108 protein-coding genes, 4 tRNA genes and 1 riboswitch (2 of these 113 running past the window's edge) are annotated in these 115,343 nt (G+C 70.6%); of the genes, 95 read left to right on the forward strand and 17 right to left on the reverse strand.

The genetic code is table 11. The features are described 5' to 3' along the window. Both AC54T1_RS06515 and AC54T1_RS06520 read right to left on the reverse strand, forming a co-directional pair. Positions 1-1,381, reverse strand: partial view of a DEAD/DEAH box helicase gene (locus AC54T1_RS06515; protein WP_496911435.1) — the 5' portion only. The gene continues 755 nt to the left of window position 1, outside the view; only the first 1,381 of its 2,136 coding nucleotides appear in the window; it begins with the start codon at positions 1,379-1,381; its stop codon lies off the left edge, out of view. A 548-nt stretch (positions 1,382-1,929) separates the two neighbouring features. Next, positions 1,930-2,910: a DUF5692 family protein gene (locus AC54T1_RS06520; protein WP_496911436.1), complete on the reverse strand. Its 981-nt coding sequence runs from the start codon at positions 2,908-2,910 to the stop codon at positions 1,930-1,932. A gap of 185 nt (positions 2,911-3,095) precedes the next feature. On the opposite strand from AC54T1_RS06520, the gene AC54T1_RS06525 reads away from it, so the two are divergent. The 3 genes from AC54T1_RS06525 (at position 3,096) to AC54T1_RS06535 (ending at position 6,834) form a co-directional block, all read left to right on the forward strand. Beyond that, entirely contained in the window at positions 3,096-3,689 is a 594-nt protein-coding gene (locus AC54T1_RS06525) for a TetR/AcrR family transcriptional regulator (RefSeq protein ID WP_496911437.1), read from the forward strand. Positions 3,690-3,714: 25 nt separating this feature from the next. After that, entirely contained in the window at positions 3,715-4,668 is a 954-nt protein-coding gene (locus tag AC54T1_RS06530; RefSeq protein ID WP_496911438.1) for a putative PEP-binding protein, read from the forward strand. A 126-nt stretch (positions 4,669-4,794) separates the two neighbouring features. Beyond that, complete coding sequence (locus AC54T1_RS06535; protein WP_496911439.1) at positions 4,795-6,834, forward strand: glycoside hydrolase family 31 protein; 2,040 nt, start codon at positions 4,795-4,797, stop codon at positions 6,832-6,834. A gap of 55 nt (positions 6,835-6,889) precedes the next feature. Here the strand turns inward: AC54T1_RS06535 and AC54T1_RS06540 are convergent, their stop codons facing one another. The 4 genes from AC54T1_RS06540 to AC54T1_RS06555 form a co-directional block, all read right to left on the reverse strand. After that, complete coding sequence (locus AC54T1_RS06540; protein ID WP_484344598.1) at positions 6,890-7,399, reverse strand: GNAT family N-acetyltransferase; 510 nt, start codon at positions 7,397-7,399, stop codon at positions 6,890-6,892. A gap of 106 nt (positions 7,400-7,505) precedes the next feature. Beyond that, a tRNA-Val gene (locus tag AC54T1_RS06545) sits at positions 7,506-7,580 on the reverse strand. 82 nt (positions 7,581-7,662) lie between these two features. Then, positions 7,663-7,733, reverse strand: a tRNA-Cys gene (locus AC54T1_RS06550). Positions 7,734-7,773: 40 nt separating this feature from the next. Next, positions 7,774-7,845, reverse strand: a tRNA-Gly gene (locus tag AC54T1_RS06555). A gap of 183 nt (positions 7,846-8,028) precedes the next feature. Here AC54T1_RS06555 and AC54T1_RS06560 point away from each other — a divergent pair. From AC54T1_RS06560 to AC54T1_RS06610, 11 genes are all read left to right on the forward strand, one after another. After that, positions 8,029-9,117, forward strand: coding sequence for a chorismate-binding protein (locus AC54T1_RS06560; RefSeq protein ID WP_484344597.1), 1,089 nt, complete (start codon positions 8,029-8,031; stop codon positions 9,115-9,117). Between the two features lie 4 nt (positions 9,118-9,121). Then, the gene (locus AC54T1_RS06565; protein ID WP_496911440.1) at positions 9,122-9,976 is read left to right on the forward strand and encodes an aminotransferase class IV; all 855 of its coding nucleotides are present in this window, start codon (positions 9,122-9,124) and stop codon (positions 9,974-9,976) included. A gap of 86 nt (positions 9,977-10,062) precedes the next feature. Beyond that, a tRNA-Val gene (locus tag AC54T1_RS06570) sits at positions 10,063-10,137 on the forward strand. A gap of 226 nt (positions 10,138-10,363) precedes the next feature. After that, positions 10,364-12,325: a threonine--tRNA ligase gene (gene thrS, locus AC54T1_RS06575; protein ID WP_496911564.1), complete on the forward strand. Its 1,962-nt coding sequence runs from the start codon at positions 10,364-10,366 to the stop codon at positions 12,323-12,325. Continuing rightward, complete coding sequence (locus AC54T1_RS06580) at positions 12,322-12,978, forward strand: HIT family protein (RefSeq protein WP_484344595.1); 657 nt, start codon at positions 12,322-12,324, stop codon at positions 12,976-12,978. Before thrS ends, AC54T1_RS06580 begins: the two co-directional genes overlap by 4 nt. Next, positions 12,972-13,649, forward strand: a complete 678-nt coding sequence (pgsA, locus tag AC54T1_RS06585) for a phosphatidylinositol phosphate synthase (RefSeq protein WP_484344594.1) — start codon at positions 12,972-12,974, stop codon at positions 13,647-13,649. The genes AC54T1_RS06580 and pgsA overlap by 7 nt, the downstream gene beginning before the upstream one ends. A 3-nt stretch (positions 13,650-13,652) precedes the next feature. Further along, positions 13,653-14,606 (forward strand): phosphatidylinositol mannoside acyltransferase, encoded by a 954-nt coding sequence (locus AC54T1_RS06590; protein ID WP_496911441.1) that lies wholly within the window; start codon positions 13,653-13,655, stop codon positions 14,604-14,606. An 11-nt stretch (positions 14,607-14,617) separates the two neighbouring features. After that, entirely contained in the window at positions 14,618-15,808 is a 1,191-nt protein-coding gene (locus AC54T1_RS06595; RefSeq protein ID WP_484344910.1) for a glycosyltransferase family 4 protein, read from the forward strand. Continuing rightward, a complete protein-coding gene (locus AC54T1_RS06600) occupies positions 15,805-16,521 on the forward strand; it encodes a hypothetical protein (protein WP_496911442.1) in 717 nt (238 codons plus the stop codon). The genes AC54T1_RS06595 and AC54T1_RS06600 overlap by 4 nt, the downstream gene beginning before the upstream one ends. A gap of 122 nt (positions 16,522-16,643) precedes the next feature. Then, complete coding sequence (gene pdxS, locus AC54T1_RS06605; protein WP_484344909.1) at positions 16,644-17,522, forward strand: pyridoxal 5'-phosphate synthase lyase subunit PdxS; 879 nt, start codon at positions 16,644-16,646, stop codon at positions 17,520-17,522. After that, a complete protein-coding gene (locus AC54T1_RS06610; protein WP_496911443.1) occupies positions 17,519-18,052 on the forward strand; it encodes an NUDIX hydrolase in 534 nt (177 codons plus the stop codon). The genes pdxS and AC54T1_RS06610 overlap by 4 nt, the downstream gene beginning before the upstream one ends. Before the next feature lie 40 nt (positions 18,053-18,092). Here the strand turns inward: AC54T1_RS06610 and AC54T1_RS06615 are convergent, their stop codons facing one another. Further along, entirely contained in the window at positions 18,093-18,806 is a 714-nt protein-coding gene (locus tag AC54T1_RS06615; protein ID WP_496911444.1) for a hypothetical protein, read from the reverse strand. Between the two features lie 123 nt (positions 18,807-18,929). Here AC54T1_RS06615 and pdxT point away from each other — a divergent pair, with 123 nt between their 5' ends. The 10 genes from pdxT (at position 18,930) to AC54T1_RS06665 (ending at position 29,477) form a co-directional block, all read left to right on the forward strand. Next, entirely contained in the window at positions 18,930-19,532 is a 603-nt protein-coding gene (pdxT, locus tag AC54T1_RS06620) for a pyridoxal 5'-phosphate synthase glutaminase subunit PdxT (RefSeq protein WP_484344589.1), read from the forward strand. A gap of 3 nt (positions 19,533-19,535) precedes the next feature. Then, positions 19,536-20,291: a YebC/PmpR family DNA-binding transcriptional regulator gene (locus AC54T1_RS06625; RefSeq protein WP_484344588.1), complete on the forward strand. Its 756-nt coding sequence runs from the start codon at positions 19,536-19,538 to the stop codon at positions 20,289-20,291. 38 nt (positions 20,292-20,329) lie between these two features. Beyond that, a complete protein-coding gene (ruvC, locus tag AC54T1_RS06630) occupies positions 20,330-20,899 on the forward strand; it encodes a crossover junction endodeoxyribonuclease RuvC (protein WP_484344587.1) in 570 nt (189 codons plus the stop codon). Between the two features lie 110 nt (positions 20,900-21,009). Next, positions 21,010-21,636, forward strand: a complete 627-nt coding sequence (ruvA, locus tag AC54T1_RS06635) for a Holliday junction branch migration protein RuvA (RefSeq protein WP_484344586.1) — start codon at positions 21,010-21,012, stop codon at positions 21,634-21,636. Next, positions 21,629-22,699: a Holliday junction branch migration DNA helicase RuvB gene (gene ruvB, locus AC54T1_RS06640; protein WP_496911445.1), complete on the forward strand. Its 1,071-nt coding sequence runs from the start codon at positions 21,629-21,631 to the stop codon at positions 22,697-22,699. Before ruvA ends, ruvB begins: the two co-directional genes overlap by 8 nt. A gap of 126 nt (positions 22,700-22,825) precedes the next feature. Next, positions 22,826-23,224, forward strand: a complete 399-nt coding sequence (yajC, locus tag AC54T1_RS06645; protein WP_484344584.1) for a preprotein translocase subunit YajC — start codon at positions 22,826-22,828, stop codon at positions 23,222-23,224. A 64-nt stretch (positions 23,225-23,288) separates the two neighbouring features. Further along, complete coding sequence (secD, locus tag AC54T1_RS06650) at positions 23,289-25,292, forward strand: protein translocase subunit SecD (protein WP_496911446.1); 2,004 nt, start codon at positions 23,289-23,291, stop codon at positions 25,290-25,292. Further along, positions 25,292-26,437, forward strand: a complete 1,146-nt coding sequence (secF, locus tag AC54T1_RS06655; protein WP_496911447.1) for a protein translocase subunit SecF — start codon at positions 25,292-25,294, stop codon at positions 26,435-26,437. Before secD ends, secF begins: the two co-directional genes overlap by 1 nt. After that, complete coding sequence (locus tag AC54T1_RS06660) at positions 26,434-26,982, forward strand: adenine phosphoribosyltransferase (protein ID WP_484344581.1); 549 nt, start codon at positions 26,434-26,436, stop codon at positions 26,980-26,982. The genes secF and AC54T1_RS06660 overlap by 4 nt, the downstream gene beginning before the upstream one ends. 50 nt (positions 26,983-27,032) lie before the next feature. Then, positions 27,033-29,477: a RelA/SpoT family protein gene (locus AC54T1_RS06665; protein WP_496911448.1), complete on the forward strand. Its 2,445-nt coding sequence runs from the start codon at positions 27,033-27,035 to the stop codon at positions 29,475-29,477. Here the strand turns inward: AC54T1_RS06665 and AC54T1_RS06670 are convergent. Next, positions 29,467-30,084 carry a hypothetical protein gene (locus AC54T1_RS06670; RefSeq protein ID WP_496911449.1) on the reverse strand — a complete coding sequence of 206 codons (618 nt, stop codon included), beginning with the start codon at positions 30,082-30,084 and terminating at the stop codon, positions 29,467-29,469. The genes AC54T1_RS06665 and AC54T1_RS06670 overlap by 11 nt on opposite strands. 76 nt (positions 30,085-30,160) lie before the next feature. Beyond that, entirely contained in the window at positions 30,161-31,657 is a 1,497-nt protein-coding gene (locus tag AC54T1_RS06675) for a DUF349 domain-containing protein (protein WP_496911450.1), read from the reverse strand. A gap of 222 nt (positions 31,658-31,879) precedes the next feature. Between AC54T1_RS06675 and hisS the strand changes: the two genes are divergently transcribed. The 12 genes from hisS to aspS all read left to right on the forward strand — a co-directional run bounded on the left by hisS (position 31,880) and on the right by aspS (position 44,832). Further along, a complete protein-coding gene (gene hisS / locus AC54T1_RS06680) occupies positions 31,880-33,274 on the forward strand; it encodes a histidine--tRNA ligase (protein ID WP_496911451.1) in 1,395 nt (464 codons plus the stop codon). 205 nt (positions 33,275-33,479) lie between these two features. Then, complete coding sequence (locus tag AC54T1_RS06685) at positions 33,480-34,202, forward strand: SAF domain-containing protein (RefSeq protein ID WP_496911452.1); 723 nt, start codon at positions 33,480-33,482, stop codon at positions 34,200-34,202. Then, complete coding sequence (locus tag AC54T1_RS06690) at positions 34,202-34,978, forward strand: CpaE/TadZ family protein (RefSeq protein WP_496911453.1); 777 nt, start codon at positions 34,202-34,204, stop codon at positions 34,976-34,978. The genes AC54T1_RS06685 and AC54T1_RS06690 overlap by 1 nt, the downstream gene beginning before the upstream one ends. 41 nt (positions 34,979-35,019) lie before the next feature. After that, complete coding sequence (locus tag AC54T1_RS06695) at positions 35,020-36,327, forward strand: TadA family conjugal transfer-associated ATPase (protein WP_484344574.1); 1,308 nt, start codon at positions 35,020-35,022, stop codon at positions 36,325-36,327. After that, positions 36,317-37,210, forward strand: coding sequence for a type II secretion system F family protein (locus AC54T1_RS06700; protein ID WP_496911454.1), 894 nt, complete (start codon positions 36,317-36,319; stop codon positions 37,208-37,210). The genes AC54T1_RS06695 and AC54T1_RS06700 overlap by 11 nt, the downstream gene beginning before the upstream one ends. Continuing rightward, positions 37,207-38,121 carry a type II secretion system F family protein gene (locus AC54T1_RS06705; protein WP_484344572.1) on the forward strand — a complete coding sequence of 305 codons (915 nt, stop codon included), beginning with the start codon at positions 37,207-37,209 and terminating at the stop codon, positions 38,119-38,121. The genes AC54T1_RS06700 and AC54T1_RS06705 overlap by 4 nt, the downstream gene beginning before the upstream one ends. Before the next feature lie 93 nt (positions 38,122-38,214). Beyond that, the gene (locus AC54T1_RS06710) at positions 38,215-38,475 is read left to right on the forward strand and encodes a hypothetical protein (protein WP_496911455.1); all 261 of its coding nucleotides are present in this window, start codon (positions 38,215-38,217) and stop codon (positions 38,473-38,475) included. 140 nt (positions 38,476-38,615) lie between these two features. Further along, positions 38,616-39,071 carry a TadE family protein gene (locus tag AC54T1_RS06715; protein ID WP_484344570.1) on the forward strand — a complete coding sequence of 152 codons (456 nt, stop codon included), beginning with the start codon at positions 38,616-38,618 and terminating at the stop codon, positions 39,069-39,071. Between the two features lie 26 nt (positions 39,072-39,097). Continuing rightward, on the forward strand, positions 39,098-39,514 hold the full coding sequence (locus AC54T1_RS06720; RefSeq protein WP_496911456.1) for a TadE/TadG family type IV pilus assembly protein: 417 nt from the start codon (positions 39,098-39,100) through the stop codon (positions 39,512-39,514). After that, the gene (locus tag AC54T1_RS06725) at positions 39,511-39,978 is read left to right on the forward strand and encodes a TadE/TadG family type IV pilus assembly protein (RefSeq protein WP_496911457.1); all 468 of its coding nucleotides are present in this window, start codon (positions 39,511-39,513) and stop codon (positions 39,976-39,978) included. Before AC54T1_RS06720 ends, AC54T1_RS06725 begins: the two co-directional genes overlap by 4 nt. After that, on the forward strand, positions 39,969-42,902 hold the full coding sequence (locus AC54T1_RS06730; RefSeq protein WP_496911458.1) for an AfsR/SARP family transcriptional regulator: 2,934 nt from the start codon (positions 39,969-39,971) through the stop codon (positions 42,900-42,902). Before AC54T1_RS06725 ends, AC54T1_RS06730 begins: the two co-directional genes overlap by 10 nt. Positions 42,903-43,056: 154 nt before the next feature. Continuing rightward, entirely contained in the window at positions 43,057-44,832 is a 1,776-nt protein-coding gene (aspS, locus tag AC54T1_RS06735) for an aspartate--tRNA ligase (RefSeq protein ID WP_484344566.1), read from the forward strand. A 147-nt stretch (positions 44,833-44,979) separates the two neighbouring features. Here aspS and AC54T1_RS06740 read toward each other — a convergent pair whose 3' ends face one another. Together AC54T1_RS06740 and AC54T1_RS06745 are read right to left on the reverse strand one after the other, a co-directional pair. Beyond that, the gene (locus AC54T1_RS06740) at positions 44,980-45,477 is read right to left on the reverse strand and encodes a hypothetical protein (RefSeq protein WP_496911459.1); all 498 of its coding nucleotides are present in this window, start codon (positions 45,475-45,477) and stop codon (positions 44,980-44,982) included. Positions 45,478-45,517: 40 nt separating this feature from the next. Further along, positions 45,518-47,767, reverse strand: a complete 2,250-nt coding sequence (locus AC54T1_RS06745; RefSeq protein WP_496911460.1) for an MMPL family transporter — start codon at positions 47,765-47,767, stop codon at positions 45,518-45,520. 69 nt (positions 47,768-47,836) lie between these two features. On the opposite strand from AC54T1_RS06745, the gene AC54T1_RS06750 reads away from it, so the two are divergent. From AC54T1_RS06750 to nusB, 33 genes are all read left to right on the forward strand, one after another. After that, positions 47,837-49,222: a replication-associated recombination protein A gene (locus AC54T1_RS06750; RefSeq protein WP_496911461.1), complete on the forward strand. Its 1,386-nt coding sequence runs from the start codon at positions 47,837-47,839 to the stop codon at positions 49,220-49,222. 177 nt (positions 49,223-49,399) lie between these two features. Next, positions 49,400-50,026 (forward strand): 30S ribosomal protein S4, encoded by a 627-nt coding sequence (rpsD, locus tag AC54T1_RS06755; RefSeq protein ID WP_484344562.1) that lies wholly within the window; start codon positions 49,400-49,402, stop codon positions 50,024-50,026. Positions 50,027-50,239: 213 nt separating this feature from the next. After that, positions 50,240-50,629, forward strand: a complete 390-nt coding sequence (locus AC54T1_RS06760) for a DUF948 domain-containing protein (protein ID WP_496911462.1) — start codon at positions 50,240-50,242, stop codon at positions 50,627-50,629. After that, on the forward strand, positions 50,629-50,988 hold the full coding sequence (locus AC54T1_RS06765) for a hypothetical protein (RefSeq protein WP_496911463.1): 360 nt from the start codon (positions 50,629-50,631) through the stop codon (positions 50,986-50,988). Before AC54T1_RS06760 ends, AC54T1_RS06765 begins: the two co-directional genes overlap by 1 nt. 84 nt (positions 50,989-51,072) lie before the next feature. Next, positions 51,073-53,766, forward strand: coding sequence for an alanine--tRNA ligase (gene alaS / locus AC54T1_RS06770; RefSeq protein ID WP_496911464.1), 2,694 nt, complete (start codon positions 51,073-51,075; stop codon positions 53,764-53,766). Further along, a complete protein-coding gene (ruvX, locus tag AC54T1_RS06775) occupies positions 53,763-54,269 on the forward strand; it encodes a Holliday junction resolvase RuvX (RefSeq protein ID WP_496911465.1) in 507 nt (168 codons plus the stop codon). The genes alaS and ruvX overlap by 4 nt, the downstream gene beginning before the upstream one ends. A 99-nt stretch (positions 54,270-54,368) precedes the next feature. After that, positions 54,369-55,550: an endolytic transglycosylase MltG gene (gene mltG / locus AC54T1_RS06780; protein WP_484344557.1), complete on the forward strand. Its 1,182-nt coding sequence runs from the start codon at positions 54,369-54,371 to the stop codon at positions 55,548-55,550. Further along, complete coding sequence (locus AC54T1_RS06785; protein ID WP_496911466.1) at positions 55,547-56,428, forward strand: shikimate dehydrogenase; 882 nt, start codon at positions 55,547-55,549, stop codon at positions 56,426-56,428. The genes mltG and AC54T1_RS06785 overlap by 4 nt, the downstream gene beginning before the upstream one ends. 122 nt (positions 56,429-56,550) lie before the next feature. Next, positions 56,551-58,224, forward strand: coding sequence for a GspE/PulE family protein (locus AC54T1_RS06790; RefSeq protein ID WP_496911467.1), 1,674 nt, complete (start codon positions 56,551-56,553; stop codon positions 58,222-58,224). 71 nt (positions 58,225-58,295) lie between these two features. Continuing rightward, positions 58,296-59,744: a type IV pilus twitching motility protein PilT gene (locus AC54T1_RS06795; protein WP_496911468.1), complete on the forward strand. Its 1,449-nt coding sequence runs from the start codon at positions 58,296-58,298 to the stop codon at positions 59,742-59,744. Next, positions 59,744-60,973, forward strand: coding sequence for a type II secretion system F family protein (locus tag AC54T1_RS06800; protein WP_496911469.1), 1,230 nt, complete (start codon positions 59,744-59,746; stop codon positions 60,971-60,973). Before AC54T1_RS06795 ends, AC54T1_RS06800 begins: the two co-directional genes overlap by 1 nt. Then, positions 60,970-61,389 (forward strand): type II secretion system protein, encoded by a 420-nt coding sequence (locus tag AC54T1_RS06805; RefSeq protein ID WP_496911470.1) that lies wholly within the window; start codon positions 60,970-60,972, stop codon positions 61,387-61,389. Before AC54T1_RS06800 ends, AC54T1_RS06805 begins: the two co-directional genes overlap by 4 nt. 112 nt (positions 61,390-61,501) lie before the next feature. Beyond that, positions 61,502-61,951, forward strand: coding sequence for a prepilin-type N-terminal cleavage/methylation domain-containing protein (locus tag AC54T1_RS06810; RefSeq protein ID WP_496911471.1), 450 nt, complete (start codon positions 61,502-61,504; stop codon positions 61,949-61,951). A gap of 226 nt (positions 61,952-62,177) precedes the next feature. Continuing rightward, entirely contained in the window at positions 62,178-62,570 is a 393-nt protein-coding gene (locus tag AC54T1_RS06815; RefSeq protein ID WP_496911472.1) for a prepilin-type N-terminal cleavage/methylation domain-containing protein, read from the forward strand. A gap of 392 nt (positions 62,571-62,962) precedes the next feature. Next, complete coding sequence (locus AC54T1_RS06820; protein WP_496911473.1) at positions 62,963-63,403, forward strand: prepilin-type N-terminal cleavage/methylation domain-containing protein; 441 nt, start codon at positions 62,963-62,965, stop codon at positions 63,401-63,403. Positions 63,404-63,670: 267 nt separating this feature from the next. After that, positions 63,671-64,111, forward strand: a complete 441-nt coding sequence (locus AC54T1_RS06825; RefSeq protein ID WP_496911474.1) for a prepilin-type N-terminal cleavage/methylation domain-containing protein — start codon at positions 63,671-63,673, stop codon at positions 64,109-64,111. Positions 64,112-64,428: 317 nt separating this feature from the next. Further along, positions 64,429-64,887, forward strand: coding sequence for a hypothetical protein (locus tag AC54T1_RS06830; protein WP_496911475.1), 459 nt, complete (start codon positions 64,429-64,431; stop codon positions 64,885-64,887). A 103-nt stretch (positions 64,888-64,990) separates the two neighbouring features. After that, positions 64,991-66,934: a type IV pilus modification PilV family protein gene (locus AC54T1_RS06835; protein WP_496911476.1), complete on the forward strand. Its 1,944-nt coding sequence runs from the start codon at positions 64,991-64,993 to the stop codon at positions 66,932-66,934. Positions 66,935-66,942: 8 nt separating this feature from the next. After that, positions 66,943-67,632: a PulJ/GspJ family protein gene (locus AC54T1_RS06840; protein WP_496911565.1), complete on the forward strand. Its 690-nt coding sequence runs from the start codon at positions 66,943-66,945 to the stop codon at positions 67,630-67,632. 53 nt (positions 67,633-67,685) lie between these two features. Beyond that, complete coding sequence (locus AC54T1_RS06845) at positions 67,686-69,281, forward strand: hypothetical protein (protein WP_496911477.1); 1,596 nt, start codon at positions 67,686-67,688, stop codon at positions 69,279-69,281. A gap of 65 nt (positions 69,282-69,346) precedes the next feature. After that, entirely contained in the window at positions 69,347-70,084 is a 738-nt protein-coding gene (locus AC54T1_RS06850) for a prepilin peptidase (protein WP_496911478.1), read from the forward strand. A 111-nt stretch (positions 70,085-70,195) separates the two neighbouring features. Continuing rightward, positions 70,196-71,236, forward strand: coding sequence for a type IV pilus assembly protein PilM (gene pilM / locus AC54T1_RS06855; protein WP_496911479.1), 1,041 nt, complete (start codon positions 70,196-70,198; stop codon positions 71,234-71,236). Further along, positions 71,233-71,931 (forward strand): PilN domain-containing protein, encoded by a 699-nt coding sequence (locus tag AC54T1_RS06860; RefSeq protein ID WP_496911480.1) that lies wholly within the window; start codon positions 71,233-71,235, stop codon positions 71,929-71,931. The genes pilM and AC54T1_RS06860 overlap by 4 nt, the downstream gene beginning before the upstream one ends. 2 nt (positions 71,932-71,933) lie before the next feature. Continuing rightward, positions 71,934-72,701 (forward strand): hypothetical protein, encoded by a 768-nt coding sequence (locus tag AC54T1_RS06865; RefSeq protein WP_496911481.1) that lies wholly within the window; start codon positions 71,934-71,936, stop codon positions 72,699-72,701. 95 nt (positions 72,702-72,796) lie between these two features. Further along, positions 72,797-73,984 (forward strand): chorismate synthase, encoded by a 1,188-nt coding sequence (gene aroC, locus AC54T1_RS06870; protein WP_496911482.1) that lies wholly within the window; start codon positions 72,797-72,799, stop codon positions 73,982-73,984. Position 73,985: 1 nt separating this feature from the next. Next, complete coding sequence (locus AC54T1_RS06875) at positions 73,986-74,552, forward strand: shikimate kinase (protein ID WP_496911483.1); 567 nt, start codon at positions 73,986-73,988, stop codon at positions 74,550-74,552. Then, entirely contained in the window at positions 74,549-75,697 is a 1,149-nt protein-coding gene (gene aroB / locus AC54T1_RS06880; protein WP_496911484.1) for a 3-dehydroquinate synthase, read from the forward strand. Before AC54T1_RS06875 ends, aroB begins: the two co-directional genes overlap by 4 nt. Positions 75,698-75,707: 10 nt before the next feature. Further along, on the forward strand, positions 75,708-76,070 hold the full coding sequence (locus AC54T1_RS06885; protein WP_484344536.1) for a hypothetical protein: 363 nt from the start codon (positions 75,708-75,710) through the stop codon (positions 76,068-76,070). A 49-nt stretch (positions 76,071-76,119) separates the two neighbouring features. Continuing rightward, on the forward strand, positions 76,120-76,569 hold the full coding sequence (locus tag AC54T1_RS06890; RefSeq protein WP_496911485.1) for a type II 3-dehydroquinate dehydratase: 450 nt from the start codon (positions 76,120-76,122) through the stop codon (positions 76,567-76,569). Positions 76,570-76,634: 65 nt separating this feature from the next. Next, positions 76,635-77,297 carry a sigma factor-like helix-turn-helix DNA-binding protein gene (locus tag AC54T1_RS06895; RefSeq protein ID WP_496911486.1) on the forward strand — a complete coding sequence of 221 codons (663 nt, stop codon included), beginning with the start codon at positions 76,635-76,637 and terminating at the stop codon, positions 77,295-77,297. Next, complete coding sequence (locus tag AC54T1_RS06900; protein ID WP_496911487.1) at positions 77,294-77,710, forward strand: hypothetical protein; 417 nt, start codon at positions 77,294-77,296, stop codon at positions 77,708-77,710. Before AC54T1_RS06895 ends, AC54T1_RS06900 begins: the two co-directional genes overlap by 4 nt. A gap of 123 nt (positions 77,711-77,833) precedes the next feature. Beyond that, positions 77,834-78,397 carry an elongation factor P gene (gene efp, locus AC54T1_RS06905; RefSeq protein ID WP_484344532.1) on the forward strand — a complete coding sequence of 188 codons (564 nt, stop codon included), beginning with the start codon at positions 77,834-77,836 and terminating at the stop codon, positions 78,395-78,397. A 1-nt stretch (position 78,398) separates the two neighbouring features. Continuing rightward, on the forward strand, positions 78,399-78,815 hold the full coding sequence (nusB, locus tag AC54T1_RS06910; RefSeq protein WP_484344531.1) for a transcription antitermination factor NusB: 417 nt from the start codon (positions 78,399-78,401) through the stop codon (positions 78,813-78,815). A 109-nt stretch (positions 78,816-78,924) separates the two neighbouring features. On the opposite strand, the gene AC54T1_RS06915 is transcribed toward nusB, so the two are convergent. Next, positions 78,925-81,141 (reverse strand): putative bifunctional diguanylate cyclase/phosphodiesterase, encoded by a 2,217-nt coding sequence (locus AC54T1_RS06915; protein WP_496911488.1) that lies wholly within the window; start codon positions 81,139-81,141, stop codon positions 78,925-78,927. 99 nt (positions 81,142-81,240) lie between these two features. Between AC54T1_RS06915 and AC54T1_RS06920 the strand changes: the two genes are divergently transcribed. From AC54T1_RS06920 to AC54T1_RS07035, 24 genes are all read left to right on the forward strand, one after another. Beyond that, positions 81,241-82,968, forward strand: a complete 1,728-nt coding sequence (locus AC54T1_RS06920; RefSeq protein ID WP_484344908.1) for an AMP-binding protein — start codon at positions 81,241-81,243, stop codon at positions 82,966-82,968. 120 nt (positions 82,969-83,088) lie between these two features. After that, entirely contained in the window at positions 83,089-83,715 is a 627-nt protein-coding gene (gene pyrR, locus AC54T1_RS06925; protein WP_484344529.1) for a bifunctional pyr operon transcriptional regulator/uracil phosphoribosyltransferase PyrR, read from the forward strand. Further along, positions 83,712-84,719, forward strand: coding sequence for an aspartate carbamoyltransferase catalytic subunit (locus AC54T1_RS06930; protein ID WP_496911489.1), 1,008 nt, complete (start codon positions 83,712-83,714; stop codon positions 84,717-84,719). Before pyrR ends, AC54T1_RS06930 begins: the two co-directional genes overlap by 4 nt. After that, positions 84,719-86,077 carry a dihydroorotase gene (locus AC54T1_RS06935; RefSeq protein ID WP_496911566.1) on the forward strand — a complete coding sequence of 453 codons (1,359 nt, stop codon included), beginning with the start codon at positions 84,719-84,721 and terminating at the stop codon, positions 86,075-86,077. The genes AC54T1_RS06930 and AC54T1_RS06935 overlap by 1 nt, the downstream gene beginning before the upstream one ends. Continuing rightward, positions 86,074-86,658 (forward strand): PH-like domain-containing protein, encoded by a 585-nt coding sequence (locus tag AC54T1_RS06940; RefSeq protein WP_496911490.1) that lies wholly within the window; start codon positions 86,074-86,076, stop codon positions 86,656-86,658. Before AC54T1_RS06935 ends, AC54T1_RS06940 begins: the two co-directional genes overlap by 4 nt. Next, positions 86,655-87,926, forward strand: coding sequence for a glutamine-hydrolyzing carbamoyl-phosphate synthase small subunit (carA, locus tag AC54T1_RS06945; protein ID WP_484344526.1), 1,272 nt, complete (start codon positions 86,655-86,657; stop codon positions 87,924-87,926). The genes AC54T1_RS06940 and carA overlap by 4 nt, the downstream gene beginning before the upstream one ends. A gap of 2 nt (positions 87,927-87,928) precedes the next feature. Further along, positions 87,929-91,252: a carbamoyl-phosphate synthase large subunit gene (gene carB, locus AC54T1_RS06950; protein ID WP_496911491.1), complete on the forward strand. Its 3,324-nt coding sequence runs from the start codon at positions 87,929-87,931 to the stop codon at positions 91,250-91,252. Continuing rightward, entirely contained in the window at positions 91,249-92,136 is an 888-nt protein-coding gene (pyrF, locus tag AC54T1_RS06955) for an orotidine-5'-phosphate decarboxylase (RefSeq protein WP_496911492.1), read from the forward strand. The genes carB and pyrF overlap by 4 nt, the downstream gene beginning before the upstream one ends. Positions 92,137-92,181: 45 nt before the next feature. Further along, positions 92,182-92,493 (forward strand): integration host factor, actinobacterial type, encoded by a 312-nt coding sequence (gene mihF / locus AC54T1_RS06960; protein WP_484344523.1) that lies wholly within the window; start codon positions 92,182-92,184, stop codon positions 92,491-92,493. Between the two features lie 2 nt (positions 92,494-92,495). Further along, positions 92,496-93,098, forward strand: a complete 603-nt coding sequence (gene gmk / locus AC54T1_RS06965; RefSeq protein WP_484344906.1) for a guanylate kinase — start codon at positions 92,496-92,498, stop codon at positions 93,096-93,098. A gap of 75 nt (positions 93,099-93,173) precedes the next feature. After that, positions 93,174-93,464 (forward strand): DNA-directed RNA polymerase subunit omega, encoded by a 291-nt coding sequence (rpoZ, locus tag AC54T1_RS06970; protein ID WP_484344522.1) that lies wholly within the window; start codon positions 93,174-93,176, stop codon positions 93,462-93,464. Positions 93,465-93,478: 14 nt separating this feature from the next. Then, positions 93,479-94,720, forward strand: a complete 1,242-nt coding sequence (gene coaBC / locus AC54T1_RS06975) for a bifunctional phosphopantothenoylcysteine decarboxylase/phosphopantothenate--cysteine ligase CoaBC (protein WP_496911493.1) — start codon at positions 93,479-93,481, stop codon at positions 94,718-94,720. Between the two features lie 52 nt (positions 94,721-94,772). Continuing rightward, positions 94,773-95,966, forward strand: coding sequence for a methionine adenosyltransferase (gene metK, locus AC54T1_RS06980; protein WP_484344520.1), 1,194 nt, complete (start codon positions 94,773-94,775; stop codon positions 95,964-95,966). Positions 95,967-95,986: 20 nt separating this feature from the next. After that, positions 95,987-98,227, forward strand: coding sequence for a primosomal protein N' (locus AC54T1_RS06985; protein WP_496911494.1), 2,241 nt, complete (start codon positions 95,987-95,989; stop codon positions 98,225-98,227). 36 nt (positions 98,228-98,263) lie between these two features. Further along, positions 98,264-99,241, forward strand: a complete 978-nt coding sequence (gene fmt / locus AC54T1_RS06990) for a methionyl-tRNA formyltransferase (RefSeq protein ID WP_484344518.1) — start codon at positions 98,264-98,266, stop codon at positions 99,239-99,241. Then, positions 99,238-100,737: an RsmB/NOP family class I SAM-dependent RNA methyltransferase gene (locus AC54T1_RS06995; protein WP_496911495.1), complete on the forward strand. Its 1,500-nt coding sequence runs from the start codon at positions 99,238-99,240 to the stop codon at positions 100,735-100,737. Before fmt ends, AC54T1_RS06995 begins: the two co-directional genes overlap by 4 nt. A gap of 70 nt (positions 100,738-100,807) precedes the next feature. After that, positions 100,808-101,470 (forward strand): ribulose-phosphate 3-epimerase, encoded by a 663-nt coding sequence (gene rpe, locus AC54T1_RS07000; RefSeq protein ID WP_496911496.1) that lies wholly within the window; start codon positions 100,808-100,810, stop codon positions 101,468-101,470. Positions 101,471-101,540: 70 nt separating this feature from the next. Further along, positions 101,541-101,664, forward strand: a riboswitch (FMN riboswitch). 105 nt (positions 101,665-101,769) lie between these two features. Beyond that, positions 101,770-102,927, forward strand: a complete 1,158-nt coding sequence (ribD, locus tag AC54T1_RS07005) for a bifunctional diaminohydroxyphosphoribosylaminopyrimidine deaminase/5-amino-6-(5-phosphoribosylamino)uracil reductase RibD (protein WP_496911497.1) — start codon at positions 101,770-101,772, stop codon at positions 102,925-102,927. 8 nt (positions 102,928-102,935) lie between these two features. Beyond that, entirely contained in the window at positions 102,936-103,541 is a 606-nt protein-coding gene (locus AC54T1_RS07010; protein ID WP_496911498.1) for a riboflavin synthase, read from the forward strand. Further along, positions 103,538-104,917, forward strand: coding sequence for a GTP cyclohydrolase II (gene ribA, locus AC54T1_RS07015; RefSeq protein ID WP_484344513.1), 1,380 nt, complete (start codon positions 103,538-103,540; stop codon positions 104,915-104,917). The genes AC54T1_RS07010 and ribA overlap by 4 nt, the downstream gene beginning before the upstream one ends. After that, entirely contained in the window at positions 104,914-105,390 is a 477-nt protein-coding gene (gene ribH, locus AC54T1_RS07020; protein WP_484344512.1) for a 6,7-dimethyl-8-ribityllumazine synthase, read from the forward strand. The genes ribA and ribH overlap by 4 nt, the downstream gene beginning before the upstream one ends. A 79-nt stretch (positions 105,391-105,469) precedes the next feature. Beyond that, on the forward strand, positions 105,470-105,733 hold the full coding sequence (locus tag AC54T1_RS07025; protein ID WP_484344511.1) for a phosphoribosyl-ATP diphosphatase: 264 nt from the start codon (positions 105,470-105,472) through the stop codon (positions 105,731-105,733). 47 nt (positions 105,734-105,780) lie between these two features. After that, a complete protein-coding gene (gene hisG / locus AC54T1_RS07030; RefSeq protein WP_496911499.1) occupies positions 105,781-106,629 on the forward strand; it encodes an ATP phosphoribosyltransferase in 849 nt (282 codons plus the stop codon). Positions 106,630-106,692: 63 nt separating this feature from the next. Further along, positions 106,693-107,148, forward strand: coding sequence for a PH domain-containing protein (locus AC54T1_RS07035; protein WP_484344509.1), 456 nt, complete (start codon positions 106,693-106,695; stop codon positions 107,146-107,148). Between the two features lie 46 nt (positions 107,149-107,194). Here AC54T1_RS07035 and AC54T1_RS07040 read toward each other — a convergent pair whose 3' ends face one another. From AC54T1_RS07040 to AC54T1_RS07055, 4 genes are read right to left on the reverse strand one after another with little or no spacing between them, the layout of a single operon-like run. Then, positions 107,195-107,686 carry a ribose-5-phosphate isomerase gene (locus tag AC54T1_RS07040; RefSeq protein ID WP_496911500.1) on the reverse strand — a complete coding sequence of 164 codons (492 nt, stop codon included), beginning with the start codon at positions 107,684-107,686 and terminating at the stop codon, positions 107,195-107,197. After that, a complete protein-coding gene (locus AC54T1_RS07045) occupies positions 107,683-109,473 on the reverse strand; it encodes a dihydroxyacetone kinase family protein (protein ID WP_496911501.1) in 1,791 nt (596 codons plus the stop codon). The genes AC54T1_RS07040 and AC54T1_RS07045 overlap by 4 nt, the downstream gene beginning before the upstream one ends. Next, positions 109,470-110,390: an NAD(P)-dependent oxidoreductase gene (locus AC54T1_RS07050; RefSeq protein ID WP_484344506.1), complete on the reverse strand. Its 921-nt coding sequence runs from the start codon at positions 110,388-110,390 to the stop codon at positions 109,470-109,472. The genes AC54T1_RS07045 and AC54T1_RS07050 overlap by 4 nt, the downstream gene beginning before the upstream one ends. Next, a complete protein-coding gene (locus tag AC54T1_RS07055; RefSeq protein ID WP_496911502.1) occupies positions 110,387-111,373 on the reverse strand; it encodes a sugar phosphate isomerase/epimerase family protein in 987 nt (328 codons plus the stop codon). Before AC54T1_RS07055 ends, AC54T1_RS07050 begins: the two co-directional genes overlap by 4 nt. 361 nt (positions 111,374-111,734) lie before the next feature. Here AC54T1_RS07055 and AC54T1_RS07060 point away from each other — a divergent pair, with 361 nt between their 5' ends. Beyond that, complete coding sequence (locus tag AC54T1_RS07060; RefSeq protein WP_484344504.1) at positions 111,735-112,805, forward strand: LacI family DNA-binding transcriptional regulator; 1,071 nt, start codon at positions 111,735-111,737, stop codon at positions 112,803-112,805. Between the two features lie 64 nt (positions 112,806-112,869). Here AC54T1_RS07060 and AC54T1_RS07065 read toward each other — a convergent pair whose 3' ends face one another. Continuing rightward, positions 112,870-114,768: a DEAD/DEAH box helicase gene (locus tag AC54T1_RS07065; RefSeq protein WP_496911503.1), complete on the reverse strand. Its 1,899-nt coding sequence runs from the start codon at positions 114,766-114,768 to the stop codon at positions 112,870-112,872. A gap of 327 nt (positions 114,769-115,095) precedes the next feature. On the opposite strand from AC54T1_RS07065, the gene clsA reads away from it, so the two are divergent. After that, positions 115,096-115,343, forward strand: the start of a protein-coding gene (gene clsA, locus AC54T1_RS07070; RefSeq protein WP_484344502.1) for a cardiolipin synthase ClsA. It continues 319 nt past the right edge of the window; the window shows 248 of its 567 coding nt (coding positions 1-248); its start codon is at positions 115,096-115,098; its stop codon lies beyond the right edge, outside the window.

Raw genomic sequence — 115,343 nt, forward strand, 5'->3', positions numbered from 1 at the left:
CGTCGAGCTCGACCACGAGGTCCGCGACCCGGCGCGCCGGGATGTCGGCGACCACGTCGGCCTTGCGGCGGCGCACGATCCCCATGTCGATGACGCTCGCGCGCGCAGCCGAGGAGAACCCCGGGTCCGCCGGGGTGAGCCCCGTGTCCTCGAGGGCCGCCTGGAGCGGGCCCAGCGGGCCCGTGTCGTCGATCCAGCCGAGGAACTGCCAGATCGCGCGGAAGTCCTCGATGTCGTTGATGAGCGGGGTGCCGGTGAGAGCCATGAGCAACGGCCGGGAGACGCGGGTGCGGATCCGCTCCGAGAGGGCGAGGACGTGCTGGGACCGTTGTGAGGTCCTGTTCTTGATGAAGTGGGCCTCGTCGACGATCATGCCGCGGAAGCCCAGGTCGCCGAGCCACCCGACGTGCCGGTCCAGCAGCTCGTAGTTGACGATGACGACGTCGGCGAACCCGTCCATCTGGTCGCCGTCCCCGTGGACCACGGTGGACCGCCGGGACGGGGTCCACAGTGCCACCTCGTGCGCCCAGTTCACCTTCACGACGTTGGGCACGACCACGAGCAAGGGGTACGCGTCGGCCGCCTGCGCGGCGAGCAACGCCTGGGCGGTCTTGCCGAGCCCGGGCTCGTCGGCGAGGAGGAAGGTGCGGTGGCCCCGGGCCGTCGCGGTGACGACCTGCGCCTGGTGCGGCATGACCTCCCGGCCGCGGGGAGACGGTACCGGCCGGGGATCCGGCAGCGTCATGCAGGCGGGCGCCCCCGTGGCGGCCCGCTCGAAGGACCGGAAGAGCGGTTCGAGCAGCTCCCAGCCGGCCAGACGGCGGGCACGGGGCGCCGCACGCTCGGCGGCAGCCGCGTAGTCCGGCGCGAGGAAGGGGTTCGCCATCTGACGGGCCCGCACCGACTGGGGGACCACCCCGGTCGGTGCGGGCGCCGGCGTGGTCGGCGCCACGGGCGGCGGCTCCTCCGTCGGCTCCAGCCCACCAGCGCGCATCACGGTCGCCTTGAAGGCACGTGCGGAGTCGGAGACCCGGGCGTCGTCAGCGAGCAGCGCGAGCAGCGACGTGTCCCGGGCAGCGGTCCGGGCCAGCATGGTCGCGATGCCGTCGAGGCGCTTGAGCTCCTCGCCGCGTCGAGACGTCGTCAGACCGTCGTCGGCCATCAACCGGGCTCGTTCCTCGCGCACGAGCAGCGCGACGACCTGGAACTTCGTGCGCACCGTCGAGCTCGCGGGCGGGCGCTTGACGGCGACGTCCACCTCACGGGCGACGTCGGCCAGCACCGGGATGAGCCCCTGGGCTGTGCGGCGCGGCGCCCGGCGTCGCTGGGCACTGACGGCACCCTGGGTGCCTCCCGACCGTCCTTGGCCTCGTCGCGCCACATGTCCTCCTTCTGAAGCATCCGCGCCCCGACCGGGGCGCAGCACGAACATCTCACAGCGTCCCGTCGCCGGTCGGCGGTCGGGACGTCCCTCGGTCGAGCAGCGCCACCCTCACCGAGGTCCGGGCCGCCTCCGACATCAGGCACAGCAGACACCCTGCCGCGAGGTGCAGCTCGCGGCGTGAACCTGACGCACGTCCGCACACGGCGCACACTTCCCGACATGCACGAGGGGCGCCCGGATCGTTCCGGACCTGCCTCCTGGTGTGCTGCTGTGAGCGACACGGGATCGATGACCTCTTCCGTGTCCGGGAAGAGATCAGTCGACACCCAGCCGTCCCGCTCAGGCGTCAGGGAACTGGTGACTCCCAGCCTAGAGGACTCCGGGGCGCACGACGTCGCCCGGCTCGTGGCCGTGCGTTGACACGAAGGGGTGTCAGCGGGCAGCGCACCGAGCTGCTGACCGCAGACGTGCGCGACGAGGCCCCGAGGACATCCTCGGGGCCTCGTTCGGTGCCCTGGGACTGCGTCATCCCTGAGAGGCAGGAGTCAGACGCTGACCGGCGTCCGCGCCGCTTCCGGCGTGTGCGCGGGGACGCGCCCTGTCTCCAGCGGCGCGTTGGCCTCGAGCACCTCCCGGTACGGGCGCAGGTGCGTGAACAGCTCGTCGCGCAGCGGGTTGCGGTGCCGGGTGACGATGACGAACACCTGGTAGACCACCACCGCGATGTTGGCTGCGAGGGACAGGGCCGACACAGCGAACAGTGCGCGCGGGTCGTGCGAGGAGCTCACCGCGAAGGGCGACGACGACACGAAGGTCGGGACGGCCATCGTGAACATCATCCACAGCGCGAGGGTGTGCGCCCGGTGCTGCAGCCACGCACCCTTCTTGATGAAGAACGCGGGGATCGTGCACGAGATCAGGAGGGCTGCACCGGCGTAGAACGCGTGGTCACCGACGCAGTTGTAGACGTACGCGAAGTTCCACAGGTCGTACGCGAGGATCCAGAACCACATCATGTCCGGCCAGATCATGTCCTTCGAACGATCCCGCGACACGATGATTCCGGCCCAGCCGCAGATGGTGAGCAGGTTGAGGACCCCGGCGGCGGCGTTCATGTAGTTCCACGGGCCGCCGACCATGAGCACGCCGTCGTGGACGCCCTCGAGGTTTGCCACCTGGAGGTCACGAACGACCGCCTCGGCGATGTTGATCGCGAGGATCACCGGGGGGAACAGGAGCATCCACCGGTTGCGGGACAGGCGCGGGACGTACCGCAGCACCATGAACCCGATGCAGCCGGCGAGCGCCGAGTACACCTTCACCCAGTGGAACCACGTCCCGGTCGACGACCCGGCACCGGCGGTGGTCGGCCAGACGAACAGGGTCAGGACGATGGGCAGGGCGACGAAGAACCCGATCCCGGCCCACTGCCAGCGACGGGTCACCTCGTTGAGGGCGACAAGGGCCACGAGGACGACGCCCCACATCACCCACGAGTACCAAGGGATCGATTCGAACAGAAACACAGGACCTCCTCCTACAGCCGCTTTGTGCGTGCCTCCGTGGTGTCCACGTTAGGAACCCGCGGCGTGTCCGTCACTGGACACTCTGGGCAGAATGTCCAGTTCTCTCGGCGGGCGAGCCGGACCGTTCGAGGGTGCGTCGCGTCCTGCTCATGGGCGCCCGTGCAGGTACCGGCCTACCGTGAGACATGAGCCAGAACAGCGCGCGGGCAGGTCGGTCGGCGTCTGCCCGGGACCTCCTGGCAGCCGCGCTCAAGCGCAGGCTCCGTACCCAGCCGTTCGACAAGGTGACCGTCAGCGAGCTGGCCCGCGACTGCGGGCTGACGCGGCAGGCCTTCTACTACCACTTCCGCGACGTCCGCCATCTGGGGCAGTGGGTGTTCGAGACGGAGGTGCGGGAGCAGGTGCACGTCTCGGCGACGGCCGACGCATGGGCTGACGGCTTGCACCGCTTGCTGCGCTACCTGCTGGACAACCGCTCCTCGACCGTCGCGGTGCTCGACGGGCTCGGGCGGGCCGGCCTCGAGAACTTCCTGTTCGGGCAGATGCGACCCGTCACCGAGGCCGTCGTCGCGGAGGTGGGAGACGGCGGGCCGGCACTCGACTCCGACCGCGCGCTCGTCGTCGACTTCTACACCTCGGCCGTGCTGTCGATCGTGCTGCGGTGGGTCGACAGCGGCATGGTGGAGGATCCGTACCGTCTTGTCGGGGACCTCGAGCTCATGCTTCACGGCGCCGTCGCCGAGTCCGTGCGGCGCCTCGACGAGCGCGCCAGCAGGTGACGTCCGCCAACGAGAGAGTGACTCCATGAACACGGCTGGTCTTCCCATGTCGCTCGCGCTCAGCGGCGAGTCCCCGTCACGCGCTCTGCTGAGCCGTTTCGCAGGTGTCGGACTCGTCCGGGGCGAGTACGTCTTCCGCGGCGTCCTGCGGTACCCGACCGACCCCCTCGCCGGTCGTGAGCTCGAGCGCTACCTGTCCGTCATCTGCGAGCGCTGCCCGGGGACGGTGACCTACCGCACGATGGAGGTCACGCAGGCCGAGGCGAACGTCCTGCGCGGTGTCGAGCACGCGGACGACGAGGACGGCGACGACCTGCTGGGCCTGCGTGGCGTCCGACGGCACATGGCGTTCCCCGAGAGCCTCGACGCCGAGCTCCACGCCGTCGGGAAGGTCCGGCGCCAGTACTCCAACCTCGAGGTGATCGCGCCGTTCGTCACGTCCGTCGACGAGTTCTGCTGGTTCCGGGAGCGTGTGTACGCGGTCCTCGGTGACGAGGTGGTCGTCGGGACGATGATCGAGACGCCGGCTGCTGCCGTCGACATCGAGGACTTCACCGCGGCCGGGTGCCGGCGCTTCGTCGTCGGGTCCAACGACCTCACGAGCCTCCTCACGGCGAGACGTCGAGGGTCCTCCCTCCGGACCGGACCCGTGCCCGGCTTCGCGCGCCTGCTCGCGGGCGTCGTCCGGTCGGTGCACGCCGTCGGCGGTGCGGTCGACCTCGCCGGCTACCTCACCCCTTCTCTTGTCGAGACCGCGATCGCCGCTGGAGTCGACCGGGGCATCGTGCACTACTCCGACCTGCCGAAGCTCCAGCTGGCCAGGGCGGACGAGCTTCCCGACCTGCAGCACCTCACGACCGTCAAGTCACGCACACGCGAGGCGATCGTCGCTCGCCGGCTGCACAGCTGCGAGACCCCTCGAGACGACGACACTCCGGCGGGAGGCGGGGGAGTGCGACCGCGGCACGGGATACGGTGACGATCGTGCTGCCGACCAGCAGTGCTGCGCAGCGTGGCGCACCGCCGACGCGGCGCATGAGGATGCGGTTCGCCCGGGCCGCCGAGCATCAGCGCCGGTCAGCCGGTGCGGACAGGACGCAGCCCCGTGACACACCCGTTCGACGTCCACGGCAGCACGCTCGTCTGGCGGGGTGACGGTGAGACCCTCGTCGTCGAGCCGTGGGGCCGCGACAGCGTCCGCGTCCGCTCGGCCCTCGGCGACGTCGTCGACGCCGACTGGGCCCTGCTGCCACCGGACCCTGCCGCGCACGCCGGGGCGGCGATCGTCGTGGACGGGACGACGGCGACGCTGACGAACGGTCGGATCCGCGTGGTGGCGACCGCGAGCAGCGGCAAGGACTGGCAGAGCGGGGCGATCAGGCACAGCTGCCGCCTGGCGTTCGAGGACCACGAGGGCACGCTCCTGCTCGCTGAAGAGCCTTCCGGTGGCGCGCTCAAGGTCCGCGCACGCACCTACCAGCCGTTGCCGGGCGGCGGCGTACGTGCGGGGTTGGCGCTGCGGGCGCCGGACGGCGAGCACCTGACCGGCATGGGCCAGTACCAGCAGGATCTCGTCGACCTCAAGGGCTGCACGCTCGAGCTCGCGCACCGCAACTCCCAGGCCAGCGTGCCGTTCGTGCGGTCGAGCGCCGGGTACGGGTTCCTGTGGCACAACCCCGCGATCGGCCGTGCGACGTTCGCGTCCAACCGCACCGAGTGGACGGCCGAGAGCTGCCGTCAGATCGACTACTGGGTGACGGCGGGCGCGTCGCCGGCGGCCATCAGTGCCCGCTACGCCGAGGCGACCGGGCACGCGCCCATGATGCCCGAGCACGGCCTCGGGTTCTGGCAGTGCAAGCTGCGGTACGCCAGCCAGGAAGAGCTCCTGTCCGTCGCGCGCGAGCACGTGCGCCGCGGTCTGCCGCTCGATGTGATCGTCGCTGACTTCTTCCACTGGCCGCACCTGGGCGACTACCGCTTCGAGGACGAGTTCTGGCCCGACCCGGCCGCCATGGTCGCCGAGTTGGCCGAGCTGGGCGTCGAGCTCATGGTGTCCGTCTGGCCGCAGGTGTCGTTCGAGTCGGAGAACTTCGCCGACATGGCGGCGCGCAACCTGCTCGTGCGCACCAACCGCGGCATCGACGTGCAGATGTGGTTCGGCGGCCCCAGCCGGTTCGTCGACGTCACCGACCCGCGCGCCCGGGCATACCTGTGGGACCGGTGCCGCGAGGGCTACGCCCGGTACGGCATCCGGTTGTTCTGGCTCGACGAGGCCGAGCCCGAGTACGGCATCTACGACTACGACGCCTACCGGTACCACGCCGGGCAGGGGCTCGAGGTGGGCAACCTGTACCCGCAGGCGTTCTCCCGCGCGTTCTGGGAAGGACAGACGGGGGACGGCGAGACCGAGGTGGTCAACCTCGTGCGGTGCGCGTGGGCCGGGTCCCAGCGGTACGGCGCCCTCGTGTGGTCCGGCGACATCCACTCGGACTTCGCGACCCTGCGCCGTCAGGTGGTTGCCGGCGTGCACATGGGCGCCGCCGGCATCCCGTGGTTCACGACGGACATCGGCGGGTTCGGCGGTGGCCGCACCGACGACCCCGCGTTCCACGAGCTCCTTGTCCGCTGGTTCCAGGTCGGCACGTTCCTGCCCGTCATGCGCCTGCACGGCGACCGCGCGCCCTCGCACCCCGTGCACGCCGCCGACGGGACCGAGCGCAACGCGAGCGGCGCCGGCAACGAGCTGTGGTCGTTCGGCGACGCCGTCTACGACGTGCTGTCCCACTACGTCCACCTGCGCGAGGACCTGCGCGACTACACCCGCGAGCTCATGGCCGCGGCGCACACCGACGGCCAACCCGTCATGCGTGGGCTCTCCCACGAGTTCCCCGACGACCCGCAGGCCTGGACGATCGCCGACCAGTACCTCTACGGGCCCTCGCTGCTCGTCGCCCCGGTGATGGAGGCAGGTGTGAGATCACGTTCGGTCTGGCTGCCCGCCGGGGCGACGTGGACGTCGCTCGTCACCGGGCAGGTGCACGACGGGGGCCAGCGGATCGACGTCGACGCACCGCTGGCGACCGTGCCCGTGTTCGCGCGCGACGGCGCCCTGCCCCAGCTCGTGGGACGCATCCCGAAGGGCTGAGGCCGACCGGCCCGACGCAGGAGCGACCACTGTCCGTGACTCGCTCCGGTGACCATCACGACGCGATCCTCAGGCTCATCGTGTCGGAGTCTCCCTCTCGCCCGACGACCGTGAAGCCCATCCGCTCGTAGAGTCCCCGTGCGGCGTTGCCGTCCTCGACGCTGAGGCTCAGACCTCGAGCGCCGGACGCGCGGGCAGCTTCGATGAGGTGGGTGAGCAGCCCACGCCCCAAGCCCCGACCGCGGTGGCCGGCGGCGACAGCCACCGTGATCTCGGGCACGTCGTCGGCAACGTAGCCGTATCCCGGGTCATCGCTGCTGAACGGGCGTGCCCAGGCCGCGCCCGCTGGCGCGCCGCCGCGTTCGGCGACGACGCCGACATCTCCGGCGGCTGGCCACCCGATCAGGTAGTGGGCGATCTGGGGCTGCTCCAGCAGCGACCGGTCGAAGTCTGGGTCCTCACGCCAGTTGAACGCGTCTACGAGCATCTCGAACAGGAAGGCGCGATCCCTCGCCTCCGCTGGTCGGTATGTGATCTCCTCTGCGGCGCTGACCTCGTTGCTCACGAAAGGATGATCCCAGACCGAGATCCAGATGAACCCGATCCTGACCGGAACGGCTGCGCGTCCGCGGGGACGACGAAGGCCCCAGGTCGATGACCTGGGGCCTTGCTGGTGGGCGATACTGGGATCGAACCAGTGACCTCTTCCGTGTCAGGGAAGCGCGCTACCGCTGCGCCAATCGCCCAAGCGTCGTGCTGTCCTGCATCAACTGCGGGTGGTGCTCGTGCTGCCAGACATGCTCGCGGTGCTGCATGCCTGACGGTGCGAGGTGGAGACGGGATTCGAACCCGTGTGGACGGCTTTGCAGGCCGCTGCCTCGCCTCTCGGCCACTCCACCGCTGAGAAGCACTTCCAGGGGTTGCCCGGAAATCTCTCCGAGCGGACGACGGGATTCGAACCCGCGACCCTCACCTTGGCAAGGTGATGCTCTACCACTGAGCCACGTCCGCATGCTTCGATCACTCCGGGGAAGTTCTCCCCGGCGTTTTCGGCGCGTCCCAGACTCTAATAGACCTGAGCGCCGATAGTCCAACCGGCCCTCGCTGTGCCGCCCTGATCGGCGGGATTCCAGGGAAAACCCGTTGTCGCTGGTCACGGTCGCGTCGCTCGGACGGGTCGGTACCGTTACCCGCGTGGACGGATATGCGAGATTCGGTGACGTCGAGGCCCGAGAACCGGTCGAGGTGATCGACGTGGCGACCCGTCCCGACGCACTGCTGCACGGGGTGTGGTTCGTCGTCGCCGACTTCGAGGGCAAGGCTCGGGCCTGGCGGTTCGCCGACGTCCGGCGGACCACCGGTCGGGCGTCCGCACGGGACGGGTGGCACGGGCCGGCCGCCGACTCGTGGACCTCGTCGCTCGACGGCACGCAGTACCGGGACGCGGTACGCGCCGTCCGGAAGCACGTGCTCGACGGGACCGTCTACCAGGCGAACATCTGCCGGGTGATGGCCGCCCCGTGGGCAGGGCAGGGGGACGACGAGCCGGACGCCCGGGCGCTCGCGGACCATCTCGCCCCGGGGAACCCCGCGCCGTACCAGGGCGTGCTCCACGTGCCGGCCGCGTCCGGTCTCGATCCGGTGTGGGTCGTCACGGCGTCACCCGAGCTCTTCCTGAGGATCTCCGCGGAGGGCGGTCGGACGGCACTGACCTCTGGCCCGATCAAGGGCACGGCGCGCACCGCCGAGGGACTCACCGCCAAGGACCGGGCCGAGAACGTCATGATCACGGACCTCGTCCGCAACGACCTGCACCATGTCTGCTCACCGGGCAGCGTCGAGGTCACCCAGCTCCTGGCGCTCGAGGAGCACCCCGGGCTCGTGCACCTCGTCTCGACCGTCACGGGCACGGTGCGCCCCGACATCGTCGCCGCCCCTGATCTCTGGGCGCGCGTGCTCGATGCGACCTTCCCGCCCGCCTCGGTCTCCGGCGCACCGAAGTCCTCGGCCCTGCGGGTCATCTCCGAGCTCGAGCCGGTACCGCGTGGCCCCTACTGCGGTGCCGTCGGCTGGATCGACGGCGACGCGGGGACCGCCGAGCTCGCGGTCGGGATCCGGACCTTCTGGTGGACCCGGGACAGCCCGCACGTCCCGGGCGGCGGCGCGTACCTGCACTTCGGCACGGGGGCGGGCATCACGTGGGGGAGCGACCCTGACCGCGAGTGGGCGGAGACCGAGCTCAAGGCTCACCGGCTCGTCGCGCTCGCATCTGCGGCACACTGATCGGATGACCGTTCTCACGTGGACAGACGGACGTCTCGTGTCGCCCGACGAGCCCGCCGTCAGCGCAGTCGACCACGGCCTCACCGTCGGCGACGGCGTCTTCGAGACGCTCGCCGTCTACGACGGCAGGCCGTTCGCGCTCACCCGGCACCTGCGCCGCCTCGCACGCTCGGCCACGGGCCTCGGGATCAGCCCGCCGGACGAGGAGCTCGTGCGCGACGGCGTCGCGCAGGTCCTTGCGCACGCGGGGATGGCTGCGGGCAGGCTGCGCATCACCGTCACGGCCGGCGCCGGCCCGCTCGGCTCCCTGCGCGGGGACGCCCCGACGACCGTGCTCGTCGCCGCAGGGCCCGCGTCGCCGGCCGCGACCTCCCGTGCCGTGCGTCTGCCCTGGGTGCGCAACGAGCGCTCCGCTGTGGCAGGACTCAAGACGACGTCGTACGCCGAGAACGTCGTCGGCCTCGCCCGGGCCGCGGAGCACGGGGCGGACGAGGGCCTCATGGCGAACACGCTCGGCGCGTTGTGCGAGGGCACGGGCTCCAACGTCCTCGTCGAACGTGACGGCGAGCTGCTCACGCCCAGCCTGTCCACCGGGTGCCTCGCAGGCATCACCCGCGAGCTCCTCCTCGAGTGGGCCGCGCTCGACGGGCTGCCCGTCCGCGAGGCGCGCCCGGACGAGCTTCCCTTCACGGTGCTCGACGACGTCCTCGCTGGCCGCGCGGCGCTCGGCCTCACCGGAAGCATCCGCAACGTCGTGCCCGTCGTCTCGCTCGACGGCCAGGACATCGCACCGGGGCTGCTCACGCTCGCGGCCCAGGTGCTCTTCAACCGGCACGTCGCGGAGAACATCGACCCGTGAGCCCGCGCCGGTGGGAGCCCGGTTGGCTTCCCGGGGCACTGAGCGGCTAGCATCGTCCACGAACACCGCACGTCCGGGTGCTCAGCGGGCGATTGGCGCAGTGGTAGCGCGCTTCGTTCACACCGAAGAGGTCACTGGTTCGAACCCAGTATCGCCCACCAGCACGACGAAGGCCCGGGGTCCGACGATCCCGGGCCTTCGTCGTTCCCCGGCGCACTCCGCCACAACCACCCGGCCGACCCCGGGGTCGGGCCAACATCGGTAACATCGAGGGCGCACCCTCAGTCGACGGGTGCGCCCAGCCCCTTCAAGGAGACGTCCCTCGTGCTCGAGTCGCCCGCTGCGTCACAGCCTTCTGTCACCCTCACCGTCGACGGCGCGGAGACCATGGTGACGGCGGGCACCACGGGGACCGAGCACTTCGCCGACCGGCGCGACGTCGTCGTCATGCGCGTCGACGGCGAGCTCAAGGACCTCGCGGAGGTCCTCACCGCCGGAAGCGTCGTCGAGTCCGTGACGATCGACTCGCCCGAGGGTCTGGCCGTGCTGCGCCACTCCGCCGCCCACGTCATGGCGCAGGCCGTCCAGCAGGTGAACCCGTCGGCGAAGCTCGGCATCGGCCCGCCCATCACCGACGGTTTCTACTACGACTTCGACGTCGCCGAGCCCTTCACCCCCGAGGACCTCAAAGCCCTGGAGAAGGCGATGATGCGCATCGTCAAGGAGGGCCAGACCTTCCGCCGCGTCGAGGTCACGGACGCTGAGGCGCTGGACCAGTGCGCCCACGAGCCGTACAAGATCGAGCTCATCGGCCTCAAGTCCTCGAGCGCCGACGCCGCCGAGGGTGCGTCCGTCGAGGTCGGCGAGGGCGGACTGTCGATCTACCAGAACGTCCGCCGCAACGGCGACGTCGCCTGGCAGGACCTCTGCCGTGGACCGCACCTGCCGTCCACGAAGCTCCTCGGGAACGGGTTCCAGCTCATGCGCAGCGCCGCCGCCTACTGGCGCGGCAGCGAGAAGAACCCACAGCTCCAGCGCATCTACGGCACCGCCTGGCCCACGAAGGACGAGCTCAAGGCCTACCTCGAGCGACTCGCCGAGGCCGAGCGTCGCGACCACCGACGCCTCGGGGTGGAGCTCGACCTCTTCTCGTTCCCCGACGAGATCGGCTCCGGGCTCGCCGTCTTCCACCCCAAGGGCGGCATCATCCGCTCCGAGATGGAGCAGTACTCCCGCAAGCGGCACACCGAGGCGGGCTACTCCTTCGTCAACAGTCCGCACATCACCAAGCAGCAGCTCTTCGAGACGTCCGGGCACCTCGACTGGTACTCCGAGGGCATGTACCCCCCGATGCACCTCGATGAGGAGCTCGACGCGGACGGCAACGTGCGCAAGGCCGGGCAGAACTACTACCTCAAGCCCATGAACTGCCCCATGCACAACCTCATCTTCGGGGCGCGCGGCCGCTCCTACCGTGAGCTCCCGCTGCGGCTGTTCGAGTTCGGCACCGTCTACCGCTACGAGAAGTCGGGCGTGGTCCACGGCCTCACCCGCGCCCGTGGGTTCACCCAGGACGACGCGCACATCTACTGCACGCGCGAGCAGATGAAGGCCGAGCTCACCGACGCCCTGAACTTCGTCCTCGACCTCCTGCGCGACTACGGGCTCGACGACTTCTACCTCGAGCTCTCGACCCGCGACCCCGAGAAGTCGGTCGGCTCCGACGAGGTGTGGGAGGAAGCGACCCGGACGCTCGAGGAGGTGGCCACCGACTCCGGCCTCGACCTCGTGCCCGACCCGGGCGGCGCCGCGTTCTACGGGCCCAAGATCTCGGTGCAGGCCAAGGACGCGATCGGCCGCACCTGGCAGATGTCGACCATCCAGCTCGACTTCAACCTCCCCGAGAAGTTCGACCTCGAGTACGCCGCCGCCGACGGCACGCGCCAGCGGCCCGTGATGATCCACCGCGCACTCTTCGGCTCCATCGAGCGCTTCTTCGCGGTCCTCACGGAGCACTACGCCGGAGCGTTCCCGGCCTGGCTCGCGCCCGTCCAGGTGCTCGCCGTGCCCGTCGCCGAGCCGTTCAACGACTACCTCGCGGACGTCGTCGCGCAGCTCCGGGCGCAGGGCATCCGCGCGGACCTCGACGACGGCACGGAGCGGTTCGCCAAGAAGATCCGCACCGCCTCGACGCAGAAGATCCCGTTCGTGCTCATCGCTGGTGGCGAGGACGTCGAGGCCGGGGCCGTCTCCTTCCGGTTCCGCGACGGCAGCCAGGAGAACGGCGTCGCCGTCGCGGACGCGGTCGCGCGCATCGTCGCAGCGGTGCAGGAGCGGGCGCAGGTGTGAGCGGCCCCGCTGCGAACGACGCCCCCGGCGCTCTCTGGGGGGAGGACCGGGAGCGCGCGAGCGACCACCCGGGGGTACCCGACGGGCTCGAGCGCCTGTGGACGCCGCACCGCATGGTGTACATCGGTGGGCAGGACAAGCCGCAGGACGCCACGAGCGCGCAGTGCCCGTTCTGCACCATCCCGGCGCGCAGCGACGAGGACGGGTTGATCGTGGCCCGGGGTGAGCACGCGTACGTCGTGCTCAACCTCTACCCCTACAACTCCGGCCACCTCCTCGTGTGCCCGTACCGGCACGTCGCGGACTACACAGAGCTCACCGAGGACGAGATGATCGAGGTCGCCGTCCTCACCCGACGAGCCATGCGCACCGTGCGCACCGTCTCCGACGCGCACGGCTTCAACCTCGGCATGAACCAGGGTGCGGTGGCCGGCGCCGGCATCGCCGCCCACCTCCACCAGCACGTCGTACCCCGGTGGTCGGGCGATGCGAACTTCCTGCCGGTGGTCGCGAGGACGAAGGCACTCCCGGAGCTGCTCTCGCAGACGAGGGAGCTGCTGGCTGCCGCCTGGGTGACGCTGGACCCCACGGTCCCCACCGGGCAGGGCACGACCGAGCAGGGCACGACCATCCAGGGGGACGACGCATGCTGAGCCGCCTCCGCGGCGTGATGACCGCGATCTTCACGCCGCTCGCCAAGGTGCTCCTGCGCGCGGGCGTCTCCCCGGACGCCATCACGATCCTCGGCACCGTGGGCGTGCTCGTCACGGCGCTGTGGGCGTTCCCGACCGACCACCTCCTGCTCGGCGCGATCGTCATCGGCGCCTTCGCCTTCCTCGACTCGCTCGACGGGACGATGGCCCGCCTCGCTGGCCGCTCGGGAAGCTGGGGAGCATTCCTCGACTCCACCTTGGACAGGGTCGCCGACGGCGCCATCTTCTGCGGGCTCGTCGCCTACTTCCTCGTTCACCACGACGGCGCCCTCAGCGCGTGGGGGACCGGCACCGCGCTCGCCTGCCTCGTCCTGGGCGCCCTCGTCTCCTACGCGCGAGCACGCGCTGAGGGACTCGGCATGACCGCAGCCGTCGGTATCGCCGAGCGTGCGGAGCGGCTCGTCGTGTCGCTCGTCATGGCTGGGCTCGTCGGGATCGGGGTCCCTGCGGTCGCCCTCGTCGTCGCCCTCGCCGCGCTCGCGCTCGCGAGCCTCGTCACCGTGCTCCAGCGCATGGCGACGGTGCGCCGCCAGGCGATGGACGCGGTTGCCGCGTCCAGCAGCGCCGCGACCCAGGCAGGCCTCGGCCCCGCTACCGGCACCGAGGTCTGAGCCGTGGGACTCGACGCCGGACGGCTCTTCCACCTCGCGTGGCGCCATGCGCACCGCGTCCCGACGCCCGTGCTGGCAGCCCTGGCCAACGTCGGCGCCGACCTCACGTGGGTCGCGCGGACCGACGGCGTGCGTCAGCTCGAGCGGAATCTGCGCAAGGTCCGCCCGAACAGCACCGACCGGGACCTGCGGGCACTGAGCCGGCGCGCGATGCGCTCCTACATGCGGTACTACCGGGAGGTGTTCGTGCTGCGTGGAGCCACCCAGGAGCAGATCCGTTCCCGCGTGCGCGTGACGGGGTACGAGAACTTCGCCCGAGCGCTCGCGGGGAGCGGGAGCCCGGTCGTCGCGCTCACGCACCAGGGCAACTGGGACCTCGCCGGGGTCTACGCGACCGCGTGGCTCGCGCCCGTGATCACCGTGGCCGAACGGCTCGAGCCGCCGACCCTCTACACGGAGTTCAAAGGCTTCCGGGAAGACCTCGGCATGGAGATCCTCACGGCCGGTGATCCCAGCGTCTTCCGCACGCTCATGCGGGCCTGCCAGGTCCCGGGGCGTCTCGTCTGCCTGCTGGCCGACAGGGACCTCAGCCGCCACGGCGTCGAGGTCGACCTTCTCGGGCACCGCGCCCGGGTAGCCGCCGGCCCTGCGGCGCTCGCCCTGTCCTGCGGAGTCCCGCTCCTCCCGGCAGCGATCTGGTACGAGCGCCTCACCGGCGCCCGCCGCCGTGCCGCGGGGACGCGCTGGGGGATCGTCATCCACTTCCACCCACCCGTCCCGCAGCCCGAGCACGGCACGTCCGCCGAGAAGATCCGGGCCCTCAGCCAGGGCTGGGTGGACGCCCTCGGTACCGACATCGCGCACCACCCGGAGGACTGGCACATGCTCCAGAAGGTCTTCGTGGACGACCTCGATCCCGTCCGGTACGCGCAGACCGTCGCGAGGAGTGCGACATGACGACCCGGCGCCTGCGCGTGGGCATCGTCTGCCCGTACTCCTTCGAGGCACCAGGGGGGGTCCAGTTCCACGTCCGTGACCTCGCCGAGGCGCTCATGGCACAGGGGCATGTCGTGTCCGTCCTCGCACCCTCGGACGAGGACACGCTGCTCCCGGACTACATGACGTCGGCCGGGCGAGCGGTCCCGGTGAAGTACAACGGTTCGGTCGCCCGCATGACGTTCGGCCCTCGCACGGCCGCCCGCGTGCGGCGGTGGCTCAAGGAGGGGCAGTTCGACGTCCTGCACCTCCACGAGCCGGTCACTCCGAGCCTGAGCATGCTCGCCCTGTGGATCGCGGAAGGTCCCATCGTGGCGACGTTCCACACCGCCCTCATCCGGTCCCGCGCCCTCCAGATGGCCTACCCCCTCGTCCGCCCGAGCCTGGAGAAGATCTCGGCGCGCATCGCCGTCTCCGAGGACGCCCGCCGGACACTCGTGGAGCACATGGGGGGCGACGCGGTCGTCATCCCCAACGGGGTCTACGTCGACGCGTTCGCGGCCGCAGCGCCGGAGGATGCCTGGACGGGCACCACCGACCGACCCACCATCGCGTTCCTCGGCCGGCTCGACGAACCCCGCAAGGGTCTGCCGGTCCTCACCGGCGCGATCCCAGCGATTCTCGCCGCTGTCCCGGGGGCTCGCTTCCTCGTCGCCGGTCGCGGGGAGGAAGGACACCAGCAGGCTCTCGAGGACCTCGGGGACCACGCGGCGGCGGTCGAGTTCCTCGGCGCCATCACCGACGACGCCAAAGCTGCTCTGCTGTCCTCCGTCGACCTGTACATCGCGCCCCAGACGGGCGGAGAGAGCTTCGGCATCGTCCTCGTCGAGGCCATGAGCGCGGGCGCCTGCGTGGTCGCGAGCGACCTCGGCGCGTTCGTCCGGGTGCTCGACGACGGACGTGCAGGCTTCCTCTTCCCCGTGGGGGACAGTGCCGCCCTCGCGCACACGGTCGTCGGTGCTCTCGCAGACGTGCCCGCGAGGGCCGCTCGCGTGGCCCTCGCGAAGGAGATGGTGCAGCAGTTCGACTGGTCGCGCGTGACCGGGCAGGTCCTCACCGTCTACGAGATGGTGCTCGCTGCCAGCCGCGCGCTCGGCGGTGTCCAGGAGGACCCCGCCTCGGTCCGCTCGCGACGGGGACGCTGGACGGAGGTCGAGCAATGACCTGGTCCGAGACCGCTGTACTCGTCGCGCTCGTCCTTGCGCTCGTCGCGTGGCTCATCTGGGTCTCCGCGACGCGGCTCGACCGCCTGCACCGCAAGGTCGTCGCGTCGCGCCTCGCGCTCGACGCGCAGCTCGTCCGCCGCTCGCTCGCCGCGAAGGACCTCGCGGCCTCGGGGCTGCTCGACCCGGTGAGCGCGCTGCTGGTCGCGGAGGCCGCGCACGAGGCGTCCAGCCACGACGGGGGCCGCCGCGAGCTCGTCGTCGCCGTACCGGACCTCGCGGAGCTCGTGGCGGACACCCGCCAGGACGCCGTCGAGCACCGCAGCCCGTCCCGCACGACGGTGGGGCGCGCACTCGGGACCGGGCTCGGAGACCACCGCACGGCCGCGGAGAGCGCGCTCTCCGCGACCCTGCGCACCGTCCTCGAGGACCCGGACGAGGTCGCCGACCTCTACGAGGACCTGCACAGCGCCCAGCTCCTCGAGGCGCTCGCCGCTGCGTGGTACCGCGTCCAGCTCGCCCGCCGGTTCCACAACGAGGCGGTCGCGCAGGCGCAACGCATGCGCAGCAACGGGGTCGTCCGCCTCGTGCGACTCGCCGGGCACGCCGAGATGCCCAGCACGGTGGAGTTCGACGACGCCTGGCCGAGCGCGCTGCGCCGACCCGGATCGACAGGTGGTCAGTCCGGACCGGTGGGACCACCCGCGGCGTAGGATTGGGCGACGCGACGGTCGACTTCGAGCCGACGCCCCCGACGCAGGACTGAGTGAGGTTTGCTGTGCCTAGTGAGAACACGTCCGCTGAGACAACCGCTGCTGCGGTCGGTACGACGGACATCGTGGGAAGTGCCCGGGTCAAGCGCGGGATGGCGGAGATGCTCAAGGGTGGCGTCATCATGGACGTCGTCACCGCCGAGCAGGCGAAGATCGCCGAGGACGCCGGAGCGGTCGCCGTCATGGCGCTCGAGCGGGTCCCCGCAGACATCCGTGCCCAGGGCGGGGTCTCGCGGATGAGCGACCCCGACATGATCGACTCGATCATCGCGACCGTCTCCATCCCCGTCATGGCCAAGGCCCGCATCGGGCACTTCGTCGAGGCGCAGGTGCTGCAGTCGCTCGGCGTCGACTACATCGACGAGTCCGAGGTGCTCACGCCCGCCGACTACACGAACCACATCGACAAGTGGGCCTTCCGCGCTCCGTTCGTCTGCGGCGCGACGAACCTCGGTGAGGCGCTGCGACGCATCAACGAGGGTGCGGCCATGATCCGCTCGAAGGGCGAGGCCGGCACCGGTGACGTCTCCAACGCGACGACGCACATGCGCACGATCCGCGCGGAGATCCGTCGCCTGACGTCCATGGCCGAGGACGAGCTCTTCGTCGCCGCCAAGGAGCTCTCCGCCCCCTACGAGCTCGTCAAGGAGGTCGCGCGGACGGGCAAGCTTCCCGTCGTCATGTTCACGGCGGGCGGCATCGCGACGCCTGCCGACGCGGCGATGATGATGCAGCTCGGCGCCGAGGGCGTGTTCGTCGGCTCCGGCATCTTCAAGTCCGGCAACCCGGTCCAGCGTGCCGAGGCCATCGTCAAGGCGACGACGTTCTACGACGACCCCGACGTCATCGCGAAGGTCTCCCGCGGCCTGGGCGAGGCCATGGTGGGCATCAACGTCGAGGAGATCCCCGAGCCGCACCGCCTCGCCGAGCGCGGCTGGTGACTCCCGCCGCCGGCGCTGGCTGGGAGGCCGGCCCCGACGGTGTGCTCGAACGCAGCGCCGCCCGCGTCCTGCTCCTCGACGAGCAGGACCGGGTGCTGCTCGTCCGCGGGCACGACGCGGACGAACCCGACCGGCACTGGTGGTTCACCCTGGGTGGCGGCATCGACCCGGGGGAGACGTCCGCGGCCGCGGCCGTCCGCGAGGTTCGCGAAGAGACCGGCATCGAGCTCGCGGAGGCTGACCTCGTCGGTCCGGTCCTCACCCGGTCAGCGGTCTTCGACTTCGCGCGAGCGCGTTGCCGCCAGCACGAGACGTTCTACCTCGCACGGGCCGCGTCGAGCGTGGTTCTCACGCGAGCGGGGTGGACCGTCCTCGAGGCTGACCTCCTCGACGACATGGCGTGGATGTCTCTGGCGGAGCTCGGTGCGGTGACCGAGGAGGTGTTCCCTCGCGGTCTCGCGGACCTGCTCGCCGATCTCGTCCAGGGGTGGGACGGGACCGTCCGCCACCTCGGTGAGGAGCAGGAGTAGCTGCGCTCGAGGGACGGACGGGACGCGTGCGCCGGGCGCGTCAGTAGGGCCGCGGGTACACCGCACCGGGCGGCACCGCGCGCCGGCGTGCGTCGGCGCGGACTGCCCACCACACGCCCCCGCCGATCGTCAGCCCGAGCCCCACGAACCCCACGAGACACCCGGCGACGAGCTGGAGGATCCCGGTACCCGCGTCAGCCGCGATGTCCCCGAGGAACTCCTCGTCGACGACACGGACCTCGACGTCGCTCGCGTCGAAGCCCGCGGGCGGCGTCACCGTGACCGTGTACGTACCTGCCTCGTGCGTCCTGAAGCTCCCGATGTCGTCGACCGTCACCACGTCGGTGGACGACGTGCTGTCCGCGGACGGGGTGCTGTCCTCCGGCGACGAGCGGGTGCGCGCCACCACCGGCACCTCCTGGCCGTCCGGGCCCTCCACGGTGACAGCGTCGGACGGCAGCGTCCGGGTCCCGCCGCTCTGGACGACCCCGTACCGCCGGTCCGCCACAGCATCGACGTCGGCGGTGCCCGGCACCGGCATGCTGCCCCGCACGTACGCGTTCGTCTCGGACTCGGCGGCGAAGAACCCGTCGGGGACGAGGTCCGTGAAGCGGCCGACCGCGCCGACGACGAGGACCGCACCCAGGACGAGCGTCACCACGCCGATGAGCGTGAGGATCTTCGGCCCGCGGGTTCCGGGCCGCACTGGCGTCGGGCCGTACGGGAACGCGGGCGGTGTGGGCGACTGGTACACAGCGGCTCCTCATGGGCGGGTGCCACGGCGGGGCGGGGCAGGGCGGGGGACGTGCGGCCACCCTAGCGAGGTCGGACCCACGGCGTGCGGACGCGATGTCCCCCACGCGTACGATGTCTCCTCGTGAATCCTCTCATCGGTGTCCTGGCCCTGCAGGGAGACGTCCGCGAGCACCGCGCGGCCCTCGAGTCCGCAGGTGCCCGGACGACGGGCGTGCGGCGGCCCGCGGAGCTCGCGGCGATCGACGGTCTCGTGCTGCCCGGCGGCGAGTCCACGACGATCGACAAGCTGCTGCGCATCTTCGACCTCTACGAACCGCTGCGCACAGCCATCACAGACGGACTGCCGGTGTACGGCTCGTGCGCAGGCATGATCCTCCTGGCTGACCGCGTGCTCGACGGCACGAACGACCAGCAGACCGTCGGTGGTCTCGACATCACCGTCCGGCGCAACGCCTTCGGTCGGCAGGTGGACTCGTTCGAGACCGACCTCGAGGTCGACGGCATCGACGGTCCTCCTTTCCACGCGGCGTTCATCCGTGCACCGTGGGTGGAGGAGGTCGGCGAGAAGGCCGAGGCCCTCGCGACCATCCAGGGCGGCCCCGCCGCCGGTAGGATTGTCGCGGTTCGACAGGGCTCTGTGCTGGCAACCTCATTTCATCCGGAGATCACGGGCGACGCCCGGGTCCACGAGATGTTCGTATCGATCGTTCGCAAGGAGTACTAACGCATGTCAGGTCACTCCAAATGGGCCACCACCAAGCACAAGAAGGCCGTCGTCGACGCTCGTCGCGGCAAGCTCTTCGCGAAGCTCATCAAGAACATCGAGGTGGCGGCGCGCACCGGTGGCGGAGACGTCGCCGGTAACCCCACGCTCTTCGACGCCATCCAGAAGGCGAAGAAGACCTCCGTCCCCAACGACAACATCGACCGCGCCGTCAAGCGTGGCTCGGGTCAGGAGGCCGGTGGGGCCGACTACCAGACGATCCTCTACGAGGGGTATGCGTCCGGCGGCATCGCCCTGCTCGTCGAGTGCCTGACCGACAACCGCAACCGCGCAGCTGCTGAGGTGCGCACGGCGTTCTCCCGCAACGGTGGCCAGATGGCCGACCCGGGCTCGGTCGCGTACCTGTTCTCCCGCAAGGGCGTCGTCATCGTGCCCAAGGAGGGCACCGACGAGGATGCGGTGATGGAAGCGGTGCTCGAGGCCGGTGGCGAGGAGGTCAACGACTTCGGAGAGTCGTTCGAGGTCCTCTCGGAGCCCTCGGACCTCGTGGCCGTGCGGACCTCCCTGCAGGAAGCGGGCATCGAGTACGACTCCGCTGACGTCGTGTTCCACCCGTCGATGCAGGTCGAGGTGGACGCCGACGGAGCACGCAAGGTCCTGCGACTCATCGATGCGCTCGAGGACTCGGACGACGTGCAGAACGTCTACTCGAACTTCGACGCGTCGGACGAGGTCATGGCCGAGCTCGAGAACGACTGAACGGTCCGGTTCGACGGGCACGACCGGAGGGCGGGGGAGTGCGGGTACTTGGCGTGGACCCCGGTCTCACCCGGTGCGGGATCGGCGTCGTCGACTCCGTGCCCGGGCGCCGGGCGGCGCTCGTCGCCGTCGGGGTCGCGACGTCGTCGCCGGACCTGTCCGTCGATCGCCGGCTGCTCACGATCGCCGAGGTCGTCGAGGCCTGGCTGGACCGCCACCGCCCGGACGTCGTGGCGGTGGAGCGGGTGTTCGCCCAGCACAACGTCTCCACCGTCATGGGCACGGCCCAGGTGGCCGGGCTGACGATGCTCGCGGCCGCGCGGCGTGGGATACCCGTCGCGATGCACACCCCGAGCGAGGTCAAGGCCGCCGTGAGCGGCAACGGGCGGGCCGAGAAGGCCCAGGTGCAACGGATGGTCGCGAGCATCCTCGGGCTCGCCGAGATCCCTCGGCCGGCGGATGCCGCCGACGCTCTGGCACTGGCGATCTGCCAGCTGTGGAGGCCCGCGGCCCTGCTCGACTCCGTCGAGCGGTCCGAGCTCACGCCTGCGCAGCGCGCCTGGGCGTCCGCGGAGCAGGCGGCGCGTCGGGCGAAGGGCACCCGCTGAGGGTTGGTACGGTGAGCGATTAGTACACGTGTTCGCACGCTCCGCACCTGCGGGGCCGGTACCGGTGGGACGCGACCGCGTCGCTCGATGGAGTCAGAGGTGGAACCAGCGTGATCTCGTCACTCAGCGGAACCGTGCAGTCCGTGCGTCTGGACAGTGCGGTCGTCCAGGTGAACGGGATCGGCTACCTCGTGCATGCGACCCCGGCCACCCTCGCGGGTCTGCGCACCGGGAACCCGGTGACGCTCGCCACGAGCCTCGTCGTGCGGGAGGACTCCCTCACGCTGTTCGGGTTCGCCGACGACGACGAGCGGTCGATCTTCGAGACGACGCAGACCGTCAGCGGGGTCGGCCCGCGGCTCGCCCTCGCCCTGCTCGCCGTGCTCACCCCGGACGCCCTGAGGCGCGCGGTGGCCGCGGAGGACGTCAAAGCCCTCACGCGCGTCCCCGGCATCGGGCAGAAGGGTGCGCAGCGACTCATCCTCGAGCTCGGCGGGAAGCTCGGTGCACCTGCCGGCGACGCCGGGGCGGCACACGGCCACGCAGGTGCGGCGCCTGCAGGGGACCACACGGAGCAGGTGGTCGAGGCGCTCGTCGGCCTGGGCTGGTCCGCAAAGGTGGCACAGGACGCGATCGCCGTCGTGCTCTCGGACGCCGGGAGCACCGAGGTGGCTGCGGCCGAGGTGCCCACGGTGCTGCGCTCCGCCCTCAAGGTGCTGGGCGGCTCCCGTGGATGACGCGGACGTCGACGCCCAGCTCGACGCCCTCGGCCTCGACCTCACGCCCGCACGCACGACCGGCGCGGGGGCGGACGAGCTCGAGCGTGCAGCCGAGGCCGCGCTCCGTCCACGCACCCTCGACGAGTTCGTCGGACAACGCGTCGTGCGTGACCAGCTCTCCCTCGTGCTGCAGGCTGCGCTCGGGCGCGGCGCCGCGCCCGACCACGTCCTGCTCTCCGGACCGCCAGGGCTGGGCAAGACGACCCTCGCGATGATCATCGCGGCCGAGCTCGGCGCGTCGCTGCGCGTCACCTCCGGCCCCGCGATCCAGCACGCCGGGGACCTTGCCGCCGTCCTGTCGTCGCTCGACGAGGGCGAGGTGCTCTTCATCGACGAGATCCACCGGCTTGCCCGGCCCGCGGAAGAGCTCCTCTATGTCGCTATGGAGGACTTCCGCGTGGACGTCGTCGTCGGCAAGGGGGCCGGCGCCAGCGCGATACCGCTGAGCCTCCCGCGCTTCACCGTGGTGGGCGCGACGACGCGCGCCGGGCTGCTGCCCGCGCCGCTGCGTGACCGCTTCGGGTTCACCGGGCACCTCGACTTCTACTCGGCCGAGGAGCTCGAGCGGGTGCTCACCCGCTCGGCCGGGCTCCTCGGCGCGCCGCTCCAGGCCGAGGCCGCGAGCGAGATCGCCTCGCGATCGCGGGGCACGCCACGGATCGCGAACCGGCTGCTCCGACGCGTGCGCGACTGGGCGCAGGTCCGGGGCGACGGCTCGCTCGACCTCCGCGCTGCTCATGCGGCCCTCGACGTCTACGAGGTCGACTCGCTCGGTCTCGACCGCTTGGACCGCGCGGTCCTCACAGCGCTGTGCACCCGGTTCGGAGGTGGCCCCGTCGGCCTGACGACCCTCGCCGTGACCGTGGGCGAGGAACCGGAGACGGTGGAGACCGTGGCCGAGCCCTACCTCGTCCGCGAAGGGCTCGTCGGACGCACGCCCCGCGGCCGCGTCGCGACCCCGGCGGCCTGGCAGCACCTCGGACTCGTCCCGCCCGCCTCGGACCCGATGCTGTTCTCGTGACGGCCCGCCCCGGACCGGTGGGCACGGGCGGGCACTTTTGGGGTACCTGGGGCGTTAGTGTCTTGGGCGTGCCTGCGCCTAGACTCCATGAGTTCCCCTGAGCAGAACAGGACGTGATTCCCCGTCATGGACCCCATGATCCTCATCCTCGTCATCGCTGTCGGCGCCATGTTCCTCATGTCGCGCAGCTCCCGCAAGAAGCAGCAGGCCGCGCTGTCGTTCCGTGACAACCTCAAGCCCGGTGACAACGTCATGACCGCCTCGGGCTACCTCGGGACGGTGGTCGCTGTCGCCGACGACGAGATCACGCTCGAGACGACCCCGGGGAACACCTCCCGCTGGCTCCGCGCCGCGATCGCGAAGCAGGTCGACGCACCATCGACGGATATCGATGCCACATCCACCGCGGAGGGCGACGCTGCCACGCCCGCGAAGGTCGACATCGAGAACAAGCAGGCGTTCAACGTCCCGGACGACATCTCGGGGCTCATCGAGAAGCCGAAGCGGGACGACGCCGCCTCGTAGACCACCGGGACGCTCGTCCCGTCCGACGCCCCACAGGCAGACGCAACCGTGTCTGCCGGCGCGCATGAGAGAAGACACTCCGTTGGCCACCACCAGCCGCAAGAAGTCCCGACCGAGCCGCCCGCTCATCGGACTCGCGCTCATCCTCCTCGCCCTCTTCGGCTCGATCTTCGCCGGGACCTTCATCAGCAACCCGGAGACGAAGGCGTCCTGGGCCCCGAAGCTCGCGCTCGACCTCGAGGGCGGCACGCAGATCATCCTGCGTCCCGTCACCGAGAACAACGAGGAGGTGACGACCGAGGACGTCAACCAGGCGATCGCGATCATCCGCCAGCGGGTGGACTCGTCGGGTGTCGCCGAGGCGGAGATCACGAGCCAGGGCGGCAGCAACATCGTCGTCGCCCTCCCCGGGACGCCGTCCGAGGAGACGCTCGACCTCGTGCGGGAGTCTGCGCAGATGCAGTTCCGCCCGGTGCTGTACTTCGGCGGACCCGCCGCCGTGGAGACCCCTGAGGGTGCGGACGACGCGGCCACGGAGGGTGAGGCAGCCGGCGACGGCGTGACCGACCCGGCACCGGACGTCGCCGCGGGCGACGACGCGGTGCCGACCGACGAGACCGCGGCGGGCGCGGACCCCACCGCGGAGCCGTCGGAGGAGACCACGGTCGACCCGTTCGCCACTCCGGAGCCCGCGGTGACGAACCCGAGCGACATCGCTCAGGTCACCCCCGAGCTCCTCGCGGAGTTCGACGCCCTCGACTGCACGGCTCCCGAGAACCTCGTCGGCGGTGGGGACTCGAGCCCGAGCAAGCCGGTGGTCGTGTGCGCCGTCGACGGCTCGGCCAAGTACATCCTCGGCCCGATGGAGATCGCGGGCACCGAGATCGCCAGCGCGAGCTCGGGCCTGCGGACGAACCAGCAGGGCGCGACGCTCAACGAGTGGGCCGTGAACATCGAGTTCAACTCCGAGGGCACCAAGAAGTTCGCGGAGACCACCGCGCGTCTGGCGACCCTGCCGAGCAGCGACATGTGGAACCCGGCGGCCCCCACGTCCGCCCCTGGCATGTTCGCCATGGTGCTCGACAACCTCGTCATCTCCGCGCCCAACTCCAGCGTGGTGATCTCCGACGGGAGGGCCGAGATCACGGGGTCCTTCGACCGGGAGAGCGCCACCCAGCTCGCCAACCAGCTGAACTTCGGCGCGCTCCCGCTGACCTTCGAGGTGCAGAGCGAGGCCCAGATCTCAGCGACGCTCGGTAGCGAGCAGCTCGAGAAGGGCCTCATCGCCGGCGTCATCGGCCTGCTCCTCGTCGTCGTGTACTCGCTCTTCCAGTACCGCGCGCTCGGTCTCGTGACCGTCGCGTCGCTGCTCGTCGCCGGACTCATCACCTACGGACTCATCACGGTGCTGTCCTGGACACAGGGGTACCGGCTGTCGTTGCCCGGCGTCGCCGGGCTCATCGTGGCCATCGGCATCACCGCCGACTCGTTCATCGTCTACTTCGAACGCATCCGCGACGAGCTGCGGGACGGTCGGTCGCTGGCGTCTGCCGTCGACGTCGGCTGGGAACGTGCGCGCCGAACCATCCTCGCGTCCGACGCGGTGAACTTCCTCGCGGCGGTCGTGCTGTACTTCCTCGCCGTCGGCGGGGTCCGCGGGTTCGCGTTCACCCTCGGCCTCACGACGCTCATCGACATCCTCGTCGTGTTCCTCTTCACGCACCCCCTGATGAAGCTCCTCGCGAAGACGAAGTTCTTCAGCAACGGTCACCCGGCCTCCGGGCTGGACCCGCGCCGGCTCGGTGTGCCCGGGTTGCGGTACGCGGGCCGGGGCCGGGTGGCGAGCAGCGCCCTGTCGAAGGACGCCACCAAGGCACCCACCACCGCGGCTGAGCCGAAGGTGCTCGTCACGTCCGGGGGGCCGGCGAGCAGCGATGGACGGCAGATGACCATCGCCGAGCGACGTGCCGCGCGCCTGCGCGAGGAGCAGAGCCTCGCCGCCGAGCAGGGATCGGGCGAGCAACCAGCAGTCGACGACGCGGACGAGCGCAAGGACGGGGACCTCTGATGGCCGTGGGATTCGCCCAGTGGGGCAACAACCTCTACACCGGCCGCACGTCCTACGACATCGTGGGCCAGCGCCGGAAGTTCTACATCGTCTCCGGCGTGCTCGTCGTCGCGAGCCTCCTCATCCTCCTCACGCGGGGCTTCAACCTCGGGATCGACTTCCGGGGCGGCTCGGAGTTCACCGTGGACGGCGTCTCCTCCACGAGCCAGGAGCCTGCGGCGGAGGCGGTCGCCACGGTCGACGACACCGAGGTCCCGCGGATCTCCACCGTGGGATCCTCGTCCCTGCGGGTGCAGACCGCCGAGCTCGACGCCGACGAGACCGCGGCCGTCCGTGCCGCTCTCGCTGAGGCCTACGACGTCCCGGAGACGCAGGTCTCGAGCTCCATGGTCGGACCGACGTGGGGCGACGACGTCTCGAAGAAGGCGCTCACAGGCCTCGTCGTGTTCCTCGTCCTCGTCGCGGGGGTCATGACGCTCTACTTCCGTGCGTGGCGGATGGCACTCGCGGCGATGATCGCGCTGTTCCACGACCTCATCATCACGGCGGGCGTGTACGCACTCATCGGCTGGGAGGTGACCCCGGCAACGGTGATCGGCTTCCTCACGATCCTCGGGTACTCGATCTACGACACCGTCGTCGTCTTCGACAAGGTGCGCGAGAACACCGAAGGGCTCGAGGTCCAGTCGCGCAGCACCTACGCGGAGAAGGCCAACCTCGCGGTCAACCAGACGCTCGTCCGGTCGATCAACACGTCGGTCGTCGCACTCCTGCCCGTCGCTGCCATCCTCTTCATCGGGGCGTTCGTGCTCGGGGCGGGCACATTGCGTGACATCGCCCTCGCGCTGTTCGTGGGTATGGCTGTCGGGACGTACTCGTCGATCTTCCTCGCGACCCCGCTCGAGGTCACGCTGCGCGAGCGCGAACCTGCTGTGCGCGACCACACGGCCAAGGTGCTCGCAGCCCGTCGTCCAGCGGTCGGCGGAGCCCCGGCCGGCGGTGGTTCCCCGTCCGCCGGCGGAACCCCGGACGACGTGGACGGGCTCGAGCCCGCCGGCGCGGGGATCCGGTACACAGGGCAGCTGCAGCCGGGCGGGCACCAGGGCCATCGCGCCCAGCCGCGCAAGCGCAAGGGCCATCGGTGAGCCCCGCCACGGGCAGCCCGCGTCCCGTCGCGGACCTGGCCTCGTACGTCCGCGACGTCCCTGACTACCCGACGCCCGGGATCCTGTTCAAGGACATCACCGGACTGCTCGTCGACGCCGACGCGTTCCGCGCCACGGTGGACGCCTTCGTCGAGATGACACCCCCGGAGGTCCAGCTGATCGCAGGGACGGAAGCACGAGGATTCATCCTCGGCTCCGCTCTCGCTGCACGCCTCGGTCTCGGGTTCGTCCCGGTGCGCAAGTCCGGGAAGCTGCCGCCTCCGGTGCACAGCCACTCCTACGACCTCGAGTACGGGCAGGCGACCCTCGAGATCAGGGAACGGACCGTCGCGCCCGGGTCGCGGGTGCTCCTCGTGGACGACGTGCTGGCGACCGGAGGAACGGCTGCGGCAGGCGCGGCACTCCTCGAGGCGCTCGGGGCCGAGGTCGTTGCGCTCGCGTTCCTCCTCGAGCTCGAGGGCCTCGGAGGACGCGACCGCCTCTCCGGCCGCTCCGTGTCGTCAGTCCTGCGCGCCGAACCGTAAGATGTGCTTCTCGGGACGGTGAACGATGCCCGGGGTACGAGGAGGCGCACATGAGCGACGACACCCGCAGCACAGCGACTCCTGTCCACGAGGAGCGCAGCGCCGAGAGTTCCGCCGACGGCCGCGCGACCCCCGATTCCCAGACGGTGCGCGAGGTCAACCCCGCGGAACCGAAGCAGACGGGGACCGGGGAATGGGTTCCCCCCTCGCCTCCCACCGGTCCGGTGCCGATCAGCTCGGCGAGCCGCGTGCGGTCGCGACTCGTGCGCTTCGGGGCCCGGCACTCCGTCGGGACCCCCGCCCTCGAGCCGCTCCTGCGTGCGGTCCGTGCGAACCACCCGAAGGCCGACGTCTCGATCATCGAGCGCGCCTACGTCACCGCCGAGCGTGCCCACCGCGGTCAGCTCCGCAAGAGCGGCGACCCGTACATCACGCACCCCGTCTCCGTCGCGACGATCCTCGCCGAGCTGGGAATGACGCCGCCGACCCTCGCTGCGGCACTGCTGCACGACACGGTCGAGGACACCGAGTACTCCCTCGACCAGCTCCGCGCGGACTACGGCGACGAGATCGCGATGCTCGTCGACGGGGTGACGAAGCTCGACAAGGTGACCTACGGGGATGCCGCGCAGGCTGAGACGGTCCGCAAGATGGTCGTGGCGATGGCGCGGGACATCAGGGTGCTCGTCATCAAGCTCGCCGACCGGTTGCACAACGCCCGGACGTGGAAGTTCGTCCCGTCCGCCTCGGCGCAGCGCAAGGCCCGCGAGACGATCGAGATCTATGCGCCGCTCGCGCACCGGCTCGGGATGAACACGATCAAGTGGGAGCTCGAGGACCTGTCGTTCCAGACCCTCTACCCCAAGGTGTACGACGAGATCGTCCACCTCGTCTCCGAGCGGGCGCCCGCGAGGGAGGAGTACCTCGCACTCGTCCGGGAGCAGGTGGCGGCCGACCTGCGGTCAGCGAAGATCAAGGCGACGGTCACCGGGCGGCCCAAGCACTACTACTCGATCTACCAGAAGATGATCGTCCGCGGTCACGACTTCGCGGAGATCTACGACCTCGTCGGCACACGTGTCCTCGTCGACTCGGTCCGGGACTGCTACGCGGCGCTGGGATCCCTCCACGCGCGCTGGAACCCGGTGCCCGGCCGGTTCAAGGACTACATCGCGATGCCGAAGTTCAACATGTACCAGTCGCTGCACACCACGGTCATCGGCCCCGGGGGCAAACCGGTCGAGATCCAGATCCGCACCCACGAGATGCACCGGCGCGCCGAGTACGGCGTCGCGGCCCACTGGAAGTACAAGGAGGCCGACAAGGCCGCGAAGACCGGGGACTCCGGCGGCAGCGACCTCCAGTGGCTCAAGCAGCTCGTCGACTGGCAGCGGGAGACGGCCGACCCGTCGGAGTTCCTCGATTCCTTGCGCTTCGAGATCAGCGGGGGAGAGGTGTACGTCTTCACCCCCAAGGGTGACGTCGTGGCGCTCCCGTCCGGGTCGACGCCGGTCGACTTCGCCTACACCGTGCACACCGAGGTGGGCCACCGCACGATGGGTGCGCGCGTCAACGGCCGCCTCGTCCCGCTGGACTCAGCCCTCGACAACGGCGACGTCGTCGAGGTCCTCACGACGAAGTCCGAGTCCGCCGGGCCGAGCCGGGACTGGCTGACCTTCGTCAAGAGCCCGCGTGCCAAGAACAAGATTCGTCAGTGGTTCTCCAAGGAGCGCCGCGAGGAGGCGATCGAGCACGGCAAGGACGCGATCGCCAAGGCGATGCGCAAGCAGAACCTGCCGATCCAACGCCTGCTCTCCCATGAGTCGATGGTCACGACGGCTCACGAGATGCGGTTCGCGGACGTCTCCGCGCTCTACGCGGCGATCGGCGAGGGCCAGGTGTCCGCCGCGACCGTGGTGCACCGCCTCGTGCAGTCGATGGGCGGTGAAGAGGGCAACGCCGAGGACCTGGCGGAGACCGCTCGTCCCGGTCAGGCCGCGCGACGCCCGCGTACCGGCGACCCCGGCGTGATCGTCAAGGGTGTCGAGGACATCTGGGTCAAGCTCGCGAAGTGCTGTACCCCCGTCCCTGGCGACTCCATCATCGGTTTCGTCACCCGCGGACAGGGTGTGAGCGTGCACCGGGAGGACTGCGGCAACGTCGAAGCGTTGCTGGCGCAGCCCGAGCGGATCGTCGACGTCGAGTGGACCGTCGGGGGCAACACGCTGTTCCTCGTGCAGATCCAGGTCGAGGCGCTGGACCGCTCACGGTTGCTGTCGGACGTCACGCGCGTGCTCTCCGACAACCACGTGAACATCCTCTCGGCGACCGTCTCGACGTCGACAGACCGGGTCGCGGTCTCCCGCTTCGTGTTCGAGATGGCTGAACCCGCCCACCTCGCCACGGTGCTCTCAGCGGTGCGCAAGATCGAGGGCGTCTTCGACGTCTACCGGATCACCGGGTCCAAGATGGCGGAGAAGCGCGTCACCGCGTGACGGTGGGGGTGTACGCGTGCCCCGCTGCGATGAGCCGGGCCCGTGCGCGCGCGGCACCCCGCCAGTTCGCGAACGTCGCGAGCCTGGAGAGGGCGTCCTCGACGACCACACCGTGCGCGAGCAGCGCGCGCAGGACGGGCACGGCCGTGCCGTCCGGACACCACGTCGCGACGTCGAGCGCCGTCCGCACAGGGGTCGTGACGACCACGCTGCCGACACGCTCGGTCTCCCACGGCCGCACCGTGGCCTGAGCGACCTCGAGCCCCGGCCCCGAGCGCGGCCGGTAGCCGCCCACCGCGTACAGGACGCACAACCGGTCCGCACGGACACGCCCGGTGTGCACCCAGGCTGCGGTGGCCCGGCCGACGACGACGTCCCGGGGGAGGCTCGACGCGAGAGATGCGGCCCGGACGGCGGGCGTCACGAGGGTTCCGCCGGGGACGGCCCACCCGTCACGGACCTCGACGAGGTCCCCGTCGCGCACCAGCGCGTCCCACGCGGTCCGGCTGCCGAGCTGCTCGCGCGTGAAGGGTGGCGTGGGCGCGGGCCGGGGTGCGAGCAGCTCGGCGAGGCTCAGCCGGGTGCTGCGGGCGGGTGTCGTGGACATGGCGCCACAGTGCACCGGCGCGGTCCCCGCGCGCCAGCGTGGAGCCGGGTCCTGTGGACACCGGCCCCCCGCAGCGTCAGCCCTTCGAGTCCTCCGCGGCCCGGACGATCTGCTCGAGCCAGGACCGCCGGGCAGCGAGGGCCGCCTCGTACTCCTTGACCCGCCGCGTGTCTCCCGCGGCCTGCGCAGCAGCGAGGTCCTGCTCGAGCCCCTGGATCGCCGTCTCGAGCTGAGCGGCCGCGCCCTCTGCCCGCGCGCGGGTCTCCGGGTTCGAGCGGGTCCACTTGGCCTGCTCGGCGTCACGCACCGCCGTCTCGACCGCACGCATGCGGGCCTCGACGCGCTGGACGTCACCACGGGGCACCTTGCCCGCGGCCTCCCAACGGTCCTGCAGCACCCGCAGCGACGCCTTCGCCTGCTCGAGGTTCTTCACGGGCAGCAGGGCCTCGGCCTCGGCGAGGATCGCCTCCTTGACGACGAGGTTCTCGCCGTACTCGGCGTCGGTGGCGGCGTTCGCCGCCTCACGGGCAGCGAAGAACGTGTCCTGCGCTGCACGGAACTTCGTCCAGAGCGCGTCGTCGTCCTTGCGGTTCGCGCGCCCGGCAGCCTTCCACCGCGCCATGAGATCGCGGTACGCCGCTGCCGTCCCGCCCCAGTCGGTGCTCGTCGCCAGCCGCTCGGCCTCGGCGACGAGAGCCAGCTTGGTCGCCTTGGCCCCCGAGTTCTGCTTCTCGAGCTCGGCGAAGAAGTGGCGGCGTTCGCGGTCGAAGGTCGTGCGTGCGTGGCTGAACCGCTTCCACAGCGCCTCCTCGGAGGGGCGGTCGATGCGGGGACCGGAACGTTGCGCTGTCTTCCAGGCCTCGAGCAGCCGGTGGAGCTCTTCGCCCGCGGGCTTCCACTGGATCTTCGCGGGATCGGTCGACGCCAGCTTCTCGGCAGCCTCGACGATCGCGGTGCGGGCGGCGAGCGCCACCTCCTTCGCGGCCGTCCGCTCGGCGTCGAGCTCGGCGCGTCGGGCTGCGGCGGCGGTGCTCAGCGCGGCAATGCGCGCACGGAGGCCGTCGAGGTCACCGACTGCGGCGGGCTCAGCGGTCTCCTCCTCGAGCTTCGCCAGCGTCGAGTCGATCTCCTTGTGCGTGAGCTCTGCCGAGCCGAGCCGGGCCTCGAACAGGGCGACCTTCGCCTGCAGGTCGAGGTAGCGCCGGACGTAGAGCGCGATCGCCTCGTCCTTCGAGACGCCCGGGAACTGACCGACGAGGCGCTCGCCCGCGGCTTCCGTCACGTAGACGCTGCCGTCCTCCTCGACGCGCCCGAACGCCAGGGCCGCCTGGGTCTGGGCGTGCTCGTCGGGGATGGCCGCGACCGGACGCTCCGGAGCTGCAGCCTGCGCGGCGGGCACCATCGGGCGCGCGCTCGGCCTCGGGACGGGCCGGGGGACCGGACGAGCAGCAGGAGCCGGCGCGGGGGCTGCAGCCGCCGGCTCTGCCTCGCTCGTACCTGCGCCCGGAGCGTCCGCCGGTGTCACGACGACGTTCTCGGTGACGTCCGGTGTCTGGTCGGTGCTCTCGGTCACAGGTTCAGCTCCTTGGATGATGGCGCACGTGTCACGGGGTGGCCGTGATACGCACGTCAGCGACTGCTCGGGGAAGGACCACGAGCCGGTTCTCGATCGGCGTGCCGGTCACTGCGACGCCACGGCGGTACCGCTGCGTCGGAGGACTTCCCGACAGTCTAGGGAAGTCTGGCCGTGGGCGCTGACGTGGCGCGGCCGCGGAATCTGGGAAGATCTCTGGTTATGGCCCGTCCCACGCCCCTGTCCGGTTTTCCCGAGTGGCTGCCCGCCGACCGCATCGTCGAGCAGCACATCCTCGATTCCGTCCGTCGGACCTTCGAGCTCCACGGCTTCGTGGGCATCGAGACCCGTGCGGCAGAGCCCCTCGACCAGCTCCTGCGCAAGGGAGAGACCTCGAAGGAGGTCTACGTCCTGCGCCGGTTGCAGGCCGAGGACGACGCCCCCGCAGCGGACAAGCAGCCCCTCGGGCTGCACTTCGACCTCACGGTGCCCTTCGCCCGCTACGTCCTGGAGAACGCTGGTCACCTCGCGTTCCCGTTCAAGCGGTACCAGATCCAGAAGGTCTGGCGCGGCGAGCGCCCCCAGGACGGCCGGTTCCGCGAGTTCACCCAGGCGGACATCGACGTCGTCGGTGCCGGGTCCCTCCCGTACCACTTCGAGGTGGAGGTGCCGCTCGTCATGGCTGAGGCGCTCGCGTCCCTGCGCTCCATCGGGGTCCCGGAGGTCCGGATCCTCGTGAACAACCGCAAGGTCGCGGAAGGGTTCTACCGCGGGATCGGGCTCGACGCCGTCGACGACGTGCTGCGCACCATCGACAAGCTCGACAAGATCGGTGCCGAGAAGGTCGGGGCCGCCCTCGTCTCAGAGGTCGGGGCGACCGCCGAGCAGGCGGCCGCGTGCCTCGCTCTGGCCTCGATCTCCGGGACCGACGCCTCCGTCGTCGCGCAGGTGCGCGAGCTCGCCGCCGCCCACGGCGCTGCGGGCGAGCTGCTCGACGAGGGGCTGGCGGAGCTCGGCGCTCTCATGGACGCCGCGGCCGTCCGTGCGCCGGGCGTCGTGCGGGCCGACCTGAAGATCGCACGTGGTCTCGACTACTACACCGGGTCCGTCTACGAGACGGTGCTCGTCGGTCATGAGGACCTCGGGTCGATCTGCTCCGGAGGCCGCTACGACACTCTCGCGTCGGACGGGGCGAACACGTACCCGGGCGTCGGACTCTCCATCGGCATCTCACGTCTCGTGTCCCGACTCCTGGGGGCGCGGCTCGTGACCGCCACCCGGAGCGTCCCCAGTGCCGTCGTCGTCGCGGTCACGGCTGAGGACACCCGCCCGGAGTCCGACGCGGTCGCCGCCGCTCTCCGTGCGCGGGGGATCCCGGTCGAGGTTGCCCCGGCCGCTGCGAAGTTCGGCAAGCAGATCAAGTTCGCCGACCGCCGGGGGATCCCCTACGTCTGGTTCCCGGCTGTGCCCGGTTCCGTCGGCGGGGAGGACCAGCCACCCGCGGAGGGCCGCCCGCACCAGGTGAAGGACATCCGCAGCGGCGAGCAGGTCGACGCCGATCCCGCGACCTGGGCGCCCCCGGCGCAGGACCTCTGGCCCGGGGTCGCGGCGGTCTGACGCCCCACCAGGGACGCCCGGCGCACCACCCCACGGTGGTGCGCCAGCTCCTCCGTGCGTGCGCCAGGCGGCCTTATGGGTATTCCTCCCCATCGCGGACACGCCGTCGATCGACAAGGATCGCTCCGCACCCCCGTGCGAGAGACGAGCAGACGAGCAGACGAGCACAGGACACCGACCGCGTGACGAACCAGAGGTCCAGACGATGAGCACGACGACCACGACGGCCGACCGCCGACGCCAGCGCGAGGACCGCGGGATCCGCAGCACGAAGACGGTCAAGGCCGCCAAGAGCGACCGGCTGCCTCCGGCTCCGCGCGAACGGCGCCCGCTGCTCGCCGCGCTCGCGGTCCTCCTCATCGTCGGAGGAGCAGCGATCGCGGCACTCCTGGCGCTCCGCGTCGACGACCGCGTGCCGGTGCTCGTCGCCTCCGCGAACATCGCGGCCGGACAGGAGATCACCGCCGACGTCGTCACGACGACCCCGGTCGCGTCCGAGGGCTTGCGCCTCGTCCCCGAGGACGAGGCCGGCCTCGTGGTCGGTTCCTACGCCCGTGTCGCCATCGAGGCGGGCCAGCTCCTCGACGCCGGCCTGGTGACCTCGAGCCCCGCCCTCGCCGACGGCGTCGTCTCCATCGGAGCGTCCCTGGACGCCGGGCGCGTGCCAGCGCGTGGCCTCCAGCCGGGTGACGTCGTGCGACTCATCTCGACCGTCACCCCGGACGGCGAGACGTTGTACCCCGAGGCTCGCGTCTCGTCGTTCCTCAGCTCGGGCACGGACCAGTTCGACGGCACGTCCGGGGGGACTGTCAGCCTCCTCGTCCCGGAGAACCCGGCGGAGGAGATCGACCGCCTCGCGGCCGTCATCGCCGCGAAGCAGCTGACGATCGTGCTCGTCGACCGCGGCGTGCCGCTCGAGGGCGACTGATGCTCGTCGCGCTCGCCTCCGCCAAGGGGTCGCCCGGAGTCACGACCACGGCCGTCGCGCTGGGGACGGTCTGGCCGGACGACGTGCTCGTCGCGGACTGCGACCCGTCGGGCGGGGACCTCGGTTACCGCCACCGCGACCCCCAGGGGCGCCCGCTCGACCCGGAACGGGGTCTGCTCTCCCTGGCCACGGAGGCCCGACGCGGGCTCACCCCGCAGTCCCTCGTGCAGCAGTCCCAGCAGGTCGACGGAGGACTGCGGGTCCTGCTCGGCGTCGACCGGCCTGAGCAGGTCACCGGTGTGGGTCCGGCCTGGTCGACCATCGCCACCGCCCTCGCGAGCGCACCGGCGGACGTCATCGTCGACTGTGGACGCATCGCCCCGGGTACGCCGGTGCAGCCGGTCCTCGCCGCGGCGCAGGTCGTGCTCGTCTGCGTCACCCCCACCACCGAGTCGTACGGGCACCTGCGCGACCGGCTGCGGTGGCTCCTGAGCGCTGGCGCCGACCAACCGGCTCCTCCAATTCTCGGGGTCCTGCTGCGAACGTCGTGGAACGACACGGAGGCGGCCGCCGACCTGCAGAGGCTGCTCGCGCACAGCGGGATCCCGGTCCCCGTCGTGGGGCGCATCGCCGACGATCCCCGGGCGGCCGAGGTGCTGTGCGGACGTCGCAGCCGCGGCATCGCCCGGTCGCTCCTCGTGCGCAGCGCTCGTGGGGTGGTCACGCCCATCCGGGAGCTCGCTGCCTCCGGTCGCCAGCAGATGGCGTATCCCTGAGACTTCGCGTCTCCCTTCCCCTTCGACCGTCAGGAGCCACAGTGGACCAGGCACTGGTACGCACCCTGCGTGAGGACGTCGCCGACATCCTCGCGCGCCAGCGCCGTGACGACGCGACCGCTGGTCTCCCGCCGATGTCCACCGAGGACGAGCGCCAGTTCGCCCGGGCGGTCATCAGCCGGGTCCTCGACGGGTACGCGCGCGCCGAGGTCGGTGCCGGTCGCACGCCGCTCACGCCGGCGGAGGAGGAGGAGATCGCTTCGGGGATCCACGCCGCCCTCTTCGGCGTCGGGCGGCTGCAGCCGCTGCTGGAGGACCGCGACGTCGAGAACATCGACATCAACGGGTACGACAACGTGTTCATCCAGTACTCCGACGGCCGGGAGGTCCGCGGCGCACCCGTGGCCGACAGCGACGACGAGCTCGTCGAGCTCGTCCAGATCCTCGGTGCGTACTCCGGTCTCACGAGCCGACCGTTCGACTCCGCGAACCCCCAGCTCGACCTTCGTCTGCCCGACGGCAGCCGCCTCTCCGCCGTGATGAACGTGTGCGCGCGGCCGTCGCTGTCCATCCGCCGCGCGCGGCTGTCACGCGTGGCGCTCGACGACCTCGTCGGGTACGGGTCCGTCACGCCCGAGATCGCGGCCTTCTTGTCCGCGGCCGTCGGTGCGCGCAAGAACCTCATGATCGCCGGCGCGACGAACGCGGGGAAGACGACGCTGCTGCGTGCCCTGGCGAACGAGATCCCGCCGGGTGAGCGGCTCATCACCGTGGAACGGGCGCTCGAGCTCGGCCTGGGGGAGTTCCCCGACCTGCACCCCAACGTCGTCGCGTTCGAGGAGAGGTTGCCGAACTCCGAGGGCAACGGCCACGTGAGCATGGCGGAGCTCGTGCGACGCAGCCTGCGCATGAACCCCAGCCGCGTGATCGTCGGCGAGGTCCTCGGTGACGAGATCGTCACGATGCTCAACGCCATGAGCCAGGGCAACGACGGGTCGTTGTCGACCATCCACGCGAACTCCTCCCTCGAGGTCTTCAACAGGATCTCCACGTATGCGATCCAGTCCGCGGAGCGCCTGCCGCTCGAGGCGAGCCAGATGCTCATCGCGGGAGCCATCGACTTCGTCGTGTTCGTGCAGAAGCAGAACGACTTCACCCGTGGCGGCAAGCTCCGCCGGTTCGTCTCGAGCATCCGCGAGGTCAACGGGATCGACGGGCGTGTCCTGTCGAGCGAGGTCTTCGCACCCGGACCGGACGGGGTGGGGATGCCTGCTGCCCCCATCTCGTGCATGGACGATCTCCTCGAGGCCGGCTACCTCACCCCGGCGATGAGCGGGCATGGCGGCTGACATGACACCGTCGCTGCTCCTCATCATCGCGCTCGGCGCCGTCGTCGGCGGTGGTGTCGTGCTGCTCGTCGTGGCGTTCATGCCCCGGCCGGAGCGGGTCCCGACGGTTCATTCGTCGTCCGACCTCGTCGATCGCCTCGGCCGGCGCACCGTCGCCGCGGGCGCTGCAGGCCTCGTCGTGCTCGTCCTCACCCAGTGGCTCGTCGCAGGGTTGGCGGCCGTCGTGCTGGTGCTGGCCTGGCCCATGCTCTTCGGGGGTGGGAAGGCCGAGCGTGAGGCGACACAGCGGGTCGAGGGTCTCGCGGCGTGGATCGAGTCGCTGCGAGACACCATCGCCGGTGCCGTCGGGCTCGAGCAGGCGATCCCCGCGACGCTCTACGCGTCCTCGCCGTCGATCCGGCCGCAGCTGCGCCTGCTCGTCGACCGGCTCCGCGTGCGCGTCCCGCTGCCGGTCGCGCTGCAGGGGTTCGCCGACGACCTCGACGACCCCAGCGCGGACCTCGTCGTCGCTGCGCTCATCCTCAACGCCAAGATGCGGGGACCGGGCCTGCGGCAGGTCCTCAGCTCTTTGTCCGACGCTGCCCGCGCGGAGCTCGACATGCGCCAGCGCGTGGGAGCCGGGCGGAGCGGGACGCGCAAGTCCGCGCAGATCGTCATGATCTTCTCCGTGTCCGTCATCCTGCTCCTCGCCGTCTTCAACAAGGAGTACGTCGAGCCGTACACCACCCCGACGGGGCAGCTCGTGCTGCTCGTCGTCGTGGGCTTCTTCGCAGCCGGCTTCGTGTGGATGAAGCGTCTCTCCGGCGTCGAGCTGCCCGAGCGCTTCCTCGTGCACTCGACAGACTCCGCGGCGGTCCTGCGCGGGACGGAGGCCGGACGATGACCGCCATCCTCGCCGCCGGGGCGGTCGCGGGCCTCGGGATCCTCCTCCTGGTGCTCACGCTCGCGCCGCCCGCGAACCAGCCGGCTGCGACGCTCGCCCAGCTCGACCTGCAGCGCAGCCAGGACCGGGCGCGCACAGTTGCCGAGACGCTCGCGCCGCGCGCGAGCGGATCGGCGTTCCGCCGTGACCTCGGCCTGCGGCTCGTGAAACCGCTCAATGCCTGGGGGGTCGAGCTCCCTGCGCTGCGCAGCGACCTGTCGATCCTCGGTCGAACTCTCGAGGGTCACGTCGCCACGAGCGTCATCGCGGGGGTCGTCGGCTTCCTCGGACCTCTGTTCCTCGGCGCCCTGCTCGCCGTGCTCACCGGCTCGGTCCAGCCCGCTGTGCCCGCGCTCGCGTCTCTCGTCGGGGGGCTTGCCGGCCTCGCGCTGCCCACGGTCGTCGTGCACGGCCGGGCGCAGGACCGCCGGCGGGACTTCCGGCACGTCGTGGGCTCGTTCCTCGACCTCGTCGCCATGAGCCTCGCCGGCGGCCGTGGCGTGCCGGAGGCTCTGCAGAGCGCAGCGGCGCTCAGTGACGGGTGGGCGATGGTGCGCCTGCGGAACGCTCTGCAGTCCGCGCGCCTGCACGGGCAGACACCCTGGTCCGCGCTCGGCGAGCTCGGCGAGGAGGTGCGGATCACGGAGCTGCGGGACATGGCGTCCGCGCTGGCGCTCGTCGCCGAGGACGGTGCCAAGGTCCGCGAATCGCTCTCTGCGCGCGCGAACTCGATGCGTCGCCGCGAGCTCGCCGAGGCCGAGGGCAAGGCAGGCGAGAAGTCCCAGTCCATGCTCGTCGCGCAGCTGCTGCTGTGCGTCGGCTTCCTCGTCTTCCTCATCTACCCGGCGATCGTCAAGGTCACCGGGTACTGAAGGACGGACCGAACCGCACGAACACGCACCAACCCACATACTGACCGACGGACCGAGCACGACCGTGACGAACACGACGCAAGGAGACGACACATGAATCTCTCGACACCTGTGGGATGGGCCTGGCTCACCCTGCGACGACGCATCGACATCGCCCGCTCCACGAAGGACCTCGGGGCCTCGGCCGTCGAGTGGGTCATCATCACCGGCGTGCTCCTCGTGCTCGCGGGCGCGGTGGGCCTGGCGATCTACAACATGGTCAACGACGAGGCCGGGTCCCTCGACATGCCCGACCTGCCCGGCAGCGGTGGGGGCGGCGGTGGCGGTGGCGGCGGCGGTAACGGCGGCACCTGAGGGCGCAGCGGCGCGCCACCCTCGTGATGGCGCAGGGGGGATGTCGCGTGAGGGTGGCGCGGCGTCCCCCGTCCTGGCGTGGGGTAGCCGGTAGCGAGCAGGTTCATGTGTGACGTGCTGACGAGCGGGGAGGGGGAGGGATGCGCGGACGACAATCAGCACGCCGTGGCGTGCTGCGCCGCGGCGACGCCGGCGCATCCTCCGTGGAGCTGCTGCTCTACGCACCCATCCTCATGCTCGTCATCTTCCTCACCGTGCAGTTCGCGCTCACGTGGCACGGCAACTCCGTCGCGGGCGCCGTCGCGCGCGAGACGGCGCGGGCTGCGCGGACGAGCGACGTCACCCCTGCAGCCCTCGAGGCTGCGCGCCAGCGTGGTCTCGACCTCGCCGCTGAGGTCGGCCGACGCACGCTCACCGACGTCGCCGTCGCCGTCGCCGTCGTGGATGCGGACGGGGACCCACCTGCGGCGGGCGAGGACGAGCTCTATGTCTCGGTCACCGTCTCGGGACGAGCGATCGAGCTCGTCCCCGGCCTGCCCCCGCGGGTCGAGGGTCGGTCCCAGGCGCCGCTCGAGACGTTCCGGGGTGACCTGTGAGCGGGCACCGGCGACCGGGACGCGTCGTGGTCCCGCGCTCAGCGGGGGACCGCGGCTCGATGGCCGTCGAGGTCGTCATCCTCGTGCCCCTGCTTCTTCTCGTCATGCTGCTCGTCGTCGCCGGTGGCCGCTACGTCTCCGCACAGGGTGACGTGCAGTCCCTGGCGAGGGACGCCGCTCGGGCGGCGTCCCTCGAGCGGGACGTCCCCTCTGCCCGCGCCGCGGCCGCGAGCGTGGTCACGCAGGGGAGCACGACCTCCTCCTGGTTGACCGGTTGCGCGGTGTCGGGATTCGGCGGCGAGTTCGCCCCCGGCGGAGAGGTCATCATCGAGGTCGGCTGCGACGCCCGGATGAGCGACCTCGGCGTGCTCGGCTTCGGCAGCGTCGTGCGCATCGAGGGCACGAGCACCGCCCCTCTCGACCAGTACCGGAGGACAGGATGATCATCGTGCGTCGCACGGTCGCCGCTGCCCGGAGCGACGACGAGGGATCGATCTCGGTCTTCGTCCTCGGGCTCGTCGTCGCGCTGTTCCTCGTCGCTGGGCTCGTCATCGACGGGGGACGGGCGCTCAACGCCCACCTCCGCGTGATCGACGACGCCGAGCATGCCGCGCGACTGGGCGCCAACAGCCTGGACGTCGCTGCGGTCCGCGGTGGGCAGACACCGCAGATCGACCGGCCCTCCGCCGAGAGCGCCGCGCGGGCATACCTCACCGACCGTGGCTACACGCAGATCGCCTTCGGCAGCAGGGGCGGACCGGACGAGTTCACCGTCACGGTCGACGACTCGATGCCGACGACGATCTTGTCGGTGATCTTCATTCGTGAGTTCGACGTCCGCGGTACCGCGACCGCCCGGGCGGCGAGCGGGATCGTCTGTGAAGGAATGGAGACAGCATGTCCGTGACGTCCTCGGCACCGGTGCGCAGCACCCGTACGTCGTTCGGCCCCGGCCGGTTCCAGGAGCCGCAGGGCTCCGAGCCGCGACGCGGACGGCTTGCTGCGCTGGGCGCCGCACTGGCGCTGCTCGCACTGGTCGTCGGCGTCCCCGCGCTCCTCCTGTGGCTCGCGGGGACCCCGCCGATCCCGACGTCGCTGCCCGGACGTGAGCAGCTGGCGCAGGCGCTCGAGATCGAGGCCGTCGTCGCGATCCTCCTGTGGGTCGTGTGGCTCGCCTGGCTGCAGTTCACGGTGTGCGTCGTCGTCGAGATCGTCTCCGCGGTCCGCGGGGTGGGGCTGCCCGCGCGGGTACCGCTCGCGGGCCCGTCCCAGCGGGCGGCGCGGACGCTCGTCGCGACCGTGCTGCTCGTGCTGACCGTCTCGAGCAACGCCACAGCCCTCATGCCCCAGGCCAGCCTGCAGGCCACGGACCAGACCACGTCCGTCTCGAGCGTCGAGCACGAGCACACCACGGACGCCGCTCCGGTCGCGCGCTCCGCGGACGGTGTCGCTCCCGGACAGGCTGCCGCACAGGGCTCCGGGCCGACGAGCGCTGCGGCCGTGGCGACGTACCGGATCGGCGACATGGAGGTCCCCGCGGAGACGGCCGCCGACCTCGTCGGCCGGAATGTCTACGTCGTCGAACCGCCCGAGGGCCGGTACCACGACAACCTCTGGGACATCGCCGAGCGCACCCTGGGTGACGGGCGCCGGTACCAGGAGATCTTCGACCTCAACGCCGGACGCGAGCAGCCCGACGGGCAGGAGCTCAGCCTGGCGAGGCTCATCCAGCCCGGATGGGTGCTCATCGTGCCTGACGACGCGGTCGGCGTTCAGATGGTCACGGCTGTCGTCGCCGAGGTGCCCGCAGAGGTTCCCTCGGGGCCGAGCTGGACGCCACCACCGATCGACCGCGACGTGGCTGGTGACGTCGCTGGCGACGTGGCTGGTGACGACGTGGCTGGTGACGACGTGGCTGGTGACGTGGCTGGTGACGACGGCGCCGGCAGTACCGACGTCGTCGCCGAGGCGCCCGCGACCGACGAGTCGTGGTCGGTGGCGCACGCGGGGCCGGCCGGCCTCATGAGCACCCAGGGGCTGCTCGGAGTGGGCATGCTCGCCGGCTCGCTCGTTGCGGCCATCGAGTCGCTCCGCCGTCGCCGCCGCACCATCGAGCCGTCGGACGCCGCGGTCGAGGCCGAGGTCGGCCTGCGCGCCAGCGCCGACACCGCCCGCACCGACCGGCTCGACCGCACCCTGCGCTCGCTCACGCAGTTCGCCTCCGTGACGGGTCAGCCCCTGCCGGGCGTCTACGCCGTCCGGGTCGGCGACGACACCGTCGAGCTCGCGCTCGCCCCGGCCGAGCCCCTCGCCCCGGCGCCCTGGACAGCGCTCGACGACGGCCGCCGCTGGAGCATCGACACCGCTGCCATCGCGCGACTCCCGGAGTCCCGCGCCGCCGCGCCGTTCCCCGGGCTCGTCTCGCTCGGACACGACTCTGAGCACGCCGCTGTCCTCGTGGACCTCGAAGCCGCCCAGGGGGTCATCGCCGTCGTCGGCGACCCCCAGGCCGCCCGTGAGGTCGTCACCGCGATCGCCGCCGAGCTGGCGACGAACCCCTGGTCGGACGAGCTCCGTGTGACGGGTGTCGACCTGCCCGAGCGCCTCACCGACATCGGCGGGGACCGGTACGAGGCACACGACGACGTGCGGGAATGGTTGAGGCGGGCGGCACGCCGCACCTCCGACCCGGCGAACGAGAACGTGCTGCGGGGTCGGCTCACCGGCGAGGACCGCTGGGTGCCGGACTACCTCGTCGTGGGGAGCCCGATCGACGCCGGGCTCGCCACCGAGATGCAGGACGCGCTGACCCGCGCCGGACGGTCTCCCTTCGGTGTCGTAGCACTCGGCCCCGTACCCTCCGCGCGGTGGACCCTCACCGTCGGCGCCTCCGGTGAGGTGAGCCTCGACGTGCTGGGTCTGCAGCTCACCGCCAACCGGCTCTCGCAGGCCACCCTCGGCAGCGTCAGCGAGCTCTTCCACGAGGGCGACCCGGCCTCCCAGAGGACACGACCCCGCGCAGGTCGGGTCCACGGAGCGGGCCAGACCGACGCCGCGACGTTCGCGAGCGCGCCCGTCCGCGTCCGCGTCCTCGGTGCGCCCCTCGTCGAAGCCCCTGGTGCGGTGGACGCCGAACGCCGCGAGCTGCTCACCGAGCTCGTCGTGCACCTTGCCCTGCACCCGGGGGTCCACCCGACCGTCCTCGGAGCGGCCCTGTGGCCACGGGGCGTCGAGCCGGAGGTCCTCGCGGCGACGATCGACCGCGCACGCGCCTGGCTCGGGACGGACGCCACCGGCGAGGCGCGCCTGCGCACGACGCCCGGCGGCCTCCTCGAGCTCGGACCCGACGTGCGCGTCGACTGGCCGGTCGTCGAGCGATGCCTCGAGCAGGCGGCGCAGGCCCCCACCCCCGAGGCCGAGCGCGCCCACCTGCGGGACGTCGCACGCATCGCCCGAGGAGCGCTGCTCGCGGGACGCCCGACGAACCGCTATTCGTGGCTCGCCCGCGCGCGCCTCGAGCGTCCCACGCGCGATCGCCTCGTCGCCGCCGCGCACCGGCTCGCTGTCCTCGAGGGGCAGCTCACGCACGACCCCTCGGCGGCCCTCGCGGCGCTCGCAGTCGGCCACCGGGTGGATCCGGTCGCCGAGGTGCTGTGGCGCGAGCGGATCCGCGTCGCGCACCGCAGCGCCGGGGTGGACGGCGTCCGTACCGCCGCCGCCGAGCTCGACCAGGCGTTGCAGGCCGCGGGATCGCGCGAGATGGAGCCCGAGACCCTCTCGCTCCTCGAGGAGCTCGCTCCGGGACGGTGGTCGCGGTCGGTACCCGCCTGATGGGCACGCCGGCCACGTCCGCACGCCCACCGCTGGACGTGCCGGCCGGGCATGCTGGCCGGGTCGGTCCGACGCTCTAGACTTGGCGCTGAATGCCGGACTCCGGTGCGCCGAGGCGCCCAGGGGCTCCACACCACTTCTGAAGGGTTCTTCTGTGCTGCGCACCCACACCGCCGGATCGCTCCGGGCCGAGCACATCGGCCAGACCGTCACCCTCACGGGATGGGTCGATCGTCGTCGTGACCACGGCGGTGTGGCCTTCATCGACCTGCGTGACGCGAGCGGCGTGGCCCAGGTCGTCATCCGCGACGAGGCCGTCGCGCACCCGCTGCGCAACGAGTACGTGCTGCAGGTCACCGGCGAGGTGTCCCGCCGTCCCGACGGCAACGAGAACACGAACCTCGCCACGGGCGAGGTCGAGGTCGTCGCGAACGACGTCGTCGTGCTCAACGAGTCGGCACCGCTGCCCTTCCAGGTCTCGACGGCACTCGAGGGGACCGAGACGATCGGCGAGGAGGCACGCCTCAAGCACCGCTACCTCGACCTGCGTCGTCCCGCGCCGGCGGCAGCCATCCGCCTGCGTGCCAAGGCGAACGCTGCCGCGCGCCGCGTGCTGGACGCACAGGAGTTCGTCGAGATCGAGACACCGACCCTCACGCGCTCGACCCCCGAGGGCGCACGTGACTTCCTCGTTCCCGCGCGTCTGGCGCCCGGTTCCTGGTACGCCCTGCCGCAGTCCCCGCAGCTGTTCAAGCAGCTGCTCATGGTCGCCGGCATGGAGCGGTACTACCAGATCGCCCGCTGCTACCGCGACGAGGACTTCCGCGCGGACCGCCAGCCCGAGTTCACCCAGCTCGACGTCGAGATGAGCTTCGTCGAGCAGGACGACGTCATCGCGCTCGGCGAGCAGATCCTCGTCGCCCTGTGGGACCTCATCGGCTACACCATCCCGACGCCGATCCCACGCATGACGTTCGCGGAGGCGATGCGCCGCTACGGCTCGGACAAGCCGGACCTGCGGTTCGCCGTGGAGCTCGTCGAGCTCACCGAGTACTTCAGCGACACCCCGTTCCGCGTGTTCCAGGCGCCGTACGTCGGTGCCGTCGTCATGCCCGGGGGAGCGGCCACCCCGCGACGCGGGTTCGACGCCTGGCAGGAGTGGGCCAAGCAGCGCGGCGCCCGTGGCCTGGCGTACGTGACGATCTCCGCCGAGGGCGAGCTCGGTGGTCCCGTCGCCAAGAACCTGTCCGACGCCGAGCGCGCCGGTCTCGCGGAGGCGACCGGGGCCAAGCCGGGCGACGCGATCTTCTTCGCTGCGGGCAAGACGACCGAGGCGCGCGCGCTCCTCGGCGCCGCCCGGCTCGAGATCGCCAAGAAGGCTGGGCTCATCGACGAGAACGAGTGGGCGTTCGTGTGGGTGGTCGACGCGCCCCTGTTCAAGCCGACCGGCGAGGACGACGACGTCTCCGTGGGCGAGGGCGCCTGGACGGCCGTGCACCACGCGTTCACGTCGCCCACCCCGGAGTGGATCGACACCTTCGAGGAGAACCCCGGCGAGGCCCTCGCATACGCCTACGACATCGTGTGCAACGGCAACGAGATCGGTGGCGGGTCCATCCGTATCCACCGCCGGGACGTCCAGGAGCGCGTGTTCCGGATGATGGGGATCGGCGAGGAGGAGGCGCAGGAGAAGTTCGGCTTCCTGCTCGAGGCCTTCGCGTTCGGCGCGCCGCCCCACGGCGGGATCGCGTTCGGCTGGGACCGCATCCTCACGCTGCTCACGGGCTCCGAGTCCATCCGTGACGTCATCGCGTTCCCGAAGTCGGGTGGCGGGTTCGACCCGCTCACGCAGGCCCCGGCGCCGATCACCGCGCAGCAGCGCAAGGAGGCGGGCGTCGACGCCAAGCCGAAGGCGCCCGCCGAGGGCTGACCCGCGACGGGGTCGACGACCACCCGACGGGGCGTGCTCCTCTCACGAGGGGCACGCCCCGTCGTCGTCCGCGGCCCTGGTCCCCAGAGCCGGCAGGCGTCACATCTGACGTCCGCACGGGGCCCGTGGGCACGGCCCGGCGCGTCGTCACCAGCGACGCGGCGGCTCCGTCTCGCCGGTGAACGCGCCGTGCCGACGTGCGGTGGGGGAGTCGGGCATGACCTCGAGCAGAAGCGGGCCAGGGTGGGCGCGCAGGGTTCGCTGCCATATACGCACGAGCAGGGCCCCTGCGACGCAGGTCAGGACGAGGAGGAGGAGCCCGCCGGGCACGAACGAGCGGTCGCCGAGACCGGCCGCGATCGCGGCGTCCCGCGCCGCGAGGACCTGCCACCAGCCGGCCACGACCGGGGCGAGGACGAGAACGGTGTGCAGCCCGGCCCGTCCGAGCGCCGTGCGGAACTGCCGCATCGCCTCCTGGTGGGCGAGACCCGCCGCAGCGCGTCGAGCACGGACCGCCACCTCGACGGCTCGCCGCTCGCGCTTGTCCCGGTCCACGCGCGACCAGTCGTCCCAGGTGTCGGGGACCCACGGCGTACCCGGACCGGGCTCCCCGCTCGCAGCGCCCTGACGCCCCCGAGATTCCATCCGCACAGGATGGCACGCCTGGACGTGCCCGGACAGGGCCTCAGTGGATGATCGCGAGCCGGTCGTAGACCTTCTTCAGCGGGGCGGGTGCCCACCAGTTCCAGCGGCCCAGCAGCGTCATCGTCGCGGGCACGAGGAGCATCCGCACGATCGTCGCGTCGATGAAGATCGCGACCGCGAGGGCGAACCCGACCTGCTTGATGACGAGCAGCTCCCCGAAGACGAACCCGGAGAACACGACGATGATGATCGCCGCGGCCGAGGTGATGATCCGCCCGGAACGCTGCAGCCCGACGCGCACGGCCTCGTCGTCCCCGCTCCCGGCGTCGTGCAGCTCCTTGATGCGTGAGAGCAGGAAGACCTCGTAGTCCATCGCGAGCCCGAACGCGAAGGCGATGACGAGGGCGACGACGAACGTCTCGATGCCCCCGGTGGAGACGAACCCGAGGAGCCCGGACAGGTGCCCGTCCTGGAACACCCAGACGAGCACGCCCATGGACGCGGCGATGGACAGCGCGTTGGTGAGCAGCGCCTTGAGAGGGATGACGACGGACCCCGTCATGAGGAACAGCAGCACGAACGTCGCGAGCACGACGATGGCGACGGCGGCCCAGACGCGGTCGCCGAGCGCCTCGATGAAGTCCACCTGACCGGCGGCCTGCCCGATCACCCACGTGTCGAGCCCGGGGTCGAGGCTGCGGATGTCGCGAACGACCTCGAGTGCCTGCTCCCCGCCCGGGTCCCCGGAGCTGATCTCGACCCCGAGGGTGACGTACTCGTCGCTGCCGTCCGGGGCGGACGCCTCGGTCACCGACTCGACGCCGTCGATCCCCGCGATCTCGTCGCGAAGACCGCTGACGTCCTCAGCCGTGCCGGCCGCGAGGACGCTGATCTCCGGGGCGGCGGTCCCGGGATACTGCTCGGCGAGGCGGGTGAGGAACACGCGTTGCGTGGAGTCCACCGGGAGCAGCTCGATGCCGGAGTTGCGCATCTGGAGTCCGAGCACGGGGGTCGCCAGGACCGCGAGGACGAGGACGCACCCGGCTGCCACCATCGCCGGGCGGCGCTGCACACGTTCTGCGAGACGGGAGAAGACACCGTCGTCGGTGCGGACGTCTGCGGTCCGCGCGATGATGGTCCGGACGACCGGCACGGTCGCAAGGATGCCGGGACGCAGCAGCCGCCGACCGGCGAGCCGCAGCAGGGCCGGGACGAGCGTGAGCGCCGTGGCGACGGCGATGAGGACGACGGCGAGGGCCGCGCCCCCGATGGATCGCAGGATCGCGGGTGTGAACACCAGGAGTCCGGCGATGGAGATCGCGACGGTGAGCGCGGAGAACGTCACCGTGCGCCCCGCTGTGGCCATGGTGCGGACCACCGCTTCGGAGACGAGCGCGTCCGACCTGCTGCGCCGGCGGCCGCCTTCCCGGCCCGTGGCGGCGTCCTTGGCGGTGAGGTCACCGAGCTCCTCGCGGAAGCGGGACACGATGAGGAGGCCGTAGTCGATCGAGAGGCCGAGGCCGAGGAGCGTGACGACGTTCACGACGGACGCGTCGACCTCGACGATGTACGTGAGCGCGAGGAGGAACCCGAGGCCGACGCCGATCGAGGCGAGGGCCCCGGCCATGGGCATCGCTGCGGCGAGGAAGCCGCCGAACACGAACACCATGATGATGAGGGCGATCGGCAGCGCGATGGCCTCGCCGGTGGTGAGGTCCTCCTCGACCTGGTCCGTGATGGCCTCGAGGATGAGCGGTGACGCCCCGACGATCCCTGTGACGTCGTCGCCGGGCAGCGCGGCCGGCACGGCTTCGAGGATCTCGGCGACCGTGCTCACGGCCGCGGACTCCTCGTCCGCGGTGAGGTCGGGCTCGAGGCTCACGACGACGAGGAAGCCGTTCCCGTCCTGTGCCGTGAAGAGCTGACCGATCTCGCTGTCGGGTCCGCCCGGCACGATGACCGGGTCGAGCACGGACTCGACGCCGTCGACGGCGAGCACCTCCGCCTGCGCGGCGCCGAGCGGCTCGGCGACCCCCTCGGCGCTGGGTGCGACGCCGTCGACCATGAGGGTGAGCGTCTCGCCCTCCTCGCTGATCTCGTCGAGGATGCGGGAGCCCTCGGCGCTCTCGGAGCCTGTGACGTCCGAGTTCGAGCTGGCCAGCCGGTCGAAGAGCGTGTCACCACCGACCCCGACGCCCGCGAGAGCCAGGCCCAGGACGGTGAGCACGACCCACACGATGATCGCGGAACGTGGGTGTGCGCTGACTCGTCGGCCCAGGGATTCAAACACGCGGCCAGCATCCCATCCCGGCACCGCATCCTGCCACGCAGGGTGTGCACGAGACCTACCCTTGACCTCATGGACCTGTTCGACTCGACCACCCAGGGGTCTGCCGGGGTGCCCCTCGCGGGCCCGGGGACACCCCTCGCGGTGCGCATGCGGCCGGCGTCCCTCAGTGAGGTCGCCGGGCAGGCGCACCTTCTGGTGCCGGGTTCACCGCTGCGCAGGCTCGTCGAGCCCGCGGACAGCCGCTCCGGCCGGGCGGCGCCCGGATCCGTCATCCTCTGGGGGCCACCTGGCACCGGCAAGACGACGCTCGCGTACCTCATCGCGACGAGCTCCGCCCGGCGCTTCGTCGAGCTCTCCGCGGTGACGGCGGGCGTCAAGGACGTGCGGACGGTCATCGAGGATGCTCGACGTCGGCTGGCGACCGGGGGGGCTGAGACCGTCCTGTTCATCGACGAGGTGCACCGGTTCTCCAAGTCCCAGCAGGACGCCCTGCTGCCGAGCGTCGAGAACCGGTGGGTCACCCTCGTCGCGGCGACGACGGAGAACCCCAGCTTCTCGGTGAACTCCCCGCTGCTGTCCCGGTCCCTGCTGCTCACCCTGCAGCCCTTGACGACGGACGACGTCCGGACGCTCGTCCTGCGCGCGGTGTCTGACGGGCGGGGTCTGGCCGGGTCGGTCGAGCTGCAGGACGACGCGCTGGACCACCTCCTGCGGCTCGCCGGCGGCGACGCACGCAAGGCGCTGACGATCCTCGAGGCGGCCGCCGGTGCTGCACTCTCGGACCGCGCCGCGGACGAGCCCGACGAGGCACGTGCGCTCATCGACCTCGCGACGATGGAGCGGGCGATCGATGTCGCCGCCGTGCGGTACGACCGCGACGGGGACCAGCACTACGACGTCATCAGCGCGTTCATCAAGTCCATGCGTGGGTCCGACGTCGACGCCGCACTGCACTACCTCGCGCGGATGATCGCGGCGGGGGAGGACCCGCGCTTCATCGCCCGGCGCATCGTCATCGCGGCAGCCGAGGAGGTCGGCATGGCCGACCCGAGTGCGCTGCAGACCGCCATGGCCGCGGCGTCGGCCGTCGCGCTCATCGGGATGCCCGAGGCCCGGATCATCCTCTCCGAGGCAGTCATCCATGTGACCACCGCGCCGAAGTCGAACGCTGCGTACATGGCCATCGACGCAGCCCTGGCGGACGTCCGCGCGGGCCGCGTGGGCAGCGTGCCGGCGCACCTGCGGGACGCCCACTACTCGGGAGCGTCCGCGCTCGGCCACGGCAAGGGGTACCGGTACGCGCACGACGCGCCGCACGCCGTCGCCGAGCAGCAGTACCTGCCCGACGACCTCGTCGGGGCGCGGTACTACGTCCCGTCCGACCGTGGGTACGAGCGCAGCGTGACGGAGCGGATGGAGCGCGTGCGCGCGATCCTCCGGGGCGGGACCGACTGACTGCTCGCCGATGCTAGAATCGTGAGGTTGCCCCATGAGTATCTGGGGGCGACCACCTGGGACCTCGGCCCCGTGGGAGCCGCAGCACGCTGCAGCTGCCCCAACGGCTGGTCCCGCACCCCACGCACCTCCGCGTGCGGGTGTGACGTCATCACGATCAGGAACGGACGTAGCTTCATGTCTTCTGTCACCCGTTCGCGCCGCCAGGTTCGCCTGAGCCGCGCGCTGGGCATCGCGCTCACCCCGAAGGCCGTCAAGCACTTCGAGAAGCGCCCCTACCCGCCCGGCGAGCACGGCCGTGCCCGCCGCCGTACCGAGTCCGACTACGCGGTGCGTCTTCGTGAGAAGCAGCGTCTGCGCGCCCAGTACGGCCTCCGCGAGAAGCAGATGGCCCGTGCGTTCGAGGAGGCCCGCAAGGCTCCTGGTCTGACCGGTGAGGCGCTCGTCGAGCTCCTCGAGACCCGCCTCGACGCCCTCGTGCTCCGTGCCGGCATCGCTCGCACGACGCTGCAGGCGCGCCAGGCCGTGGTGCACCGCCACATCCTCGTCGACGGCAAGATCGTCGACCGCCCGTCCTTCAAGGTCAAGCCCGGACAGACCGTCCAGGTCAAGCCGAAGAGCCAGGCCATGACGCCGTTCCAGGTCGCCGCCGCCGGCGCGCACCGCGACGTGCTCCCCGCCGTCCCGGGCTACCTCGAGGTCCAGCTCGAGAAGCTGTCGTTCCAGCTGACGCGTGCGCCCAAGCGTGCCGAGGTCCCCGTGACCTGCGAGGTCCAGCTGGTCGTCGAGCACTACTCGCGCTGACCCGCACCCCGTCCGTCACGAGCGCCTCGTCCCGCACCCGGGGACGAGGCGTTCGTGCGTGCACGGCATGTGCGGCGGGCACGCGCCCGTACGCGCGGTGCGGCGGGAGCTCCATACCCATGGCTGACGCCAGCCGCCGAGCGGGTAGTGTTTTCGCGGATGTGCTCATGGCCCGGCGTCGGGCCCGTGCTCGAGACCTAAGGGGTTGTTCGTGTGATCGGTGACATCGCTGGACTCATCGCGGCCGTGGCGTTCGTCGCGCTGGTCGGCCTCCTGGCTGTGCCCCTCGTCAAGCTCGGCCGGGTGCTCGACACCACCACGGCCAGCATCAAGGAGATCACCGCCCACTCCGTGCCGATCCTCGACGAGTCGGCCCAGACCGTCGCGAGCGCGAACACACAGCTGGTCAAGGTCGACGAGATCACGACGGCGGCCTCCGAGGTCAGCCAGAACGTCTCGGCACTCACCGGGCTGTACGCCGCCGCGTTCGGCGCGCCCCTCGTCAAGGTGGCCGCGTTCTCCTACGGCGTGCGCCAGGCGTTCGGGCAGGCCGCGTCCCGCATGCGGGGGACCGGCGTCCCCGCCGACGGGAAGCGGCCCTGATGGCACGCCTGTTCTGGATCGCGACCGGCTCCGCGGTCACCGTCGCCGTCATCCTCAAGGGCCGCCGGGTCGTGCGTCGCTACACCCCGGCCGCCGTCGCCGAGCGCGCCACCGCGACCGTCGAGGAGACCACGGCACACCTGTCGGACGTCGTGCAGCACTTCGCGTCCGACTTCCGTGCGGCACGGGACGAGCGCGCGACAGCCCTGGCGGACGCGCTCCTCGCGCGGTCCCAGGGCAGCGTCGAGGACCTGCGTGCGCGTCGCGACTCCCGTCGCACAGACACCACCGGGCGTCCGCAGCACCCGGCGTCCGTCACGGACGACGACGACGAGGACACCCTCGGCTACTCGTTCTGACACCGGTGCCGTGCCGCGTGCCCGGCACTTTCGAATCACACCCCGTGCTCTGCCCGCCAGAGCCGCTCCTGACGAAGGAACCTCATGCGTACCGCCGACATCCGCCAGCGCTGGCTCGACTACTTCGCCGAGCGCGACCACACCGTCGTGCCCTCGGCGTCGCTCATCTCGCCGGATCCGTCGACGCTCTTCACCATCGCGGGGATGGTGCCGTTCATCCCGTACATGACCGGGCAGCAGACCCCGCCGTGGAAGCGCGCGACGAGCGTGCAGAAGTGCGTGCGGACCCTCGACATCGAGGAGGTCGGCAAGACGACCCGGCACGGCACCTTCTTCCAGATGAACGGCAACTTCTCGTTCGGGGACTACTTCAAGGCCGAGGCCATCGCCTACGCGTGGGACCTTGTCACCGGCCCCGTGGCCGAGGGCAAGTACGGCTTCGACCCGGACACGATCTGGGTGACGGTCTTCCACGACGACGACGAAGCACGCCAGCTGTGGAAGTCGATCGCCGGCCTGCCCGACGAGCGCATCCAGTCGCGCGGCATGAAGGACAACTTCTGGTCCACCGGGGCACGTGGCCCGGCCGGTCCCTGCTCGGAGATCTACGTCGACCGCGGGCCCGAGTACGGGGCCGAGGGCGGGCCCGTCGTCGACGAGGACCGGTACATCGAGATCTGGAACCTCGTCTTCATGCAGTTCGAGCGCGGCGAGGGCGGCGGCAAGGACAGCTTCCCCATCCTCGGTGAGCTCAAGCAGAAGAACATCGACACCGGCATGGGTCTCGAGCGCGTCGCGTACCTCCTCCAGGGCGTCGACAACATGTACGAGATCGACGAGGTGTTCCCCGTCATCAACGCCGCGCAGGAGCTCTCGGGCAAGCGGTATGGCGCATCGACGACCGACGATGTCCGGATGCGGGTGGTCGCGGACCACATCCGCTCCTCGCTCATGCTCATCGGCGACGGCATCCGACCCTCGAACGAGGGCCGTGGGTACGTCCTGCGCCGTCTGCTCCGCCGCAGCGTGCGCGCGATGCGCCTGCTCGGTGTGGAGGACCCGGCGCTCCCGCACCTGTTCCCCGCCAGCCGCGACGCCATGCAGGCCTCGTACCCGGAGCTCGGCACCGACTTCGAGCGCATCTCATCGATCGCGTACGCCGAGGAGGACGCCTTCCGGCGCACCCTCGTCGCCGGGACGACGATCCTCGACACCGCTGTGCAGAGCGCCAAGGCGCGGGCCGGGTCCACGGGGTCACCCCTGCTGGGCGGCGACGAGGCGTTCGCGCTCCACGACACCTACGGGTTCCCCATCGACCTCACGCTCGAGATGGCCTCGGAGCACGGCGTGACCGTCGACGAGACGGCGTTCCGGAGCCTCATGCAGGCCCAGCGCGAGCGTGCGCGCGCCGACGCGCTGTCCAAGCGCACGGGTGGCGCTGACAAGGCCGCGTACGAGGCGCTGCGCGCAGACCTCGCGGCCCCCGTGGAGTTCATCGGCTACACGGACGTCACCTCCCGTGCGTCCGTCGTGGGTCTCGTCGTCGACGGCGTGCCCGGACCGGCGGCGACCGCCCCCGCGAACGTCGACGTCATCCTCGACCGGACACCGTTCTACGCGGAGGCCGGTGGTCAGCTCGCCGACCACGGCACGATCGTCCTCGACGGTGGTGCGACCGTCGAGGTCGACGACGTCCAGGCACCGCTCAAGGGCCTGTCCGTCCACCGTGGTCGGCTCGTCGAGGGCACCCTCGCGCTCGGTGACTCCGGGACGGCGACGATCGACACCGCCCGCCGCAAGGCGATCAGCCGTGCGCACTCGGCCACCCACATGATCCACAAGGCGCTCCAGGAGTCGCTCGGCAAGGACGCGACCCAGGCGGGGTCCGAGAACGCACCGAGCCGGATCCGGTTCGACTTCCGGGCCAGCCAGGCCGTCCCGCAGGGAGTGCTCAGCGAGATCGAGGAGCGGGTGAACACCCAGCTCGCCGAGGACCTCGAGGTCACCGAGCAGATCATGAACATCGACGAGGCGCGTGCCCTCGGTGCCATGGCCCTGTTCGGTGAGAAGTACGGCGACCGGGTGCGCGTGGTCTCCATCGGGGACGACTGGTCGCGCGAGCTGTGCGCGGGCACGCACGTCAAGCGGTCCGGCCAGCTCGGGCTCGTCACCCTCCTGGGTGAGGCCTCCATCGGGTCCGGCGTACGCCGCGTCGACGCCCTCGTCGGGGACGGGGCCTACGGGTTCCAGGCGAAGGAGCACGCCCTCGTCGGTCAGCTCACCGGGCTGCTCAACGTCCGCACGGACGAGCTGCCCGACCGTGTCGGCAGTCTGCTCACCCGCCTCAAGGAGACGGAGAAGGAGCTCGCGGCCCTGCGGCAGGCACAGCTTCTCGCGGCTGCCGGTTCGCTCGTCGCGTCCGCCGAGAGCGTCGGGAGCGCCCGGGTCGTCGTGCACGACGCCGGGGCCGTCGCATCAGCGGACGACCTCCGGGCCCTCGCGCTCGACGTGCGCGGTCGGCTCGGTGAGGCGACCGCCTCGGTCGTGGCGATCGCCGGCGTGAGTAAGGATCGTCCCCTCGTCGTCGTCGTGACGAACGCCACGGCGCGTGCAGCCGGCATCAAGGCTGGCGCCCTCGCGCGGACCGCGTCCGGTGTGCTCGGTGGTGGTGGCGGTGGCAAGGACGACATGGCGCAGGGCGGCGGCCAGGACGCGACGGCCCTCCCGGACGCGTTGCGCAGCATCCGGGACGCAGTTGCTGCCCAGCTCGGGGCATGAGCGGCTCCTCGACCGCCCGTCCAGATGAGCTGACGCGCGGCGTCCGGCTGGCGATCGACGTCGGTAGCGTGCGGGTCGGGGTCGCGGCGAGCGACCCCGACGGGCTCGTCGCGACCCCCGTGGACACCGTCGCGCGGGGTGTTCTGCCGAGCGACGGGTCTGTGCCTGCGGACGTCGCTCGGATAGCGTGGGAGGTGACGGAGCGGGGCGCGGCGGTCGTGTACGTCGGACTGCCCAGGCACCTGTCCGGCACGGAGGGTTCGGCATCCGCTGCTGCCCGCGCGTACGCTAGGTCGGTCGCTCGGGCTGTCACGCCCGTCCAGGTGCGTATGGTTGACGAGCGAATGAGCACCGTGAGCGCCCACCAGGCGCTCCATGCTGCAGGCCGAGCAGGACGCAAGCACCGGGCGGTGGTGGACCAGGTCGCCGCCGTGGTGATCCTGCAGTCCGCGCTGGATGTCGAGCGACACTCGGGGCGGCGCGCAGGCGAGCTGGTGGACTGAGGACGGGAATATCACCCGCTGCGGACCGTGGAGTAGGTTGTCGATGGGTCCGCAGGGGTGCAGAGGCCAGATGAGTGACATACGTGGAGGCACCAACCGGTGAACGATCTGTTCGAGGGACCGTCGGTCTCCCAGGAGGCCCCGGACGAGGCCGTGCTGTCTCGTTCCGAGAAGCGCGCCCTGCGTGAGGAGCGGCGCAAGGCCGCAGTCCGCAGGCGGCGAGCTCTCATCGCGGTCCTCATCGCGATCGTCGTCATCGGTGCTGGCGGGTACCTCGTCTGGACGCGTGGGGTCGACTTCTTCAGCAGTCTCGACGGCCTGGGGTCCGGGTCGTCCGAGGACGACGTCGCCGACTTCCCCGGGCCCGGCGCGGGCGAGCAGACGGTGACCGTCAACGCGGGAGACTCCGGTGCGGCCATCGGTACGACGCTCGAGGCGGCGGGAGTCGTCGCCTCGCAGCAGGCGTTCGTCATCGCGTACAACGGGAACCCTGATGCCGCGGGAATCCAGCCGGGCACGTACACCCTGTTCAAGGAGATGCGGGCAGCCGACGCGGTCTCCGCGCTGCTCGACGTCGCGAACCGCTCCGACTACATCGTCGACATCCCGCCGGGCTTCAACCAGGAGAAGATCGTCGCGAGGATCGCGAAGCTCACAGCGGTCCCGGAGGCCGACGTGGTCGCGGCCATCGCAGACACCGCGGCGACCGGTCTGCCAGCAGAGGCGAACGGGAGCTACGAAGGATGGTTGGCCCCGGGGCAGTACCAGTTCCCGCTCGGTACCGAACCCGTCGCCATGGTCACGGAGATGGTCGCGCGGACGGTGACGACGCTCGACGGACTCGGTGTCCCGGCGGGCCCCGACCGCCAGGTGCTCCTCACGAAGGCGTCGCTCGTCGAGCGTGAGGCGGGTCGCGCCGAGGACAGGCCGCTCGTCGCGAGCGTCATCGAGAACCGCCTGGCGATCGACATGATGCTGCAGTTCGACTCGACGGTGCACTACTACGCCGGCGGCAGCGACGACGCGACCACGACCGCGGAAGAGCGGGCCAGCGACAACCCGTACAACACGTACAAGTACAAGGGACTGCCGCCCGGTCCCATCGCCACCCCCGGGCTCGAGTCCCTCGAGGCGGCGCTGGCTCCAGCCGACACGGACTACATCTTCTTCGTGACGGTCAACCTCGACACGAAGGAGACCCTGTTCGCGGAGACGAAGCCGGAGCACGACAAGAACGCCCAGCTGTACTACGACTGGATCCGGGAGAACACCGGCGAGTGAGCACGCGAGCCACCGACGTGCGGCGTGCGGCCGTCCTCGGCCATCCCATCGGGCACTCGCTGTCCCCGGTCCTGCATCGCGCGGCCTATACCGCGCTCGGGCTGGATGCATGGCAGTACGAGGCCGTCGACGTCGAGGAGGAGGCGCTCCAGGGTTTCGTCGAGGGGCTCGACCCGTCCTGGGCGGGGTTGAGCCTGACGATGCCGCTCAAGCAGACGATCGTCCCCCTGCTCGACCACGTCGATCCGCTCGCGGACGTCACCGGAGCGGTGAACACGGTCATCCTCAGCTGGCCCGGGGGAGTGCGCACGACGGTGGGCGCCAACACGGACGTCCACGGGATCGTGGCGGCGCTGCGCGAGGGTGCGTTCGCGCCGGAGCGTGACGGACGGGGCACCGCGGTCGTGCTCGGCGCAGGTGCGACGGCGTCGTCGACCCTCGCCGCGCTGGCCGAGCTCGGATACCCCCGGGCGGAGGTCTACGTCCGGTCCTTGGGCCGCACCGGTGCGCTCCAACGAGCGGCCCACCGCATGGGGGTCTCGCCGACCTTCCGGACGCTCGAGCACGCGGCCACGGCGATGGCAGCTGCCGACGTGGTCGTCTCGACGCTGCCGCCCCACGGTGCGGACAGCATCGCTACGGAGATCGCCGCGGCAGGTCAGCGTGACACGGCCGCCGTCGCAGGCGTGCTCCTCGACGTGGCGTACGAGCCCCGGACGACCGCCCTCGCTGCGGCCTGGCGGGAGCGGGGCGGCGCGGTCGTCGGAGGAGAGCGGATGCTCCTGCACCAGGCCGCCGAGCAGGTGCGGCTCATGACCGGCCTGACGGCGCCGGTCGACGTCATGTCCGCGGCACTGGCTGCCGCCATGACCGCCTGACGAACGACCTTCCTCGCCGGAACCCTTATCACCCGCGGCGCGCCTGCCGATATGTCGACCAACGGTAGGTGAGTCTCGTCGTCGCACGGCCGTGTGCAACGACGGGTGATGAGGAGAGTGCAGTGAAGCAGCTCGGTGAGATTCTTCTCGAACAAGGTCTCGTCGACGAGACGCAGCTCCTCGCTGCCCTCGACGAGCAGGTCACGAGCGGGACAAGCCTCGGGCGCGCCCTTGTCGACATCGGGGTCCTCACCGAGGGACAGCTCGTCGCGACGCTCGCCGCCCAGGTCGGCATGCAGTTCGCCGACCTCGATGTCTACCCCGTGGACAGGACCGCCGTGAGCCGGCTGCCCGGGGCGGTGTGCCGGCGACACACGGTGCTGCCCATCGGGTTCAAGGACGGCGCCCTGCAGCTCGCGATGGCGGACCCGGGCAACGTCCTCGCCGTGGACGACGTCCAATCGCTCACCGGCCTGCAGGTGCTCCCCGTCGTGGTGACGCACGAGGACCTCCTGCGCGCCATCGACCGGTACGTCCGTGCTGACGGCGAGATGGACGACCTCACGAGCACGTTCGAGGAGCAGAGCCGTGAGGAGCAGGTCGACCTCTCCCGGATGGTCGGGACCACGGACGACGACGCGCCGATCGTCCGATACGTCAACCTCATCGTCAGCCAGGCGATCACCGACCGTGCCTCGGACATCCACATCGAGCCGGCAGAGCACGACCTCCGGGTCCGGTACCGGATCGACGGTGTGCTCCACGAGATGCAGCGGTCTCCGAAGAACATCACGGGTGCCGTGACCTCCCGCGTGAAGATCCTCTCCGACATCGACATCGCTGAGCGGCGCAAGCCCCAGGACGGCCGTATGTCCATCACACACAACGGCCGCAAGATCGATCTCCGCGTCGCAACCTTGCCCACGGTGTGGGGCGAGAAGATCGTCATGCGAATCCTCGACAACTCCACGGCGAGCCTCGACCTGCGGGACCTGTCGTTCGAGGAGGAGAACTACGAGGTCTACTCCGAGGCCTTCAACAAGCCGTACGGCATGATCCTCGTCACCGGACCGACCGGTTCGGGTAAGTCGACGACGCTCTATGCGACCCTCAACGCGGTGTCGAAGCCGGAGATCAACGTCATCACGGTCGAGGACCCGGTCGAGTACCGGCTCCCGGGCATCAACCAGGTACAGGTCAACCCGAAGGCTGGCCTGACGTTCGCTGGAGCGCTGCGGTCGATCCTGCGGTCCGACCCCGACGTCGTGCTCCTCGGTGAGATCCGTGACCACGAGACCGCGCAGATCGCCATCGAGGCGGCGCTCACCGGTCACCTCGTGCTCTCCACCCTGCACACCAACGACGCACCGTCCGCAGTGACGCGTCTTGTGGAGATGGGGATCGAACCTTTCCTCGTGGGGTCAGCGATCGACTGCATCGTCGCCCAGCGCCTCGCGCGTCGACTGTGCTCCAAGTGCAAGGAGCAGTACGAGCCGAGCGACCTCGAGCTCGAGGCAGCGCGCTTTCCGTGGCTCCCGGGGGAGGAGAAGCCGATCCTGTACCGCCCGGTCGGATGCGTAACCTGCTCGAAGACCGGCTACAAGGGTCGCCTTGCGCTGCACGAGGTCATGCGGGTCACCGAAGAGATCGAGCGCCACGCCGTGCAGGGGTCGTCCTCCGCGGAGATCCTGCGCACCGCGATCTCGCAGGGCATGCGCACCCTGCGCAACGACGGCTGGCTCAAAGTTATCGGCGGCCAGACGTCCGTCGAGGAGATTGTCCGGGTCGTTGCTTAAGAACCCCCGCCCTGAGCCGATAAGGAGGCGTCGCGACGATCCGTGCGGGACTTGAGGCGAGAGGCTGACCTGTGAACAACTTCAGTGTGCCGGCGGGCGATCCCACGTTGCGCGGCCCGATGGCGCCGGGGGTTGTCGGGCAGACGTTCCAGCCGCATGACCCTGACGACCGCACGCAGACGGCCCCGCCCTTCCAGCAGGGCGCGGGCGTCCCCGCGAGGCGGTCCCTCGCCGACCAGATGTCCACGAGCCCGGCACGCCAGATGGCCCCGACTGCGACCCAGGTCCAGCCGACCGCACAAGCACCCGCGGCGCCGGCCGCTGTGAAGCGCGCACCGACAGCGTCGACGACGCGGATCGGGATGAGCCGCCAGGCGGAGGAGAGCGACGTCCAGCTCGACCTTGTGCTCCGCGCGATGGTCGAGGCCGGTGGGTCCGACCTGCACCTCACGGTGGGCGCCGCGCCGATGGTGCGCAGGGACGGTTCGTTGTTCCCGCTCGAGGGCCACGGGCCGGTCATGCCCGAGGGGCTGCAGCGGTCGATCTACTCGATCCTCACGCAGAAACAGCGTGAGAAGTTCGAGACCAACCTCGAGCTCGACATCTCCTACGCCGTGCGTGGTCTCGCCCGGTTCCGCGTGAACATCTACCAGCAGCGTGAGTCGATCGGTGCTGCCTTCCGCGTGATCCCCTACGAGATCAAGCCCCTCGAGGATCTGGGTATCCCGGGGGTCGTCGCGAACTTCGCGGGTCTGGCCCGCGGCCTGGTCCTCGTGACGGGTCCCACCGGTTCCGGAAAGTCGACGACGCTCGCGTCGATCGTCGATCTCGCGAACCGCACCCGTGCTGACCACATCATGACCGTCGAAGACCCCATCGAGTTCTTGCACCGCCACAAGAAGTCGATCATCAACCAGCGTGAGGTCGGCCAGGACACGCACAGCTTCGCCAGCGCACTCAAGCACGTGCTGCGCCAAGACCCGGACATCATCCTCGTGGGTGAGCTCCGCGACCTCGAGACGATGTCCGTGGCGTTGACCGCAGCCGAGACCGGACACCTCGTGTTCGCGACCTTGCACACGCAGGATGCGGCGCAGACGATCGACCGCATCATCGACGTCTTCCCGCCCGAGCAGCAGGGGCAGATCCGGACCCAGCTCGCAAGCGCGCTGCAGGGCGTGGTGTGCCAGACGTTGTGCAAGCGTGCTGATGGGCCCGGGCGGGCCGTCGCGACCGAGGTGCTCATCGCGACGCCCGCTATCCGCAACCTCATCCGCGAGGGCAAGACGCACCAGGTGTACTCGGCCATGCAGGCTGGGGCCCAGCTCGGGATGCACACGATGGACCAGCACCTCGCCGACCTCGCACGAACCGGACGCATCTCGTACGAGACCGGCCTGGAGAAGTGCCAGCACATCGCGGACTTCAACCGGCTCACCGGTAGGGGAACGAGCGCGATCGGCGCCGGCATGGCGAACGCCAACATGGGCGGATCCAACTACGAGAACAGGGCTCTGTAATGGCCACCGCGACCAAGGCGTACGACTACGTCATCCGGGACAAGCAGGGCAAGCTCACAAAGGGGCGGCTCGAGGCCCCGAGCCAGTCGGCGGTGGCGAACAAGCTCATCATCATGGGTGTCGCTCCGATCTCCATCACCGAGGTGAGCAGCACTGGCCTCCAGCGGGAGATCAATATCCCGGGGTTCGGGGAGAAGGTCACGCTCAAGCACCTTGCCATCATGGCGCGCCAGCTGGCCACGATGATCAATGCCGGTCTGTCGTTGTTGCGTGCGATCTCGATCCTCACCGAGCAGACGGAGAGCAAGCCGCTCGCGAAGGTGCTCGCCGAGGTCCGCAGCGATGTGGAGACCGGTATCGCGTTCTCGGTGGCGCTGGGCAAGCACCCGGAGATCTTCCCGCCCCTCATGATCAACATGGTCAAGGCCGGTGAGGTCGGTGGATTCCTCGACCAGGTGCTCGTGTCGATCGCTGAGAACTTCGAGGACGAGGTCAAGCTCCGCGGGAAGATCAAGTCCGCGATGACCTACCCGGTCGTCGTGTTCGTCATCGCGATCCTCGCGACGAGCGGCATGCTCATCTTCATTGTTCCGATCTTCGCGGGGATGTTCGCGTCGCTCGGCGGCGAGCTGCCCGTGCCGACGCAGATCCTCATGCACATGTCGACCGGCCTCAAGTGGGGCGCCGGCCCTGTCGTCGTCGTGCTGGCTGTGTTCGCCGCGTGGTGGAGCAAGCACAAGAACGACCGCGCCGTGCGCGAGAAGCTCGACCCGTGGAAGCTCAAGATTCCCGTCTTCGGCAACCTCTTCAAGAAGATCGCCGTCGCGCGGTTCACCCGCAACTTCGGCGCCATGCTGCACGCCGGCGTCCCGATTCTTCAGGCGCTGGACATCGTGGGGGAGACAAGCGGCAACCTCGTCATCGAGCGCGCGACCAAAGCCATCCAGGAGTCGGTCCGCCAAGGGCAATCGCTCACCGGACCGCTGTCCCAGCACCCTGTCTTCCCGTCCATGGTTGTGCAGATGATGGCCGTGGGTGAGGACACGGGTGCCCTCGACACGATGCTCGGCAAGATCTCCGAGTTCTACGACCAGGAGGTCGAGGCGACGACAGAGCAGCTGACGAGCCTCATCGAGCCGCTCATGATCGTCGTCCTCGGCGCTGTGATCGGCGGGATGGTCATCGCGATGTACATGCCGATCTTCTCCATCTTCGACATCATCGAATGAGGGTGCGTGGGCGTCAGGACTCACGGCCCGATGCCGGTTTTTCGCTCACCGAGCTTCTTGTGGTCATCGCGATCCTCGGGGTACTCGCTGCGATCGCTGTGCCGGTGCTGATGTCCCAGAGGGAACGCGCTGCGGACAGCACGATCAAGAGCGACCTCCGGCTCGTGGCGGGGTCGGTCGAGGCGTTGCGCACAGATGAGGAAGCGTCGGTCACGAAGCCGGGGTTGCTGGAGAACCTCCGGTTGAGTCCCGGGGTCCGCGTCTCCGTGCACCTCGATGGATCCGCCTACTGCCTCTCCGGAATCAAAGCCAGTGGAGGGAAGTCCTCGCAGAACTGGGTGTACGACAGTGCCGACGGGCTCCGGGATGCTACGGCCTCTGGATGCGCGGGGGCCGCTGACTTCACTCTCCCCTGAGGTGGGTGAAGTCACGGGCTACCGGGTCCGAGGCGCTCAGGTGGGCAGGGGGCGTGCCGATATGCAGGGGGTAGCACCTTCCAGTGAATCTGATCCTGAAATGAGGCCGGGCATGATTGCTCGCATCCACAAGTCCATGAACGAGAAGGACAAGGGTTTCACCCTCATCGAGCTTCTCGTCGTCATCATCATCATCGGCATCCTCGCGGCGATCGCGATCCCGGTGTTCATGAATCAGCGTAAGAAGGCCGTCGACGCTTCCGTGAAGTCCGACCTGCGCACGGTCGCGAACGAGATGGAGACCTACTACACGGACAACCAGGCGTACGTGGCCCCGACGGCCAGCACGACGACGAACAACACGGTGACGATCGGCACCACAGCTGTGAAGGTCACGCTCGGGAATGTCATCTCGGCGACGACCACCGCCGACGGCTACTGCATCAAGGGGACGAACGCCAAGGGCGACAAAGCCTCGACGACTGCTGGTGCAGGCGGAGCGGCAGCTACGGGTGGTCTGTTCTACAGCAGCACGGCTGGCGGCCTGGTCGCCAGCTGCTAACTGGCACACGCATCATCGAAGGAGCTCGCACGCGCCAAGCGTGCGAGCTCCTTCGCTCTGGGTGAAGTAGTCGAAGAGTGTTCAAGTCTGTGACCTAGGGGCCGATGCGAAGAGGGTGACGCTCGCATACGCCCCTCGGCGGACCGCAAGCAACACATTTCTTCGTCTGATTCTGATCCTGATCCTGAAACGAGGCCGGGCAATGATCGCTCGCATCCATAAGTCCATGAACGAGAAGGACAAGGGTTTCACCCTCATCGAGCTTCTCGTCGTCATCATCATCATCGGCATCCTCGCGGCGATCGCGATCCCGGTGTTCATGAACCAGCGCAAGAAGGCCGTCGACTCCTCGATCAAGTCTGACCTGCGTACGGTCGCGAACGAGATGGAGACCTACTACACCGACGCTCAGACGTACGTGAACGCGGTGGGCTCGCCCGGGAGCACGGTCATCGGAACGGGCGGTACCGCAGTGACGGTCACGACGAGCCCGGGCAACGACGTCGATGGCACGGCGACCGCGAGCGGGTACTGCCTGACCGGCGCGAACACCAAGGCGACGAAGACGTTCTACTACAACAGCGCGACGGGCGGACTCACCGACGTGGCATGCTCCTGATTCACAGTGGTGTTGGACGCTCCTGAGGCGAGCTCAGGGGTCGGACGGGCCGGAGTGCGATCGCGCTCCGGCCCGTCTGTGCTCGGCTCGCGGATTGTGAGAGCAACCGCATAACGCGCCTGGGGCGCTGACGGCGAGAGTGCGAGCGCCGGGACATCCACGATTGGGACGAAGAAGCGCTCCATCCAGGCAACATGGTCTGCCTTCGATGCACCCTGGCTCTCCGACGGCGTTCGGATTCGCATGTTCCGGGTGAAATGGCATGCAAACTCTCATGATATTTGCTCCCGCCGCCGATGACGTTGGTGCGACGCAGGCTGATGCATGTTGCGGAAGGCCAGCAGCGTATTCCTTGATCTGAATCTGACTCTGAACCTGAAATGAGGCCGGGCATGATTGCTCGCATCCACAAGTCCATGAACGAGAAGGACAAGGGTTTCACCCTCATCGAGCTTCTCGTCGTCATCATCATCATCGGCATCCTCGCGGCGATCGCGATCCCGGTGTTCATGAACCAGCGCAAGAAGGCCGTCGACTCCTCCGTGAAGTCCGACCTCCGCACTGTCGCGAACCAGATGGAGACTTACTACACCGACAAGCAAGCGTACGTCGCGGTCACGGCCAACACGGCGACGACGCCGAAGATTACCGTCGGTGCCTCACCAGACAACGTCGACGTCAGCCTGAGCCCCGGCAACGTTGTTGCCGTCAAGCTCGTGGGCACCGATGGGTACTGCATCACCGGTACGAACACGAAGGGTGATAAGGCTGCAACGCCGGGCATCTTCTACAACAGCACGACGGGTGGTCTGACCGCCACTGCGTGCCCGTGATCCGCGATACACATCTCTGTAGTCGTATCGCTGCACCGCGCTACCTGCGATCTGCTGCCTGACTGCCGGCCCTGTCGCTCCTCTGGACGACAGGAACCCGCACGCGATAGGCGCGGGGGCATGCCGGGTGAAGTCGCACGAGACTACTCATGGTCGGCTAACCGGCGTCCGATGACGATGATGCGACGCACGCCGACGCGAACTGCTGAAGACCAGCGGCGCATTCTTTTATATGACTCTGAATCTGATCCTGAAATGAGGCCGGGCATGATTGCTCGCATCCACAAGTCCATGAACGAGAAGGACAAGGGTTTCACCCTCATCGAGCTTCTCGTCGTCATCATCATCATCGGCATCCTCGCGGCGATCGCGATCCCGGTGTTCATGAACCAGCGTAAGAAGGCCGTCGACTCCTCCGTGAAGTCCGATCTGCGCACGGTCGCCAACGAGCTCGAGACGTACTACACGGACAAGCAGGAGTACCTCGCCGCAACAGGCACGGCGGGCACGATCACCATCGGCACCGGTAACGTGATCAAGCTCTCGCCCGACAACGTCCTCGTCGTGACAACCAACACGGCCAAGGACTCCTACTGCATCAAGGGGACGAACACCAAGGGCGACAAGGCGGCGGCGACCGCGGGGCTCTTGTACAGCAGCAAGGGCGGCGGTCTGCTGTCGGCCGGTACTGCGAGCTGCACACCGTAGTTCCCAGAGACTGGCGCAAGTTCTTCGAAGCGTGAGTCTGGCCATTTCTCGGGAAACAATCACAGCAACCCGCGCGCTCCGAGCGCGCGGGTTGCTGTGATTCCCGGCCCCTCCCTCCCTCAGCGCCGTCCGCGTGAGCCGGTGCAGCTTCGATGGGGTTCCCATATCTCAAATGACCCGAGTCCGATAGCTCGGTCAGCAGTTCGTGGTGCTCGATGAGACTCGCCCCCTCACGAGAAGGACAAGGGCTTCACGCGCATCGCGCTTCTCCTGGTCATCATCATCGGTATCGTTTTGCGGTCGCGATCGCGGTGTACGTGAGCCAGCGCAAGAAGGCCGTCGAGTCTTCGGTCAAGGCCGACATCCGCACGGTCGCGAGCGAGCTTGATCCGTACGACGTGGACAATCAGGCGTGCGTCGCAGCGGAAGGAACTGCTGGCACGATCGAGCTCGGAACCAGACCGGCGATTACCCTCTCGCGCAACAACGTGCTCGTCATCACGATGAGCACGTTGAAGGACCAGTACTGCATCCGCGGCGCCAATTCAAAGGCGACAGAGCGAATGGCGGAATCGTCTACACGAGCAAGGGGGGCGGGTTGCAACCCGCCACGCAGCAGACGTGCCCAGCCTTCACCTGACCGCCGTTTTCATCGGCTAGCGCGCGGTGAGCGCGCCCGCTCAGCGAGAAGCCCGTTCAGCCACCGCGCCGGATGGGCTTCTCGCTGTGAACCGCTCGTGTGGGGCGAGAACCGAACCTTCGGCTCAGGTCGCTGAGGTCCTCCGGCGGTACAGGCGCCTGTGGGGTCCAAACGCTTGAGGAACGTGCTCGACCTGCCGATAGGTCAACGAAGAGATGTGCCGAGTCGAGAGGAAACCGGTGAACCACGCCGCCACGGAACGCTCGCAAGTCGAGTCCGACGCCGCTGTTGCGAGCCCGGACTCCGGATTCTCGCTGATCGAAGTCGTCGTCGCCCTGATGCTGCTCGGCGCGGTGGCTGCGGGTTCGCTCCTGTTCTTCGTGAACACGATGCAGAGCACGTCGCACCTGCAGCGGACGCAAGCTGCCGCGGCAGTTGCTACCCAGGCAATGGAACGGGTTCGAGCCATCAATCCGAGACCAGCTGCTGGTGCGACGCTCAGCCCTCTGCTCGCCAACCGCTCGGAGGCTTCCGTCACTGTGGCGTGGGACGCCGCGAATCCTGACTACGTCCGCGAGACGACCAAGGACTTTGACCCCGCCCCCAAGGCGGGGGTTGCCGCGACGATCCCCGTGACGAGTTCGGTGACCGTCTCTGACATGGACTTCGCGATCACGACGCACATCGGTTACTGCTACCGAGCGAAGGCGGCGAGCTGGAGCCAGGACAAGTGCATGACCTCGACGGTTCCGGCATCAGTGCCCGACACGATGGTGAAGGTGTATCGCGCTGTCGTGGTGGTGACGTGGGAGCCGGGCGGGGATGAGCGCTGTGAGGGCGGACTCTGCAGCTACGTGCTGACGACGCTTATCGACGTGAGCTCAGATGCCGAGTGGAATGTCGCGGAGGGTCTCTTCGCCTATGCGTCTGAGGCCACGTACACGGTCGGTGACCCGAAGGAACAGTTTTTCCTTCCACCCGCGCTCGAGGGCATCCCTCTGACGAAGAACCCCACCACCATCACGACAGGTCCCACGCCTGCAGGCACTGAGCTGGCCGGCCAGATGGGCATCGCGGGCGTCGTCACGACGCACCCGGGGATGGGCGCGATCCGTTATCAGGTCCCTAAGAACTACTCCGGCCCGGTGACGGTGAAGTACTCGTTGAACGACGGAGTCAACCCAGCCACGGCGCCCGTCGATCTCAAGATCACGATCCTCCCGAAGCCGTACAACGACTCCGGCTACCAACTCGAAGCGGGCTCAAGCATCCTCATCCCGGTGCTCGCGAACGATGCGCCGACGTCAGGGCTGACGATCGTCGACGAGGACCTCAAGCCCGTGGTGAGCCCAGAGGGGAAGTCGGGGGACGTCACCGCCGTGATCGAGGCCGGACAGCTCCGGGTGTCAGCGAAGCCTGGAGTCGCTCCGCAGACCGTGACGTTCAGCTACCGGGTGCAGGACCCGAAGAGCGCGACGCACCCGACCAAGGGGATCAGTGAGACTGTGGCGACCGTGTCGGTGACCGTGTTCAAGCCCGTCGTCGTCGCTCCCACCGGCACGGACATCTTCTTCCCCCCCATGCAAGGGGTGGGCAATAGCGCGGCCGGAACTTCGGTACAGCTAGATTTCGGCCTGAAAGCTGGTGAAACCGTCAGGATCGAACCCGTTCCTGGACAGCTCACGCTCGTGGATAGTGCCGGAAAGGTCCGCACCGAAGGAACGGCGACGGACTTCTACTTCCAGAGGGCTGCGAACTTCGCGGGCGTGAAAACCTTCAAGTTTCGCGTGGTGAATGCGGGCAAGGTCGCTTCTGCCGATGCTTATACCGGAACTCTTATCACGTTCCCGTCCGCCGCGGATGACAATCAAGGGTTCCGGTTTAACGCGGGTCAGAACCTGACGGTGACTCCAGCGAAGGCGAGGAATGCCCCGAACTCCGCCTCTACTGGGTTCACGTACGAACTGGGCGCGACCAGTTGTAAGGCCGTCACGCTCAGCGACGCGACCAACGGGATATTCGCAGTGACCCGTCCCGACGCTGTCACTGAATGGATCTGGATCTTCCCGGTCACGTCTTACCCGACCTGCACTTTCGAGTATCGGATCCGCATGACCATGGCTGGATTGCCGGAGACCAGTTACGTCTCGCCCTATGCGACGGTGACGGTCCGTCAATCATGACAATGACCATGACAGAGGAGCACGGAGGCAAGGAGCGGCCGTCCGCACGAAACTCGGACCAGGGAATGACGCTCGTAGAGCTCATCGTGGCGATGGGCATCTTCACGGTGATCATCGCTGTCTTCATGGCGGGCGTCGTGGTCATGACGAAGGACACGGCGCGGGCGCAGTCGGTGTCGGATGCCGGCACCGAGGTGCGGAGCGCCTTCCAGAGGTTCGACCGGGACGTCCGGTACGCGTCCGCCATCAACCTTCCCTGGTATGGGACGGGAGCGAGCGCTGGTTCCTTCTACGTCGAGTACCTGATCACCGCCGTTGACGGAGGCAAGCAGCCGCAGTGCACCCAGTGGCGCTACGTGCCCGGCACGGGTGGCGCCAATGGAGTTCTGCAGCGACGGACGTGGGTTGATGCCCTCGTACCGAGCCCGAAGCCGTGGATCACCGAGGCGACGAACGTCCGGAACGATCTCAGCGATCCTGACAGGCGTCCCTTCCAGATGTCGGTGACGTTGAAGCAACAGCTGCGAGTCGTGCTCGACGTGGGCCCCGGGCCGGCAGGGCCCGACGCTCGGAAGGGCGCTGAGCTGGACGCACTGTTCGTCGCCCGGAACACCACGGACCAGACGGCCACACGTACAGACAAGGACGGCGATCGTCGTAGCGACACGCCCGTATGCCAGGGAGTTGGACGTTCATGAGAAGTCGTCGAGACGGGTGGGGTCGCAAGGACAGCAGCTCCGACGAGAGCGGCATGGCACTGCTCACGGCAATCATGCTGATCATGGTCATCGGATCGCTGAGCGTTCTCATGCTCGGGGTCATGGTCTCCCAGGTGAAGCCGACGCTCTTCGGAGCGAAGTACAGCCGGACCGTCGTCGCAGCCGAGGCGGGTATCGACGCGGCACTGAGCCAGATTCGGTCGGCGACGAGCAAGCACAAGATCTCCGGAGATGTGCTCGGCGACCCGAAAAAACTGCCGTGCACGGTTACAGGCACCGTCAGTGCCGATTCCGCCGAGTACGCGTACACGGCGACGGTCACGTACTTCTTGGACGACCCACGCGCCAAGAACGCGACGTGGCGAGCCGCGAACGCGATCACGAAGTTCTGTGAGCGGATCAACCGACCCGTCCCTGCTTACGCAGTGATCTCATCACGGGGAACGGACGCGACTGTTCCGGGCAGGGCCGCGGACTCAGGCGACCGGGTCCTCGAGTCGGTCTACACGTTCCAGACGATGAACCAGAACATCCAGGGTGGTCCGATCTTCGCGTTCGGCAACGGCTTCTGTCTCCAAGCGGACACGATGCAGGCTGGGTCGGAGATCTCCTACGTCGATGCCAAGAACTGCGTCAGCAACGACGAACGTCAGCAGTGGAGCTGGAAGGATGACTACAAGATCCACTTGTCCGTCTCCGACCTGACGGCCACACCTCTGTGCATCAGTGGCCGTCCCGATGGACAGGGAAAGAAGGTGAACGCCACGCTCCAGGTGTGCCAGCCGCGATCGACGACGACGCCCCTCGGCTCTAGCCAGCTGTACAGCTGGCATGGTGGGGCTCTGTTCAAGGTCCAGAACGAAGCCAATGACAGCACCAAGCACCCGACGAGGACAAGCAATCCCTACTGGGAGTTCTGCCTGGGCACCGGCGCCAGTGGCACAAGCGTCACGAACGGACGCAAGCTCATGGTTGGCGCCTGCGGAAACAACGCGACCTGGTCGTCCTTCGCCCCCAGTCCCAAAGTGGGCGCTGCTGCTGCGTCGAAGGCCACCAACCAGATCGTGAACTACGCCGAGTTCGGGCGGTGCGCCGACGTGACCACTGCAAAGATCGATTACAAGTTCATGATTGTCTACCCATGCAAGCAGAATCCTGCGCTGGTAGGTGGTGACACGATCGAGTGGAACCACAGGTGGTACTACACGGAGCCGTGCGAGGTGAGAGCGGACGGTACCTGCGGGCTCGTCGGAAGGACAGACGGACAGCGGATCACCGTGAAGGTGGGCGACAGCTCAACGAACGCGCAGTGCATGAAGACCGCCCCGCCGAACCCCGCGCCCGGCGCCGGACCGGCGTACATCACGTTCACCACGGCATGCACGGGGGCCGACGTCACCTGGTTCCGTAGCGCGGACACCGGCGACAAGCAGACCAGCTGGCGCTTCGAGGACTCCTATGGACGATGCCTCGCTATCGGTCCAAAGGGCGAGCCGCTGCAGAACGACCTGCCGAACTGGTCGACCATGGTCGTTGCGGAGTGCTCGAGCGCTCCTGACCAGAAGTGGAACGCACCTGCGATCGAGCAGGACGCGACCGTCGATAGTTACCGGGAGCTGGACAACTGAACCTTTTCATCGACGACGGCTCGCTCGCATGGGCAGCGCTCGCATGCGTCGTTGTCCTCGGTCTCGTGATCGGCTCGTTCCTCAACGTTGTCATCTGGCGCGTTCCCCGGGGCGAGTCAGTGGTGCGACCTCCGAGTGCATGCCCGGCGTGCGGCCACCGAGTGCGCGGGCGCGACAACGTCCCGGTCGTCTCGTGGCTCGCTCTGCGGGGCCGGTGTCGCGACTGCAAGGCACCGATCGCGGCGCGCTACCCTCTGGTCGAGGTCACGACAGGAACGGTGTTCGCGCTGGTCCTCGTGCGGTTCGGGCTGTCGGGTGCAGTTCCCGCGTTTCTCTACCTAGGGGCCGTCAGCGTCACCCTGTTCATCATCGACATCGACGTCAAGCGACTGCCCAACGCCATCGTGATGCCCGCCTACGCCATCCTCCCGGCGCTCCTCGCGCTCGCCAGCTGGATCGACGGCGACTGGGAAGCGATGATCCGCGCGCTCACCGGAGGAGTGATCCTCTACGTCTTCTACTTCGTGGCAATGGTGGCCTACCCCGGGGGCATGGGCTTCGGTGATGTGAAGCTCGCGGGGATCCTCGGTCTCGCCTTGGCATGGGTGGGCTGGGGAGCGTTCGTCGTCGGAGCCTTCGGCGCGTTCCTCCTCGGCGGAGTGTTCTCGGTGCTGCTGTTGGCCACTCGCCGTGCGGACCGGAAGAGTGGCATTCCTTTCGGCCCCTGGATGATCCTCGGTGCCGTCGTCGGGATCGGTTGTGGTGAGCACCTCTGGGGCGCGTACCTCGGTCTCATGTCGTGAACGTCGCGCAAAAGCACCCCACGAGACGTTAATCCTCCGTCTCTCGGTGCCGATACGGCACAGAGTGAGAAGATCTCGCGCCGAGAGGGGACCAGTGTGGCGAAGCATCGAGTGATCGGACTCGACCTGGGGACGACGGCTGTTCGTGCCGCCGAGGTCGATTTCGGGTCAGGCGGCTCCGCCGCGACCCTGACGAACTACGACGAGGTGCCGCTCCCGCTCGGTGCGATCCGGGATGGCGAGGTTGCTGACCAGCCTGCCGTTGCTGCCGCGCTCAAGGAGCTGTGGAGCCGGGCCAAGTTCAGCTCCAAAGACGTGGTGCTCGGAGTGGGCAACCAGCGAGTCGCGGTTCGTGAGCTCACGCTCCCGTGGATGCCCATGGCGCAGCTCCGTGCGTCCCTGCCCTTCCAGGTCCAGGACCTCCTCCCGATGTCGACGGACGAGGCTCTCCTCGACTTCTACCCGACCGACGACTTCGAGGGCGACAACGGACGGGTGCTCGAAGGGTTGCTCGTTGCGGCTGCGCGGGACACCGTGGCTGCCAACGTCCTCGCGGTCGAGGCTGCTGGCCTCTCACCGGTCATGGTGGACCTCAACGCCTTCGCACTCCTGCGGGGTATGACGCAGGGTGCATTGGGCGGCAAGACGGTGGCACTTGTCGACATCGGCGCGCGGATCACGAACGTCGTCATCGTCGCCAACGGTGTCCCGCGCTTCGTACGCGCGCTCCCGGCTGGCGGCCAGGATGCGACCGACGCAGTTGCGCGGGGGCTCGGCGTGTCGAACAACGATGCGGAGAACATCAAGCGAGAGATCGGCGTCGGGATGACATCTCGACCCGAGTACGCGGACGGCGCGGAAGCTCTGGCGCACGTCTCACAGAACCTCGTGGAAGCAGTACGCAACACCTTCACCTACTACGCCGGCTCGCGATCGGGCTCGCCGATCGACGTCGTTGCCCTCACGGGCGGCGGTGCTCACCTGCCCGGGCTCGGCCAGTTCCTTGCCAGTGCGAGCCGACTCAGCGTCACCCTTGGAGACCCGCTCGGCGCCCTCACGGTCTCGAAGGGGATCGGAGGTCGAGAACGGTTCGCCGGGCTCGAGTCCCGGATGGCGCTTCCTATCGGCCTCGCATACGGAGTTGCAGCATGACCGCACTACTCGAGAAGTCCGGACGTCAGAAGTCCCCGAAGTCCGCCCCCCTCGGTGCCCCCCGACTTCCGCAGGTCGACCTCCTCCCCCCGGAGGTGCGCGCCGGGCGGGGCCTCTCGCGGACGAAGCGTTGGCTCGGAGTGTCTCTGGTTCTCACCGTTCTGCTGGCAGGTCTCGGCTACGCCTTCGCCGTGCTGACAGAACGGGAAGCGGACGCGCACCTCGCGAAGGCCCAGAAGACATCCGCGGACCTGGCCGCGGAGAAGGTCAAGTATGCCGAGGTGCCTGTGGTGCTGGGCGCGATCAACGACGTGGAGCGGGCTCGTCTGCTCGGTATGTCGACTGAAGTGGCCTGGGCGCCGCACATCGCCGCGATCGCTGCGGTTCTTCCACCCGGGACGAGCATCGAGTCCTTCGCGATCTCGCAGGCCTCGCCCACGCAGGACCTGGGTGTCGCGGGTGACCCGCTGAACGGGCCCCGCATCGCATCGATCTCGTTCACCGCACGATCGGCGACGTTGCCCGACGGGTCCGCGTGGCTCGACGGACTCGACTCCATCCCAGGATTTACTGATCCGACGCTGCAGAGCACGACGTTGAGCGAGGAAGAGGGAGTGCCCTACTACTCGATGACATCCACGATCGAGGTCGACGAGTCGGCGCTCGCCAACCGCTTCGTTGAGATTGAGGAGTGACCATGCAGTCGACGAAAGCACGCACGTGGATCACGGGGACGGTGGTGCTCGCCCTGACGATCCTCTTGGCCGCGTGGTTCCTCCTCATCGCTCCGGTGTTCGCGAATGCAAGCGACACGAGGGAGACAGCTGAGACCCAGGACGATCAGAACGCGTCCGAAGCCCGACGGATCGCGACTCTCAAAGCGGACTTCGAGCAGATCGACACGTACAAGGCGGAACTCGCGGCATTACGTGCGAACATCCCCGCGAGCCTTGATCACAGTCAGTTCCAGCGCGACATCGCGACCATCGCAGTCGCCCATGGGGTGACGGTGCTGTCCCTGACGACGAGCAGCTCGATCCCGGTCGAGTTTGCGGCTCCGGCCGTAGACGAGGAAGGCGCAGCCAGTGCTGACCCCGCAGCGGAAGGTGCGGCCGATAGCGCAGTACCTCCCGAGCCCGCCATCTCGTTGCCCGGTCTTCACGAAGTTCCCGTAACGATCGACGTGGTCGGGGCGTACGAGAATGTCCTAGCCTTCGTCACAGAGTTGCAGACGGTGAATCCGCGACTCGTTCTTCTCACGAGCCTCGAGGGGAATGCACTGAAGGCAGCTGAGGCATCCGGTGGAGCGCCCGCGACCGCCGACGGCGATCTGTCTCTCGTCCTCACTGGTCAGATGTATGTTCTGCTCGACGAGCGCGGGCTTTCTGTAGCCGAAGAGTCTCCTGCCCCGACGGAGCTCCCGGTTCCAGGCCCAGGCAAGAATCCGCTCCTGCCGGCGCGGTAGGTGCTACGCGATCGCGTCAGCAATGTCTCGACCGCCGGGCGTCCGTTCTACGGGCGCCCGGCGTTCGCGTCTGTACGCCGTGGGAGGATGCAGCCATGCTTCGTTGGTTGACGTCTGGTGAGTCGCACGGCCCTGCTCTGGTGGGGATCATCGAGGGTGTTCCCGCAGGTGTGGAGGTGCTGACCTCGGACATCCAGGCGGCGCTGGCCCGCCGCCGGCTCGGCTACGGGCGTGGTGCGCGGATGAAGTTCGAGCAGGACGAGGTGCGTATCCTCGCCGGCCTGCGGCACGGTGTGAGCCAGGGCGGTCCGCTGGCCATCGAGATCGGCAACACAGAGTGGCCCAAGTGGGTCGACGTCATGGCGTCCGACCCCGTGGACCCCGAGCTCCTCAACCGTGCGCGCAACGCGCCCCTCACTCGGCCCCGTCCCGGGCACGCGGACCTCGTCGGCATGCGCAAGTACGGCTTCGACGACGCCCGCCCCGTCCTCGAGAGGGCCTCTGCCCGGGAGACGGCGACCCGCGTGGCGCTGGGCACGGTCGCTGCGAAGTTCCTCGAGCAGGCGGTCGGCATCCGACTCGTGTCCCACGTGACGAGCATCGGTCCCGTCTTCGCTCCCGAGGACGCGGCCGTCCCCACCCCCGACGACGTCCACCTGCTCGACGCCGACCCGGTCCGCTGCTTCGACCCGGCGACGTCAGCAGCGATGGTCGAGGAGATCGACCAGTGCCACAAGGACGGCGACACGCTCGGGGGAGTGGTCGAGGTCCTCGCGTACAACGTGCCCTCCGGGCTCGGCAGCTACGTGCACGGCGACCGGCGCCTCGACGCGAAGCTCGCGGCTGCGCTCATGGGTATCCAGGCCATCAAGGGCGTCGAGGTCGGCGACGGCTTCCGCACCGCTGCGCGCCGCGGGTCGCAGGCGCACGACGAGATCGAGCGCGACGCCAACGGCCGTATCCGCCGCCTGAGCAACCGCGCTGGCGGCATCGAGGGGGGCATGACCAACGGCGAGATCGTCCGCGTCCGTGCCGCGATGAAGCCCATCTCCACCGTCCCGCACGCGCTCGCGACCGTCGACGTCTCCACCGGTGAGGTCGCCAAGGCCCAGCACCAGCGGTCCGACGTCTGCGCCGTTCCGCCCGCTGCGGTCGTCGCGGAGGCCATGGTGGCCCTCACGCTCGTGGACGTCGTCCTCGAGAAGTTCGGCGGAGACTCTGTCGCCGAGGTGCGCCGCAACGCCGACGCCTACCTCGCGTCCATCCCCGAGCTCCTACGCTGACATGACCACCCCGACGGGACCCCGCGTCGTCCTCATCGGACCACCCGGCTCCGGGAAGACCACGACCGGACGCTCCCTGGCGGAGCGCCTTCACGTCCGCTGGCGTGACACAGACGCCGACATCGAGGCCACCGCCGGCAAGAGCATCTCCGACATCTTCGTCGACGACGGGGAACCCCACTTCCGCGCCCTGGAGCGCGAAGCCGTCACCACAGCGCTCGCCGTCCACGACGGCGTCCTCGCGCTCGGTGGGGGAGCGATCCTCGACCCCCACACCGAAGACGCCCTCGCCGCCTACGCTGCCGCTGGCGGAACCATCGTGTTCCTCGACGTCAGCCTCGCTCAGGTCGCGCCGCGTGTCGGCTTCAACCAGGCCCGCCCGCTGCTCCTCGGCAACCCCCGCGCCAAGTGGCAGTCGCTCATGACCGCCCGCCGACCCGTCTACGAGCGGATCGCCACCCTCCACGTGCACACCGACGGCAAGAGCACCGGCCAGGTCGCGCGCGAGATCGTCGCCGCCCTCCAGACACCGCCTGCCGCCCCCTCCGACCCCGAGGACCAGTCGTGACCGACACCGACGCCACCACCCCGCCGCACTCCGTCGTCACCGTCACCGCCGAGCGCACCTACGACGTGGTCATCGGCCGTCAGCTCCTCGGTGCCCTGCCCCGCCTGCTGGGCGACGGCGTCCGCAAGGTCCTCGTCATCCACACCGAAGCCCTCGAAGCCTCTGCGGAGGCCGTCCGCGAGGACCTCGTCGCGCAGGGGTACGAGGCCCTCATGGCGACCATCCCCGACGCCGAGGGCGCCAAGTCCATCGACGTCATCGCGTTCTGCTGGCAGATCCTCGGCACCTCCGACTTCACCCGCAGCGACGCCATCGTCTCCATCGGCGGGGGAGCCACCACCGACGCCGCAGGGTTCGTCGCCGCCACGTGGCTGCGCGGCATCAAGGTCGTGCACATCCCCACCACGCTCCTCGCGATGGTCGACGCGGCCGTCGGCGGCAAGACCGGCATCAACACCGCCGAGGGCAAGAACCTCGTCGGTGCGTTCCACAGCCCCGCCGGCGTGCTCTGCGACCTCGTCGCGCTCGAGACCCTGCCGAAGTGGGACTTCGTCGCCGGGCTCGCCGAGATCATCAAGACGGGGTTCATCGCGGACCCCGTCATCCTCGACCTCGTCGAGGCCAACGCCGCCGCCCTCCAGGCATGGCCCACCGCCGACGACCACCTCCGGGACGTCGTCCGGGAGCTCGTGGAGCGCTCGGTCGCCGTCAAGGCTCGCGTCGTCAGCGAAGACCTCAAGGAAGCGTCGCTGCGCGAGATCCTCAACTACGGGCACACCCTCGCCCACGCGATCGAGCAGGTCGAGCGGTACGCCTGGCGCCACGGCGCTGCCGTGTCGGTCGGCATGGTCTTCGCGGCCGAGCTCGCCCGTCTCGCCGGGCGGCTCAGCGACGAGGTCGTCGACCGGCACCGGTCCATCCTTGGCTCCGTCGGACTGCCGCTGACCTACCGTGGGGACCGCTGGGAGCAGCTGCTCGCCGTCATGCGACGCGACAAGAAGTCCCGCGGGGACCTCCTGCGGTTCGTCGTCCTCGACGACATCGCGAAGCCGTCGCGCCTCGAAGGTCCCGACCCGACGCTCCTCGCCGCCGCGTACGCCGAGATCAGCGCCGACGCGCCGTCGAGCCGTGCTGTCTCCCTCTGAGAGGACACCCATGAGCGCCGAGAAGTCCTTCCACCCCGCCTACGGCGAGCCGGCCCACCACCCGGCCTACGGACAGCCGGCGGCAGACACCGTCACCGAGGCGCAGCTCGCGACGGTGCGTGAGGCGACCGCCCGGTCACGGCGCGTCGTCCCCGTGGTGTTCGCCGTCGAGGTCGTGTGCTTCGTCGGTGCGGTCGTCACCTGGTTCTCCGTGTGGAGCGTCATCCTGGGTGTCCTCGCGCTCGTCGCAGCCTGCGTCGGAATGTTCCTGTTCCGTGTCGCGTACGTCTCCGGGCGCGCTCTCCACGCCGTGGACGCCGTGGACAAGAACGCCGAGGCCGCGAAGCGCCGCTCCTTCGGGCTCATCGAGTAGTCGGGGTCCCGGCGCGGGCCGTGGCCCCGCCGTACTAGGCTCCAGCACCATGACGCGTGCATTCATCCTCAACGGACCCAACCTCGGCAGGCTCGGCGTGCGGGAGCCGGACGTGTACGGCGCCCTGTCCTTCGCGGACCTCGTCGCTGCGGGCGAGCGGTGGGGGAGCGAGCTCGGCATCGACGTCGAGGTGCGTCAGACCGACGACGAGGCTGAGCTCGTGCACTGGCTCCACGAGGCCGTCGACACCCGGTCGGACGTCGTGCTCAACCCTGCCGCCTTCACGCACTACTCCTACGCCCTGCGGGACGCCGCCGCGCAGGTGACCAAGGGTGGCCTGCGGCTCGTCGAGGTGCACATCTCCAACCCCTACGCGCGCGAGGAGTTCCGCCACACGTCCGTCGTCGGCGCTGTGGCGACCGGGACGATCGCCGGCTTCGGGTTCGACTCGTACCGCCTGGCGCTCTCGGCGTTGGCGGACGGGACCGTCACGCCCTGACGCGCCTCACAGCCAATCAAGCCCTAGGCCTTGATTGACCGCAATCAAGCCTGTAGCCTGGATCGATGTTCGTTCTCACCGTCGACCAACAACGCAGCACCTCCCGCGGTGACAAGGTGCCCGAGCTCCTCGCCCGCCTCGCGCCGGTCCTCAACGCCCTCCCAGGCGTCCGCTTCCCGTTCGAGCGGACGGTCGGGGACGAGGTCCAGGCCGTCCTCGACGACGCCGCCTCGACCCTCACCGTCGTCCTCGAGGTCGTCCGGCTCGGCGGCTGGCGCGCCGGCCTGGGGATCGGAGCCGTCACCACACCCCTCCCGGAGACGAGCCGGGCAGCCTCGGGGCAGGCGTTCATCCACGCCCGTGCGGCCGTCGACCGGGCCAAGGGCCGCAGCACCGCGGTGCCGGTCGCGGTCGAGAGCGACAGCCCCACCGCCGCCGACGTCGAGGCGCTGCTGCGCCTGCTGGGCGCCGTCGTCGAGCGACGCACCACGCAGGGGTGGGAGGTCGTCGACCTCCTGCGCCCCGACGTGACGACCGGCACACCCGCGCACCCCGGCCCCGGCAGGACGCAGAAGGACGTGGCCCGTATCCTCGGCATCAGCGAACAGGCAGTGAGCCAACGGGTGCGCTCCGCGCTGTGGGCAGAAGAGCTGGCAGCCCGGCCCCTCGCGGCCCGGCTGCTACGAGAGGCGGACCAGTGGGTGCAGGGGCGATCTTCGCCATCGTGATCGGTGTGCTGGCGGTCAGCGTCGTCGGCGGCTGGTACGTCACGCGCGGGGTCCTCACCCTTGCCGCACGGACCGCCACGGACGAGCCGACCGCGCAGGTCACGGCCGGGCAGGCGCCGGGCGGTGCGCCCGAGCAGGCCGCCGACGCAGGGCCCAACAGCCTGCGCGCCCGCGCTGCGCTGCGTGGTGGGACGTGGATCGGCATCCTCGAGCGCCTCGCCATCACGGCACTCATCCTCGTCAACTACCCGACCGGCGTCGCGATCCTCGTGGCCGTCAAGGGCCTGGGGCGCTACCCGGAGCTGCGGGACAACCCCGAGGCGTCCGAACGGTTCGTCATCGGCACCCTCGCCTCGATGCTCTGGGCGGGCGGGCTCGGCCTCCTGGGACGCTGGGCGATCACCGCAGGCTAGACTGGCCTCCGCTCTCCTGCGGCCCACGCGCGCCAGCCCCTCACCGGGACCCCTCGTGCCCGGCCTGACCCCGGCCGCAGTCGAATGTGAACGTGACAGTCAACACCGACAGGAAGATCGAACGTGGCTACCACCAACGACATCAAGAACGGCACAGTGCTCAAGCTCGACGGCCAGCTGTGGACCGTCATCGAGTTCCAGCACGTCAAGCCCGGCAAGGGTGGCGCGTTCGTCCGCACGAAGATGAAGCACGTCACGTCCGGCAAGACGGTCGACAAGACGTTCAACGCCGGCCTGAAGATCGAGACCGCGAGCGTCGACAAGAGCGACATGCAGTACCTGTACAAGGACGGCACGGACTACGTGTTCATGGACTCCTCCACGTACGACCAGATCTACATCCCCGAGACCACGGTCGGGGACGCGAAGAACTTCCTCCTCGAGAACCAGACCGCGCAGGTCGCGACGAACGAGGGCACCGTCCTCTACGTCGAGCTCCCGCCGTCGGTCGTCCTCGAGATCACGTACACCGAGCCGGGCCTCCAGGGTGACCGCTCGACCGGTGGCACCAAGCCCGCCACCCTCGAGACAGGCCACGAGATCCAGGTGCCGCTGTTCCTCGAGCAGGGCACGAAGGTCAAGGTCGACACCCGCGACTCGAGCTACCTGGGCCGAGTGAACGACTGACGTGGGAGCCCGTACCAAGGCGCGCAAGCGCGCGCTCGACGTCCTGTTCGAAGCCGAGCAGCGTCAGCTCGACCCCGCCGTCCTCCTCGCCGACCGCGTCATCGAGCCGGGGACGGAGTCGTCGCTCCCGCAGTACTCGGTCGACATCGTCGAAGGCGTCCTGGACAACCAGGACCGCATCGACGAGCTGCTCGAGACCTACTCGCACGGGTGGACGCTCGACCGCATGCCCGCCGTCGACCGCGCGCTCCTGCGGATAGGGTCGTGGGAGATCCTCTTCAACGACGACGTCCCTGACGCCGTCGCCATCGACGAGGCCGTCGAGCTCTCCCGGTCCCTGTCGACCGACGACTCGCCGGCGTTCGTCAACGGTCTTCTCGGCCGCATCCTCGAGCTCAAGCCGACGATCCGCGGCTGAGGCCCACAGCCGGACACAGCAGGAGACGGGCACTGCGCCCGGCGAACGACACGAGGCTCCGACCTGCAAGGGTCGGAGCCTCGTGTCGTTCGCCCGTGCGCGGCTGGACTCAGCGCACGAAGAACCCCGTCGTCGCCTGGACGGTGCTCGGCACGGCCTCGGCGGGACGGCCGAGCATGTTGCCCTGCGCCTGCGTGACGCCGAGCGCGACGAGGGCCTCGAGCTCGTGCACCCGCTCGACACCCTCGGCCACGATCTCGAGGCCGTGCGCCCGGGCGAGCGCGACGATCGCCTGCAGCACCGCGAGGCCGGTGGGCGTCGCGATGTCGCGGACGAACGACTGGTCGATCTTGAGGATGTCGACCGGCAGCGAGGACAACCGCGCGAGCGAGTTGTACCCCGTGCCGAAGTCGTCGATCGCGATCTTGGCACCCTTGGTGCGCAGCTGGGACAGGATGCTCGCCGACTGCAACGAGTCGTGGAGGAGTGCGCTCTCGGTGATCTCGATGGTGAGCAGGCGCCAGTCACGCTCGCCCCACGCGTCGGAGAGATCGTCGAGGAAGCTCGGCTCCGCCAGCTGGCGTGCGCTGATGTTCACCGCGATCGGCAGGTCGAACCGCTCGGTCGCGGCGAAGGCACGGCGGAAGGTCATGTTGCCGATCGTCACGATGAGACCGGAGTCCTCGGCGTAGACGATCCAGTCCTTCGGCTCGCGCAGCCGGCCGTTGTCCTCCCAGCGTGCCAGGGCCTCCAGGCCACGGACCTGGAGCGTCGTCGTGTCGACGATGGGCTGGAAGTGCACGCAGAACTGGCCCTTGTTCACGGCCTCGTCGATCTCGCGGCGCAAGCGTGCCTCGGCGGCGACGCGGGACTCGAGCTTGTGGTCGAAGACCACGACGCCACGCTTGCTGCGCTTGGCCTCGAGCATCGCCGTGTCGGAGAAGCGCAGCAGCGCGTCCGGGTCGACCTGCGCGCCGGGCTCCCACGTCGTCACACCGACGCTGATGCGCGGGATCGAGCGCGTGGTGGTGGCCGACTCGAACTCGCCACGGAACCTCATACCGAGCGCCAGCTGCTCGTCGTCCCGCCCGACCCGTTCCATGACGACGACGAACTCGTCGCCTCCCAGGCGGGCGACAAAACCATCGTCACCCGCGATCTTGCGCAGGTGGGTCGCGGCGAGCACGAGCAGGTGGTCGCCCCATGCGTGGCCGTACTGGTCGTTGGCGCGCTTGAACCCGTCGAGGTCTGCGTAGTACAGCGCCACCCGGGTGCGCTCGACGTTGGCACGCTCGAGGGCGTTCATGAGGTGTTCCTCGAGCGCGGCGCGGTTGGCGAGGCCGGTGAGCGTGTCGGTGAAGGCCGCCTTGCTCAGGCGGTCCGCGAGCGCGTGCCGCTCGGCGGCGGACGACACGATGTTGGCGATGGACAGCAGGAACCTGCGCTCGTCAGCGTCGGTCACGACACGGTCGGCGGGCGCGAGCTCGGTGACGAAGCGGCCGCGGGACAACGGGCGGATGGTGCCGCGGATGGACGTGTCGCCGAGGACGCACCGTGCCTCGTCCTCGGCGCGGCGCAGCAACGACTGCGGGTCCTTGACGTACCAGGCGAGGTTGCTGATCCTGCCCTGGGCGTCGCGCATGACGCTCTGCAGCTCGGCGCTGTGCTGGCTGCCGCGGATGCGGCGCAGCGCGAGGATCTCGAGGGCGACGATGAGGGGGATGAGCCACGTGCTCATCAGCGCCGCCCGGACGGCGGGGACGGGGACGAGGTAGGACGCCGTGAGCAGCGCGACGGCCAGGGCGCTGGCCCCGAGGAGAGCCTTGCGCGTGTGACGCCGCGGGGACCGCAGGATCGTCATGACGAGGTAGCTGCCGACGATCGCGGCGGGCAGGAGGAACGTGCCGATGTCGAGCACCGTCTGCAGGCCAGGTTCGCGGGACTCGCTGCGGGTGCCGACGATCCCCACGGTGAGGAGGAAGATGTGCGCCGAGAACAGGACGCTCGCGATGATGAGGTGCCAGCGGTAGCTCGGCCCCTCGGCGAAGGAGCGCGCCACCGGGAGCGCGAGGAGCAGCGCTCCCGCGACGGCCGCGGTGGCGAGGATCGCCAGCGTCCGGTGCACGGGTCCGGCGGGCGTCGCACCCGCGAGCGCGTCGAGAAGGAACACGGCGGCGAGGTTGATCGACCACAGGAGCGTCCAGTGCACGGACGGTCGCTGTCGTTCGTCGTTGCGCCACACCGTGTGCAGGACGCACAGTCCTGCTGCGAGTCCGGCCGCGACGCACTGCGCCATGACGATCCAGACGGTGGTGGTGTCATGCATGGATCAAGTATCGGTAGTGAACGGAAAAACTTGAGCACACTGGGCCGGTGAGGCTGCGTGAGCAAAAGTTACGGGTGCGTAGGTTAGCCTGGCAGGGTGATGACGCCGTCTGCCGACCGCCCTTGGTTGTCCTCGTACGCACCTGATGTGGCGCCTGATGTCACGGTGCCGGACGAGCCCCTCACCGATGCGTTGGACCGTGCCGCTCGGGATCATCCGGAGCGTGTCGCGCTCGACTTCATGGGCAGGCACACGACCTACCGGGACCTCGCCGCCCAGGTGTCCAGGGCTGCGTCGGCGTTGCTCGGGCTCGGGGTCGGCCCGGGGGACAGGGTGGCTGTGGCACTGCCGAACTGTGCCGCGCACGTCGTCGCGTTCTATGCCGTGCTGCGGATCGGAGCGGTCGTGGTGGAGCACAACCCCACGTACTCTGCCGCGGAGCTCGAGCACCAGCTCGCCGACTCGGGGGCTGTCGTGGCGATCTGCTGGGAGCCCACGGCGTTGCGCGTCCTCGAGGTGCAGTCCGCCACGGCGGTGCGCACGGTGGTGGCGGTCGACCTGTCGCGCGATCTGCCGGCACTCAAGCGGGCGGCACTGTCCCTGCCCGTCGGGCGAGCGCGGGAGCTGCGGGCATCGATGCGTGCCGATGTCCCCCGGAGCGTGCCCCGGTGGCGCACGCTCGTGCGGGCAGCCAGGCCGTTGCCGGCGAACCACCCGCGCCCGGCGGGGTCCGACCTGGCCCTGCTGCAGTACACGGGTGGCACGACGGGCACGCCCAAGGGGGCGATGCTCACCCACCGCAACCTGGTGGCCAACGCGGTCCAGGGGGCGGAGTGGACGGGTGCGGAGCGTCGCGCCGCCGCGGGTGCGCCGCACGACGTCGTGTACGGCGTCCTGCCGTTCTTCCATGCCTTCGGGTTGACCCTGTGCCTGTCGTACGCGATCCGCATCGCGGCGACGCTCGTGCTGTTCCCGAAGTTCGACCCGGTGGCGGTGCTGGCCGCGCAGCGGCGCATCCCTGGCACGTTCCTGCCCGCGGTGCCGCCGATGCTCGACCGGCTCACGACGGCGGCCCGGGCGGCGGACGCGGACCTCACGTCGTTCGCCTACGCGATCTGCGGTGCCATGGCGCTGCCGGCGGCAACCGCCGCGGCGTGGGAGGAGGTCACCGGGGGCCTGGCCATCGAGGGGTACGGGATGACCGAGACGTCGCCCGTGGCTCTCGGGAACCCGCTGTCCCCGGCACGTCGTCCGGGGATGCTCGGCCTGCCCTTCCCGTCGACCTACATCCGGGTGGTCGACCAGGACGATCCGACCCGGCCTGTCGGGGTGGGCGAGCGCGGTGAGCTGCTCATCAGCGGACCGCAGGTCTTCGCCGGGTACTGGGCCCGCCCGGAGGAGAGCGCCGAGTCCCTCGTCGAGGCTGACGGGCGTACGTGGGTGCGGACCGGTGACGTCGTCGTCGTCGACGAGGACGGGTTCGTCGAGGTGGTGGACCGTATCAAGGAGATGATCATCACCGGCGGGTTCAAGGTCTTCCCGTCGCAGGTCGAGGAGTGGCTGCGACAGATGCCGGGCGTCGACGACGTGGCCGTCGTCGGTGTCCCGGGTGGGGACCTGGGGGAGAAGGTCGTCGCGGCGCTCGTGCTCGCCTCCGACGCCAACCCCGTGGACCTCGCTGCGGTACGCGCCTGGTGCGAGACGCGCCTGGCGCGGTACGCGCTGCCGCGTCAGCTCGTCATCGTCCGGGAGCTGCCCCGCTCCCAGATCGGCAAGGTGCTGCGCCGCGTGGTGCGTGAGCGGGTGCTCAAGAACGACCCGGAGTGATCCGTCGCGGTCCGCCCTGCGGACGCCTGGCCGGGCGAAGCCCGTGAGGACGGTAGGGTGAAGCATCCTGCAAGACATCCTTTAAGAGCCGTCCCGTGAGGCGGAGAAGGAGGTCGCCAGATGACGTCTGGCCCTGTCACGCCCTCCGGGCACGACGCGAACGACGCGTCCGCCCCTGCCACCATGAGCACCTCGACCACCGAGGTGCTCGGTGCCACCGAGATCGCCCGTGCGCTCACCCGCATCGCGCACGAGATCCTCGAGAAGAACAAGGGCGGCGCCGACGTCGTCCTCCTCGGGATCCCCACCCGTGGCGCCCCGCTCGCGGAGCGTCTCGCGCAGCGGATCGCGGAGGTCGAGCCCGGTCTCGACGCCTCCTCACTCGTCGGCACGCTCGACGTGACGATGTACCGCGACGACCTCCACCGCCAGCCGCCGCGCGCGATCGGCTCGACCGACCTGCCCGACGGCGGGATCGACGACAAGGTCGTCGTCCTCGTCGACGACGTGCTCTTCTCGGGCCGGACGATCCGTGCAGCGCTCGACGCGATCAGCGACGTCGGCCGACCGCGGGCCGTCCAGCTGGCCGCCCTCGTCGACCGCGGTCACCGGGAGCTGCCGATCCGCCCCGACTACGTCGGGAAGAACCTCCCGACGTCGCTCACGGAGCGGGTGCGTGTCCTCCTCGAGGAGACCGACGGGCACGACGCCGTCCTCATCAGCCACCCGGCGGGAGGCGCGGCGTGAAGCACCTGCTCACCACGCGGGACCTCTCGCGCGCGGACGCGATCCGTATCCTCGACACCGCGGCGCAGATGTCGGCGACGCAGTCGCGGGAGATCAAGAAGCTCCCGACCCTGCGCGGCCGGACCGTCGTCAACCTCTTCTTCGAGGACTCCACCCGCACGCGCATCTCCTTCGAGACGGCCGCGAAGCGGCTCTCGGCGGACGTCATCAACTTCTCCGCGAAGGGCTCGAGCGTCTCGAAGGGGGAGTCGCTCAAGGACACCGCGCTGACCCTCCAGGCGATGGGCGCCGACGCCGTCGTCATCCGCCACCAGGCGTCCGGTGCCCCGCACATGCTGGCCCACGCCGGCTGGGTCGACTCCGCGGTGATCAACGCCGGGGACGGCATGCACCAGCACCCCACGCAGGCGCTGCTCGACGCGTACACGATCCGACGCCACGTCGACGCCTCCGGTGGCGTCACGGACCCGGGCTCCGTCATCGGCACAGACCTGGCGGGCGTCCGCGTCGCCATCGTCGGTGACGTGCTGCACTCACGGGTCGCCCGCTCGAACGTCCACCTGCTGCACACCCTCGGGGCGCACGTCACGCTCGTCGCCCCACCCACGCTCGTTCCCGTGGGCGTCGAGCGGTGGCCGTGCGACGTGTCGTTCCACCTCGACGAGGTGCTCGCCGACCAGCAGCCGGACGCGGTGATGATGCTGCGGGTCCAGCGCGAGAGGATGAGCAGCGCGGGCGGGGGCTTCTTCCCCGGGCCGCTGGAGTACACGCGCAACTACGGGCTCGACGCACGCCGGCTCGGGCTGCTGCCGGACCACTCCATCGTCATGCACCCCGGCCCGATGAACCGTGGGCTGGAGATCTCCGCCGAGGCCGCCGACTCGCCCCGCGCGGTGATCGTCGAGCAGGTGGCCAACGGTGTCGCGGTGCGCATGGCGGTGCTCTACCTCCTGCTCGCAGGAGACGTCTCGACCGAGGTTTCGCAGGAGAGGGCAGGGCAGTGATGATTCCCAGCACGACGACGGACCGGTACCTCCTGCGGGGCGTGCACCCGCTCGGTGGTGACGCGGTGGACATGCTGCTCGCCGGGGGAGTGATCGAGGAGATCGCCCCCGCAGGCACGTTGTGGTCGGACGACCCCGTCCCCGACGGCACGCGGGTCATCGACGCCGCGGGACTCGTGGCGCTGCCCGGCCTGGTCGACCTCCACACCCACCTGCGTGAGCCCGGGCGCGAGGACGCCGAGACGATCCGCTCCGGGACGCGGGCCGCAGCCGTCGGCGGGTTCACCGCCGTCCACGCCATGGCGAACACGACCCCGGTCCAGGACACCGCCGGTGTCGTGGAGCAGGTGTGGCGCATCGGCGCCGAGGCCGGCTGGGTCGACGTCCACCCGGTCGGCGCGGTGAGCGTCGGCCTCGAGGGCACGCACCTCGCCGAGCTCGGCGCGATGGCGTCGTCCGCCGCGCAGGTCCGCGTCTTCTCGGACGACGGCAAGTGCGTGTCGGACCCCATCCTCATGCGCCGTGCCCTCGAGTACGTCAAGGCGTTCGACGGCGTCATCGCCCAGCACGCACAGGAACCGCGCCTCACCGAGGGCGCGCAGATGAACGAGGGCGTCGTCTCGGCCGAGATCGGCCTGCAGGGCTGGCCCGCGGTCGCCGAGGAGGCGATCATCGCGCGCGACGTCCTGCTCGCCCAGCACGTCGGCTCGCGCCTGCACGTGTGCCACCTGTCCACGGCAGGCTCCGTCGACCTCATCCGGTGGGCCAAGGCCCGTGGGGTCGACGTGACGGCCGAGGTCACCCCGCACCACCTCATCCTCACCGACGAGCTCGCCCGGGACTACGACCCGCTGTACAAGGTCAACCCGCCGCTGCGCACACAGGCTGACGTCGAGGCGGTCCGGGAGGGCCTCGCGGACGGGACGATCGACATCGTCGCGACGGACCACGCCCCGCACACGCGCGAGGACAAGGACTGCGAGTGGGCCTCGGCGGCCTTCGGCATGACCGGGCTCGAGACGGCGCTGAGCATCGTGCAGCAGACGATGGTCGACACGGGCCGGATGACGTGGGCCGACGTCGCCCGCGTGCTGTCCGCCGCGCCGGCACGCATCGGCCGCATCACCGAGGGGGACCGTCCCCAGGGGCGCCCGCTCGCCGTCGGTGAGCCCGCGAACGTCGTGCTCGTCGACCCGGCAGCGCGGCGGGTCGTCGTGCCCGCCGAGCAGGCCACCGCCTCGGCCAACTCGCCGTTCGGCGGTCGGGAGCTCCCCGGGCAGGTCGTCGCGACCTTCCTGCGTGGCCGTGCGACCGTGCTCGACGGCGTGCCCGTCGAGCAGTCCGGCGGTATGGCGTGAACCTTCCCCTGCCGGTCGCTGTCGCGATCATGCTCGGTGTCGGCGCAGCGATGCTCGTCCTCATGTGGCTCGGCTGGCGACGCCGCGGACGGCGCTCCGCGTCCCTCGTCGGCGAGCTGCCGTCCGTCCCGCCCGCGACGTCGCTCGGCGCGCCCCGCACGGAGCCCATCGCGGCCACGTACGTCTCCAGCACGACGTCGGGCGACTGGCTCGCCCGGGTCGTCGCCTCGGACCTGGGTGTCCGGTCCTCCGCCGTCGTGCAGGTGTTCGACGCCGGCGTGCTCATCGAGCGTGGGGGAGCGGCCGACGTGTTCGTGCCCGTCGCTGCCGTGCGCGGCGTGACCCTGAGCCCCGGCATGGCGGGCAAGTACGTCGGCAAGGACGGTCTCGTCGTCCTCAGCTGGGCGACACCGGCGCCGGACGGCTCGACGACGCTCCTCGACACCGGCCTCAGGGTCGCACGGGCCGACCGTGCGGTGCTCGTCGCCGCCGTCGGGTCCCTCACCTCACACCAGTCCTCCGGCACACCCGCCGGCACACACATCCCCGACTCGCAGAACGACCCCGAGGAGTCCGAGTGACCACGCAACTGCACGCGACCAAGCCGACCGGCGAGGTGACCGACTCCGCGCTCCTCGTCCTCGAGGACGGCCGGACCTTCGCCGGACGCTCGTACGGCGCCGTCGGGACGACGCGCGGGGAGATCGTCTTCAACACCGGCATGACCGGGTACCAGGAGACCCTCACGGACCCGTCCTACCACCGCCAGATCGTCGTGATGACGGCCCCGCACATCGGCAACACCGGTGTGAACGACGAGGACCACGAGTCCCTGAAGATCTGGGTCAGCGGCTACGTCGTCCGCGACCCCGCCCGTCGCGCGTCCAACTGGCGCTCGGAGCGGTCGCTCGACGACGAGCTCGTCGCCCAGGGCGTCGTCGGCATCAGCGACATCGACACCCGCGCCCTCACCCGTCACCTGCGCGACCGCGGCGTCATGCGCGCCGCGATCTTCTCCGGTGCTGACCTGCTGGCGAACGGGTACCCGCGGTCCATCGAGGACCTCGTCGCCGATGTGCGCGCGACGCCGTCGATGTCCGGCGCCGACCTCGCGAACGAGGTGAGCACCCCCGAGGCCTACGTCATCGAGCCCTGCGGACCCTTCGAGGGAACGGACCCGGTGAGCACGGTCGTGGCCGTGGACCTCGGCATCAAGACGATGACTCCCCAGCGCCTCGCCGAGCGCGGCGTGCGCGTGCACGTCGTCCCCGCGTCGTCGACGATCGAGGACATCGAGGCGCTCGCACCTGACGGCGTGTTCTTCTCCAACGGGCCCGGCGACCCCGGCGCCGCGACCCACGAGGTCGAGCTGCTGCGCGCCGTCCTCGACCGCCGCCTGCCGTACTTCGGCATCTGCTTCGGGAACCAGATCCTCGGGCGTGCCCTCGGGTTCGGCACCTACAAGCTCGCGTACGGCCACCGGGGCATCAACCAGCCCGTCATGGACCTCGCGACGCGACGCGTCGAGATCACCTCGCACAACCACGGCTTCGCCGTCGACGCGCCCATCGGCGAGGAGGCGACCGCGCCGCACGACGGAGGCCGCTACGGGCGGGTCGTCGTCTCGCACGTCGGCCTCAACGACAACGTCGTCGAGGGCCTCGAGTGCCTCGACATCCCCGCGTTCTCCGTGCAGTACCACCCCGAGGCCGCCGCGGGTCCCCACGACGCCGCGTACCTCTTCGACCGATTCCTCGACCTCATGAGCTCGGGTGCGCGCACCGCGGCCGGCCTGTCCGCCGACCCCGCTGGCACCGCCCCCGGCATGACGTCCGACAAGGAGAACTGACCGTGCCTCGCAGAACCGACATCACCTCCGTCCTGGTCATCGGGTCCGGCCCGATCGTCATCGGTCAGGCCGCGGAGTTCGACTACTCCGGCACCCAGGCGTGCCGCGTGCTCAAGGAGGAGGGCCTGCGGGTCATCCTCGTCAACTCCAACCCGGCGACGATCATGACGGACCCGGAGTTCGCGGACGCCACGTACATCGAACCGATCACCACCGACGTCCTCGAGTCGATCATCGCGAAGGAGCGTCCCGACGCCGTCCTCGCGACGCTCGGCGGGCAGACGGCGCTCAACGCCGCGATCTCGCTCGACGAGGCCGGGATCCTCGAGAAGTACGGGGCCGAGCTCATCGGGGCGAACATCCCGGCGATCCAGAAGGGTGAGGACCGCCTCCAGTTCAAGAACGTCGTCGAGAAGTGCGGCGGGGAGTCGGCGCGCTCCGAGATCATCCACACGGTCGAGGAGGCCCTCGCGGCCGCCGACGACCTCGGGTACCCGATGGTCGTGCGGCCGTCGTTCACCATGGGCGGCCTCGGGTCGGGCATCGCGTACGACGAGAAGGACCTGCGCCGCATCGTCGGCCAGGGCCTGCAGTACTCGCCGACGACCGAGGTGCTCCTCGAGGAGTCGATCCTCGGCTGGAAGGAGTACGAGCTCGAGCTCATGCGCGACAAGGCGGACAACGTCGTCGTCGTGTGCTCCATCGAGAACGTCGACCCGGTGGGCGTGCACACGGGCGACTCGGTCACGGTCGCCCCCGCGCTGACCCTCACCGACCGTGAGTACCAGAACCTGCGGGACATCGGCATCGCCGTCATCCGCGAGGTCGGCGTCGACACCGGTGGCTGCAACATCCAGTACGCCGTGCACCCCGAGACGGGCCGGGTCGTCGTCATCGAGATGAACCCCCGCGTGTCGCGGTCGTCGGCGCTGGCGTCCAAGGCGACCGGGTTCCCCATCGCGAAGATCGCCGCCAAGCTCGCCGTCGGGTACACCCTCGACGAGATCACGAACGACATCACCGGCTCCACGCCGGCGTCGTTCGAGCCGACCCTCGACTACGTCGTGGTGAAGGTCCCACGCTTCGCGTTCGAGAAGTTCCCCGCAGCCGACGACACGCTCACCACGACGATGAAGTCCGTCGGCGAGGCCATGGCGATGGGCCGCAACTTCACCGAGGCCCTCGGCAAGGCGCTGCGCTCGATCGACAAGACCGGGGCACAGTTCCACTGGGACGGCGAGCCCGTCTCCGGTGAGGCGCTCGACGCGTTGCTCGTCGAGATCGCGCGTCCCACAGAGCGCCGTCTCGTCCAGACGCAGCAGGCGCTGCGCGCGGGCGCGAGCATCGAGCAGGTGTTCGAGGCGACGAAGATCGACCCGTGGTACCTCGACCAGATCCAGCTCGTCAACGAGGTGGCCGCCGAGGTCGCGTCAGCCCACGCCCTCACGCGCGTCGTGCTCGAGCGTGCCAAGCGCCACGGCCTGTCCGACGCCCAGGTCGCGAGCCTGCGGGGCATCCGCGGCGAGCGCGGTGCCGGTGAGGCGACGGTCCGCGAGGTGCGGCGCGCCCTGGGTGTGCGTCCCGTGTTCAAGACGGTCGACACCTGCGCGGCGGAGTTCAAGGCCGAGACGCCGTACTACTACTCGAGCTACGACCTCGAGAGCGAGGTCCGCCCGCGTGAGCGCGAAGCCGTGATCATCCTCGGCTCCGGCCCCAACCGCATCGGCCAGGGCATCGAGTTCGACTACTCGTGCGTGCACGCCGCGCTCGCCCTCAAGGACGAGTACGAGACCGTCATGGTCAACTGCAACCCTGAGACGGTCTCGACGGACTACGACACCGCGGACCGCCTCTACTTCGAGCCCCTGACGTTCGAGGACGTGCTCGAGGTGTACGAGGCCGAGCTCGCCGCGGGCCCCGTCAAGGGCATCATCGTCCAGCTCGGTGGGCAGACGCCGCTCGCGCTCGCACAGCGTCTCGCCGACGCCGGTCTGCCGATCCTCGGCACGTCACCCGAGGCCATCGACGCGGCGGAGGACCGCGGCGAGTTCGGCCGCGTGCTCGCCGAGGCGGGGCTGCCCGCGCCTGCGTTCGGCACGGCCACGACGCTCGCCAAGGCGTGCGAGGTCGCGGCAGGGATCGGTTACCCCGTCCTCGTCCGTCCCTCCTACGTCCTCGGCGGACGCGGCATGGAGATCGTGTACAGCGAGGAGCAGCTCACCGGGTACGTCGAGCGGGCGCTCGGGGAGGTCGCCCTCGCGGGGGGCCACCTCGCGCCCATCCTCATCGACAGGTTCCTCGACGACGCCATGGAGATCGACGTCGACGCCCTGTACGACGGCGTGGAGATGTTCCTCGGCGGTGTCATGGAGCACATCGAGGAGGCCGGGATCCACTCCGGTGACTCGGCGTGCGTCCTGCCGCCCGTCTCGCTCAGCGAGTCGGAGATCGAGCGGATCCGCCGCTCGACGGAGGCGATCGCCAAGGGCGTCGGTGTCCGCGGGCTGCTCAACGTGCAGTTCGCCCTCGTCTCCGACGTGCTCTACGTGCTCGAGGCCAACCCCCGCGCGTCGCGGACCGTCCCGTTCGTGTCCAAGGCGACGGGCGTCTCGCTCGCCAAGGCTGCGGCGCTCGTCATGGCGGGGCGGAGCATCGCGGACCTGCGCGCCTCCGGCGTGCTCCCGCTCACCGGCGACGGCGGGACGATCGACCTCGACGCTCCGATCGCCGTCAAGGAGGCCGTGCTGCCCTTCAAGCGGTTCCGCACGACCGAGGGCGTCGCGGTCGACACGGTGCTCGGCCCGGAGATGCGCTCGACGGGCGAGGTCATGGGCTTCGACGTCGACTTCCCGACGGCGTTCGCCAAGTCCCAGGCTGCCGCGTTCGGGGGGCTGCCCACGAGCGGTGCCGTGTTCGTGTCCGTCGCCGACCGCGACAAGCGGGGCATCGTCTTCCCGGTCAAGCGTCTCGCGGAGCTGGGCTTCGAGATCCTCGCCACGGCCGGCACGGCGAACGTCCTGCGTCGCAACGGCATCGAGTCCACCGTGGTGCGCAAGTACTCCGAGGGGCGCAGCGCCGAGGGAGAGCCGACGATCGTCGACCTCATCACCGAGGGCCGCGTCGCGATGGTGGTCAACACCCCGTCGGGGCAGGGAGCACGCGCAGACGGCTACGAGATCCGCGCGGCGACGACGGCGGCCGACAAGCCGATCGTCACGACCGTCGCCCAGATGGCGGCGGCGGTCCAGGGCATCGAGGCCGTCCTCGCCGGCCCCTTCGACGTGCGCAGCCTGCAGGAGTACGACCTCGGTGAGGCCCCGCGGTGACCGCGCCCTTCGGTGAGCGGCTCGCGGCGGCGATGACCGCGCACGGTCCGCTGTGCGTGGGCATCGACCCCCACCCCGGGCTCCTCGCCGCCTGGGGGCTCCCCGACGACGCCCGGGGTCTGCGGGACTTCTCGCTCACCGTCCTCGATGCGCTCGGTGGGCAGGTGGCGGCGCTCAAGCCGCAGTCCGCGCTCTTCGAGCGTCACGGCTCGGCAGGTGTCGCGGTCCTCGAGGAGGTCGTCTCCGTCGCGCGCTCGGCGCGGACGCTGACGATCGTCGACGCTAAGCGGGGCGACATCGGCTCGACCATGGACGGGTACGCCGACGCGTACCTGCGCGAGGGGTCGCCCCTTGCGGGCGACGCGCTCACGGTGTCCCCGTTCCTCGGGTTCGGGTCGCTCGCGCCCGCGATCGAGGCAGCCGCGTCGAGCGGTCGCGGACTCTTCGTCCTGTGCCTCACCTCCAACCCGCAGGGCCCGCAGGTCCAGCACGCGAGGACGGCCGAGGGGACGACCGTGGCGGCGTCGATCGCGGCGGAGGTCGCCGCGCTCAACACCGAGGCGGCCGCCCGGGGGACGCTCGGGTCCGTGGGGCTCGTCGTCGGTGCGACGATCGGCGACGCGGCAGCGCGCGCCGGCGTCGACCTCGCGGTCGGGGGACCGTTGCTGGCCCCCGGCGTCGGCGCCCAGGGCGCGGGGTCGGCAGAGCTCGCGGCCGTCTTCGGTGACGCCCGTTCGCAGGTTCTGGCCTCGTCGTCGCGCGGGGTCCTGGGCGCCGGTCCGGACACGCGCGCGCTGCTCGCGGCGGCGCGTCGCGCGGCGGACGATGCAGCCGGAGCGCTCGGTACTCGCGTTCGCCTTGCCGACCAGCGGAAACGTGGCTAGTTTCACAGAGACGTTTTCCGTCCGTCCCCAAAGAAGGTGACCGGAGTGCCATTACCTGAGCTCACCCCTGAGCAGCGGACCGCCGCGCTCGAGAAAGCCGCAGTTGCACGCCGGGCCCGGGCGGAGGTGAAGAACCGTCTGAAGTATTCTTCAGGGGCACTCTCCGACGTCATCACCCAGGGTCGAACCGACGATGTCATCGGGAAGCTCAAGGTCGTGTCGCTGCTTGAGTCCCTGCCCGGTGTCGGCAAGGTCAAGGCGCGCGCCATCATGGCGGAGGTCGGCATCGCCGAGAGCCGCCGAGTGCGCGGACTGGGCCCGCACCAGGCGGCTGCCCTCATCGAAAGGTTTGGTTGATCATCTCTGCTTCGCCCCTCCCCGGACCGCAGCCCGCTCGTCTGACGGTCCTGGCGGGACCCACGGCTGTCGGCAAGGGAACCGTCTCCGCGGACATCCGCGCCAGGTATCCGCAGGTGTGGCTGTCCGTCTCGGCCACGACACGGGACCCACGGCCCGGGGAGATCGACGGGGTGCACTACCACTTCGTCGGACCGGAGCGATTCGCTGAGATGGTCGAGCGCGGCGAGCTCCTCGAGTGGGCCGTGGTGCACGGGCAGAACAGCTACGGCACGCCTCGCCGGGCCGTCGAGGAGCGGCTCGCGGAGGGCGTTCCCGCGCTCCTGGAGATCGACCTCCAGGGCGCGCGGCAGGTGCGGGAGAGCATGCCCGACGCCCGGTTCGTGTTCCTCGCCCCACCGAGCTGGGAGGAGCTCGAGCGGCGCCTCGTCGGGCGCGGCACCGAGGGCCCGGAGGAGCGCGAGCGGCGACTTGCCACAGCGCGCGTGGAGCTCGCGGCCGAGCCCGAGTTCGACCACGTCGTCGTCAACGACGACGTCCACCGCGCGACGGACGAGATCATGTCGATCATGGGGCTCGTCGCCCCAGGGCCCGCCGCCGGGTAGACTGGCGGACTGACTGCCCCGCCCGCGCACCGTCCGCAGCGCGGGGTCCCGCCCCTGCATCCTCTGGAGTCATCTGTGTCTGGAACCGTCGCCGCCCCCGTCGGCATCACCGACCCGCCCATCGACGACCTGCTCGAGCGTGCGGACTCCAAGTACGCCCTCGTCGTGTACTCCGCCAAGCGCGCCCGCCAGATCAACGCGTACTACTCGCAGCTCCACGAGGGCCTGCTCGAGTTCGTCGGCCCGCTCGTCGAGACCCGCCACCAGGAGAAGCCGCTGTCGATCGCGATGCGTGAGATCAACGCCGGACTCCTGACGATCGAGGCGACCGAGCCGACACCCAAGGGTTCTCCGAAGAAGCGCTGACAACGGCGAGCTGTATGCGCATCGTCCTGGGCGTCAGCGGGGGAGTGGCGGCCTACAAGGCCGTGCTGCTCCTGCGCGCCCTCACCGAGGCCGGGCACAGCGTGCGTGTCGTCCCGACCGACGCTGCCCTGCGGTTCGTCGGTGCGCCGACCTGGGAGGCACTCTCCGGTCAGCCGGTGAGCACGAGCGTCTTCGACGAGGTGCCCCAGGTGCAGCACGTCGCGATCGCACAGGGGGCCGACCTCGTCGTCGTCGCGCCCGCCACCGCTGACCTGCTGGCGCGGATGGCCACCGGACGGTCGGACGACCTGCTCACCGCGACGCTGCTCACCGCCCGCTGTCCCGTGCTCGTCGCGCCAGCGATGCACACGGAGATGTGGCAGCACCCTGCCACCCGGGCGAACGTCGCGACGCTGCGCTCCCGGGGCATCCATGTGCTCGACCCGGCCGTCGGCCGGCTCACCGGCGCGGACTCCGGCCCCGGTCGACTCCCCGAGCCCGCAGAGATCCTCTCCGCCGCGCTGGCACTCGTCGAGCCGTCCGCACCCGCAGCGCCTCAACCGTCCGTCGGCGAGCCACGTCGCGACCTCGAGGGGCGCCACGTCGTCGTCTCCGCGGGCGGGACGCGCGAACCGCTCGACCCGGTGCGCTACCTCGGCAACCGCAGCACAGGGATGCAGGGCCACGCGCTGGCGGCCGCTGCCCGGCGCCGGGGTGCCCAGGTGACGCTCGTCGCCGCGAACACCTCGCTGGCGCCACCTGACGGCATCGACGTCGTGCCCGTGGAGACGACCGCGGAGCTGCGGACCGCGGTGCGCTCCGCCGCACCGACCGCCGACGTGATCATCATGGCCGCGGCGGTCGCCGACTTCCGCCCCGTGGACACCGCCCCGCACAAGATGAAGAAGCGCTCCGACGGCGTCGTCCCGACGATCGAGCTCGTCGCCAACCCGGACGTCCTCGCGGAGCTCGCAGCCGACCGGCTGCGCGCCGGCCAGGTCGTTGTCGGTTTCGCGGCCGAGACCGGTGACGCGGACGGCGACGTGCTCACGCACGCCCGCGCCAAGGCCGTCCGCAAGGGCGCCGACCTGCTCGTCGTCAACGACGTCTCCGGGGGACGCGCGTTCGGCACCCCCGACAACGAGGTGACCATCCTCGGGCCCGACGGCACGGTGCTGGCCTCTGCGGCCGGCACCAAGGACCGTGTCGCCGACGTCGTCCTCGACGCCGTGGTGGACGTGCTCCGGGGGCAGTGAGCCACTGTGGACGCCCCACCGGGCGACCCTGACGAGACCGTATCCTTGGCTCATGACTGACTCCCTGCGCCTCTTCACGTCCGAGTCCGTGACGGAGGGGCATCCGGACAAGGTCTGCGACCAGATCTCCGACGCGATCCTCGATGCGCTCCTCGAGCAGGACCCGACGTCCCGTGTCGCCGTCGAGACCCTCGTGACGACCGGCCTCGTGCACGTCGCCGGCGAGGTGTCCACGGAGGCGTACGTCGAGATCCCCGCGATCGTGCGCCAGGTCGTCAAGCAGATCGGCTACACCTCGTCCGCCATCGGGTTCGACGGCGACTCCTGCGGGGTCTCCGTGTCCATCGGCCAGCAGTCGCCGGACATCGCGCAGGGCGTCGACAAAGCGCTCGAGCAGCGGATCGACGCGAACGACCACGACCCGCTCGACACGCAGGGCGCCGGGGACCAGGGTCTGATGTTCGGGTACGCCACGGACGAGACGGCCACGCTCCTGCCGCTGCCCATCTACGCCGCGCACCGCCTCGCCGAGCGCCTCGCCGCGGTCCGCAAGCAGGGGATCATCCCGGGGCTGCGTCCGGACGGCAAGACGCAGGTGACGATCGCGTATGACGGCGACCGTGCCGTCCGGCTCGACACGGTCGTGCTGTCGACGCAGCACGACCCAGGGGTGCTGCAGGACGATCTCGCCGCTGCGGTGGCGGAGCTCGTCGTCGCCCCCGTGCTCAGCGAGCTCGACCTCGACAGCGCCGGGCACCGGCTCATCGTCAACCCCACCGGAACGTTCGTCGTCGGCGGCCCGAAGGGCGACGCAGGGCTCACGGGGCGCAAGATCATCGTCGACACCTACGGTGGCATGGCCCGCCACGGCGGAGGAGCGTTCTCCGGCAAGGACCCCTCCAAGGTGGACCGGTCGGCGGCCTACGCGATGCGCTGGGTCGCGAAGAACGTCGTCGCCGCCGGCCTCGCGCGCCGCTGCGAGGTCCAGGTCGCGTACGCGATCGGGAAGGCGCAACCGGTGGGTCTCTATGTGGAGACCTTCGGCACCGAGAGCGTGCCGCTCGAACGGATCACCGCGGCGATCCGCGAGGTGTTCGACCTGCGACCCGGCGCGATCGTCCGGGACCTCGACCTCCTCCGCCCGATCTATGAGCAGACGGCCGCCTACGGACACTTCGGTCGTGAGCTGCCCGACTTCACCTGGGAGCGCACCGACCGCGTCGCGGACCTGCAGGCCGCGATCTGACGACCGGCGCCACCTCCGCGATGACACCTGATCCCGGCGAGCAGCTCACCCTGCCCGGGATGGGCGCGGGGTCGACGGCGCGCGGCACGACCACCCCGCGGAGCGAGACGGGGGTGCCGCTCGCGACGCACCTGCCCATCGCCCGCGTGTGCGTCGACGTCTCCCCGCCCCACCTCGACCGGTTGTTCGACTACACCGTCCCGCAAGCGCTGTCCGAGACCGCGCTGCCGGGCGTGCGCGTCAAGGTGCGGTTCGGACCGCGCGACGTGGACGGGTACATCATCGAGCGCGCCGACCGGACGACGCACGAGGGCGGTCTCGTGGCGTTGCGCCGCGTCGTCTCGCCCGAGGTCGTGCTCTCTCCCGAGATCGCCGCGCTGAGCCGCCGGGTCGCCGACTACTACGCGGGATCGCTCACGGACGTGCTGCGTCTGGCCGTCCCCCCGCGTCTGGCACGGGTCGAAGGGGAGGTGCCCTCCGTCCCTGCTTCGGCCCCCGCGCGTCCCGCCGGCCCGGCTGGTGGCCGCGAGAGCGGCGCGATGGTGGCTGACGTCGGGGTGACCGGTGACGCGGCCCCGGGCCGTGGCGCGTCGGCATGGTCGGACATCCGTGGGGGAGAGGCGTTCCTCTCCCGCCTGGCCGCCGGCGACTGCCCGCGCGCCGTGTGGAGCGCCCTGCCGGGCGTGGGACCCGTCGCCGGGTGGCCGGCCGCACTGGCCGAGGTCGCGCGGACGGTGGCCGAAGGTGGCCGCGGCGTCGTCGTCGTGCTGCCTGATGCCCGTGACGTGGACCGGCTCGCCGCCGCCCTCGTCGAGGCTGGCGTGGCGGAGCTGGCCGGACCCACCCGGGAGTCGGCGCCGGACGTGGCGTTCGTCCGGCTCAGCGCCGACCTGGGGCCGACCCCTCGGTACCGCAGCTTCCTCGCCGCGCTGTGGGGTGAGGCATCGATCGTCATCGGCACCCGTGCGGCGGCCTTCGCACCGGTGCACCGCCTCGGTCTCGTCGTGTGCTGGGACGACATCGACCCGATGCACCAGGAGCGCCGGGCTCCGTACCCGCACGTGCGCGAGGTGCTCGCCCTGCGGGCCGAGCAGACGGGGTGCGCCGTGCTCGTGGGGTCGTTGAGCCGCTCGATCCACGCGCAGGCGCTCGTCGTGAGCGGCTGGGCACGCGAGCTCGTGGCGGAGCGGGCCGTCGTGCGAGCCCGCACGCCGCGCGTCGAGCCATTGACATCGGTCGATGTCGCCCGGGAGGGTCCCGCGGGGGCTGCGCGGCTTCCCGGGGCCGCATGGAAGGCCATCTCCACCGGGCTTACCCGCGGCCCCGTGCTCGTCCAGGTTCCCCGGGGCGGGTACCTCCCGGTCGTCGCGTGCGTGCGGTGCCGGACGGCAGCGCGGTGCGCGGTGTGCTCCGGGCCGCTCGCACTCTCGGGCGCGCACGCCGTGCCCCAGTGCTCCTGGTGCGGCGCCCTGGCGGGCGGGTGGCGGTGCCCCGAGTGCTCGGCGACGGGCCTGCGCTCGGTGCGGGTGGGCAGCGACCGGACGGCCGAGGAGCTGGGACGGGCGTTCCCCGGCGTCCCCGTGCGGGTCTCCGGGGCGCGCTCAGCGGCGGGAGTGATCGCCCAGGTCCCCGACACTCCGGCCCTCGTCGTCGCGACACCGGGCGCGGAGCCGGTCGCAGCGGCGGGCTACGCGGTGGGAGTGCTTCTCGACGCCGCGGTGTCCACGAGTCACGTCGGCCTCTACACCGACCAGGAGGCACTGCACCGGTGGCTGGCCGCCGGCGCGCTCGTGCGGCCCTCGACCGCCGGTGGCCGTCTCCTCCTCGTCGGTGACGCCGCCCCCACACCCACGAACGCCCTCGTCCGATGGGACCCGGCGGGTCTCGCCCAGCGGGAGCTCGACGAGCGCGTCGAGCTCCAGATGCCGCCCGCCGTGCGGATCGCGTCCGTCACCGGTGACCGCCACGCGGTCGCCCTCTTCCTCTCCCGGGTGACCCTCCCGGAGGGCGGTTCCGTCCTCGGACCCGTCGAGCTGCCCGAGACATCCGACCGCCGGGGCGCGCCGGGACCCGGCCAGACCCGCCGCGCGACCGAGCGCACCGGCGGTGCGCTCGAGGCCCCGGTCCGGGCGATCGTCCGCGTCCCCGTCGCGCGGGGACGGGACCTGGCGCGCGCGATGTCAGGTGCGCTGGCCGTCGCCAGCGCGCGGCGCGAAGCCGGTCTCGTCTCGGTCATGCTCGACCCCAAGGAGATGCTCTGACCGGGGGGCCCGTGCTCCGGCTCGTAGAATGGCCTCATGCGTCTGCTCTTCGCCGGGACCCCGGCCGTGGCTGTCCCAGCCCTCGAGGCCCTCATCGACTCCCGGCACGAGGTCGTCGCGGTGCTCACCCGGGCGGACGCCCGCGCCGGGCGGGGCCGCCAGCTGGCCCCGAGCCCGGTCCGGGTCCGGGCCGAGGAGGCGGGGATCCCCGTCCTCACCGACCGTCCACGCTCTGAGGGCTTCGTCGAGCTCCTCACCTCGCTCGATGTCGACTGTGCCCCGGTGGTCGCGTACGGCGAGATCCTGCCAGCCGACGTCCTGGGGATCCCCGAGCACGGGTGGATCAACCTCCACTTCTCCGTGCTGCCCGCGTGGCGGGGCGCTGCGCCGGTGCAGCGGGCCGTCATCGCCGGCGACGAGGTCACCGGCGCGAGTACGTTCCGGATCGAGGAGGGGCTCGACACCGGGCCCGTCCTCGGCACCGCCACGGAGACGATCCGACCCCGCGACACGGCCGGGGACCTCCTCGACCGGCTCTCCCGCACGGGTGCCGGGCTCCTCGTCGCGACCCTCGACGCTCTCGAGGACGGAGCGCTCGTCGCCGTCCCGCAGCCGGCCGATGGCGTGAGCCTCGCGGCGAAGCTCTCCCCGCAGGACGCACGCGTGACGTGGACCCATCCGGCGCACGCCGTCGACCGTCTCGTGCGCGGCTGCACCCCCGAGCCCGGTGCGTGGACGACCCTCCCGGACGGCTCCCGGTTGGGCATCGGGCCCGTGCGGCTCCTGGACGACCGCTCCGCGCCCCGATCGTCGGACGGCGCTCCTCAGGAGCTCTCGCTCGCACCCGGTGAGGTGCACGCGACGAAGCGCCAGGTCCTCGTCGGCACCGCGACCGTCCCGGTCGAGCTCGGCGAGGTGACGCCCGCCGGGAAGAGGCCGATGCCCGCGAGCGACTGGGCGCGTGGTGCGCGCATCGAGCCCGGGTTCCGCCTCGGTCAGGAGGTGTCCGCATGAGCGGCGCCGAGGGCCGGCGTGACGCCCGGGGGCGCGAGCGGGGAGCCGCGCGATCCCGCGGCGACGCTGACCGCACGGCCCTTGCGCCGGGAGACCGGCGCAAGGGGACCGACCCCGCACGGACGGTCGCGTTCGACGTCCTGCGCCAGGTGGCCGACTCCGACGCGTACGCGAACCTCGTCCTGCCGCCGATGCTGCGATCCCGGGGGATGAGCGGGCGCGACGCCGCGTTCGCGACCGAGCTCACCTACGGGACGCTGCGGATGCGCGGACGGTACGACGCGATCCTCGCCGAGTGCGTCGACCGCCCGCTCGAGAAGATCGACCCGCCGGTGCTCGACGTCCTGCGGCTCGGGGCGCACCAGGTCCTCGGCATGCGGGTGGCGGCGCACGCCGCCGTCTCCGAGACCGTCGGTCTCGCTCGCGCGCGGGTCGGCGCCGGGAGCGCGCAGCTCGTCAACGCCGTGCTGCGCAAGGTGGCCCGCACCGAGCTCGAGGACTGGCTCGAGATCATCGAGAGCCGCGAGTCCGACGAGATCAGCCGGATGTCTGTCGTCGACAGCCACCCGAGGTGGATCACGCGGGCGTTGCGCGACTCCCTCGTCGCCTCCGGGCGCCCGGCAGAAGAGCTCGGGTCGTTGCTCGAGGCCGACAACGCCTCACCCCGGGTGACCCTCGTCGCCCGGCCCGGACTCATCTCCGCGGAAGAGCTCGGCGCCCGCACCGAGTCGGTCCCGGGCCGGTACGCGCCGACGGCCGTCGTGCTCCAGGGTTCCGACCCGGGAGCGATCGCGGCGGTCCGCGACGGCGCCGCCGGGGTCCAGGACGAAGGCAGCCAGCTCGTCACGCTCGCCTTCGTCGACGCACCCGTCGAGGGACCGGACGAGCGGTGGCTCGACATGTGCGCCGGGCCCGGGGGCAAGGCCGCGCTGCTCGCCTCGATCGCGGGGACCCGCGGCGCGCGGATCGTCGCGAACGAGGTGCAACCGCACCGCGCGGACCTCGTGGAGCGTGCCCTCGCCGCGGTGCCCGCCGACGCGGTGGAACGGGTGCAGGTGTGGGACGGACGGGACATCGGTACCCAGGAGCCCGCCTCCTACGACCGCGTGCTCGTCGACGCGCCGTGCACCGGGCTCGGCGCGCTCCGGCGTCGCCCGGAGTCGCGGTGGCGCCGCACTCCCGGCGACGTGCCGGTCCTCGCCCAGCTGCAGCGCGAGCTCCTCGCCTCCGCGCTCGAGGCGGTGCGGCCCGGGGGCGTCGTCGCCTACGTGACGTGCTCGCCGCACCTCGCGGAGACCCGGTCCGTGGTCACCGACGTCCTGCGCGGCCTGCCGGCCGGCTCCGTGGAGGTCCTCGACGCGCGCGACCTCGTCACGGGCATCGCCGGTGCCGACATGCCCCTCGCCGACCGCCAGGACGTCCAGCTGTGGCCGCACCTGCACGGCACGGACGCGATGCACCTCACGCTGGTGCGCCGCCTCGCGCCGCCCGCCTGACCGGGCGGTCGCCGGCCGGCCCGCCCCGAGCCGGCCGGTGCGTCGGTCCCGGCACACCTAGGCTGGGGCCATGGACCCTCTCATCTCGCCGAGCATCCTGTCCGCCGACTACACCAACCTCGAGCGCGACCTGGGCCGGATCTCCGGCGCCGACTGGGCCCACGTGGACGTCATGGACAACCACTTCGTCCCGAACCTCACCATCGGTCTGCCCGTCGTGCAACGGATCGTCGAGGTCTGCCCGCTCCCCGTCGACGTCCACCTCATGATCGCGGACCCGGACCGCTGGGGTCCCGGGTACGCCGAGGCCGGCGCGCAGTCCGTCACCTTCCACGCGGAAGCCGCCTCTGCTCCCGTGCGGTTGGCCCGCGAGCTCCGCCGGCTGGGTGCTCGTGCCGGCCTCGCCCTGCGGCCGGCGACGCCGCTCGAGCCGTTCGTCGACCTCCTCGCCGAGATCGACATGCTCCTTGTCATGACCGTCGAGCCCGGGTTCGGTGGTCAGTCCTTCATCGAGGGCACGCTGCCGAAGATCCAGCGGGCACGCCGGGCTATCGGCGAAGCGGACCTCGACGTGTGGGTGCAGGTGGACGGCGGGATCTCCCGTTCGACGATCGCGCGCGCCGCAGAGGCCGGGGCGAACGTCTTCGTCGCCGGCTCGGCCGTCTACGGCGCGCAGGACATCCCGTCGGAGATCGACGCGCTGCGGGACCTGGCGCGCGCCCACATCCACTGACGTGACGTGCGCCACTGTCGTGGCGCTCCCGCCCCCGCGCGACCCCGTGGCATAGTGGGACCGATTACTACACGTGCTCTGGGGTCGGTGAAAATCCGAGCCGGCGGTCATAGTCCGCGACCCACGCCTCGGCGTGGTTGACCTGGTGGAACTCCAGGACCGACGGTCAAAGTCCGGATGGGAAGAGTCTCGTGGCGTACCTGGCTGTCCGTGCCGGGCACGCGGGTGATGTGTCAGCGCTGCGCTGACCCGTCGTCGACCCTCACCCCGGAGCGCTGAGCCCGGGACGGAGGACGCGCATGGACCAGACGCAGCTGAGCGACCGCGCGCAGCAGCGCTGTCTCACCGTCGACGGTGCGATGTCCCGGGCCCTGGAGCTCGCAGCGCGCGGCCCGGCCCACGGGCCCAACCCCCGCGTGGGGTGCGTCCTGCTTGCCCCGCTGCTCGGGGACGACGGCACCGCCCGCGACGACGACACCATCGCGCCGCCGGATCTTCCGGCCGACCTGGCGCGCACCGTCCTCGCCGAGGGATGGCACCGCGGAGCCGGCACCCCCCACGCCGAGGCCGACGCGCTCGCCCGCGCTGCCGCCGCTGGGATCTCCGTCCGGGGCGCCACCGCTGTCGTCACCCTCGAGCCGTGCAACCACACGGGACGCACGGGTCCGTGCTCGCACGAGCTCGCCACTGCTGGCGTCGCTGAGGTCGTGCACGCCGTCGGCGACCCGAACCCCGCCGCGACCGGCGGCGCCGAGTACCTGCGTTCGCACGGCGTCGTCGTGCAGCACGGTCTGCGCGAGGACGAGGGGGAGGAGCTGCTGCGCGTCTGGCTCACCGCCGTCCGGCGTGGGACGCCCTACGTCACCCTCAAGACGGCCACGACCCTCGACGGGTGCGTCGCGGCGGCGGACGGCACGAGCCGGTGGATCACGGGGGAGGCCGCACGCCTGCACGCGCACGCCGTGCGCGCCGAGGTCGACGCCATCGCCGTCGGGACCGGCACCGCTGTCGTCGACGACCCGTCGCTCACCGCCCGCGCGTCCGACGGATCGCTCGCCGCCCACCAGCCGCTGCGCGTCGTCGTGGGACACCGCGACCTGCCGGCGGGGGCCCGGCTGACGGGGCCCGGCGGGGAGCTCGTCCACATCCGCACGCACGACGTCACGCAGGTGCTCGCGGTGCTCGCGGAGCGCGAGGTCCGGCACCTCCTCGTCGAGGGCGGCCCCAGCCTGGCCGCGGCCTTCCTCGCCGCCGACGCCGTCGACGAGATCCACTCCTACGTCGCGCCCGCGTTCCTCGGCTCCGGGCGACGCGCCGTCGCCGACACCGGCGCTCGGTCCATCCACGATGCCCACCGGTTCCGCACGACCGACGTGCAGCGGCTCGGGGACGACGTGCTCGTCGTCGCCCGCCGTGCCCGCAGCGCGGACCGCGCCGTACCGAACCCCGAACAGTGAGGATCACCATGTTCACCGGAATCATCGAAGAGCTCGGGACCGTCGCGGACATCCGCACCCCGGACGCCACGCACGGCGACGCCGTGCTCACCGTCCGCGGTCCGCTCGTGACCTCCGACGCCGCCCTCGGCGACTCGATCGCGGTGAACGGCGTGTGTCTCACGGTCACCTCGCTGCCGCAGGACGGCACCTTCACCGCGGACGTCATGCCGGAGTCGCTGAGCCGGACCGCGCTCGGTGCGCTGTCAGCGGGTGACGCGGTCAACCTCGAGCGTGCGGTCCGCGCCGACGCGCGCCTCGGCGGACACATCGTCCAGGGTCACGTCGACGGGGTCGGCACGCTCCGCAGCCGGACGCCGGGGGAACGCTGGGACGACCTCGTCTTCGAGGCACCGCCGACGATCACCCGGTACATCGCCGAGAAGGGCTCCGTGACGATCAGCGGCGTGTCCCTCACCGTGACGACCGTGTCCGACGACGCCTTCGGCGTCTCGCTCATCCCCACGACCCTCGCGGCGACCACCCTCGGCGCCCTCGCACCGGGTGCCCCCGTGAACCTCGAGGTCGATGTCATCGCCAAGTACGTAGAACGACTCCTGGGAGCCCGCTCATGACCACCGCGCACAACGACACCGCCGGCCGTTCCGAGGTCCACCTCGGCACCGTCGAGGAGGCGCTCGACGCGCTGCGGGCGGGCCGTCCCGTGCTCGTCGCGGACTCGCCCGACCGGGAGAACGAGGCAGACGTCGTCTTCGCCGCCTCCAACGTCTCGACCGACTGGGTGGCGTGGACGATCCGCCACTCCTCGGGCTACCTCTGCGCGCCGATGCCGGGCCCGCGCGCGGACGCCCTCGAGCTGCCGCTCATGGTTCCGCACAGCCAGGACCCGCGGCGCACCGCCTACACGGTGACCGTCGACGCCGCGACGGGCGTGACGACGGGCATCTCCGCGGCCGACCGCACCCGGACGCTCGGCGTGCTCGCCGACCCGGCCTCCGGGCCTGTCGATCTCATCCGGCCCGGTCACGTGCTGCCGTTGCGCGCTGTCGCCGGGGGAGTGCTGCACCGTGCCGGGCACACCGAGGCCGCGGTCGACCTCGTTCGGCTCGCAGGGCTCGGCGAGGTCGCGGGGATCGCGGAGCTCGTCAACGACGACGGCACGATGATGCGGATGCAGCAGACGGGGGTGCTCGCGGAGCGCGAGGGCCTCGTGCTGCTCACCATCGCGGACCTCATCACGTGGCGCCGGGAGCACGACCCCGTCGTGGCGTCCGAGGACGCGGCCCCGGAGCCGGCGCGCGTCCAGCCGACCGCCGTCGCCGAGCTGCCCACGGCTCACGGGACCTTCACCATCCACGGCTACCGCGACGTGCGGACCGGGGCGGAGCACGTCGCGCTCGTGCCGCGCGAGGTGGGTACGACCGCGCGGGGGGCCGAGTCGCTGCCCGTCGTGCGGGTGCACTCCGAGTGCCTCACCGGGGACGCCTTCGGGTCGCTGCGCTGCGACTGCGGTCCTCAGCTGCAGGCGTCGCTCGCGACCGTCGCGGCCGAGGGGGGCGCGGTCGTGTACCTCCGGGGGCACGAGGGCCGGGGGATCGGCCTGCTCGCGAAGATCGGCGCGTACGAGCTCCAGGACGCGGGCCTGGACACCGTGCAGGCGAACCTCGAGCTCGGGTGGCCGGTCGATCGCCGGGAGTACGGCGCCGCGGCAGCGATCCTCGCCGACCTCGGCCTCGAGCGCATCCGGCTGCTGACGAACAACCCCGCGAAGTCGACGGGCCTCATGGCCAGCGGCATCGACGTCGTGAGCACGGTGCCCATCGAGGTGGGTCACACGCCCGAGAACCACCAGTACCTCGTGACGAAGAAGGTCTCGATGGGTCACCGCCTCGAGACGGTCGTCGTCGAGCCGCCCATCCCGACCGTGACCACGGACGTGACCACCGACGGGGCCACCACCACCACCGACACCCAGGAGGACCCGCGATGAGCGGAGCAGGAGCACCCACGATCGCCGTCGACGGCTCAGGCCTGCGGGTGGTCGTCATCGCCGCGCAGTGGCACACGGTCATCATGGACGGACTGCTCGGTGGCGCGCGCCGCGCCCTGGCTGCCGCGAACGTCACGGACGTCACGGAGATCCGCGTGCCCGGCTCGTTCGAGCTGCCCGTCGCGGCTCAGGTGGCCGCGACGACCGCCGGAGTGGACGCCGTCGTGGCGCTCGGCGTCGTCGTGCGCGGTGGGACGCCGCACTTCGAGTTCGTCTGCCAGGCCGCGACGATGGGCCTCACGGAGGTCGCTGTCCGCACGGGCGTCCCGGTCGGGTTCGGTGTCCTCACCGTCGACGAGGAGCACCAGGCGATCGACCGCGCCGGGCTCGAGGGATCGCGCGAGGACAAGGGAGCCGAGGCCGTCGAGGCCGCGATCGCGACGGTCCTCGCGCTGCGCGGGCTCCGCGCATGAGGAGCGTCCGCACGGTGCGACCGGTCGTCGCCGTGGTCAGGCGTGCCGTCGGACCTGCGTCGGCGACTAGGCTTGCCCGGTGAAGACGTTCGAGGAGTTGTTCGCAGAGCTCACCGCCAAGTCCGTGGAGCGCCCCGCCGGGTCCGGCACCGTCGCCCAGCTCGACGCCGGCGTCCATGCCATCGGCAAGAAGATCGTCGAGGAGGCGGCCGAGGTCTGGATGGCCGCCGAGTTCCAGAGCGACGCGGAGGCTGCCGAAGAGATCTCGCAGCTCCTGTACCACCTGCAGGTCCTCATGGTCGCCAAGGGCATCAGCCTCGAGGACGTCTACTCCTACCTCTGACGCGGTGCCGTCGGGCGCCCACACTCATCACTGATCGCGAGGATCCTGTGCTCCGCATTGCCGTCCCCAACAAGGGCTCACTGTCCGAACCGGCGTCCGAGATGCTGCGTGAGGCGGGCTACCGTCAGCGCCGTGACACACGCGAGCTCGTTCTCGCCGACCCGGAGAACGACGTCGAGTTCTTCTTCCTGCGCCCCCGTGACGTCGCCGTCTACGTCGGTGCCGGGACGGTCGACGCGGGGATCACCGGCCGGGACCTCATGCTCGACTCCGGGGCGGCCGCCGAGGAGCACCTGCCGCTCGGGTTCGCCCGGTCCACGTTCCGCTTCGCGGCGCCGACGGGATCGATCACCGAGGTCGCGCAGATCGACGGTCGTCGGGTCGCCACGTCCTACTCGGTCCTCGTGGGCTCCTACCTCGCCGAGCAGGGTGTGACCCCCGCGGCGATCGTGCACCTCGACGGCGCGGTGGAGAGCTCCGTGAAGCTCGGGGTCGCGGAGGTCATCGCGGACGTCGTCGAGACCGGGACCACGCTCAAGGCCGCGGGCCTCGAGATCTTCGGCGCACCGATCCTCGAGTCCGAGGCGGTGCTCATCCGCCGCCGCGACGCCGACGTCCCCGCCGGTCTGGAGACCCTCACGCGGCGCCTCCAGGGCGTGCTCACCGCGCGCTCGTACGTGCTCATGGACTACGACGTGCCCGTCGAGCTCGTCGACGCCGCGGTCGCGATCACGCCCGGCCTCGAGTCCCCGACCGTCTCTCCGCTGCACGACCGCGACTGGGCCGCCGTCCGCGCCATGGTCCGGCGTGCGGACACGAACAAGGTCATGGACGCCCTCTATGACGTGGGAGCCCGCGCGATCCTCGTCACGTCGATCCACGCCTGCCGCATCTGACACTCCAACCGCCACGAGGAGAGGGCGAGCCGGGATGACCTCGCGAGCGAGGGGCGCCCACGCGTGAGCGTCGAGCACCTGTACGAGCCCTTCCGGCCGCGCTTCGTGCGCGTCGTGGGCCTCGCCGTCCTCGCACTCGCGGTGTGCGGGCTGGCGGTCCTGCTCTGGGTCGCCCCCGGGGACGACGTCGGCTACACGCGCGGCACCGTCGTGAGCATGGTGCTCTTCGTCGCCGTCGTGGGCACGATCCTGTGGCGCCTCGCGACCGTGCGTGCCGACGTCGACACGACGGGGATCCGGGTGCGCAACCCGGTGCGGGCGCGCACGTTGGCCTGGCCGCAGATCCTCGGCGTCGTCTTCGGGGAGGGCGATCCGTGGGTGCTGCTCGAGCTCGCGGACGGCAGCACGTGCGCGGTCATGGCCGTCCAGCGTGCCGACGGGGCGCGGGCGTCCCGGGAGGCGGAGCGGCTCGCGACCCTCGTCGCCGCGCACGGCGAGGGACGCGAACCTGTCCGCTGAGCACCCGGCGACGAGGCGCCGCCGGGTGCTCAGCGTGAACCGACGGTCAGCAGGCGCCCGTGGACCCGGAGTCGAGGGCCCCGGTCTCGTACTCGCCGATCGCGGCGACCTTGGCGGCTGACGCGGACGCCGTGTCGAAGCGGTACCCGACCCACTCCTTCACGAGGCGCAACGCGAGCTCGGTGCCGATGACACGCTGGCCGAGGCACAGCACCTGCGCGTCGTTGGAGAGCACCGCGCGCTCGACGGAATAGCTGTCGTGCGCGGTCACCGCGCGGACGCCGGGGACCTTGTTCGCGGCGATCGCGACGCCCAGGCCCGTGCCGCACACGAGCAGCGCGCGGTCGGCGTCACCGGCGGCGACCTGCCGTGCCGCGGAGACGGCGACGTGCGGGTACGCCGTCTCCTCGTCCGCCTGCACGCCGACGTCCGCCACGACCTCGACGCGGTCGTCGTTCTCCAGGGCGGCCTTGATGAGGTCCTTGAGGGTGAGGCCGGCGTCGTCACTGCCGACGACGATCCGGAGCTTGTCGGTCATGCGTCCTCCTGGGGGGTGGTGGATCGGGGGTCGCTGCCCGACGTGCTCGTCACCGCGGTCGCGATGAGGGCCAACGAGACGGCACCGGGGTCGGGGTGGCCGACGCTCTGCTCTGCGAGCGGGCGGGCCCGACCGAGCCGGGGACGCAGCGCAGCGGTGGCCTCCGCGGCCTGTGTGGCACGCGCAGCGGCATCCGACCACGTGGAGCTGACGTCGACACCCCGTGCGCCGGTCGCGCTGGCGACGAGCGCCTCGTGGAACGGTCCGAGGGCGTCGAGCATCGTCTTGTCGCCGGGCTCCGCCTTGCCGAGCGTGCGCATCGCGTCGATCGCCGCACCCACCGCGTCGGCGAGGACACCGGCTGCGTCGGTGTCCCACCGTCTCCACGTCGCGGCGTCGTCGGGGACGACGGCTGCCGCGGCCTCGAGCATGGCGCCCCACAGGACGCCGGACGTGCCACCCGCGCGGCTCGACCATGCCTGTCCGGCGCGGGTGAGCATCTCCCCGGGGGCACCGCCCGCCTCGACGACCTCGCGTGCGGCGGCGAGCGCAGCGGAGCTGCCCCGCACCATCCCGCGGCCGTGGTCACCGTCGCCGGCGAAGGAGTCCAGCCGACCGAGCGTCGTCTCGGCGTCCGCCAGCGCGGTCACGGCGCGGTCCATCCCCGCGAGGAGGGCGACGGCGTGCGCGCGGCCGTCCTCGCTGGCGGGCACGACGGCGGCGGCTGGCGGCGCGGCTGCGGCCACTGCGTCCGCCTCGTCCCGCACAGGTCCGCGTCCGGCGACGTCCGTCACCCGGCCCTTGCGGTACGCGGGTGCCGCGGCGGGTGCCGTCCACAGCTGCTCGAGCTCGTCGTCGAGCCACATGAGCGTGAGGGAGCAGCCCGCCATGTCGAGGCTCGTCACGAGCTCGCCGACGTCGGGCGCGACGATCGTCACGCCCGCCTCGCGCAGCAGCGGCGCGACGGTGGACCAGACGACGAACAGCTCCTCGTACTTCGTGCGACCGAGTCCGTTGAGCACGACGGCGGCGCGCGCGGGGCCGGGCTCCGGCGCCTCGGCGAGCACGCGCTCGACGAGCACCGCGGCCAGCTCCGCCGCGGTCGGCATGGGGCTCTCGCCGATGCCGGGCTCGCCGTGGATGCCGACACCGAGGCCCATCGAGCCCTCCGCGACGGTGAACAGGGGCTCGTCGGCCCCGGGCAACGTGCACCCGTCGAAGGCGACGCCGAGCGTGCGGGTGCGCGCGTTCGCGTGCTGGGCCGCCCGCTCGACCTCGTCGAGGTCGTACCCGGCCTCCGCGGCGGCCGCGGCCACCTTGAAGACCGTGAGGTCGCCGGCGATCCCGCGGCGCTTGTCCTCCTGGCCGGCCGGTGCGCTGGCGATGTCGTCGGTGACGACGAGGTAGCGCGCGTCGATGCCCTCGCCGGTGAGGCGTCGCTGCGCGAGGCCGAAGTTCATGACGTCCCCGGCGTAGTTGCCGGTGAGCATGAGCACGCCGGCGTCGGACGCGGCACTGCGGGCGACCGAGGCGGCGTCGTCGGCCGACGGTGACGTGAAGATGTTGCCCACGACGGCGCCGTCGGCGAACCCGGGTCCGACGAGCCCGCTGAACGCGGGGTAGTGCCCCGAGCCTCCACCGACGACGACGGCGACCTTGCCCGACGGGGTGGCGGTTGCCCGGACGACGCCGCCGGGGACGAGCGTGACGACGTCCGAGTAGGCGTCGGCGAACCCGCGCAGCGCCTCGTCCGCGAACTGCGCCGGGTCGTTCGACAGGACGCTCATGACCGGCCCTCCGTGGTCGCGGTGGGGTCCACCGCGACCGGGGCGGACAGCGTGGTCGCGATGATGGAGTCGTCGGACGCCGCGAGCCCGCGTGCCTCGCCGAGCAGGTAGAGCTGTTCGGCGGCGGACGCGACCGGGGTGGCCACGTGCGCCTCCCGGGCGAGGCGCGCGACGATGCCCATGTCCTTGGAGATGACGTCGAGGCGGGAGCGGAGCTCCGGCCGCTGGCCGGTGAGCTGCTGCGCGATGCGCGGACCGCGGTCGGCGAGCATGAACGACGCAGCGGCCCCCTTGCCGAGCACCTCGATCGTCGCGTCGAGGTCGAGCCCCAGGGCGTGCGCGAGGGCGAGCGCCTCCGCCGCGGCAGCGGTGTGGATGCCGCACAGCAGCTGGTTGACGGTCTTGAGCATCTGTCCGTCGCCCACCCGGGCGCCGGCGACCGTGAGGGTCGACGCGAGCGACCCGAGCACCGCGCGGGCGCGGTCCACGGCCTCGTCGGGCGCGCCGACCATGATGAGCAGGTCTCCCTGTCCGGCGCGGACGGGGCCACCGCTGACGGGCGCGTCCACGAGGTGCACCCCGCCCACGGCCAGGCGGGCCTCGGCGGCGCGAGCGGCGTCGACGCCGACCGTCGAGGTGAGCACGACGACGGCGCCGGCAGGCAGCGTCTGCGCTGCACCGGCGTCGCCGAACAGGGCCTGCTCGAGCTGGGCGGCGTCCCGGACCCCGATGAGGACGACGTCGGCGTCGCTGCAGGCCTGCGCCGGGGAGTCGGCGGGGCTCACGCCCGCCGCCTGCGCGAGCCGCAGGCGCTCGGCGCTGATGTCGAACGCGACGACGTCGTACGTGCGGGCGAGGTGCGTGGCCATGGGCAGGCCCATCGCACCGAGGCCGAGGACCGCGACGCGGGCGCTCATCGGGCACCTCCGGCGAACGTGACCTGCTCGCCCGCGCGGCTGGACCGGGCGACCTCACCGGTGGCGACGGCGAGGATCTTGCGCAGGTAGGTGCGGTTCTCGGCCATGACGGACAGGCCGTCGCCGCCGTAGTGCTCGACACAGAAGGCCCCGGAGAACCCGACGTCGAGCGCCGTCTTGATCGCCTGCCGGTAGTTCATCGATCCCGCGTACATCGGGGCCGGGACGGCGACGACCGCGCCCGACGGGTCGGTGTCGCGGTGGTAGTTCTTCACGTGCCAGTAGTTCGAGACGGGCAGGCAGGCCTCGACCGCTGCGGCGAAGCCCTCGATGTCGCGGTGCAGACGGAACAGGTTGCCGAGGTCGGGGTTGAGGCCGACGGACGGGTGCGCGATGTCGTTGACGAGGCGTACCGCTGACTGCGCGGAGCCCAGGAGCGTGTCCTCGTACATCTCGAGGGACAGCGCGACGCCGGCGTCGGCGGCGTGCTCGCCGAGCTCACGCAGACGGGTCACCGCGAGCTGCCAGGTCTCGGCGGAGTCGTCGTCGCGCGGCCCGTCGATCGTCCAGAACCACAGCACCTCACGCTGGGCAGCGGTGAGCGGTCGGTGCAGGCCGACGCTCACGACGGAGCAGCCGAGCTCGGCTGCGGCATCGATCGTGCGGTGCGAGTAGGCGAGGTTGTCGTCGCCGGTCTCGGGGTCGATGACGCTGCGGCGGATCGCTGAGACCGCTTCGGGGCGCAGGCCCGTGTGGCGCAGCACGTCGGCCAGCTCGGTGAGCCGAGAGGGCTCCAGGTCACCGACGCGGACCCAGGAGTCCGTCACGTCGACCTCGGTGAATCCCTCGAACGCGACCTCCGCGAGGTGGTCGTGCCAGGTGTCGGCGGTGGCGTCCTGCGCGGACGGGAACGGCAGCATCGCGGCCGCGATGGGCCACTCGGCGCTGGGGAAGGCGGGGTCGAGGTCGCTGATGGTGATCACTCCGGTGGTCGCGTGCGGGGGTGGTGCTGAGTCTGTCGGGCAGGCGGGGATTCGGCGCGGGCTGCGGTCAGTGGAGACGAGGGCCCACCTCGGTGGGGTCTGCGCGGCGGCGTCCGGGGACTCGACGACTGCTCATGCGGCTCCCGGTGTCGACGTTGACGGATGGAGGCGGCGGCCAGGAGCCCGTCGTCGGGCCGGTGTCGAATCTGTTTCGACTCATGGCGTCGTCCGGCTTTGAGACTAGGCGCCCGGGTGCGGCGGGTCAACTACGCGAAAGGGCGTAGCCTGCACCGTGGCACTCGTAGACTGTGCCTGAAAATGTTTCGATACTTCCTCGCCCGCCGGAGAGACGAGTCCTCGCATGACGCAGCGCACCTCTCGCCCCACGCTCGACGCCGTGGCCCGGGCCGCCGGGGTCTCCAAGGCGACCGCCTCCAAGGTCCTCAACGGGCGCCGCGACGTCGCAGCCGCCACCCGCGAGCGGGTTCTGGTCGCCATCGCTGAGCTCGACTACGCGCCGACCACCGGCAGCCGCGTCGCGCAGCACCGGCGGTCCGTCTCGGTCGTCTTCTCGGCCGTCGTCGACCCGTACGCGGCGCAGGTGCTGTCGGGTCTGCTGAGCGCCGGAGCGGAACAGGACGTGGACATCGTCGTCACCCACGTTCCCGGAGCGCGCGGCACGGACGTGAGCGGCGAGACCGGGATCGGGGAGCTGCGCCCCGAATGGTTCCGGTCGCTGGCACGTCAGGGGCACGTGGGCGTCATCGGGGTGACCACCGCGCTGACCCGCGCGCAGGTGCAGGCGTGCGCGGACGCGGGCCTCCAGCTCGTCGTCATCGACCCGGTGAGCACCGGGTCGGAGTCGACCGAGGGGATCATCAGCGTCAGCGCGACCAACTGGGCCGGGGGCATGCAGGCGACCGAGCACCTGCTCGAGCTCGGGCACCGCCGGATCGGCTTCGCCGGCGGGCGGCCCGAGTCGCGCCCCGGCGGGCACCGGCTGCACGGGCACATGGCGGCGTTGACGACGTGGGGTCAGGACGTGGACCGCGCGCTCGTCCGCCACGAGGGGTTCAGCTACGAGGACGGACGAGCCATGGGTGAGGCCCTGCTCGACCTGCCCGAGCCGCCGACAGCCATCGTCACGGGCTCGGACACGTCCGCGCTCGGAGTCATGGAGGCAGCGCACAAACGCGGGATGCGCCTGCCGGAGGACCTGAGCATCGTCGGCTTCGACGACACACCGCTCGCGGTGTGGACCTTCCCGCAGCTGACGACGGTGCGCCAGCCCATGCGGGAGATGGGCCGCCAGGCGGTGCAGACCTTGCTGAACATCGCTGACGGCACGCGTCCGGAGACCCACCACTTCGAGCTCGCCACGACGCTCGTCGTCCGGGCGTCGACGGCACACGCACGACGCCCGGCCAGGTGATCCCGGCCGGGCGGCGTGCGTGGTCTACCGACGAGCGTCGGGTCGTGCGTCGAGCTCTCGGTGCTCAGTACGCGGCGTGCGTGCGCGGCTTGCGGTCGTCACGGCGCGTCGAGGGCGCGCTGTTCCGCGGGCCCGAGAAGGACGAGCTGGGTCCGGAGTCCCGGCCGCCGGCGCGCGGGGCGCGGGAGACGGGCCCACCCTCGTCGACGGTGATCCGCAGCGCCTTGCCGGCGACACGTGCCCGAGAGATGCGGTCCATCGTGGCGGTGTCGAGCGGGGCGGCGATGTCGACGAGCGAGAAGCTCGGGAAGATGTCGATCTTGCCGAGGTCCTTCCCGGCGAGGCCGCCCTCGTTCGTCAGCGCGCCGACGATCCCGCTCGGCTGGGCGCCGTGCGTGTGGCCCACCGCGAGGCGGTACCGCGTCCCGGCGACGTCGCGACGAGCGCCCCGCGGTGCGCGCGAGTCGTTGTCGCGGCGGGGACCGCGGTCACGGTCGTTGCCCCGCTCCATGTCCCGCTTGCGGGTGTCGCGGGCCTCGGCGCGCTGCGCCTCGAAGAGCTCCTCCTCGGCACGTGCCTTGGGGCCGTCGTCACCGACGGACAGGGCCGCGAGCACGGCGGCGAGCTCCATCGGGTCCGTGCCGTTGGCCTCGACGAACTCGCGGACGAGGTCGCGGTACATCGACAGACGGCCGGCCTCGAGGCGCTCGGTCACCTTGCTCAGTGCGCCGCGGACCTTGTAGGCGGAGACGTCGGCGGGGGAGGGGATCTCGATCTCGACGAGCTGCTGACGGATCGTCCGCTCGATCGACTTGAGACGACCACGCTCGCTCGGCGTGACGAAGGACAGTGCGACGCCGGTGCGCCCGGCGCGGCCGGTGCGGCCGATGCGGTGCACGTACGCCTCGGGCTCGCCCGGGATGTCGAAGTTCACGACGAGCCCGAGGCGGTCGACGTCGAGACCACGCGCAGCGACGTCCGTCGCGACGAGGACGTCGAGCGAACCAGCACGCAGGCGCTCGACGATCTTCTCGCGGTCCTTCTGTGCCACGTCACCAGAGATCGTCGCGGCGGAGATCCCGCGCTCGATGAGCGCGCTGCCCACCTCTTCCGCTGCGCCACGGGTGCGGCAGAAGACGATCGCAGCGTCGGCGTCGGACGTCGCCAGCACGCGGACGAGCGACCCGATCTTGTGACGGAACGGCACGACGGCGAACTGCTGCGTGACGGCCGTGACGGTGGAGGACTGACGCGAGACGGCGATCTCGATCGGCTGACGCAGGTGGTGCTGGGCGACGCGGCGGATCTGGGGCGGCATGGTCGCCGAGAACAGGGCGACCTGGCGCTCGACCGGCGCCGCGCCGAAGACCTTCTCGACGTCCTCGGCGAAGCCCATCCGCAGCATCTCGTCCGCCTCGTCGAGGACGAGGAAGCGGATGCCCTCGAGCTTGAGGGTGCCGCGCTCGAGGTGGTCGATGACGCGACCGGGCGTTCCGACGACGACCTGCGCACCGCGCTGGAGGGAACGGACCTGGGTCTGGTAGGGCGCGCCGCCGTAGACGGGGACGACCTCGAGGCCGGGGAGGTGCTTGGCGAACGACTCGATCGCCTCGGCCACCTGCATCGCGAGCTCACGCGTCGGCGCGAGGACGAGTGCCTGCGTCTGACGGAGGTTCGGGTCGATGGCGGCGAGCATCGGGAGGCCGAAGGCTGCCGTCTTGCCGGTACCGGTCTGGGCGACACCGGTGATGTCGTTGCCGGCGAGGAGGGCCGGGATGGCCTGCTCCTGGATGAGCGACGGCGTGGTGAACCCGAGGTCGAGAACGGCCTGGAGGAGCGGGGCCGGAAGGCCGAGGTCCGCGAACGTCACCGCGGGAGCAAGCTCCGGGGTGGCCACGGGTGCGGCGGTCTCGACGGGCGTGCTGAGGGCGTGCGTGGGCACAGAGATGTCCGAAGACGTCATGAAGAAGCCAACCATTCAGTGGTGTTGGTGGAGCGGTGGTCGACCCTCGTGCTGGGTCGATCCGGCGTCGCTATCCCGAAAACACACACTGGGCCGCTGGCGGCCACTGACACACGTACACGCGGGACTTGCGACAAACTCCGTGGAGTTGTGCAAGCCTAGCGCGCCCCGTCCCCCGACGCGAGCACCCCCCTGGTGACCTGGAACACAGGCGCGCCACGCACTCCTCGTGCCGCCCCCCGCACGTCCCGGCCTAAGATGGGCGTGATCTCCCCACGGGGGACCGGGACGACAGATGTGAGGTCGGGCGTGGCGCCAGTGCAGCACGTGAGCAGCCGTGTCCTGACAGTCCCGAACGTCATCAGCCTCCTGCGCCTCGCGCTCGTCCCCGTCTTCGCGGTCCTCATCGTCCAGGGGCACGACGTGTGGGCCCTCGTCGTGCTGGCGGTGTCCGGGTTCACGGACTGGCTCGACGGCGTCGCGGCGCGTCGCCTCGATCAGGTGTCGCGGCTCGGGCAGATGCTCGACCCGGCTGCGGACCGCCTCTTCATCCTCGTCACCCTCGTGGCGCTCGC

It is taken from the genome of Sanguibacter sp. Z41_6 (assembly GCF_059621145.1).

What these genes read in the sequence shown, in the direction of transcription:
- AC54T1_RS06525 (WP_496911437.1), top strand. Translation starts at nt 3,096, where the DNA reads ATGAGCCAGAACAGCGCGCGGGCAGGTCGGTCGGCGTCTGCCCGGGAC.
- AC54T1_RS06530 (WP_496911438.1), top strand. Translation starts at nt 3,715, where the DNA reads ATGAACACGGCTGGTCTTCCCATGTCGCTCGCGCTCAGCGGCGAGTCC.
- AC54T1_RS06565 (WP_496911440.1), top strand. Translation starts at nt 9,122, where the DNA reads ATGACCGTTCTCACGTGGACAGACGGACGTCTCGTGTCGCCCGACGAG.
- thrS (WP_496911564.1), top strand. Translation starts at nt 10,364, where the DNA reads ATGGTGACGGCGGGCACCACGGGGACCGAGCACTTCGCCGACCGGCGC.
- pgsA (WP_484344594.1), top strand. Translation starts at nt 12,972, where the DNA reads ATGCTGAGCCGCCTCCGCGGCGTGATGACCGCGATCTTCACGCCGCTC.
- AC54T1_RS06600 (WP_496911442.1), top strand. Translation starts at nt 15,805, where the DNA reads ATGACCTGGTCCGAGACCGCTGTACTCGTCGCGCTCGTCCTTGCGCTC.
- AC54T1_RS06625 (WP_484344588.1), top strand. Translation starts at nt 19,536, where the DNA reads ATGTCAGGTCACTCCAAATGGGCCACCACCAAGCACAAGAAGGCCGTC.
- yajC (WP_484344584.1), top strand. Translation starts at nt 22,826, where the DNA reads ATGGACCCCATGATCCTCATCCTCGTCATCGCTGTCGGCGCCATGTTC.
- secD (WP_496911446.1), top strand. Translation starts at nt 23,289, where the DNA reads ATGAGAGAAGACACTCCGTTGGCCACCACCAGCCGCAAGAAGTCCCGA.
- secF (WP_496911447.1), top strand. Translation starts at nt 25,292, where the DNA reads ATGGCCGTGGGATTCGCCCAGTGGGGCAACAACCTCTACACCGGCCGC.
- AC54T1_RS06665 (WP_496911448.1), top strand. Translation starts at nt 27,033, where the DNA reads ATGAGCGACGACACCCGCAGCACAGCGACTCCTGTCCACGAGGAGCGC.
- AC54T1_RS06670 (WP_496911449.1), bottom strand. Translation starts at nt 30,084, where the DNA reads ATGTCCACGACACCCGCCCGCAGCACCCGGCTGAGCCTCGCCGAGCTG.
- hisS (WP_496911451.1), top strand. Translation starts at nt 31,880, where the DNA reads ATGGCCCGTCCCACGCCCCTGTCCGGTTTTCCCGAGTGGCTGCCCGCC.
- AC54T1_RS06685 (WP_496911452.1), top strand. Translation starts at nt 33,480, where the DNA reads ATGAGCACGACGACCACGACGGCCGACCGCCGACGCCAGCGCGAGGAC.
- AC54T1_RS06690 (WP_496911453.1), top strand. Translation starts at nt 34,202, where the DNA reads ATGCTCGTCGCGCTCGCCTCCGCCAAGGGGTCGCCCGGAGTCACGACC.
- AC54T1_RS06700 (WP_496911454.1), top strand. Translation starts at nt 36,317, where the DNA reads ATGGCGGCTGACATGACACCGTCGCTGCTCCTCATCATCGCGCTCGGC.
- AC54T1_RS06705 (WP_484344572.1), top strand. Translation starts at nt 37,207, where the DNA reads ATGACCGCCATCCTCGCCGCCGGGGCGGTCGCGGGCCTCGGGATCCTC.
- AC54T1_RS06710 (WP_496911455.1), top strand. Translation starts at nt 38,215, where the DNA reads ATGAATCTCTCGACACCTGTGGGATGGGCCTGGCTCACCCTGCGACGA.
- AC54T1_RS06715 (WP_484344570.1), top strand. Translation starts at nt 38,616, where the DNA reads ATGCGCGGACGACAATCAGCACGCCGTGGCGTGCTGCGCCGCGGCGAC.
- AC54T1_RS06725 (WP_496911457.1), top strand. Translation starts at nt 39,511, where the DNA reads ATGATCATCGTGCGTCGCACGGTCGCCGCTGCCCGGAGCGACGACGAG.
- AC54T1_RS06730 (WP_496911458.1), top strand. Translation starts at nt 39,969, where the DNA reads ATGTCCGTGACGTCCTCGGCACCGGTGCGCAGCACCCGTACGTCGTTC.
- AC54T1_RS06740 (WP_496911459.1), bottom strand. Translation starts at nt 45,477, where the DNA reads ATGGAATCTCGGGGGCGTCAGGGCGCTGCGAGCGGGGAGCCCGGTCCG.
- AC54T1_RS06750 (WP_496911461.1), top strand. Translation starts at nt 47,837, where the DNA reads ATGGACCTGTTCGACTCGACCACCCAGGGGTCTGCCGGGGTGCCCCTC.
- rpsD (WP_484344562.1), top strand. Translation starts at nt 49,400, where the DNA reads ATGTCTTCTGTCACCCGTTCGCGCCGCCAGGTTCGCCTGAGCCGCGCG.
- AC54T1_RS06765 (WP_496911463.1), top strand. Translation starts at nt 50,629, where the DNA reads ATGGCACGCCTGTTCTGGATCGCGACCGGCTCCGCGGTCACCGTCGCC.
- alaS (WP_496911464.1), top strand. Translation starts at nt 51,073, where the DNA reads ATGCGTACCGCCGACATCCGCCAGCGCTGGCTCGACTACTTCGCCGAG.
- ruvX (WP_496911465.1), top strand. Translation starts at nt 53,763, where the DNA reads ATGAGCGGCTCCTCGACCGCCCGTCCAGATGAGCTGACGCGCGGCGTC.
- AC54T1_RS06800 (WP_496911469.1), top strand. Translation starts at nt 59,744, where the DNA reads ATGGCCACCGCGACCAAGGCGTACGACTACGTCATCCGGGACAAGCAG.
- AC54T1_RS06805 (WP_496911470.1), top strand. Translation starts at nt 60,970, where the DNA reads ATGAGGGTGCGTGGGCGTCAGGACTCACGGCCCGATGCCGGTTTTTCG.
- AC54T1_RS06810 (WP_496911471.1), top strand. Translation starts at nt 61,502, where the DNA reads ATGATTGCTCGCATCCACAAGTCCATGAACGAGAAGGACAAGGGTTTC.
- AC54T1_RS06815 (WP_496911472.1), top strand. Translation starts at nt 62,178, where the DNA reads ATGAACGAGAAGGACAAGGGTTTCACCCTCATCGAGCTTCTCGTCGTC.
- AC54T1_RS06820 (WP_496911473.1), top strand. Translation starts at nt 62,963, where the DNA reads ATGATTGCTCGCATCCACAAGTCCATGAACGAGAAGGACAAGGGTTTC.
- AC54T1_RS06825 (WP_496911474.1), top strand. Translation starts at nt 63,671, where the DNA reads ATGATTGCTCGCATCCACAAGTCCATGAACGAGAAGGACAAGGGTTTC.
- AC54T1_RS06840 (WP_496911565.1), top strand. Translation starts at nt 66,943, where the DNA reads ATGACAGAGGAGCACGGAGGCAAGGAGCGGCCGTCCGCACGAAACTCG.
- AC54T1_RS06845 (WP_496911477.1), top strand. Translation starts at nt 67,686, where the DNA reads ATGGCACTGCTCACGGCAATCATGCTGATCATGGTCATCGGATCGCTG.
- AC54T1_RS06860 (WP_496911480.1), top strand. Translation starts at nt 71,233, where the DNA reads ATGACCGCACTACTCGAGAAGTCCGGACGTCAGAAGTCCCCGAAGTCC.
- AC54T1_RS06865 (WP_496911481.1), top strand. Translation starts at nt 71,934, where the DNA reads ATGCAGTCGACGAAAGCACGCACGTGGATCACGGGGACGGTGGTGCTC.
- aroC (WP_496911482.1), top strand. Translation starts at nt 72,797, where the DNA reads ATGCTTCGTTGGTTGACGTCTGGTGAGTCGCACGGCCCTGCTCTGGTG.
- AC54T1_RS06875 (WP_496911483.1), top strand. Translation starts at nt 73,986, where the DNA reads ATGACCACCCCGACGGGACCCCGCGTCGTCCTCATCGGACCACCCGGC.
- AC54T1_RS06885 (WP_484344536.1), top strand. Translation starts at nt 75,708, where the DNA reads ATGAGCGCCGAGAAGTCCTTCCACCCCGCCTACGGCGAGCCGGCCCAC.
- AC54T1_RS06890 (WP_496911485.1), top strand. Translation starts at nt 76,120, where the DNA reads ATGACGCGTGCATTCATCCTCAACGGACCCAACCTCGGCAGGCTCGGC.
- AC54T1_RS06895 (WP_496911486.1), top strand. Translation starts at nt 76,635, where the DNA reads ATGTTCGTTCTCACCGTCGACCAACAACGCAGCACCTCCCGCGGTGAC.
- AC54T1_RS06915 (WP_496911488.1), bottom strand. Translation starts at nt 81,141, where the DNA reads ATGCATGACACCACCACCGTCTGGATCGTCATGGCGCAGTGCGTCGCG.
- AC54T1_RS06920 (WP_484344908.1), top strand. Translation starts at nt 81,241, where the DNA reads ATGACGCCGTCTGCCGACCGCCCTTGGTTGTCCTCGTACGCACCTGAT.
- pyrR (WP_484344529.1), top strand. Translation starts at nt 83,089, where the DNA reads ATGACGTCTGGCCCTGTCACGCCCTCCGGGCACGACGCGAACGACGCG.
- AC54T1_RS06935 (WP_496911566.1), top strand. Translation starts at nt 84,719, where the DNA reads ATGATTCCCAGCACGACGACGGACCGGTACCTCCTGCGGGGCGTGCAC.
- coaBC (WP_496911493.1), top strand. Translation starts at nt 93,479, where the DNA reads ATGCGCATCGTCCTGGGCGTCAGCGGGGGAGTGGCGGCCTACAAGGCC.
- metK (WP_484344520.1), top strand. Translation starts at nt 94,773, where the DNA reads ATGACTGACTCCCTGCGCCTCTTCACGTCCGAGTCCGTGACGGAGGGG.
- AC54T1_RS06985 (WP_496911494.1), top strand. Translation starts at nt 95,987, where the DNA reads ATGACACCTGATCCCGGCGAGCAGCTCACCCTGCCCGGGATGGGCGCG.
- fmt (WP_484344518.1), top strand. Translation starts at nt 98,264, where the DNA reads ATGCGTCTGCTCTTCGCCGGGACCCCGGCCGTGGCTGTCCCAGCCCTC.
- AC54T1_RS06995 (WP_496911495.1), top strand. Translation starts at nt 99,238, where the DNA reads ATGAGCGGCGCCGAGGGCCGGCGTGACGCCCGGGGGCGCGAGCGGGGA.
- rpe (WP_496911496.1), top strand. Translation starts at nt 100,808, where the DNA reads ATGGACCCTCTCATCTCGCCGAGCATCCTGTCCGCCGACTACACCAAC.
- ribD (WP_496911497.1), top strand. Translation starts at nt 101,770, where the DNA reads ATGGACCAGACGCAGCTGAGCGACCGCGCGCAGCAGCGCTGTCTCACC.
- AC54T1_RS07010 (WP_496911498.1), top strand. Translation starts at nt 102,936, where the DNA reads ATGTTCACCGGAATCATCGAAGAGCTCGGGACCGTCGCGGACATCCGC.
- ribA (WP_484344513.1), top strand. Translation starts at nt 103,538, where the DNA reads ATGACCACCGCGCACAACGACACCGCCGGCCGTTCCGAGGTCCACCTC.
- ribH (WP_484344512.1), top strand. Translation starts at nt 104,914, where the DNA reads ATGAGCGGAGCAGGAGCACCCACGATCGCCGTCGACGGCTCAGGCCTG.
- AC54T1_RS07040 (WP_496911500.1), bottom strand. Translation starts at nt 107,686, where the DNA reads ATGACCGACAAGCTCCGGATCGTCGTCGGCAGTGACGACGCCGGCCTC.
- AC54T1_RS07045 (WP_496911501.1), bottom strand. Translation starts at nt 109,473, where the DNA reads ATGAGCGTCCTGTCGAACGACCCGGCGCAGTTCGCGGACGAGGCGCTG.
- AC54T1_RS07050 (WP_484344506.1), bottom strand. Translation starts at nt 110,390, where the DNA reads ATGAGCGCCCGCGTCGCGGTCCTCGGCCTCGGTGCGATGGGCCTGCCC.
- AC54T1_RS07060 (WP_484344504.1), top strand. Translation starts at nt 111,735, where the DNA reads ATGACGCAGCGCACCTCTCGCCCCACGCTCGACGCCGTGGCCCGGGCC.
- AC54T1_RS07065 (WP_496911503.1), bottom strand. Translation starts at nt 114,768, where the DNA reads ATGACGTCTTCGGACATCTCTGTGCCCACGCACGCCCTCAGCACGCCC.